The organism is Streptomyces sp. NPDC096324, assembly GCF_044763015.1.
GTDB lineage: Bacteria > Actinomycetota > Actinomycetes > Streptomycetales > Streptomycetaceae > Streptomyces.
Genome location: NZ_JBIWFK010000014.1, coordinates 55,470 through 170,812, shown reverse-complemented (window position 1 = coordinate 170,812; position 115,343 = coordinate 55,470). Strand labels below are relative to the sequence as shown.

Genomic DNA, 115,343 nt, shown 5'->3' with positions numbered 1-115,343 from the left:
GCGGGAAGGGGACGCGGGACCGGGCGGTCCCCGTCAGGCGGCCGCCGTGTGTGCCCGCCGTACGAGCCGTATGTACCGGTCCCAGTCCCAGTGGCGTCCGGGATCGGTGTGGTCCGTGCCCGGGACCTCGACGTGCCCGATGATGTGCTCGCGGTCCACGGGGATGCCGTACCGCCCGCAGATCCCGGCCGTCAGCCGCGCCGACGCCTCGTACATCGCGTCCGTGAACGACGAGGGGCGGTCGACGAATCCCTCGTGCTCGATGCCGACACTGCGTTCGTTGTACGAGCGGTTGCCCGCGTGGAACGCCACGTCCAGCTCGCGGATCATCTGCGTGACGTGGCCGTCCTTGCGCACGATGTAGTGCGCGGCGGCCCCGTGCTTGGGGTCCTGGAAGACCCGCACCGCGCTCGCGAAGCTGCCCTGGGTGACATGGATGACCACGCGGTCTATCCCGTAGTCGTCGGGACGGTCGGCCCGCCGCCAGTTCGCCGAGGAGGCCGCCACCCACCGCGCGCCCCGGAAGTCCACCGCCCCCGCCACACGTGACTTCTCCACGCCCGGCAGCCGCCACCACAGGTGCGACAGCTCCTCCCGGGCGAGACCGGCCGCGCTCACGGCGGCCGCCAGACCGCCGATCAGCAGCACCCGGCGGCCGACCGGCTTGTCGCCGTCCCCGGCTCCCGCCGCGGCTCCACGGCTCCGCTGCGCTCCCGGACTCTTCTTTTTGGCCCCCATGCGATCTTCAACGGATACTCGCGGGTTCCGGTTCCCACGGCCCCGTACCCTGGAGGGGTTATGACTGACACCTCGCAGCGCCCCCTCCGCGTCCTCGCCGCCATGTCGGGCGGCGTGGACTCCGCCGTAGCCGCCGCCCGTGCCGCCGAGGCCGGGCACGACGTGACGGGCGTGCACCTCGCCCTCTCGGCGAACCCGCAATCGTTCAGGACCGGCGCGCGCGGCTGCTGCACCATCGAGGACTCGCGCGACGCCCGCCGGGCCGCCGACGTCATCGGCATCCCCTTCTACGTCTGGGACCTCGCCGAGCGCTTCCGCGAGGACGTGGTCGAGGACTTCATCGCCGAGTACGAGGCCGGCCGCACCCCGAACCCGTGCCTGCGCTGCAACGAGAAGATCAAGTTCGCCGCGCTGCTGGACAAGGCGCTCGCGCTCGGCTTCGACGCGGTCTGCACCGGCCACTACGCCCAGGTGATCGTCCGCGAGGACGGCACCCGCGAGCTGCACCGCGCCTCGGACATGGCCAAGGACCAGTCGTACGTCCTCGGCGTCCTGGACGACCGCCAGCTCGCCCACGCGCTGTTCCCGCTCGGCGACACGGTCACCACCAAGGACGAGATCCGGGCCGAGGCCGAGCGCCGGGGCCTGGCGGTCGCCAAGAAGCCGGACTCGCACGACATCTGCTTCATCGCCGACGGCGACACCCAGGGCTTCCTCGCGGGCCGGCTAGGCAAGGCCGAGGGCGACATCGTCGACGAGACCGGCGCCACGATCGGCTCGCACGAGGGCGCGTACGGCTTCACGATCGGCCAGCGCAAGGGACTGCGCATCGGCACCCCGGCCGCCGACGGCAAGCCCCGCTACGTCCTCGACATCTCGCCGGTGAACAACACGGTCACGGTCGGCCCGGCGGCCTCCCTGGACGTGTCCGCGCTGACCGCGATCAAGCCCCGCTGGTGCGGAGCGGCCCCGACGGGCCCCGGCACCTACACCGCCCAGCTCCGCGCCCACGGCGGCGAGACCGAGGTGAACGCCGAGCTGGTGGACGGCGAACTGCGGGTCACCTTCACCGAGCCGGTCCGCGGCGTCGCCCCCGGCCAGGCGGTCGTCCTGTACGACGACACCCGCGTGGTGGGCTCGGCGACGATCGCGACGACCACGCGCGCGACGGCGGACGTCTAGAGGGACCTGCGCGGTCCGCCCGACCGGCCCGGCATACCCGACCGGCCCGGCATACCCGACCGGCCCGGCATGCCGGAGCTGCCCGACGTGCCCGACCGGCGCGGTCGGGCACGCGAGGGACCGGGAGAGGGATCTCGTCCCCTCGGCACAGCCGGCTGCTAGTCGGCCGTGGTGAAGAACTCCGCCAGCACCGGCGCCAGCGCCCGGGGATCCACCATGTGGGTCTGCCCCTCCAGCGTGCGGTAGGACCCGTTCGGCGCCGCCTCCGCGATGCTCCGCGCCGCCTCGCGCATCCACCCGGGGCTCGCGTCGCCCGCGACGGACAGCAGGGGCAGGGCCAGCGAGGCCAGCCGTTCGCGGGGCACCCGGTTCGCGCCCAGCGCGGCGTCGTCGTACGCGAGGGTCGGCGCGATGGCCTCCATGCCGGGCCAGGCGTGGGACATGCGCACCCCGGCGATCATCTCCGGGGGCGTGCCCACGAGGGTCAGGAACAGCTCGACGGCGTCGCCGCGCCGGTCCTGGCCGAGCAGTTCCGTCAGCCGTTCGGTGTACTCGGCCCGCTGCTTGCCCGCCACGTCGTCGACGGCGAACGGCGTCTCGTAGACGGCGATCTCACGGACGGGCAGCCCGCTCATGGCCGCCTCCAGGGCCAGCGCGCCGCCCGACGAGATGCCGTACAGCGCCGCGCTGCCCCCGAAGACCCCGATCAGTGCCGCGATGTCCTCGATCTCCCGGGCCACCGCGAAGGGCACCGTGTCGCCGCTGCCGCCGCGGCCCCGCCGGTCGTAGGTGACGGCGCCGAAGCGGTCCGAGAGGGCCTCGGCGAGCGGCGCGAGCGTGGCGCCGGTGCACATGGCACCGCCGACCAGGACGACCGTCGGGCCGTCACCGTGGCGTTCGTACGCGATGGGTGTCCCGTCGCGCGAGATGGTCTTCTTGTCCATGTCTCCACAGACTGCCCGCAGCCCGGGAACTCATCGCGTCACCACGCCCGCGTCCGCCCGGATCTCAGGACACGTCGACCTCGTAGAAGCACAGATGGTCCTTGATCTCGGCGACATCGGGCTTGGGATCCGGATAGGCCCACACGAGATCGGCCGCGCCGGGACGCGACCAGTAGGACGCGGTGCCCTTGAACGGGCAGTACGTGTGGGTGTCGGAGGGCGTCAGCAGGTCCAGGCGGACGTCCTCGGGCGGGATGTAGTAGCGGGCCGGACAGCCCGTCTCGCGCAGCACCAGGGGGCGGTCGCTCTCCGCCAGGACCTGGCCGCCGTGCACGACGCGGACGCTCCGCGCGCCCTGCTCGATGGTGATCGTGTGTCCTTCAGCCATACAGGGAAAGCGCTCGCGGGCCCCGAATCGTTCCCGCGTACGGTGAAGTCATGAACATCTGTGTCTTCCTCTCCGCCGCCGACCTCGACGACCGCTACACACGCCCCGCGCGGGAGTTCGCCGAACTCCTCGGAAAGGGCGGCCACACCCTCGTGTGGGGCGGTTCCGACGTCGGGCTCATGAAGGTCGTCGCCGACGGGGTGCAGCAGGCGGGCGGACGACTGGTGGGCGTCTCCGTGGAGTTCCTGGCCGACAGGGCCCGCCCGGGCACCGACGAGATGGTCGTCGCCCGTGACCTGGCCGAGCGCAAGGCGCTGCTCCTGGCGAAGGCGGACGCGGTGGTCGTCATGGTCGGCGGCACCGGCACCCTCGACGAGGCGACCGAGATCCTGGAGCTGAAGAAGCACGGGAAGACCGAGAAGCCGGTGGTCCTGCTGAACACGGCCGGCTTCTACGACGGCCTCAAGGAGCAGTTCCGGCGGATGGACACCGAGGGCTTCCTGCCGCGCCCCCTCACCGACCTGGTGTTCTTCGCCGAGGAGCCGGTGGGGGCACTGGCCTACCTGGAGGAGAGCGCCGGCATCCGCTGAGGTGTCCGCGGGCGGCGCGAGCCCGGCACCGGCCGACGTGCCGGGCACGCGGTTCGGGACCCGGGCCCGCCGAGGTGCCCGGCAGGCGGTTCGAGACCGGCGCCCGGTGATGCGAGCATGGCGTCCATGGCTACACATGTGATCACCGGGGCCGGTTCCGGCATCGGCGCGGCCGTCGCCCGCCGTCTGCACGCGCGCGGGGACGAACTCGTGCTCCACGCGCGCGACGCCGGCCGGGCGAAGGAACTGGCCGCCGCGTTCCCCGGCGCGAAGACCCTGGTCGGCGACCTCGCGGACCCCGACAAGCTCTCCTGGGCGTTCTCGCACCAGACGCTCCCCGGCGGTGTCGACTCCCTGCTGCACATCGCGGGCGTGGTCGACCTCGGCCCGGTCGGCGAACTGACCCCGAAGTCCTGGCGCCACCAGCTCAACGTCAACCTGATCGCCCCCGCCGAGCTGACCCGTCACTTCCTGCCCCAGCTGCGGGTCTCCCAGGGGCACGTGATCTTCGTGAACTCCGGCGCCGGGCTCAACGCCCACGCCGACTGGTCCGCCTACGCCGCCTCCAAGCACGGCCTGAAGGCCCTCGCCGACTCCCTGCGCCACGAGGAGCACGCGGCCGGCGTCCGGGTGACCTCCGTCTACCCGGGGCGCACCGCCAGCCCCATGCAGGCCAAGGTCCACCAGCAGGAGGGCAAGGAGTACGACGCCTCCAAGTGGATCGACCCCGAGTCGGTGGCCACGACGATCCTGATGGCGCTCGACCTGCCCCGCGACGCCGAGGTCAACGACCTGACGGTGCGCCCGGGAGGCTGACCCCCGCGCGGGATTCCGTAGGCTTCCGGGGTGAGCGAAAACAGCGAGTTCAGGTTCGGCGCCGCCACCGGGGTCGGGTCCATGCCGGGCGGTGACGCGCGGGAGGCCGCCAAGACCGTCACCGGTTCCTTCGAGGACTTCCCCTTCCTCGCCGAACTGCCCGCGCGCGGGCCCGGGGCGGACATGATCGGCCGGACCGCGGGGATGCTCGTCGAGCTGTACGCGCGCGTGGAGCCCAGCGGCTGGCGATTCGGCGACCGGCCGGGCCGGGACACCAAGCGGGCCAGGTCGTGGCTGGGGGAGGACCTCGACGCCCTGGAGGAGTTCACCCAGGGGTACGAGGGCCCCCTCAAGGTGCAGGCCGTCGGGCCCTGGACGCTGGCCGCCTCCCTGGAGCTCAGGAACGGCGAGTCCGCCCTCTCCGACCCCGGCGCCTGCCGCGACCTCGCCGGCTCGCTCACCGAGGGACTGCGTATCCACCTCGACGAGGTCCGCCGGCGGATCCCGGGGGCCGAGGTCGTCCTGCAGCTCGACGAACCCTCCCTGGTCGCCGTGCTCCGCGGCCGGGTGCCGACCGCCAGCGGCTACCGCACCCACCGCGCCGTCGACCGTCAGATCGCCGAGGCCACGCTCCGGGACGTCGTCGCGGCGAACGGCGGCGGACCCGTCGTGGTCCACACGTGCGCTCCGGACGTCCCCTTCGCCCTGCTGCGCCGGGCGGGCGCGGCGGCGATCTCGTTCGACTTCGCCCTCCTCACCGAACGTGACGACGAAGCGATCGGGGAAGCGGTCGAGGGCGGTACCCGTCTGTTCGCCGGTGTCGTCCCCGGCGTGGACGTCCCGTTGTCGGACCCTGCCGGTAGCGTCATGGGAGTCAGGACGCTGTGGCGCAGGCTGGGGCTGCGGCCGGGTCTTCTCGCGGAGGCGGTCACGCTCACTCCGTCGTGCGGACTCGCGGGGGCCTCCCCCGACTTCGCGCGCAGGGCGCTGGCCCACTGCGTCCGGGCGGCGAGATCCCTCGCGGACAACCCAGAGTAACGGGAGGACACAACGGTGGCCGGCGAAAAGCACGCAGAGCCCACATCGGTACCCGCCGAGGCACGGGAGCGGCACGCGCAGCTCGCCGAGCAGGTCGAGGAGCACCGCTTCCGGTACTACGTGAGGGACGCCCCGGTCGTCAGTGACGCGGAGTTCGACACCCTGCTGCGTTCCCTGGAGGCGCTGGAGGAGGAGTACTCCGAGCTGCGGACACCGGACTCGCCGACCCAGAAGGTCGCGGGGGCGTACGCCACGGAATTCACCTCCGTCCAGCACCGGCAGCGCATGCTGTCGCTCGACAACGCCTTCACCGACCTGGAACTGGCCGCGTGGGCCGAGCGCGTGGCCAAGGACGTGGGCGCCTCCGACCACCACTTCCTGTGCGAGCTGAAGGTCGACGGTCTCGCCGTCAACCTCACGTACGAACGCGGCCGTCTCACGCGCGCGGCGACCCGCGGCGACGGCCGTACGGGCGAGGACATCACGCCCAACGTCCGGACGATCACGGAGATCCCGGACCGTCTGACCGGCGATCACGTTCCCGACCTCGTGGAGATCCGCGGCGAGGTCTACTTCCCGATGGAGAAGTTCGAGGAGCTCAACGCCCGGCTGGTGGCGGCGGGCGACAAGCCCTTCGCCAACCCCCGCAACGCGGCGGCCGGTTCGCTGCGGCAGAAGGACCCGCGCGTCACCGCGACCCGGCCGCTCCACATGGTCGTCCACGGCATCGGCGCCCTGGAGGGGTTCGAGGCCCTCGGCCGGCTCTCCGAGGCCTACGGGCTGCTGCACTCCTGGGGACTGCCGACCACGCGGTACGCCAAGGTGGTCGACGACCTCAACGGCGTACGGGAGTTCATCGCGTACTACGGGGAGAACCGCCACTCCGTGGAGCACGAGATCGACGGGGTGGTCGTCAAGCTCGACGAGATCCCCCTCCAGGGCCGGCTCGGCTCCACCGCGCGCGCACCCCGCTGGGCGATCGCCTGGAAGTACGCGCCCGAGGAGGTCAACACCAAGCTCGTCAACATCCGTGTCGGCGTGGGCCGTACGGGCCGGGTCACGCCGTACGCGCAGGTCGAGCCGGTCACGGTCGCGGGCTCCGAGGTCGAGTTCGCCACCCTGCACAACCAGGACGTGGTGAAGGCCAAGGGCGTCCTCATCGGGGACACGGTGGTGCTGCGCAAGGCCGGTGACGTCATCCCCGAGATCCTCGGACCGGTCGCCGACCTGCGCGACGGCAGCGAGCGCGAGTTCGTGATGCCGGCCGAGTGCCCCGAGTGCGGTACGGCGCTGCGGCCCATGAAGGAGGGCGACGTCGACCTGCGCTGCCCGAACGCCCGCGCCTGCCCCGCCCAGTTGCGTGAGCGGCTGTTCTACCTCGCGGGGCGCAAGGCGCTGGACATCGATCACTTCGGGTACGTGGCGGCGGCGGCCCTCACCAAGCCGCTGGAGCCCTCCGACCCGCCGCTGAAGGACGAGAGCGACCTCTTCGACCTCACGATCGAGCGGCTGCTGCCCATCAAGGCGTACGTCCTCGACCAGGACAGCGGTCTGCCCAAGCGCGATCCGAAGACCGGCGAGGAGAAGATCGCCACGGTCTTCGCCAACCAGCAGGGCGAGCCGAAGAAGAACGCGCTTGCCATGCTGGAGACCATCGCCGCCGCCAAGGAGCGCCCGCTCGCGCGTGTGCTGACCGGCCTGTCGATCCGTCACGTCGGCCCGGTCGCGGCCGAGGCGCTGGCCCGGGAGTTCCGCTCCGTGGAGCGTATCGAGGCGGCCACCGAGGAGGAGCTCGCCACCACCGAGGGCGTCGGGGCGATCATCGCGGCCTCGCTCAAGGAATGGTTCGCCGAGGACTGGCATCGCGAGATCATCCGCAAGTGGAAGGCGGCCGGCGTCCGGATGGAGGACGAGGGCGCGGGGGAGGACGAGGGACCGCGACCGCTCGAAGGCCTCACGGTCGTGGTCACGGGCACGCTCGAACACCACACGCGGGACGGGGCGAAGGAGGAGCTGCAGAGCCGTGGAGCAAAGGTGACCGGCTCCGTCTCGAAGAAGACGTCCTTCGTCGTGGTGGGCGACAATCCCGGCTCGAAGTATGACAAAGCGATGCAGTTGAAGGTTCCGGTCCTGAACGAGGAGGGCTTCGCCGTCCTGTTGGGGCAGGGACCGGACGCGGCGGCGGAAGTCGCGCTCCCGATCGAGGAATAGGGGGTGAAGACCACCCATTCGGCGCAAATCGGTGACATACGGGTGACCAGGTCGCATTCGGGCAACCGTCGACGACCGCTGCCCGTGGAAGCCTTCCGCGGCCTACTGTTGACGTGTGCGCCTGCCGTGCCCGGCCGCGGCCGGCGCATCCTCGACTCCGCGTGGGCCGGGGGAAGGGTTTTCCGACGCGGCGTCTTCGGCGGCTGTCGCCGGCAACGGATCGTGTGGCGTCGGCACCGCCGGCAGTGAGAGGGACGGGAATGGAACCGACCGAGAGCGCCGCTCCCGACCCACGGCTGCGCCCGCGCCGGACGACCGGCGCGTGGCTGACCGGCCTGCGGACGGGACGGCAGTCGGAGCGTGCCGCCCGGAGCGGGCTCGGCACCACGCCGCTCCCCGTTCCCGTCGTCCCCGGCGCTCTCACCGCCGACCCCGGCACCGGCCTGCCCGGCCAGGACCCCGAGCGCCATCTGTCCTGGCCGACGCTGCCCTCGGCGGTCGTGGCGACGGCCGCGTTCGTCCTGGGCGCGGGCTTCTACCGGGCGTTCAGCGGTCATCACGCCCTCTTCCCGTGCGGCACCGTCGGCTGGGCCCTGGCCCTGCTGACCGGCGTCATCGTCGGTCACCTGGTCGCCCTCGGCCGGGCCCGCTGGTGGGGCGGCACCGGTTCCGGCGCCGCGCTCACCCTCGCGGTCCTGCTGCTGTACGGCTGGGTCCCGGCCGGCATGGTCAGCCTCACCGTCGTCGTCCTGGTGGGCACCGCCCGCCGCAACCGCTGGCGCCAAGGCGTCGTGCACGGCGCCGTCGACATCCTCGGCATCGGCGCCGGAGCCCTGGTCCTCGCGTCGTTCGGACGGTTCCCGAGCGTCGAGACGCCCTGGGCCCCCGACACCTGGACGTTCTACGCGGCCCCCCAGGTCGTGCTGGTCGCCGGCGCCTATCTCGCCGTCACCCGCACCCTGCTCTGGTACCTGAACACGCCGCGTGGGGGCCTGCCCACCGTCGCCCGTACGGCCCTCGTCAGACACGGGCTCGTCGCCGTGGCCCTGCTCGGCATCGCGCCGCTGATCTGTGTCGTCGCGACGGCCCAGCCGGCACTGCTGCCCCTGTTCTCGATCCCGCTGATCGCCCTCGACTCCACCCTGTGGATAGCCCGGGCCCGGGCCGAGGAGCAACTGCGCGACCCGCTGACCGGGCTGCCGAACCGTCAGTGGCTGCTGGAGCGCACCTGGACGGCCCTGGACGACGCCGAGCGCATCGGCGTGCGCTCCGCCCTCGTGCTCATCGACCTGGACCGCTTCCGCTCGGTGAACGACACGCTGGGGCACCTCGCCGGTGACCGGCTGCTCCTCCAGATAGCCGAGAGGCTGCGGCTGGCACTGCCGCGCGGGGCGGAGGCCGCGCGGCTCGGCGGTGACGAGTTCGCCGTGTTACTGCCGGTCGTGGACTCCACCACGTCGGCCACGCGGGTCGCCCGCAATCTGGTCGCCACCCTCGGCTCGCCGCTCGACCTGGACGGACTCACCCTCGTCCTGGAGGCCAGCGCCGGGCTCTCCGTCTTCCCCGACCACGCGCTCGACGCGGAGGGGCTGCTGCGCCTGGCCGACATCGCGATGTACCAGGCGAAGCGGGACCGTACGGGCGTCGAGGTGTACGAGTCCAAGCGGGACTCCAACACCCCCGACCGGCTGGGCCTGCTGGGCGATCTGCGCCGGGCCCTGGACACCGGTGACGTCGAACTGCACTACCAGCCCAAGGTCCGCTTCGACGGACAGGTGGCCGGGCTCGAGGCGCTGGTGCGCTGGGTGCATCCCGAGCGCGGCAAGGTGCCGCCGGACGAGTTCATCGCCATCGCCGAGTCGTCCGGACTGATGCCGCACCTCACCGAGTACGTCCTGGAGACGGCCCTCGGGCAGGTCGCGCGCTGGCGGGCACAGGGGCTGTACGTGCCGGTCGCGGTGAACGTGTCGCCGCGCGACGTGCACACCCCGGGGTTCGCGGGCGCCGTCGCCGCCCGTCTCGCCCGGCACGGAGTTCCCGCGGGAGCGCTCCAACTGGAGATAACGGAGCATGTGCTCCTGGAGGACCCGCAGCGTGCCGCCGACACCCTCGCGGCGCTCACCGGGCACGGGGTGAAGATGTCGCTGGACGACTTCGGCACCGGGTACTCCTCACTGGTCCATCTGCGCCGGCTGCCGGTCAGCGAGTTGAAGATCGACCGTTCGTTCGTCGCGCGGCTCGCCGTGGACGCCGAGGACGCCGAGATCGTGCGGTGCACCGTCGACCTCGCGCATTCGCTGGGGCTCCTCGTCGTGGCGGAGGGCGTCGAGGACGACGAGACGTGGGAGCGGTTGCGGGATCTGGGGTGCGACGCCGTCCAGGGGTGGCTCGTCGCCGCGGCGATGCCGCCCGACGAGGCGACGGCGTGGCTGCTCGCCCGGGGGGCCCGGGGCTGGCAGCGGCCGCGGGCCGCGCTGCCTGCCGCCGAGTAGCCCTTTCCCGGCCTACGGCCGGCTGTCTCCCACCCACGCACCACCCGCAACAGTCCGCTGACAACCTCGGCCCCCTGGTGGTCCCTTCCCGCCGCGGGCGGCGTGAGGCGGACAGAAGACCCGACCGCGGACGCGCCGTCCCGCACCCCGGCGCGACGGCCGCCAACGGCGAGGACCCCCACAGCAGAGCCCACCAGTCCGGAGGCCCGGAAGTCGCCCGGCGGATAGCCGCCGACGGTGGGACGCCCGAACGGGAGAGCTCGGCTTCTCGGCGGACGGTGAACGGGTGGTGCGCGGGTGGGAGAGATCCGGCCGGAGGCCGGGGTGTTGCTGGGCCGATGGCCGCCGGCGGTGGGACGCCCGAACGGGAGAGCTCGGCTTTTCGGCGGACGGTGCACGGGTGGTGCGCGGGTGGGGGACGTCCGGCCGGAGGCCGGGGTGTCGGTCGGCCGGATCGGCGCCGGCGCACGGGACGGCCGGGGCGAACGGGTGGTGCGTGGGTGGGAGATGACCGGTCGGAGGGCGGGGTCGTGGGCGTCCCACGGCAAACCCGGGCGCGGGCATCGGCCCGGGCCCCATAGGATTGGGCCAAACCACACGCACTCACCCCAGAGGATCGCTGCATGCCTGGCATCACGCGCGAGGAGGTCGCCCACCTCGCACGGCTGGCGCGTCTGGAGCTGAAGGGCGAAGAGCTCGACCACTTCGCAGGCCAGCTCGACGACATCATCGGCGCGGTCGCCCGCGTCAGCGAGGTCGCCGACCAAGACGTACCGCCGACCTCTCATCCGCTGCCGCTGACGAACGTCATGCGCGTGGACGAGGTCCGTCCGTCGCTCACCCCCGAGCAGGCGCTCTCCGGCGCCCCGGCCCAGGAGCAGCAGCGTTTCAAGGTGCCGCAGATCCTGGGGGAGGACTAATCACCATGACGGACACCAACGTCAACATCATCAAGCTCACCGCGGCCGAGATCGCCGGGAAGATCGCGGCCGGCGAGCTCACCGCCGTCGAGGTCACCGAGGCCCACCTCGCCCGGATCGAGGCCGTCGACGAGAAGGTGCACGCCTTCCTGCACGTCGACCGCGAGGGCGCCCTCGCCCAGGCCCGTGCCGTGGACGCCAAGCGGGAGGCCGGCGAGAAGCTCGGCCCACTCGCCGGCGTCCCGCTCGCGCTGAAGGACATCTTCACCACCGAGGGCATCCCGACCACCGTCGGCTCGAAGATCCTCGAAGGCTGGATCCCGCCGTACGACGCGACCCTCACCAAGCGGCTCAAGGCCGCCGACGTCGTCATCCTCGGCAAGACCAACATGGACGAGTTCGCCATGGGGTCCTCCACCGAGAACAGCGCGTACGGCCCGACCGGCAACCCCTGGGACCTCACCCGGATCCCCGGCGGCTCCGGAGGCGGCTCCTCCGCCGCCCTCGCCTCCTACCAGGCGCCCCTCGCCATCGGCACCGACACCGGCGGTTCCATCCGCCAGCCGGCCGCCGTCACCGGCACGGTCGGCGTCAAGCCCACGTACGGCGCGGTCTCCCGCTACGGCATGGTGGCGTTCTCCAGCTCCCTCGACCAGGGCGGCCCCTGCGCCCGTACGGTCCTGGACGCGGCCCTGCTCCACGAGGTCATCGCCGGGCACGACCCGCTCGACTCGACCTCCATCGACGCCCCGGTCCCGCCGGTCGTCGAGGCCGCCCGCAACGGCAGCGTCTCCGGCATGCGCGTCGGTGTCGTCAAGCAGTTCCGCGGCGAGGGCTACCAGGCCGGTGTCATCCAGCGCTTCGACGAGTCCGTCGAGCTGCTCAAGGGACTGGGCGCCGAGATCGTCGAGCTGGACTGCCCGTCCTTCGACCTGGCGCTCTCCGCGTACTACCTGATCGCCCCGTCCGAGTGTTCGAGCAACCTCGCCCGCTTCGACGGCCTGCGCTACGGCCTGCGTACGGGCGACGACGGCACGCGCTCCGCCGAGGACGTCACCGCCCTCACCCGTGAGGCCGGCTTCGGCCCCGAGGTCAAGCGCCGCATCATGCTCGGCACGTACGCGCTCAGCTCCGGCTACTACGACGCGTACTACGGCAGCGCCCAGAAGGTCCGTACGCTCATCACGCGCGACTTCGAGAAGGCGTTCGAGCAGGTCGACGTGATCGTCTCGCCGACGACGCCCACCACCGCGTTCCCGATCGGCGAGCGCGCCGACGACCCGATGGCGATGTACCTCGCGGACCTGTGCACCATCCCGACCAACCTGGCCGGCAACTCCGCCATGTCGCTGCCCTGCGGTCTCGCCCCCGAGGACAACCTCCCGGTCGGACTCCAGATCATCGCCCCGGCGCTGAAGGACGACCGTCTGTACAAGGTCGGAGCCGCCGTCGAGGCCGCCTTCGTGGAAAAGTGGGGCCACCCGCTGCTTGAGGAGGCTCCGTCGCTGTGAGCAAGGCAATGTCCAAGGCCAAGGGTTTCAAGAAGTCCAAGTCCGGCACGTATCTGTCCATGGCGGGCACTGCGTTCGGTGCCCTCGGTGTCGCGAAGCAGGTCAAGAGGGCCCGCAAGGAGAACGACACGCTGCGCCTCATCGACGCCGCCGTGTCCGCCGCCGCCATCGTCACCGGCCTCGCCATCCTCTACCGGGAGCTCAAGCGCCTGGGCGACGACGACGTCCTGCTGGGCTGAGAGGGAAGTTTTCACCGTGACCACCACGATCGACCTGGTGTCGTACGAGGACGCGCTCGCGTCGTACGACCCCGTCATGGGCCTCGAAGTCCATGTCGAACTCGGCACCAAGACGAAGATGTTCTGCGGCTGCTCGACCGAGCTGGGCGCCGAGCCCAACTCGCAGACGTGCCCGACCTGCCTCGGCATGCCCGGCGCCCTCCCGGTCGTCAACGCGACCGGAGTCGAGTCCGCCATCAAGATCGGCCTCGCGCTGCACTGCGAGATCGCCGAATGGTGCCGCTTCGCCCGGAAGAACTACTTCTATCCGGATATGCCGAAGAACTTCCAGACCTCGCAGTACGACGAGCCGATCGCCTTCAACGGCTATCTGGACGTCCAGCTCGAGGACGGCGAGGTCTTCCGCGTGGAGATCGAGCGCGCCCACATGGAGGAGGACACCGGCAAGTCGCTGCACGTCGGCGGTGCCACCGGCCGTATCCACGGCGCGTCCCACTCGCTGCTCGACTACAACCGGGCGGGCATCCCGCTCATCGAGATCGTCACCAAGCCGATCGAGGGCGCGGGTGAGCGTGCTCCCGAGGTCGCCAAGGCGTACGTCGCCGAGCTGCGCGAGCTCATCAAGGCGCTCGGTGTCTCCGAGGCCCGTATGGAGCAGGGCCAGATGCGCTGCGACGTGAACCTCTCGCTGCGCCCGCACGGCCGCGAGAAGTTCGGCACGCGCTCCGAGACGAAGAACGTCAACTCCCTGCGTTCCGTCGAGCGTGCCGCCCGCTTCGAGATCCAGCGCCACGCCGCGGTGCTGAACTCCGGCGGCACGATCATCCAGGAGACGCGCCACTTCCACGAGGACACCGGGTCCACGACCTCGGGCCGCGTGAAGGAGGAGGCGGAGGACTACCGGTACTTCCCGGAGCCCGACCTCGTGCCCGTCGCCCCGTCCCGTGAGTGGGTCGAGGAGCTGCGCGCCGGACTGCCCGAGCAGCCGCTGGCCCGCCGCAACCGGCTGCGCGAGGAGTGGGACGTCAACGCCCACGACATGCAGTCGATGCTCAACGCCGGCGCGATCGACTCGATCGTCGCGACGATCGAGGCCGGTGCCGACTCCACCTCCGCCCGCAAGTGGTGGATGGGCGAGCTGGCCCGCAGCGCCAACGAGTCGGGCACGGCCCTGGAGGACCTGCCGATCACCCCGGCCCAGGTCGCCCGGGTGTCCGAGCTGGTCGCCGCCGGCGATCTGAACGACAAGCTGGCCCGTCAGGTCATCGAGGGCGTTCTCGCGGGCGAGGGCACCCCGGACGAGGTCGTCGACAAGCGCGGCCTGAAGGTCGTCTCGGACGAGGGCGCGCTGACCGCCGCCGTCGACGAGGCCGTCGCCGGGAACCCGGGCATCGCCGACAAGATCCGTGGCGGCAAGGTCCAGGCCGTCGGCGCGCTCGTCGGCGCGGTCATGAAGGCCACCCGCGGCCAGGCCGACGCCGCTCGCGTCAAGGAGCTCATCCTGGAGAAGCTGGGCGTCTCCGAAGGCTGAGATCCGGGTTTTCCCACATCCCAGGGGGTGCGCCGCGACCGGTGCGCCCCCTGGGGTCTGTGTCGGCGTGCTCAGGTCAACGCGCTACGCTCCCGCGCCATGAGTGGAAGCACCGACTCCGAGACGCACGACAGTACGAGCGAGACGCAGGACGGCACGAGCGAGACGAACGACCGCACGACCGAGACGCACGACGGCACCATCGAGACGCACGACCGCGCCCCTCGGGACCCCGACGGCCGCGAGGACCACGACCCCGCGGAGCCGGAGGACCTGGACCCGGAGGACCTGGACCCTGAGGACGAGGACGAGGACGAGGATCCGGAGGCGCGCCGGGCGCGCTGGACCGCGATCGGCACCGGAGTCCTGCTGACCGTCGCCGGACTCGCCGCGTCGGTGATGCGCACCGGCGGCTCGGGAAGCGCGCTCATACCCCTCTCCTACGCCTCGGGAGCCGTCCTGTGCGCCGGCGCGTCGGCGCTCGGGGCCAAGGGCCGCACCCGGCGGGCCCTGTGGCTGATGATCGCCGGAGTGATGGTCATGGCCGTGGGTGACCAGTTGGACTGAGCTGTGGCGGGCGGGGTGACCGGGGCCACGCGTATTCCCTGTGACATGGGACGCAGCCCTGTGAGTAAGCCCACGAATGCGACAAAGGATCAGTTCATGCTGCAAGAGTGATGACGCATTAGTCATGTGTTCTTTGCGGGCAGTTCCCGATAAAGATCCACAAATCCCCCCAGGGAGCTCGCTCGTGGCAGCCCTTGCTCGGTGGTGCGTCCGGCATCGCCTCATCACCGTCCTCCTCTGGCTTGTGGCCTTCGGCGGTGTGACCGCGGCCGCGGCCGCGACGGGCTCCGCGTACTCCAACGACTACGAAGTCCCCGGCACCGAATCGGGCCGCGCGACGCAGCTCCTGAACAGCGGCTTCCCCGGGCTCGGCGGCGACAGCGACACCGTCGTCTGGCACACCGGCTCGGGCACGGTCCGCTCCGCCGACGTCGAGCAGTCCATGACCCGGGCCCTGGACAAGATCGAGAAGCTCCCCGGAGTGGCCTCCGTCGACAGCCCGTACGCGCACGAGGGATCGGGCCGGACGGGCGCGGACGGCGGGATCAGCCGGGACGGCCGGACGGCGTACGCGACCATCACCTTCGCCGACCGGGCCGAGAACCTCGACAAGGGCGAGGTCCGGGCCGTCGTCGACGCCGCCAAGGACGCCGAGGCCAAGGGGCTCGACGTCGAGCTGGGCGGCACCGCGATCTCCCTGACCAAGCCGTCCGGCGGACACACGGCCGAGATCGTCGGCGTGGCCGTCGCCGCCGTGGTCCTCTTCCTCGCCTTCGGCTCGCTCGCCGCCTCCATGCTGCCCATCGCCACCGCCCTGGTGGGCGTGGGCACGGCGTACTTCGGCATCGTGCTCCTCGGACACGCCATGACCGTGGCCGACTTCGCCCCCATGCTCGGCATGCTGGTGGGCCTCGGGGTCGGGATCGACTACGCGCTGTTCATCGTGACCAGACACCGGCGCGGCCTCAAACGCGGACTGCCGGTGGCCGAGGCGGCGCAGAACGCCGTGGCCACCACCGGACGCGCGGTCGTCTTCGCCGGCGCCACCGTCTGCATCGCCCTGCTGGGCATGCTCATCCTGCGGCTCAGCTTCCTCAACGGTGTGGCGATCGCCGCCTCCCTGACCGTCGTCCTCACCGTCGCGGCCTCCGTGACCCTGCTGCCCGCGCTGCTGTCCTTCATCGGACCGCGCGCGCTCAGCCGCCGCGAGCGCCGGAGGCTGGAGGAGCACGGGCCCGAGCCCGAGATGGCCACCGGGTTCGCCGCCCGCTGGTCCGCGTTCGTGGAACGCCACCCCAAGCTGCTCGGGGTCGTGGCCGTCGTCGTGATGGCCGTACTCGCCCTCCCCACGTTCTCCCTCCACCTGGGTACCTCCGACCAGGGCAACGACCCGAAGGGCACGACGACCCGGCAGGCCTACGACCGGATCTCGGAGGGCTTCGGGCCCGGCCTGAACGGACCCCTGACCCTCGTCACCAAGGTCGCCGGCGCCGAGGACAGGCTCGCCCTGGACAACCTGGACGCCACCCTGCGGACCACCGAGGGCGTCGCCTCGGCGACCCCGGTGACCTACAACGGCGTCGGTGACACCGCCTTCCTCACGGTCGTCCCGGACTCCGCGCCGCAGTCCCAGAAGACCAGCGATCTCGTCGACCGGCTGCGCACCGACGTCCTGCCGCGCGCCGAGTCGGGCACCTCCCTCGACGTACAGGTCGGCGGTGTGACGGCGAGCTACGACGACTTCGCGGACGTCATCATCGGCAAGCTCCCGCTCTTCGTGGGGGTCGTGATCAGCCTCGGCTGTGTCCTGCTGCTGCTCGCGTTCCGTTCGATCGGCATCCCGCTCAAGGCCGCGGTCATGAACATCGCCGCCGTCGCCGCGGCCTTCGGAGTCGTCGTCGCGATCTTCCAGTGGGGCTGGGGCAGCGAGCTGCTCGGCCTCGGCCGCGCGGGTCCGATCGAGCCGTTCCTGCCCGTGATCATGGTGTCGGTGCTCTTCGGGCTCTCCATGGACTACCAGGTCTTCCTGGTGAGCCGGATGTACGAGGAGTGGCTGGAGACCGGTGACAACCGGCGTGCCGTACGCGTCGGCCTCGCCGAGACCAGCCGGGTGATCAACTCCGCCGCCGTCATCATGATCTCGGTCTTCCTCGCCTTCGTGCTCAGCGGAGACCGCGTGATCGCGATGTTCGGCATCGCCCTGGCCGCCGCCGTCGCCCTGGACGCCTTCGTCCTGCGCACGCTCCTCGTCCCCGCCCTCATGCACCTGCTCGGCGACGCCAACTGGTGGCTGCCCCGGGCGCTCGACAAGAGGCTGCCGCGCATCAGCATCGAGCCGCCCGAGTGCCGGGCCGCGCATGAGAGGCTGGCCGAGGCCACGGACGCCGAGGCGGCGGACGTACTGGGCCACGCGGCGGCCGACGTCGAGGCGCTGGACCTCAAGGTGCCGGACGCCGAGCTGCCGGACGCCGGGGTGCAGGACGTGACGACGAAGGAGCGGTGACGGGATGTACGCGATATCCCTGGGCGACGACGGAGCGGAACTGCGGCCCCTGGAGCCCTGGCACGCCGAGGAGTTCCTCGCGCACCTGGACCGCGGACGCGACTTCATCGGGCGGTTCATCCCCTTCGGGGCCCGGTCAACGGACGTGCCGTCCGCGCGGGCGCAGCTCCAGAGGTACGCGGACATGCGCTGCGCCGACACCGGGTCCCTGCACGGCCTGTGGCTGGACGGGAAGCTCGTGGGCGGTGTGCTCTTCCTGAACTTCGACGCGGCCCAGGGCAACTGCGAGGTCGGCTGCTGGCTGGAACCCGCCGCCTCCGGGCGCGGTCTGGTCACCCGCGCGATGCGGATCCTCATCGACTGGGCGGTCGAGGAGCGGGGCATCCACCGCGTCGAGTGGGTCGCCGCCGCGGGCAACGTCCCGAGCCTGAACGTGGCCCGGCGGCTCGGCCTGAGCCGGGACGGCGTGCTCCGCGAGAAGCACCCCCACCACGGGGTCCGGCACGACCTCGAGGTGTGGTCCGTACTCGCCCCCGAGTGGCGTGCCGCACGCGCGCACACCCCCTCCGCGGAACATTAAGGAAGCTCTCAGACAGCGTCCGTACGGTGCCACGCATGGGAACCAAGACAGTTGACGAGACCGGGGCCGAGACCGGTACCGAGGCGGAGCGCGACGAGCGGAACCTGGACGTCACCAAGGCCGACGCGGCCGGGACGTCCACGGACGAAGGGACCGGACCGGCGGCCGACGCCGAGGAGCGCAACGAGGCCGACGCGGACGTCGAGGAGCGGGACGAGGCCGACGCGGACCTCGCCGCCCTCGACGAGTCCGAGGCGGGCCGGGACGGCGGTGTCGGCCAGGGTGCCGCCGCCGTGGTGTCCGCCGCGCTCGGCCTGGTGTCGCTGACCGGGAGCTGGGTCTCCACCGTGGCGGCCGCCCGCGAGACCCTGGTCGGCCAGCTCCAGACCTCGTCGACCGCCAGCGTGGCCACGCAGGTCAAGGAGGTCTACGGCGACGCCTGGGCGACCACCGCGCTGGTCGGCGGCCTCTTCGCGCTGGTCGCGCTGATCGTCGGCGTCGTGGTGCTGGTCCGGCCCGCCTTCGGCGCCCCCGGCAGGCCGCAGGCCGCCTGGATCAAGTCCGTCGCCTGGGCGGGCGTCTCCCTCGGCGTCGTGGGCCTGGTGCTCGCGGTCGCCAAGTACTCCGACATCCTCCTCGGACTGCCCTCCACGAGCTGAGTCCCGGCACCCGGCACCACCGAAGAACCGACACCTCAGAGGGGCCTTAGGGCCGGCACGGGAAACCGGCCGCCGTCCTAAGGCCCTTCGCGCTCCCAAGATGCGGAACTCTCCCGATGTGGCGCACCCCCCTGGGAGACGAAGGTTGAGGCATCGCGAACAAGCGAGACCGAAACCGACTCTTCACGAGGGGTACGAGATGTTCGAGTTCGAGCTCCAGCAGATCCGGTCCGAGGAAATGATCCGCAGGGCCCAGACCTACCGGCTCGCCAAGGAGGCCTCCGACGGCCGCCGGGCCGCCCGCCGCGCCGCCCGGCGGTCCGCACAGAACGACGGCGAACGCGCCCATAGCGACAGCCCCCGCAGGCACCGTTCGGCCCGCACCGCGTGAGCACCGGGGCCTCCGTGGAAGGCCCGGCGCCATCCGGCCGTCCACGGGCCGTGCGGGACGGCCACCGCGCGGCGGCCGTCCCGCACCCACCGTCCACGGGTCGTCCGGCGGGCGGGGCACTGATCGCCGTCCCGGCGACCGGTGCCCCCCTGCCGGACCCCTGTGCCATGCTCGGGCCCGTGGAGACCAGGTCCGTCAGCCCCGTGTTCGTCGGACGCGCCGACGAACTGGGCGTGTTGAACGACGCGCTCGCGCGCGCCGCCGCCGGGGGAGAGCCACAGGCGTTCCTGCTCGGCGGCGAGGCCGGCGTAGGCAAGACCCGCTTCCTGGAGGAATTCTCCGGCGCCGCCACCCGCGAGGGCGCCGTCGTCGCCTCCGGCGGCTGCGTCGAGATCGGCGCCGACGGCCTTCCCTTCGCCCCCTTCTCCACCGCCCTGCGCGCCCTGCGCCGCGCCCTGCCCGACGAACTCGCCGCCGCGGCCGCCGGACAGGAGGAGGAACTCGCCCGCCTCCTCCCCGAGCTCGCCCGCACGACCCCGGGACGGCAGTACGAGGAGGACGGCATGGCCCGCCTCTTCGAGCTCACCGCCCGCCTGCTGGAACGCGTCGCCGCGGACCGCACGGTCGTCGTCGTCCTCGAGGACCTGCACTGGGCCGACGCCTCCACCCGCCATCTGCTCGCCTACCTCTTCCGCACGCTGCGCAGCGGCCGCCTCGTCGTGATCGCCACCTACCGCGCCGACGACATCCACCGCCGCCATCCGCTGCGCCCGCTGCTCGCGGAGCTCGACCGCCTCCGCACGGTCCGCCGCATCGAGCTGAGCCGCTTCAACCGGGCGGAGGTCGGCCGTCAGATCGCCGGAATCATCGCCCGTGAGCCCGACACCGCCCAGGCCGACGAGATCTTCGCCCGATCCGACGGCAACGCGTTCTTCGTCGAGGAACTCGCCGTCGCCGCCCGCGAAGGCTGTCGCACCGGACTCACCGACACCCTGCGCGACCTGCTCCTCGTCCGCGTCGAGGGCTTGCCCGAGAGCGCCCAGCGGGTCGCCCGGATCGTCGCCGAGGGCGGCAGCACCGTCGAGTACCCCCTGCTGGCCGCCGTGGCACGGCTCGCCGAGGACGACCTCATCGAGGCCCTGCGCGCCTGCGTCGGCGCCAACATCCTGATCGCCACACCTGGCGGCGACGGCTACCGCTTCCGCCATTCCCTGGTCCGCGAGGCCGTCAGCGACGACCTGCTGCCGGGCGAGCGCTCCCGCTTCAACCGCCGCTACGCCGAGGCCCTGGAAGCCGACCCGGCGCTCGTACCGGCCGACGAACGCGTCACCCGGCTGGCCAGCTACTGGTACCACGCGCACGACGCCGCCAAGGCCCTGCCCGCCGTCCTCGACGCCTCGGTCGAGGCCCGTCGCCGGCACGCCCACTCCGAGCAACTGCGGCTCCTGGAACGGGCGATGGAACTGTGGGAGACGGTCCCCGACACCGTACGGGCCGAACTGCGCCCCATCGACTACGTGGAGGCCTACCCCCCTCCGCTGCCCGACGGCCACGGGGAGACCCCCGCCGGCCCCGACTGCGCGACCACACCGCTGAGTTACCTGGACCTCATGGCCGAGGCCGCCGTCGCCGGCCGACTGTGCGGGGAACGCGAACGCGCCCTGAAGACGACCAAACGGGCGCTGCACCTCCTGGAGGACGAGGGCGACCCGCTGCGCGCCGCCTGGTTCTGGATCCAGCGCTCCCGGCTCGTGCAGGCGCAGGTCCGCGGCAACGGCTGGAAGGAACTCGCCACCGCCCAGGACCTGGTGCGCGGTCTGCCGCCCTCCCAGGTGCACGCCGAGGTCCTGTCCATGGTCGCCGCCTGGTGCATGGTGCACCAGCCCGGCCACGGCGCCCTGTCCGCGGCCGAACGCGCCGTGGAGTACGCGCACATGGTGGGCGCCCGGGACACCGAGCTGAACGCCCGGCTCACCCTCGGCGGCCTGATGGTCGACGCGGGGGAGACCGAGGCCGGGCTCGCGGAGATGTACCGGGTCAAGGAGCGGGCCAACCGCCAAGGCGCCGCGTACGTCGTGGGCCGTCTCCACATCAACCTGCCCTCTCACCTGGAATCGGTCGGCCGCTCCCGGGAGGCCGTCGCCGTCCTGCGCGAGGGCATAGAACTTGCCTGCCGGAACGGCCTGTTGGACACCCAGGCCTGGGTGTGGGGGAACCTCTCCGAATCGCTGTACGCGCTCGGCCGCTGGGACGAGGCCGCCGAGGCCGCCCGCAACGCCCTGGCCATCGGGCTCGGCGGGAAGGCGTCCGGAGTGGGCGCGTCCCGGCTCGCGCCCGTGGCCCTGGCCCGCGGGGACCTCATCGAGGCCGGACGCCAACTGACCGCCGCCCGAGCCCACTTCGGCACCCACGACCCGATGCCCCAGCACTCCCTGCCGCTGCTGTGCACCACCATCGGCATCGCCGCGGGCGAGGGCCGCTTCCTCGACGCCCGCACCGCCCTGGAGGAGGCACTGGCCGCGGGCTTCCCGCCCGGCACCCAGCGCTACGCCTGGCCGCTCCTGCTGGCCGCCGTCACCGCGGAGGCCGACGCCCGCGGCCTGCCCGTCGCCGCCCCGGGCCGCGCCCCCGCCCTGGACCGCGTCCGCACGGCCGCGAGGACCCTGGCCACCGGAGCGCCGGTCTGGAGCGCCCACGCCGCATGGCTGCGCGCCGAACTCCGGCGGGCCGACGGCGCGAGCGGCCCCGGCCAGTGGTCCGAGGTGGTCGAGGCCGTCGAACCCCTGGAGCGCCCCTACGACCTCGCCCGGGTCCGGCTCCGTCTCGCCGAGTCCCTGCTGCTCACGGGCGCGGACGACGACGAGCGCGACCGCGCCGCGGAACTCCTGCGGCTGGCCGGCGCCGTCGCGGGGCACCTCGGGGCCCGTCCGCTGGCCGACGCCGTCGCGCTGCTCGCCCAGCGTGCCCGCATCACCCTGGGGCACACGCCCGAACCGTCCCGGACCGCTCCCGCCGACCCGGCGGCCGCGTTCGGCCTGACCAGCCGCGAGCGCGACGTCCTGCGCCTGGTCGCCGCGGGCCGCAGCAACCGCCAGATCGCCGAGGAACTGTTCATCTCCCCGAAGACGGCCAGCGTCCACGTCTCGAACATCCTGGCCAAGCTGGACGTCTCGGGACGGGGCGAGGCGGCGGCCCTGGCCCACCGGCTGCGGCTCGTCCCGCCGGACGGCCCGGCCGCCCGAGCGGCCGGCTGAGGGGCGCGCCCGCGGGGAGACCGGGCCGAGGGAGCACCGCGGTCGCCCCCGGCCCGCCGCCCTACTTCACCTCCAGCTCCAGGAGCCGGTCGTCGCCCTTCACGGGGGTGCCGCGGCCGTCGGTCTCGCTCGTCGTCAGCCAGAGCTTGTCGCCGCCCGCGGAGACGACGGTGCGGAGGCGGCCGTACTTGCCCGTGAGGAAGGCCTCCGGCGCCGCGGACGCCTCGGTGCCGTTCAACGGGATGCGCCACAGGCGTTCGCCCTTGAGGGCCGCCATCCATATCGACCCCTCGGCGTAGGCGATCCCGCTCGGGGAGGCCTCGTCGGTCTTCCACTGGACGATCGGGTCGTGGTACGCCGAGTTGTGGCTGATCCCTTCCACCACCGGCCAGCCGTAGTTGTCGCCGGGCTTGATCTGGTTCAGCTCGTCCCAGGTGTCCTGGCCGAACTCCGAGGCCCACAGCCGCTGTTTGTCGTCCCAGGCGAGACCCTGGACGTTGCGGTGCCCGTACGAGTACACGACCGAGTCGGGGAACGGATTGCCCGGCGCGGGCTCGCCCTCCGGCGTCATGCGCAGGATCTTCCCGCCGAGCGACTTCTTGTCCTGGGCCAAACCCCGGTCACCCGTCTCACCGGCGCCCGCGTAGAGCATTTTGTCCGGACCGAAGGCGATCCGGCCACCGTTGTGGATCACGCCCTTGGGAATGCCCTTGAAGATCGTGTCCGGCGCCCCGAGCTGCTCACCTGACGGCTTCCGCTCGTCGTACAGCATGCGCACGATGCGGTTGTCGGAGGCCGTGGTCAGGTATGCGTAGATCATGTGGTCGGAGGCGTAGTCCGGCGAGAGGGCGATACCGAGGAGACCGCCCTCGCCGGCCGGCGCCACCCCCGCGACCTCGCCCAGCAGCGTCTTCGCGCCGGTCTTCTCGTCGACCCGGGTGATCGTCCCCTTGTCCCGCGAGGACACCAGCAGACCGCCGTCGGCCAGCGGCGCGAGGCCCCAGGGGGTGTCCAGGTTCTCGGTGACGGTGCGCAGGACCCGCACCGAGCCCTTCGCGGGCGGTGTCGGCCCGGCGGTGGCGCTCGGGGCGGAGGACGCGTGGGACGCGTCGCCCCCGATGCCGGGCGGCTTGCCCGAGCCGCCCGTACCTCCCCCCTCGCCGGAGGAACAGCCGGCCGTCACCAGAAGCACGCTCGCGGCCAACACGACTGTCACTGCTCGAACTTGCACCATCAGGGTCCCTTCGACGCGGCGGTCCACCTGTTCATACACCGCTCGCGTCTCCCGGGTTCCCGGTCCGGCCGGGAGATCCGCGCCGGGCTCCGGAAGCGCCGCTCAGTCCCAGGATCCCAGGGCCCCCGGCAACGCCGCCACCTCGGCGAGATCCTCCGCCGTCAGCCGCAGCCCGGCCGCCCCCGCGTTCTCGGCGACCCAGCGCTCCCGCTTGGCCCCCGGCACCGGGACGACGTGCGGTCCCTGCGCCAGGACCCACGCCAGCGCCACCTGCGCGGGCGTGACGGGACGGGCGCCGCCCCCGTGCCGCCGGGCGACGCGCCGCAGACCGACGACGATGGGCTGGTTCGCGGCCATCATCTCCGCCGTGAAGCGGGGGTGGCGGGCCCGCGCGTCGTCGGGCTCGAAGCCCTCGCCGGGGGTCAGCGTCCCGGTCAGGAAGCCGTTGCCGAGCGGCATCGCGGCGAGGAACCCGACCCCGCGCGCCGCACACCACGGCAGCAGCGCGTCCAGCGCCTCCGCCGACCACACCGACAGCTCGGCCTGCACGGTGCTCACCGGGAAGACCTGCTGCACCCGCTCCAGCAGCCGGATCGTCCCGTCGTGCGGCCGCGCCCCCGCCCGGCGGCCGGACCCGGCACCCACCGCGCACAGCCCGAGCGAGCGGACCTTTCCGGCCGCGACGAGCTCGGCCATCGCGCCCCACGTCTCCTCGACCGGCACTTCCGGGTCCGCGCGGTGCAGCTGGTAGAGGTCGATCACATCCGTCTGGAGCCGGCGAAGCGACGCGTCGCACGCCCGTTTCACATAGCCGGGGCGGCCGTTGGCCACGAGGTGCTGGTCGCCCACCAGCAGGCCGACCTTGGTCGAGACGAAGGCCTCGGCGCGCCGTTCCCTCAGGACGCGTCCCAGGAGCAGCTCATTGGTGAAGGGCCCGTACATGTCGGCCGTGTCGAGCAGGGTCGACCCCCGGTCCAGTGCCGCGTTCACCGCGCGCAGCGACTCCTCGCCACGCTGTTGTGACCCGGTGTAAGCCCAGCTCATCGGCATGCATCCGAGTCCGACCGCCCCCACATCGAGCGCCGCGGCCCCGATCGTTCTGCGCTCCACCTGGCCGTGCTCCTCCTTCTGCCGGACCCCAACCTAACCTCTGCGCGCATGAGCGCCTGGCATAACCTCCTGACCATGACTTCCGATGTCTGGCTCCCCTTCCACGCGGACGAGATCGACGGACTCCCGAAGGGCCTCAACTACCGTTTCTGGGACGGCGGCCAGGAGTTCCCCGCGGATCCCGCCGACTGCGTGTTCTACGTCGTGCCCTACATGAAGCCGTCCGCCGTCTCGCAGCGGCCTATGGCCGAAATGACGTCGGTGCGGACCGTGCAGACCCTCTCCGCGGGCGTCGACCACGTCCTGCCGAGCCTCAACGCCCTGCCGTCCGGCGTGGAGTTGTGCAACGCCCGGGGGGTGCACGAGGCGAGCACCGCCGAACTCGCGCTCGCCCTGATCCTCGCCTCGCTGCGCGGGATCCCCGACTTCGTGCGCGGCCAGGACAAGCAGGAGTGGCGCTCGGGCTTCCGTCCCGCACTGGCCGACAAGTCCGTTCTCATCGTGGGGTACGGGTCCATCGGGTCGGCCATCGAGGACAGGCTCGCGCCGTTCGAGCTCGCGCGGGTGGCGCGCGTCGCACGCTCCGCCCGTGCCACGGCGCGCGGTCCCGTGCGCCCCCTCACCGAACTGCCCTCCCTCCTCCCCGAGTTCGACGTCGTCATCCTGTCCACGCCGCTCACTGACAGCACCCGCGGCCTGGTGGACGCCGGCTTCCTGTCCCGGATGAAGGACGGCGCGCTCCTGGTGAACATGGCCCGCGGACCCGTCGTCGACACGGACGCGCTGCTCGGCGAGCTGAAGAGCGGGCGCATCACCGCCGCCCTCGACGTCACCGACCCCGAACCGCTGCCCCCGGGCCACCCGCTGTGGCACGCGCCCGGCGTGCTCATCAGCCCCCATGTCGGGGGCCCGACCTCGGCGTTCTGGCCGCGCGCCAAGCGACTGCTCGCCGATCAGCTCACCCGCTTCGTGAACCGGGAGCCGTTGCGCAACGTGGTCCTTACCACCGGCACCTGAGCAACGCCCTGTTCGCTCGCCGTCCGCCTCGGGCACTCTCCGCAGTTCCCCGAACGCGGGCCGTGTCGGCATAGTCCCTGGTCGTTACGGAGCGTAGAGGAACTATGTCCCTGAGTGACGAGACTGGTGTATCGTCCGGACAGGGGCTGCGCCGCGCACCGTTCGGCGCCGGGGACGGACTTTGAGACTGCGAGGGGGGCGACGGGCGATGCACGGCCTATGGACCAACGATCCGACGCGGCGGGGCCGCCGCCGACGACGACCCTGGCGCGCGGCCACGCACAGCGGCGGTCACGGCAGCCATCACCACCGCAGGCATCCGGGCCGCCGGAGGCACGGACACCCGGCGTGCCGGGACCGGCGGGACCCCGGGGCGCGGACCGGGTGGGCCCGGTGAGCTCCCCCGGAGCGCTGCTGATCCGTCGGACGGTGTTCGACGGTGGGACGGGCCTGTTCTCGCAACTCGTGCTGGCCCTGGTGTGCGCGGCCTACGCCGTCGGTTCCGCGCTCGGCTGGGGCTCCACGAGCCTCGCACTGGTCATGGGCGACTTCGGGCTGAGCGTCGCCGCGGGCACCGCGGCGGTCTCCTGCTTCCTCTACGCCCGTCGCCGCCGCAGCCGCTTTCGACCCGCGTGGCTGCTGTTCGCCCTCTCCTCGGCCATGGCCTCGCTCGGCAACCTGGTCTGGGGATGGTACGAGGTCGTCCTCGACCGCCCCGTGCCCACCCCGAGCTACGCCGATCTGTTCTTCCTCTGCTTCGCGCCGCCCGCCATCGTCGGACTGCTGGTGCTCGCCAAGCGGCCCGTCACCAGGGCGGGCTGGGTGTGTCTCGCGCTGGACGCCTGGCTCATCGGCGGATCGCTGCTCACCCTGTCCTGGAGTCTGGCGCTCGCCCAGGCCGCGCGGTTCGACGGGCCGAGCGTCGCGCACACCGCGCTGTCCCTCGCGTACCCGCTGCTGGACATCGCGCTGGTCAGCATGGTGCTCGCGCTGCACTTCCGGCGCTCGTCGGTGAACAGGTCGGCGGTCAACACGGCGATCGGGGCGCTCGCCCTGACCGTGATGTGCGACGCGCTGTTCACCTCGCCCCTCCTGCACAACAGTTACCACTCGGGCCAGCTCCTCGACGCGGGCTGGTTCGCCGGCTCGCTGCTCCTCGCCTACGCCCCCTGGGTCGTCACCCGGCACGGGCACGAGAGCGAGGAACACCCCGGCGAGGAGCACACCACCGGCGAGCACGGCGCCGGCATCGACGCGTACGGCCCGGACCCGCGCGGACCCGAGGGCCCCGAACCGAGCGGACCCGACCCGCGCCGACCGGACGGGCCGGGCTCGGAGGAGCACGCGCGCGTGGCCCACGAGGGCATCCCCGGACAGCGCAGGGAAGGGCAGCACGGGCTCCCGGGGAGCCGTGTCCCGCCCGGGTCCCAGGGCGCCCGTCCGGCGCCCGGACAAGGGGCCCCGCAGGAGCGGCCCGGGTCCCACGACGGCCAGGAGTGGCACGAGGAGCCGGACCCACGCCACGGAGGGCAGGGCGGACCCGCGCCGGCGGACCCCCAGGGCCCGGGCCGCTCCCCGGCGGCGCGTCCGATCACCGGATCGCTGGCCGCCCTGACGCCCTATCTCGCCGCCGCCGTCTGCACGTTGGGGATCCTGTACAACATCCTCAACGGACGCAGGGTGGACCGCGTGGTGCTCGTCACCGCCGGTCTCGTCGTCCTCGCCCTCGTGGTGCGCCAGGGCATCATGCTGCTCGACAACATCACCCTCACCCAGGAACTGGCCCAGAAGGAGAACCACTTCCGCTCCCTGGTGCAGGGTTCGAGCGACGTCATCATGATCGCCGCACCGAACGGCATCCTGAGATACGTCAGCCCGGCCGCCGCCGGGGTCTACGGCCGTGACGCCGAGGAACTGGTCGGCTCCGAACTCGCCTCGCTCATCCACCCCGAGGACCTCGGCTGCGTGGTCCACGAGGTACGGCGCTTCCTCGCGACCAGCCATGCCGAGGAACCCACCACCCGGATCGAGTGCAGGTTCCGGTCCGGCGACGGCGGCTGGCTCAACGTGGAGTCCACCGTCAACCGGCACCACGGCGGCCTCATCTTCAACAGCCGTGACGTCACCGAACGCGTGCGGCTCCAGGCGCAGTTGCAGCACAACGCCGAGCACGACCCGCTCACCGACCTGCCCAACCGCGCGCTGTTCACCCGGCGCGTCCAGCAGGCCCTGTCCGGGCGCCGCTCCACCGACCGGGGCACCGCCGTCCTCTTCATCGACCTCGACGGCTTCAAGGCCGTCAACGACACCATCGGGCACCAGGCCGGCGACGAACTCCTCGTCCAGGCCGCCCGCAGACTCCAGGACTCCGTCCGGCACGGCGACACCGCCGCCCGGCTCGGCGGGGACGAGTTCGCGGCCCTGATCGTCGGTGACGGGGGCCGCGACCGCACCGCCCGTGAGCAGCAGGTACGGGAACTCGCCGACCGTCTGAGGATCAGGCTCTCCCAGCCCTACTGTATTGACGGCAACGATGTCCGGGTCGCCGCGTCCATCGGCGTCGGCTTCGCCGAACCGGGCCTCGGAGCGGGTGAGTTGCTGCGCAACGCCGACCTCGCCATGTACCGCGCCAAGGCGGCCGGAAAGGGGCGCGTCGAGCTCTACGCGCCCCAGATGCAGCAGGACGTGGTCCGCAGGGCGGAGCTGGCGACCCGGCTGCGCTCCGCGCTGCAGGACGGCGAGTTCGCGCTGCTGCACCAGCCCGTGGTGTCGCTGGAGAACGGCCGGATCGCGTCGGTCACCGCACAGGCGCGCTGGCGTTCCTCCCAAGGGGTGCTCTTCACCCCCGCCGAGTTCCTGCGGGTCGCCGAGGACAGCGAGAGGACCGCCGAACTCGGCCGCTGGATGCTCGACGAGGCCGTCGGGCAGGCCGCCGAACGCACCGCCGCGGGCGTCGCCGTGCCGGTCACGGTCCGGATGACCGCCCGGCGTCTGGTGGACCGCTCGATGCCGCTGGGCTCCGTGGAGTCCCTGCTGACCCGGCACGGGCTCGCCTCGGGCGGTCTGATCGTCGAACTGTCCGACACCGATCCGAGGGTTCCCCTGGACGAGCTGGAGCGCCGGCTGAACGCGCTGCGGCGCCTCGGTGTGCGGATCGCCCTGGACGGCTTCGGCAGCGGCTACGCGGCGATCACGGCACTGAGGCGGCTCCCCGTCGACGTCCTGCGGCTCGACAGGAGTCTGGTCGAGGGGGTCGTCGAGTCCGCCCGGCTGCACAAGATCACCAGCGGGCTGCTGCGGATCGCCGCCGATCTGGGACTCCAGTCCGTGGCCGACGGGGTGGATCTTCCCGAGCAGGTGGTCGCCCTGCGCGCGATGGGCTGCACCCATGGACAGGGCATGGCGTTCTCCGGGCCCCTGGACGAGTACCGGCTGCGCCGAGCGCTCTCTTCCGGCCACTATCCGGTGCCGAACGGCCCCGCCGAGCCGGTCTTCGCCGGTGGCGGGGGCGCGGCGGTGTATACGGGAGGAGTGCCTGTCGTCCTGGGGGGCGGAACGACCCTCCGCTCACATAATGAGACTCCCGTCCCACCCACTTGACAGTCGGTGCGTGCCGGGGGGAGGGTCAATGCCATGCGCACCCGAATTCTCGTACTTGGAAAGCGCGTCGGCTGAAGCTAGGTGGCCTCCGGAAAGGTCCGGAACACCCAGCGACCGCACCCGGCGCGCTCCCCTCGCTTGCCTCACGGCACGAGGGGTTTTTTGTTGCACAGGCATCAGTCGTACACCGCACAAAAGTCGCAAAAACCCTCAGCATCGAGAAGAGAATGCCGATGACCGAGCAGGCCACCGGGGCCCACCATCCGCAGCCGCGGCCCCGTTCCGGAGGACAGCAGTCCGCCCCCGAGCACGTCACGGGCGCGCAGTCCCTCATCCGCTCGCTCGAGGAGGTCGGGGCCGAGACCGTATTCGGCATTCCCGGCGGTGCGATCCTTCCGGCCTACGACCCGCTGATGGACTCCAAGCGGGTGCGGCACGTGCTCGTGCGCCACGAGCAGGGCGCCGGCCACGCGGCCACCGGCTACGCGCAGGCCACCGGCAAGGTCGGCGTCTGCATGGCGACCAGCGGCCCCGGCGCGACCAACCTGGTCACCCCGATCGCCGACGCGCACATGGACTCGGTGCCGCTCGTCGCGATCACCGGTCAGGTCGCGTCCAAGGCGATCGGCACGGACGCCTTCCAGGAGGCGGACATCGTCGGCATCACGATGCCGGTCACCAAGCACAACTTCCTGGTCACCAAGGCCGAGGACATCCCGCGGACGATCGCGGAGGCCTTCCACATCGCCTCCACCGGCCGGCCGGGCCCCGTCCTCGTCGACATCGCCAAGGACGCCCTCCAGGCCCGGACCACCTTCCAGTGGCCGCCCACCCAGGACCTGCCCGGCTACCGTCCGGTGACCAAGCCGCACGCCAAGCAGATCCGCGAGGCGGCCAAGCTGCTCAGCCAGGCCAGGCGGCCCGTGCTGTACGTCGGCGGCGGCGTCCTCAAGGCGCACGCCACCGCCGAGCTGAAGATCCTCGCGGAGCTCACCGGAGCGCCCGTCACCACCACCCTGATGGCGCTCGGCGCGTTCCCCGACAGCCACCATCTGCACGTGGGCATGCCGGGCATGCACGGTTCGGTCACCGCCGTCACCGCGCTGCAGAAGGCCGACCTGATCGTGGCCCTCGGAGCCCGCTTCGACGACCGCGTCACCGGCAAGCTGGACAGCTTCGCCCCGTTCGCCAAGATCGTCCACGCCGACATCGACCCGGCCGAGATCGGCAAGAACCGCGCCGCCGACGTGCCGATCGTCGGAGACGCCCGCGAGGTCATCGCCGACCTGGTCCAGGCGGTCCAGAAGGAGCACAGCGAGGGGAACACCGGCGACTACACCGCCTGGTGGAGCGACCTCAACCGCTGGCGCGAGACCTACCCGCTCGGCTACGAGCAGCCCGACAACGGCCAGCTCTCCCCCCAGCAGGTCATCGAGCGCATCGGACAGCTCGCCCCGGAGGGCACGATCTTCGCGGCCGGCGTCGGCCAGCACCAGATGTGGGCCGCGCACTACATCCAGTACGAGCACCCCTCGACCTGGCTGAACTCCGGCGGCGCCGGAACGATGGGCTACGCGGTCCCGGCCGCGATGGGAGCCAAGGCCGGACAGCCGGACCGTACGGTCTGGGCGGTCGACGGCGACGGCTGCTTCCAGATGACCAACCAGGAACTCACCACCTGCGCCCTGAACAACATCCCGATCAAGGTCGCCATCATCAACAACGGCGCCCTCGGGATGGTCCGCCAGTGGCAGACCCTCTTCTACAACCAGCGCTACTCCAACACCGTGCTGCACAGCGGCCCGGACGCGGACGGCAAGCAGCCGAGCGCCGGCACCCGCGTCCCCGACTTCGTGAAGCTGTCGGAGGCCATGGGCTGCCACGCCATCCGCTGCGAGTCCCCGGACGACCTCGACAAGGTGATCGAGGAGGCGAACTCGATCAACGACCGCCCGGTCGTGGTCGACTTCATCGTCCACGAGGACGCGATGGTGTGGCCGATGGTCGCCGCCGGCACCTCCAACGACGAGGTCATGTTCGCCCGGGACGTCCGCCCCGACTTCGGCGACAACGAAGACGACTGAGAGAGAGCCGAGTCAGACCCATGAGCAAGCACACCCTCTCCGTCCTCGTCGAGAACAAGCCCGGTGTCCTCGCCCGGATCACCGCCCTGTTCTCCCGGCGCGGCTTCAACATCGACTCCCTCGCCGTCGGTGTCACCGAGCACCCCGAGATCTCCCGCATCACCATCGTGGTGAACGTGATCGAGGAACTTCCGCTCGAACAGGTCACCAAGCAGCTCAACAAGCTCGTCAACGTCCTGAAGATCGTCGAACTGGAACCCGGTTCGGCCGTTCAGCGGGAACTCGTTCTGGTGAAGGTGCGCGCCGACAACGAGACGCGCTCCCAGATCGTCGAGATCGTTCAGCTGTTCCGCGCCAAGACCGTCGACGTCTCCCCGGAGGCCGTCACCATCGAGGCCACCGGCGGCGCCGACAAGCTGGAGGCCATGCTCAAGATGCTGGAGCCGTACGGCATCAAGGAGCTCGTCCAGTCCGGCACGATCGCGATCGGACGCGGGGCGCGTTCGATCACCGACCGGTCGCTGCGCGCACTGGACCGGTCGGCCTAGCCCAGGAGATACCGCCGTACGGGCCGGCCGCCCACCCGGCCCGCCCGTATAGCGAGACCCGAGAACTTCATTCCCCCGCCCGCCGTACGGTGGGACGCAACACCGGAAATACCGGAAAACAAGGAGAACCCCAGTGGCCGAGCTGTTCTACGACGACGACGCCGACCTGTCCATCATCCAGGGCCGCAAGGTCGCGGTCATCGGCTACGGCAGCCAGGGTCACGCCCACGCGCTGTCGCTGCGCGACTCGGGTGTCGACGTCCGCGTCGGTCTGCACGAGGGCTCCAAGTCCAAGGCGAAGGCCGAGGAGCAGGGCCTGCGCGTGGTGACCCCGTCGGAGGCCGCCGCCGAGGCCGACGTCATCATGATCCTGGTGCCGGACCCGATCCAGGCCCAGGTCTACGAGGAGTCCATCAAGGACAACCTCAACGACGGCGACGCGCTGTTCTTCGGCCACGGCCTGAACATCCGCTTCGACTTCATCAAGCCGCCGGCCAACGTCGACGTCTGCATGGTCGCCCCCAAGGGCCCCGGTCACCTGGTCCGCCGCCAGTACGAGGAGGGCCGCGGCGTTCCGTGCATCGTCGCCGTCGAGCAGGACCCGACCGGCAACGGCCTGGCGCTCGCCCTCTCGTACGCCAAGGGCATCGGCGGCACCCGCGCCGGCGTCATCAAGACGACCTTCACCGAGGAGACGGAGACCGACCTGTTCGGTGAGCAGGCCGTCCTCTGCGGTGGCACCGCCGCCCTGGTCAAGGCCGGCTTCGAGACGCTGACCGAGGCCGGCTACCAGCCGGAGATCGCGTACTTCGAGTGCCTCCACGAGCTGAAGCTCATCGTCGACCTCATGTACGAGGGCGGCCTGGAGAAGATGCGCTGGTCCGTCTCCGAGACCGCCGAGTGGGGCGACTACATCACCGGCCCGCGCATCATCACGGACGCCACCAAGGCCGAGATGAAGCAGGTCCTCGCCGAGATCCAGGACGGCACGTTCGCCCGTAACTGGATGGACGAGTACCACTCGGGTCTGAAGAAGTACAACGAGTACAAGACCCAGGACGAGAACCACCTCCTGGAGACCACCGGCAAGGAGCTCCGCAAGCTCATGTCGTGGGTCAACGACGACGAGGCGTAAGCCTGGGGAAGGGGCCGGAGCGGCATGCTCCGGCCCCTTCGTCGAACCCCGGGTAACGCCCGTGGACAGGGTGTTGGACATACCGTCCAGCCACGGACGGGTGATCCTTCCGCGGAGGCGCAGGACGACCTGCGCGGCGCCACTACACTGCACAGCAACAACGCGTCAGGCCCACAGCGTCGTGCGTCTTCCACGCGGCTCGAGCGACCCCCCCCAAGAAGTGCAGGCACACCCCGGGGCCGCTGCAAACCCTCCACCGCCTGCGGCCGTCGGGACGGCCGTCCGCATTGGACTTGTGAGGACTCACGTGAGCTCGAAACCTGTCGTACTCATCGCTGAAGAGCTGTCGCCCGCGACCGTAGACGCCCTGGGCCCGGACTTCGAGATCCGGCACTGCAACGGCGCGGACCGTGCCGAGCTGCTGCCCGCCATCGCCGACGTCGACGCCATCCTCATCCGCTCGGCCACCAAGGTCGATGCCGAGGCCGTCGCCGCCGCCAAGAAGCTGAAGGTCGTCGCACGAGCCGGCGTCGGCCTGGACAACGTCGACGTCTCCGCCTCCACCAAGGCCGGCGTGATGGTCGTCAACGCGCCCACCTCCAACATCGTGACCGCGGCCGAGCTGGCCTGCGGTCTCCTCCTCGCCACCGCGCGCCACATCCCGCAGGCCAACACGGCGCTGAAGAACGGCGAGTGGAAGCGCAGCAAGTACACCGGTGTCGAACTCGCCGAGAAGACCCTCGGCGTCGTCGGCCTCGGCCGCATCGGCGCGCTCGTCGCCCAGCGCATGTCCGCCTTCGGCATGAAGGTCGTCGCCTACGACCCCTACATCCAGCCCGCGCGGGCCGCGCAGATGGGCGTGAAGGTCCTCACCCTCGACGAGCTGCTCGAGGTCTCGGACTTCATCACCGTGCACCTGCCGAAGACCCCCGAGACCCTCGGTCTCATCGGCGACGAGGCCCTGCACAAGGTCAAGCCGACCGTGCGCATCGTCAACGCAGCGCGCGGCGGGATCGTCGACGAGGAGGCGCTGTACTCGGCGCTCAAGGAGGGCCGCGTCGCCGGCGCCGGCCTCGACGTGTACGCGAAGGAGCCCTGCACGGACTCCCCGCTGTTCGAGCTCGACGAGGTCGTCTGCACCCCGCACCTCGGCGCGTCCACGGACGAGGCCCAGGAGAAGGCCGGTATCTCCGTCGCCCGCTCGGTGCGCCTCGCCCTCGCCGGTGAGCTCGTCCCCGACGCGGTCAACGTCCAGGGCGGCGTCATCGCCGAGGACGTCAAGCCCGGTCTGCCGCTCGCCGAGAAGCTCGGCCGCATCTTCACCGCCCTCGCGGGCGAGGTCGCGGTCCGCCTCGACGTCGAGGTGTACGGCGAGATCACCCAGCACGACGTCAAGGTGCTCGAACTCTCCGCGCTCAAGGGCGTGTTCGAGGACGTCGTCGACGAGACCGTGTCGTACGTCAACGCCCCGCTGTTCGCGCAGGAGCGCGGCGTCGAGGTCCGGCTGACCACGAGCTCCGAGTCGCCCGACCACCGCAACGTGGTCACCGTGCGCGGCACGCTCGGCGACGGCCAGGAGGTCGCGGTCTCCGGCACGCTGGCCGGCCCGAAGCACCTCCAGAAGATCGTCGCCGTCGGCGAGTACGACGTGGACCTCGCGCTCGCCGACCACATGCTCGTCCTGCGCTACGAGGACCGTCCCGGTGTCGTCGGCACCGTCGGCCGCATCCTCGGCGAGTCCAGCATCAACATCGCCGGCATGCAGGTCGCCCGCGCGGACGTCGGTGGCGAGGCCCTCGCGGTCCTCACCGTCGACGACACCGTGCCGCCGACCGTTCTCACCGAGCTCTCCGAGGAGATCGGCGCGACGTCGGCGCGGTCGGTCAACCTGGTCTGAGACCGGTTCGATACGGCTCGCACCCTGCGAGAGAGGGCCGGGACACCCACGGGTGTCCCGGCCCTCGGCCGTTGTGGACGCTCACGCGGACGGTGTCGTCTCCGGCTCGATCAGTCCCTCGCGGTAGGCGATGGCCACGGCCTCGGTGCGGCTCGCGGCACCCAGCTTGGCGAGGATGTTGGAGACGTGGACGCTCGCCGTCTTGCCGCTGATGAACAGCTCCTCGCCGATCTGGCGGTTGGTGCGCCCGCGGCCGAGCAGCCGCAGCACATCGCTCTCCCGGGCGGTCAGCGCGGCGATGCGTTCCCCGCCGGCCGGTGACTCGGCGAGGCGGCCGCGCCGAACGAGCGTGTCCAGGGCCTCGCGCAACGGCTCCGCGCCGAGGTGCACGGCGATGTCGTGGGCGGCGCGGGCCTGCTCGCCGGCCTCCTCCCGGCGGCCCGCCGCGAGAAGGGCCTCCGCGAGCCGCCGTCTGCTCCTGGCCAGCTCGTACGGATCGCCGTAGCCGAAGGCCGCGACCGCCCGTTCCCAGGCCGACACGTCCGGACCGCTGCGGGCCCGCAGCCACTCCGCCTCGGCGCGGGCGGACCAGGCCCGGCCCTCGGGCCCCTGCTCGGCGCCCTTGCCTCCGGCCGCCACGACCGTCCTCGCCAGCTCCACCAGCTCGGTCGCGGTGTCCGCCCAGCGGTCGCCGCCGGCCGTGTCGCCGTCGTGGCGCGCCTTCTCCGCCGCGTCTGCGACCGCCGACAGCGCGAGCGCCGCGAGCCGCACCACGACGGGCGGCGGGCCGGTGCCGGTGACGTCCGTGAGGGCCTCGGTGGCGGTGCGCAGCCGCCGTACGGCTTCCTCCGCGTTGCCGCCCTGGGCCGCCGCATCGGTCAGGACGATGCTCGCGACCATGGTCGACATCCAGTCGAAGGGCCGGTCGAGCAGGGCGCGGGCCCCGGCGACGGCCGCCTCCCGGGCGCCGCGGGCGAGGGTCACGTACAGAGCGGGGCCTGTGGCGATCCCGGCCGCCGCCGGGAGCAGTTCGGCGTCGTCCGCGGCCGCTCGCGCGCACGCGTCCCAGCGGCCGAACGTGTAGAGCACGAGCGACTGGAGATAGCGCAGCTCCAGGGCGTACGGCGAGGGGAGCAGACCGGCGCGACGGGCGCGGTCCACGCCGTCGTCGAGCCAGGTCAGGCACTCCTCCAGGTCGCCGGATTCGTATGCGCCGATGGCGAGGTTGAACAGGGCCCGCATCTCCACCGGGAAGTTCCCCGCGCCGTGGGCCAGTTCACGCGCCCGGCGCAGGCGTTCGCGGCCCTTCGGGGTGCGCCGGTTGTCCGCCTCCATGCCGACCAGGGAGATCGTCAGGTCGGCCTGGGCGTCGGCCAGCCGGAGCTGTTCGGCGGTGGCGAGCGCCTGCCGGGCGACCCGCTCGGCGTCCTCGTCCCGTCCCACCAGACGGGCCGCCATGACATGGGTGGCCGCAGCCCACACCCAGGTGTACGAGGGCGGTTCGGCGGGGATCAGGGCGAGCGCCTCGCTGCTGTACGCGAACGCGTCCTTCAGGCTGTCGATCCGCATCAGGTTGCCCGCGAGGGTGTACCGCACGCGGGCGGCGAGCTCGGAGTCGGCGTCCGAGCCGGCCCTGGCGAGCGCGTCACGGGTGAGGTGGACCGCGCGGTGCGTCTCCCCGGCCCGGGCGGCGGCGGCCGCGGCGCGCAGGGTGAGGGTGACCGGCCCGGCGCCCTCGGGGCGGGCGCCGGTGTCCACGGTCGGCCACAGTTCGAGTGCCGTCTCCAGATGGCGCAGCTCCTCGGCGGGAGCGCCGACGCGCTGGGCGTGATCGGCGGCTTCGAGGGAGGCGGTGAGCGCGTCGGGCAGGTCGTGGCTCTCGCGCGAGTGGTGGGCCCGTTCCGCCGCGTTCTTGGCCGAACCGGCGGGTCCCGCGAGGAGTCCGGCGAACCGGCTGTGCAGCCGCACCCGTTCGCCGGGCAGCAGGTCCGCGTACACGGCCTCGCGGGTGAGCGCGTGGCGGAACGAGTACGTCGCGTCGCCCCCGGGCACCAGGAGCTGGTGGCCGACGGCCTCGCGCAGCGCCGACTCCAGCTCGTCCTCCGGGAGTTGTACGGCGTCACGCAGCAGTTCGTGCTCGACGCGGCGCCCGGCGACGGCCGCCGTGCGCAGCACCTGCTGGGCGGTGTCGGTGAGTTGCTCGATGCGGATGAGGAGGACGTCGGCGAGTCCGCTGGGCATGGCGGGGGAGACGGGGGAGTCGTCGCCGGGGAGCGCGGCGAGCAGCTCCTCGGCGTAGAAGGCGTTGCCCTCGGCGCGCTCGACGATGCTGTGGACCGTGCTGTCGGAGACCGGGCCGGTGCGCAGCGCGCGCACGAGCCGGGCCACGTCGGCGTCGCCCATGGGCCGCAGCTCCAGCCGGTCGACGGCCGGCAGCCGGATCAGCTCGGCGAGCAGGGGGCGCAGCGGGTGGCGGCGGTGCAGGTCGTCCGCGCGGTACGAGGCGAAGACCGCGAGGCGCCGGGCCGGACCCCCGACCGGGGGCCGCTGGAGCACGCCCCGGCTGAGCAGGAAGCGCAGCAGGTCGCGGGAGGACTGGTCCGCCCAGTGGAGGTCCTCGATGATCAGCAGGAGCGGGGTGATGTCGGCCAGGTCGGCGAGGAGACCCGCGACGGCCTCGAAGAGGCGGAGCCGGCCGCCGGGGTCGGACGCGCCGCCGGGCCCCGGGCCGGAGCCGGTCAGCCGGTCCACCGCCGGGTGGGCCGCGAACGCCGGGGCGAGGCGCTCGTCGGCGGCCGCCGCGCCCAGGATCTCCGTGAACGGGAGGTACGGCAGGCCCACGTCGCCGAGGTCCACGCAGTGGCCGGTCAGGACCGTCGTCCCGGCGGCGGTCGCGTGCGCCGCGGCCTCCGTGAGGGTGCGGGTCTTGCCGACGCCGGCGTCACCGGCCACCAGGACCGCGTGCGGCTCGCCGCCCCCGGCGCGCTCCAGCACGCCGGTGAGCCGGGCGAGTTCGTCGCTCCGGCCGATGAACGGCGTACCGAAAGTCTGTGTCACAGGCCCATCCTGGCACGCCCCGCCGACAACTCCCCGGCGTCGCCTTCCTGATCGGGAGGGGACCGGGAGCCGCCCCGCCCGGCCGGGTGCCGTCACGCCGGTGCCGGGCGGACCGGGGTTCTCCGGTCCGCCCGGCGGGGGCGATGCAGGGTGCGGTCCGCCCGGTGGAGGGCGCTCGTGCGCTTCGTCCGTCCGGCGGGTGGGCGCTCGGGGCGCGCTCCACCGGGTGGCGGCGTCCAGGCCGCTCGGCACCGGGCGGCGGGCATTCGTTCAGGGCGTGGTCCGCCGCCCGGTGGACGGTTCGGGCGGCGGTCGGGCCGCTTCCGCCCGGTGGACGGTTCAGGCGGGGGTGAGGCCGCTTCCCTGCTCGGACGCCGCCGTCTCCAGCGGCTCGCCGGCTCCGGCGTCGGGGCTGTCGCCGTCCTCGCGCACCGCCACCTTGCGCAGGCTCGCCGCGGCGAGGGCGGCGGCGCCCAGCAGCAGGACCGCCCCCGCGACGGCCGCCGCCTGCATGCCGTGGGTGAAGGCCTCCCGTGCCGCGCCGGCCAGCGCCTGTCCGGCGTCGCCCGGCAGCCGTCCGGCCACGGCGAGCGCGCCGCCGAGCGTCTCGTGGGCCGCGGCCGGGGCGCCGGCCGGGATGTCGTGGCGGTAGACGGCCGTGCCGATGGAGCCCAGGACGGCCATGCCGAGGGCGCCGCCGAACTCGGCGCCGGTCTCCAGCAGGGAGGAGGCGGAGCCCGCGTTGCCGACGGGCACGGTGCCGAGGGCCAGGTCCATCATCTGCGACATCACAGTGACGATCCCGGAGGCGAGGACGCCAGCGCCGGCCAGCACCAGCCACAGGGAGTCGGTGCCGGCGAGGGCCAGCAGGCCGTAGCCGCAGGCGGCGACGACGAATCCGCCGGAGACGACGTGGGCGCGGTGGACGCCCTTCTGCACGAGGTGCGCGGAGACCGGCGCGGCCACGCCGACCAGGACGGTGGGGAGCAGGGCCCACAGTGCGGCGGCCATGGAGCTCTTGCCGAGCACCGACTGGAGGTACTGGGTGGTGAAGTACGCCGAGCCCATCATGCCGAAGGACGAGATCAGGTTGAGGACGACGGCGGGGGCGAAGCCGCGGCCGCGGAACAGGGCGGGGGAGATCAGCGGCGACTTCGCGGTGCGCTGGCGGTGCACGAACAGGGCGCTGAAGACCAGGCCGACGAGGACCGAGACGACGTACTCGGTCTTCCAGCCCTCGGACGGGATCTCCTTGACGCCGTAGATCACCGGCAGCACGGCGGCCATCGACAGCGGCACGCTGAGCAGGTCGAAGCGGCCGGGCTCGGGGTTCCTGGACTCGGGCAGCAGGAACGGGCCGAGGACCAGCAGCAGCGCCATCGCGGGCAGGTTGACCAGGAAGACCGAGCCCCACCAGAAGTACTGGACGAGGACCCCGCTCATCACCGAACCGAGGGCGATGCCGCCGGTCATGACGCCCGACCACAGGCCGATCGCCTTCGCGCGCTGTCCGGGGTCGGTGAACATCGTCCGGATGATCGCCATCGTCGACGGCATCAGGGTCGCGCCGCCCACGCCGAGGACCGCGCGGGCCGCGATCAGCATCTCGGCGCTGTTCGCGTAGGCGGCCAGCACCGAGGCGGTGCCGAACGCGGCGGCGCCGAACAGGAGGAGCTTGCGGCGCCCGATGCGGTCGCCCAGGGAGCCCATCGTCATCAGCAACCCGGCGAGCACGAACGCGTAGATGTCGAAGATCCAGAGCTGCTGGGTGCCGCTCGGCTCCAGGTCCGCGCTGATCGAGGGGATCGCGAAGTAGAGGACGGAGACGTCCATCGAGACCAGGAGCAGCGGAAGCATCAGGACGCCGAGGGCCGTCCATTCGCGGCGGCCGGCCGGAGCGCCGGGAGCGCCGGCGGCGGGAGTCGTGCTCGTCGGGTTCGTCATGGCAGGGACTGTACGCACGTCTTAAACGCTTGTCTAGTACGAGCGTTTAAGACGTGCGTATCAAACAGCTGTCCTTGACGGCTGTATGGGACGGTTGTCTGAATCGGGGGTAGGGTGGCCGGCATGGGACACCGTGAGGATCTGCTCGAAGGCGCCAAGCGCTGCCTGCTGGAGAAGGGCTTCGTGCGCACCACGGCGCGCGACATCGTCAAGGAGTCGGGGACGAATCTCGCGTCCATCGGCTACCACTACGGGTCGAAGGACGCGCTGCTCACGCAGGCCTTCGTGGAGCTGATTCAGGAGTGGGGCGAGAAGTTCGACCCGGCGTCGGCGCGCGAGGCCGAGCCGGGGGGTTCCGTGGAGCGCTTCCACAGCGTGTGGGCGCGGATGCTGGAGTCCTTCGAGGACTTCCGGCCCCTGTGGGCGGCCAGCATGGAAATCGCGACGCAGGGGGACCGGGTGCCGGAACTGCGGGATCTGATGGCGAAGGCCCAGATCGAGGGACGGTCCGGGCTGGTCGCGATGTTCACCGGGCGGGACGAGGGGACGCTCGACGACGCGACGGTGAAGTCGCTCGGCGGCTTCTACCAGGCGCTGCTCAACGGCCTGATGGTGCAGTGGCTCTTCGATCCGGCGAGCGCGTCCACGGCGGACGAACTCACCGACGGGTTGCGGCGCGTGATCGACGGGGCGCGCGAGGCGAAGTGAACCCGGCGGCCGCGCGACGGGCCTCCGCCCGAAGCCCACGCGTCGGCCGTTCGCCCGGGTACGGCCCGAAGCCCCCGCGTCGGCCGTTCGCCCAGGTGCCTCCCGAAGCCCAGGTGCCTCCCGAAGCCCACGAGCCGGCCGTTCGCCCGCGCGCCGGCCGCCTCGCCCGCGCGCCGGCCGCCTCGCCCACGAGCCGGCCGCCTCGCCCATCCGGTGGTCCCGCGCCCGTTCGTCGTTCGTCCGCCGGACCGGCCGGTCATCCCTTCGGCGCGGGGGTGCGCAGGTCCCGGACGGCCGGGACCAGCGCCACCAGCATCAACGCGCCCGTGACGGCGAAGGCCGCCGCGTACCCCACCGGTGCGGCGAGGGCGCCGAAACCGAGGGCGCCGACGCCCATGCCACCGTCGTAGGCGAGATTCCACAGCGCGCTGACCGTCCCGTAGTCGGAGGCGGGGACCCGTGCGTACATCAGGCTCAGTGTGGCGTTCTGGGCGATGCCGAAGCCGGCTCCGAAGACGGCCACCCCGGCCAGGACGGCGACCGTGCTCCCGGTGAACGCGGTGATCAGCATGCCGCCCGCCGACAGGAGCAGACCCGGCAGCACGAGCCCCGCGGGCCCGCGCCGGTCGCCGTACCGGCCGGCCGCCCACCGGGCCGCGGTCGACGCGGCGGGCTGCACGAAGAGGGCCGCCGCGACGACCCCGGAGGCGGCCGCGGGGACCGCCAGCGGCAGAAAGGTGACGATGATCCCGGTCGCCAGGGCCGTGGTCGCGAAGACGGCCGCGGGCCGCGCCAGCTCACCGGTGCGCAGCGCCGCCACCATCCCCACGGGCTTCTCCGAGGCCCGCTCCCGGCCGGGCAGGCCCGGCACCGACGCGACGGCGGCGAGCGCGACCACGCCGGCGACGAGGGCGACCGGGGTGAAGCCCACACGGCCGGCCAGCCACATGCCGAGCGGCAGGGCGATCAGGGACGGCACGCCCGAGACCACGCCCACCAGCGCCAGCCCCTCACCCCGCCGTCCGGCCGGGATCAGCGAGGCGGTCAGCGCCCCGCCGGCCACCAGCGTCAGAGCGAAGCCGAGACCGCGGACCAGGCAGACCAGCACGATCCACGCGAGCGAGTGCGAGAGGGTCAGGACGAGCGCCGGAGCCCCGAGCAGCGCGAGTCCGGCGACCAGCACCGCCCGGTAGCCGAAGCGCGCGACCAGGCGGGGAGCACCCAGTTCGCCGAGCACGGTGGCCAGCATCAGTGCGCCGGTGGCTGGGCCCGCCCCCGACGCCGTGGCGTAGGCGGGGACGACCGACAGCAGCAGGAAGAAGCTCGCCGACGCCCCGATCATGCTCACGAAGCGGAGCATCAGGGGCCGGGTGAGCAGCGGAGGCCGGCCGGCGGACCCGGCCACCGGTCCCGATCCGGTCACCGGTCCCGCCTCACCCGCCGGGGCGGGGGGCTCGGTCGAGGGCGGTGCGGGCGCCGGGTCCGGGGCCGGTGTGCGCGGGGTCGGCCGGGCGGTCCGTCGTGTCCGGGAAGGTGTCATGGGAACGACGCTAGGTTCCCGCCGGACCGCCGGTAAGCTCCAATTCCATGCCTCCGCAGTGGACCGGTTCGTCACCCGAGCTGCTGCTGTCCGTCGACCGCGACAGCGGCGAGCACCTGCGCGCCCAGCTCGAGCGCCAGTTGCGCCACGCGATCCGCACGGGCCGCCTCGGCCCCGGGGAACGGCTCCCCTCCTCCCGCGAACTCGCCCGCGAACTGGGTCTGTCACGCGGCCTCGTCCAGGACTGCTACGCCCAACTCCAGGCGGAGGGCTACCTGATGACCCGGGTCGGCTCCGCCACCCGGGTCGCGGCCGGAGCGCACGTGCCGCCCGCGCCCGTATCCCGGGACCGGGCCGCTCCGCGCCTGATCGCCGACTTCCGGCACGGCGTACCGGACTTGGGGAGCTTCCCGCTCGCCGACTGGCTTCGGGCGACCCGCGAGGCGGCCCGCGCGATGCCGACGTCGGGTCTCGACTACGGCGATCCGCGCGGGAGTTCGGTGCTGCGCGAGGTCGTGGCCGGATATCTGCGCCGGGTGCGCGCGGCCGCGGCCGACCCCGAGCGGATCATCGTCTGCTCCGGCTACGCGCAGGGGCTCGGACTGACCTTGCGGAGCCTGGCGCTCGCCGGGGTGCGGGTGGTGGCGTACGAGGATCCGGGCGGCCCCGCCACCGCGTCGGCCGCCGCCGGTGCCGCGGGTCTGAGGGCCGTGCCCGTACCGGTCGACGAGGACGGCGTCGACGTGCGCGCGCTCGACGCGACCGGGGCCCGCGCGGTCATCGTCACCCCGGCCCACCAGTGGCCCACCGGGGTGGTCCTCGCCCCCGGACGCCGGATCGCCCTGATCGAGTGGGCCATGCGCAGGGACGCGTACGTCATCGAGGACGACTACGACGCCGAGTTCCGCTACGACCGGGAGCCCGTGGGCGCGCTCCAGGGCCTGGCGGCGGACCGGGTCGTCTCGATCGGCACCGTCAGCAAGTCCCTCGCCCCGGCGCTGCGCATCGGCTGGATCCTCTGCCCGCCCGCGCTCGCCGCCTCGCTGACGGAGGCCAAGCGCCTGAGCGACCGGGGCTCCCCGACCCTCGATCAGCTCGCGCTGGCCGAGCTGATCGAGTCCGGGCGCCACGACCGGCATCTGCGCCGGATGCGCACGGTCTACGCGGCCCGGCGCACCGCCCTGGTCGACGCGCTGGCCGCACACGCTCCCGAGGTCCGGCTCACCGGGCTCGCGGCCGGCTTCCACGCGGTCCTGCATCTCGCGCCGGACGCCGACGAGCGGTCCGTCGTCGCCGCGGCCCGGGAGCGCTCCGTCGGCCTGTACGGCATGAGCGCGTGCCGCTCGGACGGGTCGGCGACACCACCCCGGCTGGTGCTCGGCTTCGGTGACGTGGGGGAGCGGGCGATCACCGAGGGCGTGGCGGCCGTCGGAGACCTGCTGACCGGCGGGGCCGGCCTGGACACGACCTAGAGCCGCGCCCCCTTCAACGCCATGTGCAGCAGCAGCCGGTCCTCGCCGTCGTCCAGGTCCAGGCCGGTGAGCTGCTCCACGCGGGACAGGCGGTAGTACAGCGTCTGGCGGTGGATGCCCAACTCGGCGGCCGTGCGCCCGGCCTGGCCCGCCCGGTCGAGGAACACCTCGGCCGTGCGCGCGAGTTCGCGGTGGGCGGTGCCCAACAGGGTGCTCACGGCGGGATCGTGGGCCGCGTCCGGCGGCAGGGCGGTGAGGAGCCGGAAGGGGCCGATCGCCCCCCACTCGGCGACCGGACCGAGCCGCGGCTCGGCCAGCACCGCACGCGCGGCCGCCGCCGCCTCGCGCCAGGCGGCCCCCAGCTCCCCGAGCCCCTCCCGGGCTCCGGCGACCCCGGCGGCCGCCGTCCCACCGGGGGAGGAGCCCGCTCCCGTACCGCTACCGGCGGAGGCGGCCCCCCGGTCGCCGCCGCGGACGCCCGCGGCCTCCCGTACGAACCGGCCGGCCGCCGTCAGCGCCGGGGTCATGACGTCCGGCGAACGCAGTCGGATCAGCAGGGCCAGGCTCTGGCCGGTGGTGCCCCACGGGATCGTGCACAGCGCGGTCGCGCCCGGCACCGTACGGGCGGACGGGGCGTCGTCCGGATCGGCCGAGGACCACGGAGCCACGCACACCACCGTGTGCAGACCCTCGCCGCGCGGACCGAGCGCCGTGCGCAGCTCGGCCACCGCCATGTCCCGCTGCCAGCCGCGCTCGGCGGTCAGCACGGCACGCAGCTCCCGGGTGAGATCCGCACCGGCCTGCGCCTCGTCCGCGAGCAGCGCGCCGAGGCGGGAGGCCACCTGCATGGCACCGGCGAGCTGTGCGTCCGTGGGCCCCGGGTCGTCGTCGAGCAGCCAGACATAGCCGAGGACGACGCCCCGGTGGCGCACCGGCAGACAGATCCGCCCCCGGTAGACCCCGGCCTCGGGGGTCGGCGGGATACGGACGGGCCCGGTCGCGCGGGTGATGCCGAAGCCCTCGAACCAGGTGCGGACCGCGGTGGTGGACCGCCGGGTGAGGATCGAGCGGGTGCGCACGGGGTCCAGGGCGGTCGGATCGAGGTCGTCCTCGCTGTCGTACGCGCCGAAGGCGATCAGCTCGAAATCGCGGTTCTCCAGCGTCGCCGGGACGCCGAGGAGCGCCGAGATCTCGTCGACCAGCTCCTGATAGTCGCCTCTGTGTTCACCGCTCACCCCGGTATTCTCGCGCATTTCCGGGAGCCCTTCATACATATGTCTGAGATCTGGGCCAGGGATGCGTGACAGCTGTCGATGGCCCAGGATCGGAGAGATCCCTAGGTTTCACGGTGGTTCTCCGTGCCGTACCCGAATCGTCGGGATTCGGCCTCCTGCTGACTTCGTTGTGGAGGTGCCCCGTGCTGGGTCCCGTGATTCTCGCCGCCTCGCGCAGCGACAAGATGCGCCGTCTGATCTCGGCCGCCCCGGTGACCAAGCCGGTCGTCGACCGCTTCATCCCCGGTGAGACCGTCGACCAGGTCGTCCCGATCATCAAGGACCTCACGGGCAAGGGCCTCGAGGTCACGATGGACGTCGTCGGCGAGGACATCACCACTCCCGAGCAGTCGTACGCCGCCCGTGACGCGTACCTGGAGCTGATCGGCCGCCTCAAGGAGCTCGGCCTCGGCACCAAGGCCGAGATGTCGGTCAAGCTCTCCATGTTCGGACAGGCCCTGGAGGGCGGCCACGAGCTGGCCCTGGCCAACGTCCGTCCGGTCGTCGAGGCCGCCGCCGCCATCGGCACCACCGTCACGCTGGACGCCGAGGACCACACCACCCTCGACTCGATGTTCGCGATCCACGAGGAGCTGCGGAAGGACTTCCCGCAGACCGGCTGTGTGATCCAGGCCTACCTGTTCCGCACCGAGGCCGACGCCCGCCGCCTCGCCGAGAGCGGCAGCCGCGTCCGTCTGGTGAAGGGCGCCTACAAGGAGCCCGCCGAGGTCGCGTACCAGCAGAAGGCCGAGACCGACAAGGCGTACGTCCGCATCCTGAAGATCCTCATGGAGGGCGAGGGCTACCCGATGATCGGGTCCCACGACCCGCGCCTCATCTCGATCGCCCAGGAGCTCGCGCGGACGGCCGGGCGCAAACTGGACGAGTACGAGTTCCAGATGCTCTACGGCATCCGCAGCGACGAGCACGTGCGGCTCGCCGCCGAGGGCCACCGCATGCGCGTCTACACCGCGTACGGCACCGACTGGTACGGCTATTTCATGCGCCGCCTCGCGGAGAAGCCGGCGAACCTGCTCTTCTTCGCGCGTTCGATCCTCACCAAGGGCTGAGCCCGAACACCCGCTCGACTCAAGGAGTTACGGAACTTATGGACGCTGTGACCCAGGTCCCCACCCCCGTCAACGAGCCGGTGCACGGCTACGCCCCCGGCTCGCCCGAGCGTGCCCGCCTGGAGGTCAAGCTCAAGGAGCTGGCCGAGAACCCGATCGACCTGCCGATGACCATCGGCGGCGAGAGGCGGATGGGCGGCGGCGACCGTTTCGACGTCGTGCAGCCGCACAACCACAAGGCGCGCATCGGCACCTACGCCAACGCCACGCAGCAGGACGCCCAGGACGCCGTGGACGCGGCCCTCGCCGCCGCCCCCGCCTGGCGCGCGATGGCCTTCGACGACCGCGCCGCGATCATCCTGCGTGCCGCCGAGCTGCTGGCCGGCCCCTGGCGCGAGACGCTGGCCGCCTCCACCATGCTCGGCCAGTCGAAGACCGCCCAGCAGGCCGAGATCGACACCCCCTGCGAGCTCGTCGACTTCTGGCGCTTCAACGTCCACTACGCCCGCCAGATCCTCGCCGAGCAGCCGCCGGCGAACTCCCCGGGCGTGTGGAACCGCATGGACCACCGTCCGCTTGAGGGCTTCGTCTACGCGATCACGCCCTTCAACTTCACGGCGATCGCGGGCAACCTGCCCACCGCTCCGGCGCTCATGGGCAACGTCGTCGTGTGGAAGCCGTCCCCGACGCAGACCCACGCCGCCGTGCTGCTGATGCAGCTCCTGGAGGAGGCGGGCCTGCCCAAGGGCGTCATCAACCTCGTCACCGGTGACGGCATCGAGGTCTCCAAGGTCGCCCTGGAGCACCGCGACCTCGCCGGCATCCACTTCACCGGCTCGACCAAGACCTTCCAGTACCTGTGGAAGACGGTCGGCAACAACATCGAGAAGTACCGCTCCTACCCGCGTCTGGTCGGCGAGACCGGCGGCAAGGACTTCGTGGTCGCCCACCCGTCGGCGGACCGCGCGGTCCTCAAGACCGCCCTGACCCGTGGTTCCTTCGAGTACCAGGGCCAGAAGTGTTCGGCGAGCTCCCGCGCCTACGTCCCGGCCTCCATCTGGAACTCCGGTTTCAAGGAGGAGTTCGCGGCCGAGGTCGACTACCTGACCATGGGTGACGTCACCGACCTGTCGAACTTCATCGGCGCGGTCATCGACGAGCGGTCCTTCGCCAAGAACAAGGCGGCCATCGACCGTGCGAAGGCCGACCCGACCTGCACGATCGTCGCGGGCGGCACGTACGACGACTCCGTCGGCTACTTCGTGCGCCCGACCGTCGTCGAGTGCTCGGACCCGGAGAACGAGGTCTTCACGACCGAGTACTTCGGCCCCTTCCTCGCCGTCCACGTCTACGAGGACGACAAGTACGACGAGATGCTGACCCAGATGGAGTCGGCGTCCGACTACGCGCTCACCGGCGCGGTCATCTCCGGCGACCGCGCGGCGGCCGCGTACACGATGGAGAAGCTCCGCTACGCGGCGGGCAACTTCTACATCAACGACAAGTCGACCGGTGCCGTCGTCGGCCAGCAGCCCTTCGGCGGCGGCCGTGCCTCCGGCACCAACGACAAGGCGGGCGCCCCGCAGAACCTGATGCGCTGGACGCTGACCCGCGCCATCAAGGAGACGCTGGTCCCGCCGACCGACTACGGCTACCCGCACATGGGCTGACAGCCGAACGCGGCGGTCGGCCCCCGGGCCGGCCGCCCGTCACCCACTCCGCCCCCGCCCCACGGTCTCCCCCGTCCGTGGAGCGGGGGCGGTTCCAGTTTCCGGCCCCCGGGGCTATCCGGGCAGCTCCGTGCGCTCCCACCACTCGTACACGGGGAGCCTGCCCTCCGGCGAGTCCGCGTGCCGCGGGGTCGCCCTGAAGTGTTCGTAGCCACCCCGCAACGCGATCTTCACGTCCGATCCGGGGTCCGGGGCCGGGACGATCCGATCGGGCAGGTCGTCCGGGCCGCCCTCAAGCAGTGCTCTGGTCGTGTCGCTCATGCCGTCACCGTTTCCCGTTGCCGGAGCCCGATGCGGCATGCCTCGCCGAGGATCAGTCGTGCGGGTGACGCGCCGCGCGGCCGTCGGCGGTCGCGCCGCGGCCGAGGAAGTCCCGGACGAGGGCCGCGATCTGTGCCGCGTGCGTCTCCAGGGCGAAGTGCCCCGTCGGGAGCAGATGGATCTCGGCGTCCGGGAGATCGCGGCGGAAGGCGAGGGCGCCCTCCGGGACGAAGATCTCGTCGTTGCCGCCCCAGACCGCCAGGAGCGGGACCCGGCTGGTGCGGAAGTACTCCTGGAACGCCGGGTAGAGCGCGAAGTTGGAGCCGTAGTCGGAGATCAGGTCGAGCTGGATCTCCGGCTGGCCGGGGCGGGCCATCAGGGCGGCGTCGTGCTCGTAGGCGTCGGGGCTCACCAGGGTCGGGTCCTGGACGCCGGTCAGGTACTGCCACCGGATCCCGTCCGGGCCGCTGATCGCCCGGACCGGCGCCTCCGTCTCGGGGGTGCGCTTCTCGATCAGTGCCAGCACCGGCGCCCAGGCGTCCGCGCCCAGCCCCTCCTCGTAGGCGTTGCCGTTCTGCGTGATGATCGCGGTCACCCGTTCGGGGTGCGCGAGTGCCAGGCGCAGGCCGATCGGGGCGCCGTAGTCCTGGATGTAGAGCGCGTACTCCTTCAGGCCCAGCCGCTCGGTGAACTCCCCGGTGATCTCGGCCAGCCGGTCGAAGGAGTACGGGAAGTCGGTGGCCGCCGGGGCGTCCGAGCGGCCGAAGCCGAGGTGGTCGGGGGCGATCAGGCGGTAGCGGTCGGAGAGCAGCGGCAGCAGGTCCCGGAACATGTGCGAGCTGGACGGGAAGCCGTGCAGCAGGAGCAGGACGGGAGCGTCCGCGGGGCCCGCCTCGCGGTAGGCGATGCGGTGGCCGGCGACGGTGACGGCGCGGTGGTGGACCGGGTGACTGCGCATGATCGGATCCCCTAACCCCTGAAAGTATTTTTAGTGGTGGGATCAGTTCAGCACGACCACCTCTAACTGGTCAAGTAATTTTTAAAGGTTAGGGCACGTGAAGGTGCGGGTCGCGGGTGCGCCCGCCGGTTACTCCGGGCCGGTGGTGCCGCGCGGGACGTCGTCCCAGGTCGGAGCGGTGTGACGCAACCCGCCGTCTCAGATAGTAGGAAGTCCGAGTAATTATGGAGACAGATGCTCCGTCCTCGCCTAGCTTGGAAGAAGCCGAACGTCTCGCTCGACCCAGCGAATGGCGGTCGTGAGCCGGAGCCCTTGGCAGGCAACCCCTGCGGCACCGCTCCCCGCCCCTCCGGCGTCTCGTAAATCCCTCATCGCACTTCCGGTCGCCCGTGCGGGCGCCGCCGGAGGCAAGGAGTCGATTCATCATGGCCGAGACGACCGTCCGCCGAGTCCGTCACCTCTCGCGCACGAGCAGCGAGTCCGACCGCAAGAACGCCGCCGCCGCGCTCCAGCGCGCCCTCGACCGCAGGGACAACGGCGGAGAGACGGGCCACTGAGGCCCGACGCCCTCTCGACCGGGAGCCGCACCCGCAGGGGTGCGGCGCGGGGTCCCGCCCCGCGTCGCACCTCGTCGACGTGCCGTCCCGGCTGCCGTGCCGTCAGGTTCCGCGCCGCACCTCGAAGCGGTCGACGCGCTCACCGCTCTGGGCCAGCGCCGACACCGTGAGCCGGGGCGAGGGGCCCGCCTGCGCCTCCACCGAGAGGAACGAGAAGCCGGTGTACCGCACCCGTGACCATTCCACGGTGTCCGTCTTCCGTTGCTTCGACTTCGTCCAGTGGAAGGTCTCGACGGCCTCGTGGCGCGTGACCTTGCCCTCGAAACTGTCCTCGACCCCGGTGGGGAAGCGGTAGAGGCTCCTGCCCGCGCCGCCCGCCGTCACGTACACGATCCCGTCCCGGGTCGGATCGGTCGAGGCGCCCACCGGAACCCGCCTGCCCACCGTGCCGCCCTTGATGGCGTCGGTGCGCTCGTACACGTGGTTGTGTCCGTTGATCACCAGGTCCACCCGGTGTCTGTCGAACAGCGGCACCCAGGCGTCGCGCACGCCGCCGTCCGAGGCGTGCGTCGACGTCGAGTAGGCGCAGTGGTGGAAGAAGACCACGACGAAGTCGACCCGCTCGCGCAGCTCCCCGAGCCGCTTGTCGAGCCAGGCGGTCTGCCGGCCGTCCGAGTAGCCCTTGTTGGCGGGGATCTCGTACGACACGTCGTTGGCGTCCAGCGCGACGATGCCGACGTTGCCGTACACGAACGAGTAGGCGCCCGGCGCGTTCCGGGGGTCGAAGCCGTTGGAGGGGAGCGCCCAGCGCGCCGACTGGCCGCCGTAGCCGTTCGGCGAGTACCAGGCCTCCATGTCGTGGTTGCCGGTCGTCACCATCCACGGCACGGTCTTCGCGACCGTCTCGGTCTGCTCGAGGAACAGGTCCCAGGCGGCCGGGTCGTAGGTGTCCGACCGTTGGCCGAGTCCGAGCCCGTCCGCGTAGCAGATGTCGCCCGCGTGCAGATGGAAGGCGGGCCCGCGGCCCAGGAGCACCTTGTCGTTGGCCAGTGCGTCAGGGGTGACGCCCTGGTCGCCGAAAGCGGTGAAGACGAACTTCTCGGGGTGCGCGGGCGCCGTGCGGAAGTGGCCGATCGTGGGGTGGCGCTCCTTGCTCGCCGGGTCGAAGCCCTCGTGGCCGACCCCGTAGTAGTACGTCGACCCGGGGCGCAGTCCGTCGAGCGCCGCGTGCAGGTAGTACTGGTCCAGGGCGGCGCGCTGCCCGGTGAGGCCCGGGGTGTGCAGAGGGCGGACCTCGGCCTCGATCCTGCGGCTCAGGTCCCAGGGTGTCGAGCCCACCCGGATGTACGGCTTCCTGACCGCGAACGGCACCTGCCAGGAGATCCGCATCTGGGTCTTCGGGTCCGCGCCGAAGGCGAGGTGGCGGCCGAAGGGCGTGACGGCGGAGCCGGGGGCCTTGCCGGTGGCCCGGTTCGGTGAGGGGCCGGACGCCACACGGGCGGGGGCCTCGGCGCCCTGGGCGCAGCCGGCCAGCAGCCCGCCGCCCGCGAAGGCGCTCGCCGCCACGAGGGCCCGGCGCCGCGTGAGCCTCGTCCTCAGGTACTCGTACTGCTCCGCCATGCTCATCCCGCGCGCGAGTTCGTACGGGATACCGACGTCGGGGACGGGGGACTCGGGGGAGGGCCCCGTGGAGGGAGCGGTCATGTCTGGAAAGTTCCCAGTCCGCGCCAACGGCGTTCATACATACGGGTGAACGTGGGTCGAAGCGTGCACGTGCCGCGACACCCTCCTGTCCGTATGGCGGACATCGTGTGTCATTCCATGGGACAAGGAGTACGGTGCCGTCATGTCTCGCAGCATCGATCTCGCAGTGATCCCCGGTGACGGCATCGGCCAGGAAGTCGTGGCCCAGGGGCTCAAAGTCCTCTCCGCCGTCCTCCCGCAGGACGTGAAGCTGGAGACCAGGGAGTTCGACTTCGGCGCCCGGCGCTACCACGCCACCGGTGAGACCCTCACCGACGCCGACCTCGACGCCCTGAAGGGGCACGACGCCATCCTGCTCGGCGCGATCGGCGACCCCTCGGTCCCGTCCGGCGTCCTGGAGCGCGGCTTCCTCCTGAAGCTCCGCTTCGCCTTCGACCACCACGTCAACCTGCGTCCGTCGAAGCTCCTGCCCGGTGTCGCGACCCCGCTCGCCGGTCAGCCCGAGATCGACTTCGTCGTGGTCCGCGAGGGCACCGAGGGCCCGTACACCGGCAACGGCGGCACCATCCGCAAGGGCACCGAGCACGAGGTCGCCACCGAGGTCTCCGTCAACACGGCCTTCGGTGTCGAGCGGGTCGTCCGTGACGCGTTCGCCCGCGCCCAGGCCCGCCCGCGCAAGAAGCTCACGCTGGTCCACAAGAACAACGTGCTGACCTTCGCGGGCCACCTGTGGACGAACATCTTCAACAAGGTGGCCGAGGAGTTCCCCGAGGTCACCACCGACTACATCCACGTGGACGCGGCGACGATCTTCCTCGTCACGCAGCCGGAGCGCTTCGACGTGATCGTCACCGACAACCTCTTCGGCGACATCATCACCGACCTGGCCGCGGCCGTCTCCGGCGGCATCGGCGTCGCCGCCTCCGGCAACATCAACCCCAGCGGCGAGTTCCCCTCGATGTTCGAGCCCGTGCACGGCTCGGCGCCCGACATCGCGGGCCAGGGCAAGGCCGACCCCAGCGCCACCGTGCTGTCCGTCGCCCTGCTCCTGCGCCACCTCGGCTACGAGGCCGAGGCCGCCCGGATCGAGGAGGCCGTCTCCGCCGACCTCGCCGAGCGCGTCGGCAAGCCGGCCCGCAGCACCGAGGAGATCGGCGACGCGCTCGCCCTGCGAGTAGCCGGCTGACCCGCCGCACCGCCTACGTTCCGTAGCAGCCGCCGGGTCGCATCCGCGCCCGGCGGCTTTCGCTGTGCCCTCGCCGGGTGCCACCATCGACCCCTGGGTCATCCCCGGGGCGGTCCCGGGGCATTCCCCGGGCCGTGTTCACACCGTTTCGTCCACGGTCCTCCGCGCGCGATAATCGAGGCGGAGCCGCGGAACGAGGGAATGCTCGGACGTCCTAGCACTGGCCACGGACGGTTCGGGTGTGAGAGCGGCCCGTCACATACAACCGGTGAAGGACAAAACCACTCATGACGCAGCCCACGATCGAGCTCAAGCCCTCCGCCAGTCCGCTCGCCGCCGCCGAGCGCGAGGCGATTCTGGCCAACCCCGGGTTCGGCCGCCACTTCACCGATCACATGGTGACGGTCAAGTGGACCGAGGGCCGCGGCTGGCACGACGGCCAGCTCGTCCCGTACGGACCGCTCTCCCTCGACCCGGCGAACATGACCCTGCACTACGCGCAGGAGATCTTCGAGGGGCTCAAGGCCTACCGCCGGCCCGACGGCTCCGTCGCGACCTTCCGCCCCGACAAGAACGCCAAGCGCTTCCAGGCCTCCGCGCGCCGGCTCGGCATGCCCGAGCTTCCCGTGGAGACCTTCGTCGAGGCCTGTGACGCGCTCGTCCGCCAGGACCGCGACTGGGTTCCCGCGCACGGCGGCGAGGAGTCCCTCTACCTGCGCCCGTTCATGATCGCGACCGAGGTCGGTCTCGGCGTGAAGCCCGCCAACGAGTACCTCTTCCTCGTCATCGCCTCGCCCGCCGGCGCCTACTTCGCGGGCGGTGTGAAGCCGGTGTCGATCTGGCTCTCCGAGGACCGCGTCCGCGCCGTTCCCGGCGGCATGGGCGACGCGAAGACGGGCGGCAACTACGCCGCCTCGCTCCTCGCCCAGAAGGAGGCCGCCGCCAAGGGCTGCGACCAGGTCTGCTACCTCGACGCGGTCGAGCACAAGTGGATCGAGGAACTCGGCGGCATGAACCTGTACTTCGTGTACGGCGACAGGATCGTCACCCCGTCCCTCACCGGCTCCATCCTGGAGGGCGTCACCCGCGACTCCCTGCTGACCGTCGCCCGCGACCTCGGCTACACCGCCGAGGAGGGCCGCGTCTCCATCGACCAGTGGCAGACCGACGCGGAGAACGGCACCCTCACCGAGGTCTTCGCCTGCGGCACCGCCGCCGTCATCACCCCCGTCGGCACGGTCAAGCGCGACGGCACCGAGTGGCGCCAGTCCGGCGGCGAGCCCGGCAAGGTCACCCTCCGCCTCCGCGAGGCCCTGCTCGACATCCAGCGCGGCATCACGGAGGACACCCACGGCTGGATGCACCCGCTGGCCTGATCCCCGCACACCTTCGTCCGGTCCCCGTCTTCCCAACAGGGTTACGGGGACCGGCTGTTGGTTCGACGCGTAGCGTCCCGGCGACACGGGTATCCACTCAGTCCACGGGGGGAGCGTGTCCTCCGTCGCGCCCGCACGGCCACGGAGGGAGCGCAGGTGAGGGCAAGGTCGCCACTGTCACGGCCGAGCTGGCTGCTGCGCACCCTGCGCACGCCGCGCCGTCCGCAGAGCCTCACCGTCCTCGGCCTGCTCGCCGCCGTCGCCACGCTGCTGCTCTGGAGCAGCCGCCGGATGGACAACTACGAGGAGAACCTCACCCTCAACCTCGGCACCGACATCATCGGCGTCGTCGTCACCGTCTTCGTGATCGGCCCGCTGATCAGCCGCGCCCAGGAGGGCCGGGTCCGCGAGCACACCCGGCTGGACTACGAATGGTTCAGCGCCCAGGTCTTCGGCGCGACCTCGAACGTCAAGGTCCTCGACACCTTCTCCAGCGTCTTCGGCCCGCAGTTCTCCGAGCGGCTCTTCCGCGGGATCAAGGCGGCCACCGCGCACGGCGCCCGCGTACAGATCCTGCTCCTGGACCCGGACTCCCTGGCGGTCATCCTGCGCGGCCGTGAACTGGGCGAACAGAGCGCCGACATTCGCCGGGACATCATGCGCAACCTGCGCACCCTGGACCGCTTCGCGCACCGGCTCGACGAGGACTGCCGCCATCTCCTCGAAGTGCGCCTGTGTTCCACGTCCCCCGGTGTGACCCTCTACCGCTGGGACGACCGCTCCCTCGTCTCCTTCCTCACCGTCGGCCGTCTCTCCGGCGAGGGCGTCCAGCTCGAAGTGGCCGTCCGTTCCCCGCTCGGCACGTTCGTCGAGCAGCGGTTCGACGAACTGTGGCAGCAGAGCAAACCCATGGAGGAGTTCACCCATCTGCCGGTGACCCTCGTGGACGCCACGGACGGGCGCAGGCTTTTCAGCTGCCAGTTCGTCTACGCGGACGACACGCTGTACGTCGCCGGGCACGACCTCGTGTCGTACATGGCACGCCACCGACTGGACCAACTGTCGGCGCACAGTGATGCCTTGAGCGCCCCCGGCGCACACGAACTGGTCGTGGTGGACGACGAGAGCGCCCTGCACGCCTTACTCATCCAGCACTTCGCGGAGAAGTACGATGCGAACTTGACCGTGACCGCTTTCGTGGAGCTACGGCCGCAGGCTCTCGTCGCGGAATAACGGGATGTCGGATTATCGGAACAGGGGTCCCGGTCGCCAATGTGCTCAGCGCTCCACCCGGCTCCGAACGCGAGCACAGGCTCCCTCGGTACGCATCCCCGCTTTCGTGCCTTCACCCCGCGTGACCTGGATGGCCTGCTCCGGGGCGTGGCGCTGTCGCCCGACGAACGGCTCGCCCTGCGGGCCGTCGCGGCCGTCCTGCCCTTCCGGACGAACAGCTATGTCGTCGACGAGCTGATCGACTGGGCGGCCGTGCCCGACGACCCGATCTTCCGGCTGACGTTCCCGCAGGCCGAGATGCTGCCCGAGCCCGACCTCAAACAGATGGCCGACCTGCTCTCCCAGGACGCCCCGAAGACGGACGTGCTGCGCGCGGCCCACGAGATCCGGATGAAGCTCAACCCGCATCCCTCGGGTCAGCTCGACGCCAACGTCCCCGTGCACGAGGGCGTCCGCCTGACCGGTCTCCAGCACAAGTACCCGGAGACGGTGCTGATCTTCCCGCGCCAGGGCCAGACCTGCCACGCCTACTGCACGTACTGCTTCCGCTGGCCGCAGTTCGTCGGCGAGTCCGACCTGCGCATCGCCACCGACGACATCGCCGCCACGTCGGCCTATCTGCGCGCCCACCCGGAGGTCACCAGCGCCCTGATCACGGGCGGCGATCCGCTGGTGATGAGCACCGAGGTGCTGCGCCGGTACGTCGAACCGCTCCTGGAGATCGACACGATCCGGTCGATCCGTATCGGGACGAAGTCGCTCGCCTTCTGGCCGTACCGTTTCCTCACCGACCGCGACGCGGACGACCTACTGAGGCTGCTGGAGAAGGTGGTCGCGAGCGGCCGGAACCTCGCCCTGATGGCCCACTTCACGCATCCCCAGGAGCTGCGGCCCCCGGCCGTGCGCGCGGCGATGCGCCGGGTGCGCGACACGGGGGCCGTGATCCGCTGTCAGGGTCCGCTGGTCAGGGGGATCAACGACAGCGCCGGGGCGTGGGCCGAGCTGTGGAACGAGACGACCGCGCTGGGGGCGGTGCCCTACTACCAGTTCGTCGAGCGGGACACCGGCCCGCAGGGCTACTTCGGGGTGCCGCTGGCCCGCTGCCACGAGATCTTCCGCGACGCCTACGCCCAGGTGTCCGGGCTCGCGCGGACCGTGCGCGGCCCGGTGATGTCGGCGATGCCGGGCAAGGTCTGCGTGGACGGGACGGCGGAGGTCGCGGGCGAGAAGGTCTTCGTGCTGCACCTCATCCAGGCCCGCGATCCGGACCTGGTGGGGCGCCCGTTCTTCGCCGCCTACGACGAGCGCGCCACCTGGTGGAGCGACCTAAAGCCGGCTTTCGGCGCGGGCCGGTTCCTGGACGGGCTCGATCCGGTGTGACGTGGCGTTCGCCGTCAGGGCCAGGTAGGTGAGGCCGCCGACCAGGCCGGAGAGGATGAAGCTGCAGTCCACTCCGCCCGTCAGGGACAGCAGCGGGCCCTCGTACGACGGCAGGGACACGGCCAGGAGGCCGACCGCGGCGCCCAGCGCCCAGGCCGCCGTGGCCCGGACGTTCCAGCCGGCCCGGTACCAGTAGACGCCGCCGTGCGAACGGCGGTTGAAGACCTGGAGGGCGTCGGCGTCGTAGATCCCGCGGCAGCGGACGAAACCGATCAGGGTGATGACCGCCCACGGCGTGCCGATCGCGGTCAGCAGCAGGACGAACGACGTCATCGCGGACTGGGCGTTCCAGGCGTAGTGGCCGACGAACACGCAGAGCATGGCGACGACGGCGACCGCGCAGGTGGCCCGGGCGCGCGAGGCGCGGGGCAGGATCGCGTCGAGGTCGAGGCCCATGGAGTACAGCATCAGACCGGCGTTGCCCACCGAGCCCGCGGAGGCCGCCAGCAGCAGCGGGACCAGGTACCAGCCGGGGGACGCGGAGACCAGCGGTCCCGCGTAGTCGAGGGCCGCGCGGGCCCCGTACGCGGTGAAGGTGCCGAAGAGCTGGGGCACCAGCAGACCGGCGATCAGGCCGAGCCAGGTGCCGTGCAGGACCGTACGGGAGGAGTGCCGCTCGGGCGAGATGTAGCGGGTGTAGTCACCCAGCAGCGTGATGAAGGCGATCGGGCCCGACAGACCGGCGGCGACGGCGGCGAGCAGCCAGGTGGGCCAGAACGAGCCGAGCAGATAGCCGCCCGCCTCCGGGAGCGCCGCGGTGGTGAAGTGCGGGGCGTACGCGATCACGCCGACCACGAGCAGGGCCGACATGCCGATCGCGAGGGCGCGGGACATGGCGAGCAGCACCCGGTAGCCGTAGACGGCGCCCGCGACCGTGGCGGCGGCGAGCACCGTGTACACCACGGCGTACGAGACGCCGTTCGCCGGGAGTCCGAAGAGGCGGCCGAGGACGCCGATCATCACGTCACCGCCGATCCACACGGTCAGCGCGGTGTAGCCGAGGGCGAGCAGGAGGCCGACGACCGAGCCGACCAGCCGTCCGCGCACGCCGAACTGGGCGCCGGAGGAGGTGGAGAGGTTGGTGCCGGTCCTGAGCGAGACCAGGGCCAGCGGCGCGGTGAGCGCGGTTCCGACGACCGTGCCTGCCACGATCGAGCTCACGGAGGACCACCAGTCGAGCCCGAACGAGGGCGGCAGCCAGCCGAAGATGATCACCCCGAGGCAGAGGTTGGAACCGAGCAGGATCGACACGAGGTCGCGCGGCCCGCTGGTGCGTTCCTCGTCCGGGATCGTGTCGACTCCGCGCTGTTCGATCGGCATGGCTGGTCTCCTTTGACGGCCACCTGGCGTGGTGCGGGCGGCATCACGAGTTAGAGCGACGCTCAATGTGGTGCCTCCGATGCTTATCCGTCAATGTTTCCCTTCCATGAATCCGACGTTTAGAGTGATGCTCTAAACGGAGGAAGGCGAGGAGGTGTCGCGGCGTGAGACTGACCCCCACGGAACGTGACCGACTGCTGCTGTTCTCGGCCGCCGAGCTGGCCCGGGCCCGCCGGGCGCGCGGCCTCAGGCTCAACGTGCCGGAGGCCACCGCGCTGATCGCGGACACCGTCTGCGAGATCGCCCGCGACGGCGGACGCCTCGCCGAGGCCGTCGAGGCGGCCCGGTCCGTCCTCGGCCCCGAGGACGTCCTGCCCGGCGTCGCGGACATCGTGACCGAGGTGCACGTCGAGGCCGTCTTCGACGACGGCTCGCGCCTCGCCGTGGTCGGCGACCCCATCGGCGGCGGCCTCGGCGAGCGGGCACCCGGCGCCCTGCTGCCGGGCCCCGAGCACGCCGAGCCCGAGGCCGTCGTCCACCTGACCGTGACGAACACGGCCGCGGTGCCCGTCTCCGTCACCTCCCACTTCCACTTCTTCGAGGCCAACCCGCGGCTCGACTTCGACCGCCCGGCCGCCTACGGCATGCGGCTGGCCGTCCCGGCCGGCTCCTCCGTCCGCTTCGGCCCGGGGGAGAGCGGCGAGGTGGGGCTCCTGCCCATCGGCGGAGCACGCGTCGCGATCGGCTTCGCCGGTCTGGTCGACGGCCCCCTGGACGCGCCCGGAGCCAGGGAAGAGGCCCTGCGCCGGGCCGCCGCCTGCGGCTACCTCGGCGTACCGGACACCCGCGAGAAGGAGGCCGGGCGATGAGCCGCCCCGGAGGACACCCCGCCGAGGCGCGCCGCCTCACCCCGTACGAGTACGCCGCCACCCACGGCCCCCGCGCCGGCGACCGGGTCCGGCTCGGCGACTCGGGGCTGACCATTCGCGTCGAGTCCGACGCCCAGCTCCCCGGCGACGAGTTCCTCGCCGGGTTCGGCAAGACCGCCCGCGACGGACTGCACCTCAAGGCCGCGGCCGTCCGGGACACCTGCGACGTCGTCATCAGCAACGTCGTGGTCATCGACGCCGTCCAGGGCATCCGCAAGGTGTCCATCGGCATCCGCGAGGGCCGCATCTGCTCGATCGGACGGGCCGGCAACCCCGACACGCTCGACGGCGTCGACGTCGTCGTCGGCACCGGCACGTCCATCGTCTCCGGCGAGGGACTCATCGCCACCGCCGGAGCCGTCGACACCCACGTCCATCTGCTGTCGCCGCGCATCATGGAGGCCTCGCTCGCCTCCGGCGTCACCACGATCATCGGCCAGGAGTTCGGCCCGGTCTGGGGCGTCGGCGTCAACTCGCCCTGGGCGCTGCGCCACGCGTTCTCCGCCTTCGACGCCTGGCCCGTCAACATCGGCTTCCTGGGCCGGGGTTCGTCCTCCCACGACGCCCCGCTCGTGGAGGCACTCGCCGAGGGCGGCGCGAGCGGCTTCAAGGTCCACGAGGACATGGGCGCGCACACCCGCGCCCTGGACACCGCGCTGCGCGTCGCCGAGGACCACGACGTCCAAGTGGCCCTGCACAGCGACGGGTTGAACGAGTGCCTGTCGGTCGAGGACACCCTCAAGGTGCTCGAGGGCCGCACCATCCACGCCTTCCACATCGAGGGCTGCGGCGGCGGCCACGTCCCGAACGTCCTGAAGATGGCCGGCGTCCCGAACGTCATCGGCTCCTCCACCAACCCGACCCTGCCCTTCGGCCGGGACGCGGTCGCCGAGCACTACGGCATGATCGTCTCCGTCCACGACCTGAAGACCGACCTGCCCGGCGACGCCGCCATGGCCCGCGACCGCATCCGCGCCGGGACCATGGGCGCCGAGGACGTCCTGCACGACCTGGGCGCCATCGGCATCACCTCCTCCGACGCCCAGGGCATGGGCCGTGCCGGCGAGACCGTGCGCCGCACCTTCGCCATGGCCGGCAAGATGAAGGCCCAGTTCGGCGCCCCCGAGGACCACGACAACGAACGCGTCCTGCGCTACATGGCCAAACTGACCATCAACCCCGCCATCGCGCACGGCCTCGCCCACGAGGTCGGCTCCATCGAGACCGGCAAGCTCGCCGACATCGTGCTGTGGCGCCCCGAGTACTTCGGCGCCAAACCGCAGCTCGTCCTGAAGGCCGGCTTCCCGGCCTACGGAGTGGTCGGCGACCCGAACGCCGCCACCGACACCTGCGAACCCCTCGTCCTCGGACCGCAGTTCGGAGCGCACGGCGCGACCCCCGCCGAGATCTCCGTGGCCTTCGTCGCCCAGGCCGCCCTCGACCAGGGCAACGACACCATGCCCACCCGCCGCCGCCGTGTGGCGGTCCGCGGCACCCGCGGCATCGGTCCCGCCGACCTGCGCCTCAACTCCCGTACCGGAGCGGTCGACGTGGACGGGCGCACCGGCCTCGTCACCCTCGACGGCGAACCGCTGCACTCCGAGCCCGCCGACGCGGTCTCCCTCAACCGCCTGTACTTCCTCTGATGGACACAGCCTGTAAGGAACACCCCATGTCTGCTGCCGCCGACGGCTTCCGCATGCCCGCCGAGTGGACCCCGCACGAGCGCACCTGGATGGCGTGGCCGGGCCCCAACCCCACCTTCGACAGCCCCGAGGACCTCGCCGCCTCCCGTGCCGCCTGGGCCGAGGTGGCCCGCGCGGTCCGCCGCTTCGAACCCGTCACCGTCGTGTGCGGCCCGGGCCAGTCCGGGCCGGCCGCCGAACTCCTCGGCCCCGGCATCGACACCGTCGAGCGGGAACTCGACGACGCCTGGATGCGCGACATCGGCCCCACCTTCCTCACCGACGGACAGGGCGGACTCGCCGCCGTCGACTGGACGTTCAACGGCTGGGGCGCCCAGGACTGGGCCCGCTGGGAGCACGACTCCAAGATCGGCGCCCAGGTCGCCGAACTGGCCGGCGCGAAGACGTACGCCTCGCGGCTGGTCAACGAGGGCGGCGCGATCCACGTCGACGGCGAGGGCACCGTGCTGCTCACCGAGACCGTCCAGCTCGGCCCCGAGCGCAACCCCGGCTGGAGCCGCGAGCAGGTCGAGGCGGAGATCCACGCCCAGCTCGGCACCGAGAAGGCCATCTGGGTGCCGCGCGGCCTGACCGGCGACTACCCCCCGTACGGCTTCGGCACCCTCGGCCACGTCGACATCGTCGCCGCCTTCGCCCGGCCCGGCGTGATCGTCGCCCACTCCCAGCAGGACCCCGCGCACCCCGACCACGAGGTGAGCCGGGAGGTCATCGGGCTGCTCAAGGCCCAGACCGACGCGCGCGGGCGCGCCATCGAGGTCGTCGAGGTCCCCGCCCCGACCGCCCTGGAGGCCGACGGCCACTGGGCCGACTACTCGTACATCAACCACTACCTCTGCAACGACGGCGTCGTCCTGTGCGGCTTCGACGACCCGCGCGACGAGACCGCCGCGGACATCTTCCGCCGGCTCTTCCCCGAGCGGACCGTCACCCTGGTGGACGCACGTACGATCTTCGCGGGCGGCGGTGGCATCCACTGCATCACCCAGCAGCAGCCGAAGGTCTGACAAGGGGAGTCACGGATGGCCGGTGCGCGGAAGAACGCGCCACCGCGCGAGGAGGTCCTCGCCGCCGCCATGGAGATGATCGCCGAACGCGGTCTGGAGAAACTCACCATGGCGGCGCTCGGCCGTGAGGTCGGCATGAGCAGCGGCCATCTCCTCTACTACTTCCGCTCCAAGGACGAGCTGCTGCTGCGCACCCTGGAGTGGAGCGAGGGCCGCCTCGGCGCCGAGCGCGGCCGGCTGCTCGCCGCGCGCGGAACCGCCCGCGAGCGCCTGGACGCCTACGTCGACCTGTACGTCCCCGACGGCCACCGGGACCCGCACTGGACCCTGTGGCTGGAGGTCTGGAACCACTCCCAGAACGCGGACGACGACGCCCGGGACCGCCAGGCCGCCATCGAGGGCGCCTGGCACCGGGACCTCGTCGCGCTGCTCGCGGAGGGCGTCTCGCGCGGCGAGTTCCGGCCCGTCGACGCGGACCGCTTCGGCGCCCGGCTGCGCGCCCTGCTGGACGGCTTCTCCATCCATGTGGCGATCGGCCTGCGCGGCACCAGCCGCGAGCAGGTCCTGTCCCACGTGCGGGAGTTCCTCGACGAGTCGCTGCGCTGAGCGGCCGGCGTCCGCCGATCATGTAGCCCAGTGCTCGCATCCTGAGACACCGTGTGATCACGGGGGCGGTATGTGCCACACTGCCCCCGTGCTCTCGTTCGCCATGATTATTGGCAGCAGGCGCGCCGGTCCGCAGTGACCGCCACGTACGACCAGGTACGGGCGGACACCGTCGTTCTCGACCCGCGCGCAGACCTCTCGCACCCGCGAGGGGTTTTTCGCATTTCTGGCCCACCTTCAGCCGGGAGCGCAGCGCGAGGGATCATTGGGGGACGGTGGAGCCGGTCATTCCGGTAGACCGAGTTTCAATACAGGAGCCTTGAGACCATGACGGAAACCAGCGAAGTCGACGATTCCTTCCACGTCTTCGACACGACGCTGCGCGACGGCGCGCAGCGCGAGGGCATCAACCTCACCGTGGCGGACAAGCTGGCCATCGCGCGGCACCTGGACGACTTCGGGGTGGGCTTCATCGAGGGCGGCTGGCCCGGCGCCAACCCCCGCGACACCGAGTTCTTCGCCCGCGCCGCCCAGGAGATCGACTTCCGGCACGCCCAGCTCGTGGCCTTCGGAGCGACCCGCAGGGCGGGCGGCAAGGCCTCGGAGGACCCCCAGGTCAAGGCACTCCTGGACTCGGGTGCCCCGGTGATCACGCTGGTCGCCAAGTCCCACGACCGGCATGTGGAGCTGGCGCTGCGCACCACGCTGGAGGAGAACCTGGAGATGGTCCGCGACACCGTCTCCCACCTGGTGGCACAGGGCCGCCGGGTGTTCGTGGACTGCGAGCACTTCTTCGACGGCTACCGCGCCAACCCCGCCTACGCGAAGTCCGTGGTGCGGGCCGCGCACGAGGCCGGCGCCGACGTGGTGGTGCTGTGCGACACCAACGGCGGGATGCTCCCGGCGCAGGTGCAGGCCGTGGTCTCCACCGTCCTCGCGGACACCGGCGCCCGCCTCGGCATCCACGCCCAGGACGACACCGGCTGCGCGGTCGCCAACACCCTGGCCGCCGTCGACGCGGGTGCCACGCACGTGCAGTGCACCGCGAACGGCTACGGCGAGCGGGTCGGGAACTCCAACCTGTTCCCCGTGGTGGCGGCCCTGGAGCTCAAGTACGGCAAGAAGGTGCTCCCCGAGGGCGCGCTGCGGGAGATGACGCGGATCTCGCACGCGATCGCCGAGGTCGTCAACCTGACCCCCTCCACCCACCAGCCGTACGTGGGAGTGTCGGCGTTCGCGCACAAGGCGGGCCTGCATGCCTCCGCCATCAAGGTCGACCCCGATCTGTACCAGCACATCGACCCCGAACAGGTCGGCAACACCATGCGGATGCTGGTCTCCGACATGGCCGGCCGCGCCTCCATCGAGCTCAAGGGCAAGGAGCTCGGCGTCGACCTCGGCGACGACCGCGAACTGGTCGCCCGGGTCGTCGAACGCGTCAAGGAGCGCGAACTCGAGGGCTACACCTACGAAGCCGCCGACGCCTCCTTCGAGCTCCTGCTCCGCGAGGAGGCCGAAGGCCGCAAGCGCACCTACTTCGAGGTCGAGTCCTGGCGGGCCATCGTCGAGGACCGCCCCGACGGCAGCCACGCCAACGAGGCCACGGTCAAGCTCTTCGCCAAGGGCGAGCGCATCGTCGCCACCGCCGAGGGCAACGGGCCGGTCAACGCCCTCGACCGCGCCCTGCGCGTGGCCCTGGAGACGCTCTACCCGCAGCTCGCCAAGCTGGAGCTGGTCGACTACAAGGTCCGCATCCTGGAGGGCAAGCACGGCACGCAGTCCACGACCCGCGTCCTGATCTCCACGTCCGACGGCACGGGGGAGTGGTCCACGGTCGGCGTGGCGGAGAACGTCATCGCCGCGTCGTGGCAGGCGCTGGAGGACGCGTACACCTACGGCCTGCTCCGGGCCGGGGTCGAACCCGCCTCGTAGACCCGCCCCGAACGCCGGAGGGCGCGCGAACCGCACCCTCCGGCGTTCACCGCGTTCACCACGTCCCGGTTCCTTCGCGGTGCCGGGCGGCTACCGGAGCTGCCATTTCTGATTGGCGGCCCCCGTGCACGACCAGATCTGCGCCCGCGCCCCGTTCGCGGACGAGTTGTCCGTCACGTCGAGGCATTTGTTCGCCGCCGTGTTGACCACGTCACCCGTCGACGATCTGTACGACCACTGCTGGGCGCCCGAGCCGTTGCAGTCGTAGAGCTGGATCCTGGCGCCGTCGGACGTCGAGCCCGAGGTGACGTCGAGGCACTTGCCGAGCGCGCGCACCGATCCGTCGGACCCGACGGTCCAGGACTGCGCGGCGCTGCCGTTGCAGTCGTAGAGCTGGACCGCGGTGCCGTTGGCGTTCGACGCCCCCGCCACGTCGAGGCACTTGCCGGCCAGTCCGACGAACGCGCCGGACTGGCTGCCGCCGCCCGACGGGGTGCCGGACCAGGTGAACGTCGCCGAGGTCTTGCCCGGCAGCGAGTAAGTGGCGTGCTGGGAACCCCAGTTGATGGTGACGGTCCTGGCGGTGGACGCGTCGTTGTAGGCGATCAGTGCCTTGCCGCCGTCCGGGTTGCGCCAGGCGACGTTCGGGACGGTGGACGAGGCGGTGGAGGCGATCCGCTGCGCCCCGGGCCGGACGAACTTCGTCAGATGGCCCATCGTGTAGTACTCGACCGTGTAGTCGACGGTCCCGCTCGCCCCGTCGCCGTTGTGCACGGTGATCAGCCCGGTGCAGGTGCCACAACCCCCGTTGTGCGGGCCCTTGTTCTGGTCCACGGCGAGCGACCACTTGGTCACCGACTTCGCCCAGTCGCGGGTGTAGTCGACGATGTTGAGCATGTCCTCGCGCTGCTGGTTCGCGATCCAGGTGCCGCCGGAGTGCTCGGTCCCGAAGGCGTCGAGGCCGGGGTACTGGTTGTGCACACTCGTCTGCTTGGCGATGTCACCGCCGTAGCCGTGCCAGGCGATCCCGCCGAAGTTCGGGTGCGAGCGGACCGCGGCGTCGTCGACGGTCTGGGCGGCGTAGGAGTCGTACACGTCCCAGTTCCAGTCGTGGGCGAGCACCTTCGTGGACAGCCCGGCCGCCTGGAGCCTGGGCAGCAGCTCGCTCTTGGTGAAGTAGGCGAGCCCCGAGGCGTTCCAGCTCATCGAGGGATAGCCCGAGCAGCAGGTCGGCTCGTTCTGCGCGGTGACGTACGAGACCGGGATGCCTTGGTCCCGGTACGCCTGGAGGTACTTCACGAAGTACGAGGCGTACGCGCCGTAGTCCTCCGCCTTCAGCCAGCCGCCGTTCAGCGACCCGCTGTCCTTCATCCAGGCCGGCGCCGTCCACGGCGAGGCCATCACCGTCAGGGAGGGGTTGAGCTGGAGTGCCTGTCTGGTCAGCGGGACCACGTCGGCCAGGTCGTGCGCGACGGAGAACCGGGCCAGGTTCGGGTCGCTCTGCCCGGCCGGCACGTCGTCATAGGTGTAGCCGTAGCGCGCGAGGTCGGAGGCGCCCATCGGGTTGCGCAGGAAGGACAGTCCGATCCCGTCCGTGGGGGAGAAGAGCTTGCGCATCGCCGCGTCACGGGTGCTCTGCGACAGCGCGCCGCTGCTGTTCATCAGCCAGGCCGCGGTGTCCGTGAAGGAGGCGCCGCCGCCGGTGAAGCTCTGGTACCGCGTGTTCTCGTCGACGGTGATGTTCTCGCCACCGCCGCCGCTGCCCGACTGGAAGGCGAACGGCGCCTGCGCCTGGAGGCCGCGCACGACATGCCGTCCGCCGGCGTCGTCCGTCGTCGTCAGATAGGCGGTGACCTGTTCGCCCGCGGCGTGCGCGGGCGCGGCCGCCGTGAATCCCGCGGTGGCGAGCAGCCCGGCGACGATCAGCCGGGCCGTCCGAGTGGATCTCCTGGTGGATCTCCTCATGGAGCGCCGCCCTTCTGGAGGTGGGGGTTGGGAGGCGTGCGAGGCGTGAGTAAATGACGGCTGCGAAGGCGCGTCAAGGGGTTGCGCGTTCAGACTTTGAAGGAACAACTGCCCTGATCCGGCCGGGACTTGAGTCTGTACCGGTTCTGGCGTGAAGTCTTGACGGGTTGCCGGGGCACCAGTTAACTCACGCCGTGATCTAAGTCGTGAGACGAGCGAGGGAACAGAGCGGCACGTCATCGTCAGGAACCACGTCGTCCGCACCACGTGAGAGTCGAGGGGAACCCCATTGACCGGGCTCGATCGGAACTCCGTACGAAGAACCGCTCTGCTGGCCGGTGCCGCGCTGATCGCCGGACTGCTTCCGCTCGCCTCGGCGGGAACGGCGGCGGCCGATGAACCCGCGCCCGTCCCCGTCGACCGCTTCGAGGGCGAGGTGCCCTTCGCGAACCAGCCCGCCGAGGGCCTCTTCACCTGGGGCGGCGACAGCGACGACCCGCCGAGACTCGCCCTGACCGCGCGCTCCGACGCACCCGAGGGCGCCAAGGTCCTCACCGGCGACTACGACATCAGCGGCTACGGCGGATTCACCCACGACTTCGCGGCGGACCAGCCGGCCCACGACTGGTCCGCGCACAAGGGCATCCGCTTCTGGTGGGACGGCCGGAACACCGCCAAGAAGATCTCCTTCGAGATCAAGGACGGCGGCGCCAACGGCGAGGCCTCGGAGCTGTGGACGACCTCCTTCACCGATGACTTCAGCGGCTGGAAACAGGTCGAGATCCCCTTCGCCGACTTCGTCTACCGCACGGACTACCAGCCCGTCGGCGGCATCGACCAGGTCCTCGGCCTGACGCAGATGTGGGGCTACGCCCTCACCCTCCCGGTCGGCGCCCCGGGGCAGTTCGCCCTGGACGACGTCGAGCTGTACGGCAAGGCCGACCAGTCCCTGCGCGCCTCCGTCAGCACCGACTCGGCGGTCTACCCGGTCGAGGAGGGCGGCACGGCGCGGGTGAGGGTCTCCGTCGCCACCACCGGCTCCGCCCCGATCGACGAGCCCGTCACCGTCGCCTACGAGAGCGCGGGCGGCGGCGCCGCGCCGGGCAGGGACTACACCCCCGTGAAGGGCGAGATCACCTTCCCGGCGGGTACGACGTCCGGCACGAGCCGTACCGTCACCGTCCGGACCCTGCGCGACAAGTCCGCCGAAGCGGCCGAGACGATCCCCCTCAAGCTCACGGTGACCGGGGCCAAGGCCCCCGCCGAGACCCCGCAGGTCGTCATCGACGCCCACGGGCTGCCGTATCTGAACCCGAAACTGCCCGTGCGGAAGCGGGTCGCCGACCTCGTCTCCAGGATGTCCCTGGAGGAGAAGACCGGGCAGATGACCCAGGCCGAGCGCGGCGCGATCGGCACGGGCGGCGACATCGCCGCCTACGACCTCGGGTCCCTGCTCTCCGGCGGCGGTTCCACACCGACCCCCAACACCGCGGCGGCCTGGGCGTCGATGATCGACGGCTACCAGCTCCGCGCGCAGGCCACCCGGTTCCAGATCCCGCTGATCTACGGCGTGGACGCGGTGCACGGCCACAACAACCTCGCCGGCGCGACGGTCATGCCCCACAACATCGGCATCGGCGCCACCCGCGATCCCGCTCTGGCGGAGCGGACGGGCGCGGTGACCGCCTCCGAGGTCCGCGCCACCGGCATCCCCTGGGACTTCGCGCCCTGCCTGTGCGTGACCCGCGACGAACGCTGGGGCCGCTCCTACGAGTCCTTCGGCGAGGACCCGGCGCTCGTGAAGTCCATGGAGACGGTCGTCCAGGGCCTCCAGGGTGCCCGCGACGGCAGTGACCTGAAGGACGACGACAGGGTCCTCGCGACCGCCAAGCACTTCGTCGGCGACGGCGGCACCGGGTACGGCACGTCCACGACGGGCTCGTACACCCTCGACCAGGGCGTCACCAAGGTCACCCGGCAGGAGCTGGAGGCCGTCCACCTGGCGCCGTTCAAGACCGCGGTCGACCGGGGCGTCGGCTCGGTCATGCCGTCGTACTCCTCGCTCGACATCATCGGCGACGGTCAGGGCCCGGTGAAGATGCACGCCCGCGCCGACATGATCAACGGCGTGCTCAAGGGCCGGATGGGCTTCCACGGCTTCGTCATCAGCGACTGGAACGCCATCGACCAGCTCCCCGGCGACTACGCCTCGCACGTGCGCACTTCGGTCAACGCGGGCGTGGACATGATGATGGTGCCGTACTCCTACAAGGACTTCCGGACGACGCTCACGGACGAGGTGAAGGCGGGCCGCGTCACCCAGCGGCGGATCGACGACGCCGTGTCGCGCGTCCTCACCCAGAAGTTCGAGCTGGGGCTCTTCGAGAAGCCGTACGCGGACACCGACGGCGCCTCGCGGATCGGCTCCGCCGCGCACCGCTCCGTGGCACGGCAGGCGGCGGCCGAGTCCCAGGTCCTGCTGAAGAACGCGGGCGGCGTCCTGCCGCTGAAGAAGTCCCAGAAGGTCTACGTCGCCGGTTCGAACGCCGACGACCTCGGCAACCAGACCGGCGGCTGGACCCTCACCTGGCAGGGCTCGTCCGGGAACATCACCAAGGGGACGACGGTCCTCCAGGGCATGCGGAACGCCGGCGGTGACGTCACGTACTCCAAGGACGCCTCGGCACCGACGGGCGGGTACGACGTCGGCGTGGTCGTCGTCGGCGAGACCCCGTACGCGGAGGGCGTCGGCGACGTCGGCAACGGCAACGACCTGGAGCTGACCGCGGCGGACAAGGCGGCCGTCGACAAGGTGTGCGCGGCCATGAAGTGCGCCGTGCTGGTCGTCTCGGGCCGCCCGCAGCTGATCGGCGACCGGCTCGGCGGCATCGACGCCCTCGTCGCCTCCTGGCTGCCGGGCACCGAGGGCGACGGGGTCGCGGACGTCCTCTACGGAAAGCGCGCCTTCACCGGGCAGCTCCCGGTCACCTGGCCCAAGGCGGAGGCCCAGCTCCCGATCAACGTCGGTGACGCCTCCTACGATCCGCAGTTCCCGTACGGCTGGGGGCTCACCACGCTGACGAAGACACCGGGGGGTGGCGCCACCACGCTGCGGGAGCTCGCCCGGGTGGCCTCGGCGGCGGAGCGGAGCGGCGCCGACAGGACGGCCCGCGCGGTCGTGACCAAGGCCCGCCTGCTCGTCCAGCAGAAGATCGGCACGTCGGTCACCGCGGCGAACGCGGGTCCCTTCGCGGACGCGGACCATCTCCTGCTGACCGGCCACTACGGAGAGGCGGTGGCGAAGCTGGCCCAGGCGTACCGCGCGGCCTGAGGGAGAAACGGGAGGGCCGGCCGGGGCTGAACCGTCAGCCCCGGCCGGCCCGCGTTCCGGCGGCCGCGGCAGGCCGCTCTGCCGATGTCCGGTTTCGCTCCGGTTCGGGTAGCTTCAAGGCATGAGGGCCGCACTCACCCGAGGACTTCCAGGCCTGCTGGTCGCACTGATGCTCGCGGCCCTGGCGCTGGTGTGGCTCCCGGCGCCCGGGGCCCACGCCGCCACCGATGTCTCCACCGTCGCGGCGGCCCTGCGGAAGGGCCCGGTCTACGTGGACCCGGCCGCCTCCGGCCAGCTCTCCGCCACGGAGGCCGACGCCCTCGCCGCCAAGATCAAGAAGGCGGACAAGCCGGTCTTCGTCGCGGTGCTCCCCGCGGACTTCCCCACCGCGAACCTGTTCCGGAACCTGCGCACCGACACCGGGATCACCGGCCTCTACGCGATCAGGCTCGGCGACCGCTTCGACGCCCGCGCCGACTCCGCGGTGATGTCCCGCTCGGCCGTGCAGAACCTCGTCACCAGCGTCCAGGGCGTGTCGGACGCGAACACCCAGCTCAACGAGTTCACCGACCGCGCGCTCGCCAACATCCACGGCGCGGCCCCCGAGAGCTGGGGCGGCGGCTCGAACGACGGAGGCGTCTCGACGGGAGCGCTGATCGCGGTCGGCGCGGTGGCCGTGATCGGCGGCGCGGGCGCGTACACGGTCGTACGGCGCAACCGGCGCCGGCAGGAGGAGGAACAGCGTGCCGCGCTGGACCGGCTCCGCGTGGTCGTGGACGAGGACATCACCGCCTTCGGCGAGGAACTCGACCGGCTGGACTTCCACCCCGCCGAGGCCGGCGCCGACGACGCGATGCGCGCGGACTACGAACGCGCGCTGGACGCCTACGACCAGGCGAAGTCGTCCATGGCGCAGGCCCGGCGCCCCGAGGACGTGCGCGCCGTCACCCAGTCCCTGGAGGAGGGCCGCTTCTCCCTCGCCGTGCTCGCGGCGCGCCGCGAGGGCCGCCCGGTGCCCGAGCGGCGCGCGCCCTGCTTCTTCGACCCCCGGCACGGCCCGTCCGTCGCCGACGCGGCCTGGACACCCGCCGGGGGCGCGCCCCGCGAGGTCCCGGTCTGCAAGGCGGACTGGATGCGTCTCACCGGGGGCGAACAGCCGGCGGTGCGCGAGGTCGAGACGGAATACGGCCGCCGACCGTACTGGGACGCGGGCCCGGCGTACGGCCCCTGGGCGGGCGGCTACTTCGGCGGCGGCCTGCTGCCGGGCCTGCTCGTCGGGACCGTGCTCGGCAGCATCATGGCGAGCCCCGGGTACGGGGCCGCGTACGGCACCGGGTACGGCGACTTCGGCGGCGGCTACGACGGAGGCGATGTCTCCGGCGCCGACTTCGACTCCGGCGACTTCGGCGGCGGCTTCGGTGACGGCGGGGGAGGGGACTTCGGCGGGGGCGGCGGCGACTTCGGCGGCGGTTTCTGAGGCCGGGCGCGCCCCGCGGCCCTCCCCGCGGCCCTCCCCGCGGCCCTCCCCGGGGCCGGACACGAGAGCGCCCGCCTCCTCCCTTACGGAGAAAGCGGGCGGGCGCGCTCGGTGGGCCACGGGCCGGTGACTCAGCCGGCGTTCCTGATCGCCGAGATGTCGAAGTTCAGCTTGATCTTGTCGGAGACGAGGACGCCGCCGGTCTCCAGGGCCGCGTTCCAGGTGAGGCCCCACTCGGAGCGCAGGATCTCGGCCTTGCCCTCGAAGCCCACGCGCTCGTTGCCGAACGGGTCCTTCGCGGAGCCGTTGAACTCCAGGTCGATGCTGATCTGCTTGGTGGTGCCGAGGATCTCCAGGTCGCCGGTGATCCGGTAGTCGTCACCGCCGAGGGCCTCCGCCTTGACGGAGCGGAACGTCATCGCCGGGAACTCGTCGGTCTTGAAGAAGTCGGCGCTCTTGAGGTGGCCGTCGCGGTCGGCGGAACCGGTGTCGATGCTGTCCATCGTGATGTCGAGGGAGGCCGTGGACCGCGACGGGTCGCCGCCGTCCAGGTGCAGGGTGCCCTCGAAGTCCTTGAAGCTGCCCTTGACGTTGGTCACCATCGCGTGCCGGGCGACGAAGCCGATCGTCGAGTGGGCCGGGTCGATGGTGTAGTCGCCGGTCAGCGCGGCCAGGTCCGGGCTGACGGCGGCGGCCGGCGCGGTGGCCGTCGCGGCGGCGGAGGTCGTGGCGGTGTCGGTGGTCTTGCGGCCGAAGATACCCATGAGGTGCTCCTTGGGGGGACGGGCCGCGGTTCCGGGGAGAGCCACGGCGTGAGTCTGTTGAATGTTCAACGATGCCAACGTGGGCAACCGTAGACCTATTCCGTTCAAGTTTCAACAGCATCCGGAGTGTGCGCGTGATGTCACGGTGGGTCGCATCCGTCCGGCGTCGAGACCGGGAGCGCGAGCGGCATCCGCTCGCACGGGAACGGTCGCGAGCTCGACTACGGTCACGCCGGCGAGGGCGACCACCGGGACGTCCTCCACCGCGCCCGCGGCGGCCGCCGAAGCCGTGCCCCCGGGGTGCGCGGACCGCCGAACGGGCGTCCGCGTCACCCCGGTGACGGCATGGGCCGCTCATGAATGTGAGGGGGCGGTCGGCCGAACAGTTTGTGAGACCCCGACAACCCCAGGCCCCTCCGGGCAGTCGGATCGCCTGCATGTGATGGTGGTTCTGTTCAGGGGCACCAGGAAAACGGTCCGGAGACTGTGCAGAGTCGACGGGCCTCTTTCCTTGGTGGACTTCGTATGGTCGCTACATGACCGTTTTGGACGAGGCCGACACCGCGAGCTCCACGATCCCCTCAGGCGAACCGACGGACGCGCGTGGCCGGGTGGCCGAGCTGCACGCCATCCGTGCGGAGGCGCTGCGGGGTCCCAGCGAGAAGGCGACCGAGGCGCAGCACGCCAAGGGCAAGCTGACCGCCCGGGAGCGCATCGAGCTGCTGCTCGACGCGGGCTCGTTCCAGGAGGTCGAGCAGCTCCGCCGGCACCGGGCGACCGGGTTCGGCCTGGAGGCCAAGAAGCCGTACACCGACGGTGTCATCACCGGCTGGGGCACGGTCGAGGGCCGCACGGTCTTCGTGTACGCCCACGACTTCCGCATCTTCGGCGGCGCCCTCGGCGAGGCCCACGCCACGAAGATCCACAAGATCATGGACATGGCCATCGCGGCTGGTGCGCCGCTGGTGTCCCTGAACGACGGCGCCGGCGCCCGTATCCAGGAGGGCGTCTCCGCGCTCGCCGGCTACGGCGGCATCTTCCAGCGCAACACCAAGGCTTCCGGCGTCATCCCGCAGATCTCCGTGATGCTCGGCCCCTGCGCCGGCGGCGCGGCCTACTCGCCCGCGCTCACGGACTTCGTCTTCATGGTCCGCGAGACCTCGCAGATGTTCATCACCGGCCCGGACGTGGTCAAGGCGGTGACGGGCGAGGAGATCACCCAGAACGGTCTGGGCGGCGCCGACGTCCACGCGGAGACCTCCGGCGTCTGCCACTTCGCGTACGACGACGAGGAGACCTGCATCGCCGAGGTGCGCTACCTCCTGTCGATGCTCCCGCAGAACAACCGCGAGAACCCGCCGCGCGCGGAGTCCGCGGACCCGGCCGACCGCCGCAGCGAGGTGCTGCTGGACCTGGTCCCGGCCGACGGCAACCGCCCGTACGACATGACCAAGGTCATCGAGGAGCTCGTCGACGACGGCGACTACCTCGAGGTCCACGAGCGCTGGGCCCGCAACATCATCTGCGCGCTGGCCCGTCTCGACGGCCAGGTCGTCGGCATCGTTGCCAACCAGCCGCAGAGTCTGGCGGGTGTGCTCGACATCGAGGCATCCGAAAAAGCTGCACGCTTTGTCCAGATGTGTGACGCTTTCAATATCCCGATCATCACGCTGCTGGACGTGCCCGGGTTCCTCCCGGGTGTCGACCAGGAGCACGGCGGGATCATCCGGCACGGCGCGAAGCTGCTCTACGCCTACTGCAACGCGACGGTGCCGCGGATCTCCCTCATCCTGCGCAAGGCGTACGGAGGTGCCTACATCGTCATGGACAGCCAGTCCATCGGGGCCGACCTCACCTACGCCTGGCCGACGAACGAGATCGCCGTGATGGGCGCCGAAGGTGCCGCCAACGTCATCTTCCGCCGTCAGATCGCCGATGCCGCCGATCCCGAGGCGATGCGCGTCCGCATGGTCAAGGAGTACAAGGCCGAGCTGATGCACCCGTACTACGCCGCCGAGCGTGGGCTGGTCGACGACGTCATCGACCCCGCCGAGACCCGCGAGGTCCTGATCAAGTCGCTCGCGATGCTGCACACCAAGCACGCGGACCTGCCCTCCCGCAAGCACGGCAACCCCCCGCAGTAACCCGGCGGATCCTCCGCGGTACCCCCGCGGAAACCTCTCTCATGGAGACTGAAACCTATGAGCACCCCTGACATCCGCGTCGAGAAGGGCCACGCCGAGCCCGAGGAGGTCGCCGCCATCACCGCGATCCTCCTGGCCCGTGCGGCCTCCGCTCCCACTGATGCCGACTCCTCCCACCGCCCCCACCGCAAGGCGGGCTGGCGCCGCCTGGAGCGGGAGCCCGGTTTCCGGGCGCCGCACAGCTGGCACTGAGAGTCCGACGCCGACAGCCCCGTCCTCCGATGGAGGGCGGGGCTGTGGTGTGTCCGGAAGCCCGCGGACGCCCTCCACGGCCAACAGGAGCCTCCGGGGCGGGTGTTCGGGCACTCCCTGCCACCCGCCCGCCCAACGGGGCGGTACGGGGCAGGAGTTCGGCCGGCGACGCACGACGGCCCCCGTTCCTCCGGGTGGAGGAACGGGGGCCGTCGTCGTGCGAGCGGGGGACGCTAGCGCAGGCGCGCCATGAGGGCGTGCTCGACCAGCGTGATCAGCGCGGACTTGGCGTCCGCGCGGTGACGGGCGTCCGTCGTGATGATCGGGGCGTCCGGGCCGATCTGGAGGGCCTCGCGGACCTCCTCCGGGTTGTACGGCTGGCTGCCGTCGAAGCCGTTGAGGGCGATGACGAACGGCAGGCCGCTGTTCTCGAAGTAGTCGACCGCGGGGAAGCAGTCGGCGAGACGGCGGGTGTCCACCAGCACGATGGCGCCGATCGCGCCGCGCACGAGGTCGTCCCACATGAACCAGAAGCGGTCCTGGCCCGGCGTACCGAACAGGTACAGGATCAGGTCCTGGTCCAGGGTGATACGTCCGAAGTCCATGGCGACCGTCGTGGTCTTCTTGTCCCCGGTGTGGGTGAGGTCGTCGATGCCCGCCGAAGCAGACGTCATGACGGCCTCGGTGCGCAGCGGGTTGATCTCCGAGACGGCGCCGACGAACGTGGTCTTGCCCACGCCGAAGCCGCCCGCCACCACGATCTTCGCGGACGTGGTGGAGCGGGAAGGCCCTCCGCTAGAGCTTGCGAAGTCCACTGAGCACCCTTTCGAGCAATGTCACGGCTGGCTGGCCGCCGGCGCTCTCGTCGCCGCCCGGCTGATGAATGGCGACCAGGCCCGCTTCCGCCAAGTCGGCGACGAGGATCCTGGCCACACCGAGAGGGATGGTCAGCAGGGCCGAGATTTCAGCCACCGACTTGATCTCCCGGCAGAGGTTGCAGATGCGCTGATGCTCGGGCAACTGGCCCTGCATCTGGTGAGGCTGCGCGGTTGTGTGCACCAGCGCCTCGATGGCGAGCTGGTAACGGGGCCTGGTGCGGCCACCCGTCATGGCGTACGGACGCACCAGGGGGTTGCTCGCCGACCCGGCGGGGGACGCCTCGGGCGAGCGTCGCTGCGGCTGCACGGGCTGGATGCGCGGAGCCGACGGCTGGTCGTACGGAGACGGCCCGGGACCCTGGGGACCCTGGGGCGCGTACGGCTGGCGCCGCTGGCTGGGCGCGGAGGGAGGAAAGTTGTACCGGTTCGGGTCGCCTGAACCGTCGCCCTGCCCCTGGCCGGGGCCGTACGACCAATTGCCCGAAGACGAACCGCCTGGGGGTGTTACCACTTTCTCTCCTCCTCCGACCGTGCCGGGCACCCAACGCTGGGACCGCGTCCCGAAACCTTACGGCCCCGGGACGCGAATTCGCACCGTCTGTCTATTAGTTGAGAAGGCTGCCCTGGAGCTCCGCACGAAGGTCCGGAGTGAGAACCGTGCCCGCACGGTCCACCAGAAGCGCCATCTCGTACCCAATGAGACCGATGTCCGCCTCAGGGTGTGCAAGTACTGCGAGTGAAGAACCGTCCGAAACGGACATGAGGAAGAGGAATCCTCGCTCCATCTCCACAACAGTCTGGTTCACGTGGCCGCCCTCGAAGATACGGGAAGCACCCGCGGTCAAAGAGGTCAGACCGGACGCGACGGCCGCCAACTGGTCGGCGCGGTCACGGGGAAAGCCTTCGGACATAGCCAGAAGGAGTCCGTCGGCGGAGACCACCACCGTGTGCGACACCCCGGGGGTGTTGTCCACGAAATTGGTGATCAACCAGTTCAGGTTCTGTGCCGCCTGGCTCATCGGGCTCACAACTAACGCTCCTGGTTGTAGGTGCTGTCAGGACCGAGGCCCTGGCCGTTCGTCTCACTACCTGCATTGCGTCCCCGCTCCACGCCGCGACGCAGGTTGCTCAGCCTGCCCCGGACGTCTTCGGGAGCACGGGAGACCTGGGGGCCGCCCTGCGGGGTCGATTCCGCGGTTCCCTCGACCAGGTTGGCCTTGGGCACCCTCCGCGGCAGACCGGACGAGGTGACCCCGCCCGCCTTGGGCTTCTTGAGCTGCTCGGCGCGCTGCCAACGGTCGTCGTTCGACGACCGCCAGTCGTCGCCCGTGTTCCCGGAGGACATGGGCGGCGCCTGCTCCCTCGCCGGTTCCGCGGGACGCCGGCCGTTGCCGGCGGGAACGGGTCCGCGGCGGGGGAGGCCCGCGTCGGTCATCGTGTGGGGGGCCGAAGCGGCCGGACCCGGACGACCAAAGCCTACGCTGTCCCGCTCGTTCGCGTCAGCGACCTGCGGAGATCCCGCTTCCGGAGCGTAGTCGGGCCGGTACCCGCCCTGGTACGCGTCCTGCTGCGGCCAGTCGTCCTGGTAGGACGGCTCACCGTAGCCCGACAGCGTCTCCGGGGCGGAGCCGCCCATCCCGGCGTGCTCCTGCTGGACCGGCTCCGTGTAGGAGGGCTCAGGGTAGCCGCCATTGGACGGGAAGTACGCCTCGTCGTACGCAGCCTGCTGCGGCTCCTCGTACGACGTCTGCTGGTCGTACGTGGTCTGCTGCTCCTCGTGCACACCCTGCGCGCCGTCGTACGCCTGGGCGCCGTCGAACGACGGCTGTCCGTTGTCGTACGAGGGGGCGGCCGGGGCGTCGAAGGCGTCGCCGTAGGCCTGGGGGGCCTCGATGGCCTCCGGACCCTGCGCCTGGGCCTCCAGGGCCGCACGGCGCTCCTCACGCATCAGGGAGCGGCCCACCGGGTCCAGGTCACGGGCGTCGTCCGGGACCTCGTAGCGGCTGTCGTCGAAACCGAGGTCCGCGGCGGTCAGCACGGGCTGCTGCTGCACACCGAAGTTCTCGCCCGGGAACTGCTGCTGCTGATGCTGCTGCTGCTCGGGAATGATCTGCGACACGGTGAACTCGTCGGTCATCGGCTGCTGCTCGCCACCGCCACCGTGGGTGATGGCGTCGGGGAGCATGACGAGGGACGTGGTGCCGGCCTGCTCGCCCGAGGGGCGGAGCTGGACGCGGATGCCGTGGCGGTCGGACAGACGGCCGACCACGAAGAGGCCCATGCGCTGCGAGATCGCGGCGTCCACGGTCGGCGGGTTGGCCAGCTTGTGGTTGATGTCCGCGAAGTCCTCGGCCGTGAGACCGATGCCCTTGTCGTGGATCTCGACCATGACGCGGCCGTCGGGGAGACGGGTCGCGGTGACACGGACCTTGGTCTGCGGGGAGGAGAACGTGGTCGCGTTCTCCAGGAGCTCGGCGAGCAGGTGCACGAGGTCGGTCACGGCGCGGCCGTGGATCTCGGCCTCCGGGACACCGGAGAGCTCGATGCGCTCGTACTGCTCCACCTCGGAGGAGGCGGCGCGCAGGACGTCGACCAGCGGGACCGGCTGGTCCCAGCGGCGTCCGGGCTCCTCGCCGGCGAGGACCAGGAGGTTCTCACCGTTGCGGCGCATACGGGTCGCGAGGTGGTCCAGCCGGAAGAGGTTCTCGAGCTGGTCCGGGTCGGCCTCGTTGTTCTCCAGGTCGGTGATGAGGGTCAGCTGGCCCTCGATCAGCGACTGGTTGCGGCGCGAGAGGTTCGTGAAGATCGCGTTGATGTTGCCTCGCAGGAGGGCCTGCTCGGCGGCCAGTCGCACGGCCTCGCGGTGGACCTGGTCGAAGGCGCGGGCGACCTCGCCGATCTCGTCCGTCGTGTTGATCGGGATCGGCTGCACGCGGGTGTCGACCCGGCCGGGGTCGGTGCGCGAGAGCTGGTCGACCAGCATCGGCAGGCGCTGCTCGGCGACGTTGAAGGCGGCGCTGCGGAGCTGGCGCATCGCGCGGCTCATCTGGCGGGCCACCATGCCGGCCAGGATGAACGCGGCGAGCAGGGCGACCACGACGATGGCACCGGTGATGAAGGCGTCGGTCTGAGCCGTGTCGGAGATGTCACCGGCCTCGGCCACGGCCTTGTCGGCGAGGTCCGACTCGATCTGGCGGTACGCGTTGTACTTGGCGGTGTTGACCGCCATCCAGTTCTGCGCCGTGACGCCCTTGGCGGCGAGTACCGCCCGGTCGCTCTCCAGCGGGGAAGCGAGCGACGCGAGGTCCTTGACCATCTCGTTGTCGCCCGTGGGCGGCGGTACGTAGGTCGGGTCGGCGGCCGCGGCTTCCTTGGCCTTCGCGGTCAGCTCCGACTTGATCTTCGCCGACGCCTCTTCGAGCTTGGCGGTGTCGGCCTCGGTGCCACCACCCTTGTACTCCTCGATGGCGATGCCCTCGAGGTAGGCGTACGAGGAGAGGGCGACGCGCTGGCTGGCGAGGCCGCTGACGCCGGGACCCGGCTTGATCAGCAGGTGCAGGCCGATGGACCGCTCCAGCGACAGCGCGGCCTTGGACAGCGAGATCGCGTAGACGGTACGGCCGTAGCTGGTGATGTTGCCGGTGCCCAGGCCGAGCTCGTTGGCGAACTCCATCAGCGGGTGCTGGATCTGGAGGTAGCCCTCTTCGGTCTGCACACCGGGAAGCTTGGTGGTGTACGCGACGGTCCGCAGCTTCTCGAGACCGGGCTCGACGTTGCGGAAGACCGTGAGGCGGCGCTCCAGACCGGGGGTCTGGGGCATGTTCTGGGCGGCCTCGTCGAAGGCGTCCGCGGCCAGGTCGGTGTCCCGGCGGACCTTCACGACGGTGGCGTCCTTGGCGCCCTTGCCGGACAGCAGGGGCACGGCGCTGAGGTCGCGCTCGACGAACAGTTTGTCGCCGTAGTTCAGTGCCGCCTGCACGAGGCGCGCCGTCTTCTCGGCGTCCTGCGCTTCCTGCCAGGTGTCGATCGAGCTCTTCACCTGGAAGCCGCCCATGACGAGGCCGACCACCACGGGTATGAGCAGGATCGCGTTCAGCCTGGTCGGCACGCGCCAGTTGCGCGGGGAGAATCGGCTCCCGCTCGGCGCGGGCGCCTGCGTGGGCTCGGGGCCGGCGACTTGTGCGGGCGCCGCTCCGCGCGCCGGCGGGGTGAAGTTGCCCCGTGCCGACGGCTCGGGACCGTTCATGCTTCGCCTCACTCGACCAACAACCTCTCGGCGTCGGCACCTACTGTGTGCCGCCGTATCTACCAGCGCCCTTGACTACTGGGCAGTTCAGCGCATTCCAGCACGTCAAGCAGCGCCATTCCAAACACTCGGAACGGGTGATTCCGAGTGGTGCCGACCACAGATAAAACGGTCATAAAGAGCGAGCCCCGCCAAAAGACGGGGCTTTCATGAACGCAGGGGCATCGGGTGACCGCTATGCGTGTCGGGGCCAGCGAAATTCTCTGTCGAAACGTTATGAACACCGAGGCCGGCCGTGTCAAATGACACAGCCGGCTCCAATGCGTCTACGACAACTTCCATAGGGAGCCGTCTACTTGGCTGCTACCGCAGCCGTGCCATGAGGGCGTGCTCGACCAGCGTGATGAGAGCGCTCTTCGCATCCGCACGGTGTCGCGCGTCCGTCGTGATGATCGGAGCGTCCGGGCCGATCTGAAGGGCCTCGCGCACTTCTTCCGGGTTGTACGGCTGGTGACCGTCGAAGCCGTTGAGGGCGATGACGAACGGCAGGCCGCTGTTCTCGAAGTAGTCGACCGCCGGGAAGCAGTCGGCGAGACGCCGGGTGTCCACCAGGACCACGGCACCGATGGCGCCGCGGACCAGGTCGTCCCACATGAACCAGAAGCGGTCCTGGCCCGGCGTACCGAAGAGGTACAGGATCAGGTCCTGGTCGAGGGTGATACGGCCGAAGTCCATGGCCACCGTGGTGGTGGTCTTGTCCCCGGTGTGGGTGAGGTCGTCGATACCCGCCGAGGCGGAGGTCATGACGGCCTCGGTGCGCAGGGGGTTGATCTCGGAGACGGCACCCACGAACGTGGTCTTGCCGACACCGAAACCACCCGCTACGACGATCTTCGCGGAGGTGGTCGCCCGGCCTCCGTCAGAGCTTGCGAAGTCCACTGAGCACCCTTTCGAGCAGTGTCACGTCCGGCGCGCCGCCGTTGTTCTCATCGCCGCCAGGCTGGTGAATGGCGACAAGTCCGGCCTCGGCGAGGTCCGCGACAAGGATCCTGGCCACGCCGAGCGGCATGGACAGGAGGGCCGACACCTCGGCCACCGACTTCACTTCCCGGCACAGGTGGCAGATGCGCTGGTGTTCGGGGAGCAGTCCCATCAGCTGGGCCGGATCGGCCGTGGTGCTGATCAGAGCTTCTATGGCCAGTTGGTACCGCGGCCTGGTCCGGCCGCCGGTCATCGCGTACGGACGTACCAGCGGCTGGTCGCCTTCATCCCCGTACGAATCGTCGTACGGATCATGAGAGGCGGGGGGCGGGGTCATGAATCCTCCGGGCGGGACAGCAAGTCGGTCAGTCGTGCCGTCTGTTGAGGCCGGTGGGGGGATTGTGGCGGCCGGACGGTGATTTCGTGCGGTGTCTGGATCCGGCGGCGGTCAGTGAAGCAGACTGCCTTGTAGTTCGGCACGCAGGTCCGGCGTGAGGACGGCGCCCGCACGGTCGACGAGCAGTGCCATCTCGTAGCCGACAAGGCCGATGTCGCAATCCGGGTGGGAGAGGACCGCGAGGGACGATCCGTCCGAAACCGACATCAGGAAGAGGAAACCGCGCTCCATCTCCACGACCGTCTGGGCCACCGAGCCGCCTTCGAAGATCCGGGAAGCCCCGGCGGTCAGCGAAGTGAGTCCGGAGGCGACGGCCGCCAGTTGGTCCGCGCGGTCGCGGGGGAAGCCTTCGGACATTGCCAGAAGGAGTCCGTCGGCGGACACGACGACGGTGTGGGACACCCCAGGGGTGTTGTCCACGAAGTTGGTGATCAACCAGTTGAGGTTCTGTGCCGCCTGGCTCATCGGGCTCAACTAACGCTCCTGCTGGTGAGTGGGGCTGGGGAAGCTGCCGGTCTGACCGTTGCCGGCCTGTCGACCCTGCTGAATGCCCCGACGGAGATTGGTCAGCCGGCCGCGTACGTCATCGGGCGCACGCGAGACCTGCGGACCGCTTTGGTGCTGTTGCTGCTGTGCCGTGCCCGCGACGAGGTTGGCTCGCGGGACTCGGCGCGGCAGGCCTGAGGTGGTGATCCCGCCTGCCGACGGCTTACGGGAACGCTCCGCCTGCTTGACGAGATCGTCGTTCGGAGAGCTGCGCCACGAGGTGGCGGCCGGCGCTGCGGCCGGTGCGGCAGCCGGCCGCTGCGGAGCCGGCGGAGTCTGCGGCTGCTGGGGAGCGGCCTGGGCGTATCCCTGGGACCCGTTGTTCTGCGTCCCGTTGTTCTGCGTCCCATGGCTCTGGGCGGCACCGCCCGCGGGCGCGCCGTCCGAGCCGTTCGCCTGACCGTGGAACCAGTTGGTCTCCAGCGTGTCGTACAGCGGCGTACGGCCGTCACCGGGGTTCGAGGCCGGGGGAAGCGCCTCGGGGGCCTGCGGACGGGCGGGGGCCTGTGGGGTGGCCGGCCGCTCGTACTGTCCGGTGGACGAGCCCTGCCCGTTGCCGTAGCCGGGTGCCGCGAACTGCCCGGTGGACGCGGGGTCCTGGGAAGGCGCGTAGCCCGGCTGGGCGAACTGGCCGGTGGACGACGGGGACTGGGAGGCCCCGTAGCCCTGGGCGGGGAACTGTCCCGTGGCGGCCGGGTTCTGGCCCGCCGAGGACTGGTTGCCGTAGCCGTACTGGCCGTTGTTCTGGCCGTTGTTCTGCGGCGCGCTCGCGCCGGGGCGCGGGGCGTCGAAGTCGGGACGGGCGAACTCCGCGGTGGAGGCGGGGCCCTGACGGTCGTCGACGCGCGGCATGCGCGACGTGGCGTCGGGGTCCTCGTGACCACGCGGGGTGTCGTGCGAGGTCCGCGGCACCGGCGGCTGGGCGTTGTCGTCGCTCCAGCTCGGCGTGCGGGAACCGGCGTTGCCGCCGGGCAGCTCGGCGCGTGCGCCACCGCGGCCCGGAAGCTGCGGACGACGACGGCCGCTCTTGCCGCCGGACGCCTTCGCGGGCGCGGCGGGAGCCTGGTTGCTGTCGCCGAAGGCGTTCTGACCCGTCTGGCCCGTGCCGGATCCGTTGCCGAAGCCCTGCTGCTGCGAGCCGTTCTGGGCGGGGAAGCCCTGCTGCGGGCTCTGCCCGAAGGCGTTCGCGCCGGCGGGAGCCTGCCGGCCCTGCTGACCCTGGCCCTGCTGCGGACCACGCGCTCCGCCGGCGGCACCGGGGCGACCGCCCTGGCCCGTGCCGGGCAGCGCGGCTCGCGGAGCCTGGCCCGAGCCGACCTGTCCGCGCTGCGGCGGGGCCCCGAGGGGACCGCCGGGAGCGGAGGGGGAGCCGGCGCCGAGCGAGGGACCGCCCGAGCGACGGGCCGCGGCCACACCGGCCGAGGCCTGCGACGCGGCGGGGCCGCCGGCGCTCTGGCCCGGCTTGTTCGGCATGGGCTTCTTGCCGCCCTGGGCGACGTCCACGGGCAGCATGACCAGCGCGGTCGTACCACCGGAGTCGGACGGGCGGAGCTGGATGCGGATGCCGTGACGCTGCGACAGACGACCGACCACGAACAGACCCATGCGTCGGGAGACGGAGACGTCCACCGTGGGCGGGGCGGCGAGCCGCTCGTTGATCGCGGCCAGGTCCTCGGGGGACAGACCGATGCCGGTGTCGTGGATCTCGATCAGCACGCGGCCGTCGGGCAGGGCGTGACCGGTGACCTTGACCTTGGTCTGCGGGGAGGAGAACGAGGTGGCGTTCTCCAGCAGCTCCGCGAGCAGGTGGACGAGGTCGTTGACGACCCGGCCGGCGACCTCGGTGCCGGGCACCGAGGCGAGTTCGATGCGCTCGTACTGCTCCACCTCGGAGGCGGCGGCGCGGAGGACGTCGACCAGCGGGACCGGACGGGTCCAGCGACGGCCGGGCTCTTCACCGGCGAGGACGAGGAGGTTTTCACCGTTACGGCGCATGCGGGTCGCGAGGTGGTCGAGCTTGAACAGCGAGGAGAGCTGGTCGGGGTCGGCCTCACGGGACTCGAGCTCGGAGATGAGCGAGAGCTGGCGCTGGATGAGACCCTGCGAACGGCGCGAGAGGTTGGTGAACATCGCGTTGACGTTGCCTCGCAGAAGGGCCTGCTCGGCGGCGAGGCGGACTGCCTCGCGGTGCACGTCGTCGAAGGCCGCGGCCACCTGGCCGATCTCGTCCCGGGAGTGCACACCGACCGATTCCACGGAGGTGTCGACGTCCTGCGGGTCCGACTCCGAGAGCTGCTTGACGAGCTCGGGCAGACGGTCCTGGGCGACCCTGGTGGCCGTGTCCTGCAGGCGGCGCAGCGAGCGGATCATGGACCGGGCCACGACGAAGGCGCCGACGAGCGAGACACCGAGGACGAGCAGGATCAGGATACCGGAGATGATCGCTTCACTCTGCGACTCGTTGCGCAGCGCACGGGCCTTCTGCTCCATCTCGCTGAGCAGCGTGGTCTCGATCTTCGACATCTGGTCGATCTTGGACGAGTCGTCGTCGAGCCAGTCCCTGTAGGACCGCTTGTTCTGCGTCTTCAGGCCCTCGGGGTTGGTCAGCACGCGCTTGGCGTACTGGTCGGCCGACTTGATCGTCGGGTTGTCGCCCTCGATCGGCAGGAGGAGGTCCGTGCTGCCGGCGCCGTAGATGTTCTTGAAGGCCTGGTTCTCGGACTCCTGGCTCTCCTGCGCGGACCGCGCGTACTGCTGGTCGTTCTTGGAGAGGGTTCCGAAGGTCGTCGGGCGCGTGGGAAGCGCGGCGGCGATGACGGCCCGCTGGACGGAGGCGTACTCCTTGGCGGCGGAGAACGAGGCCAGCGCGCGGGTGCGCTGGATCATCTCCGGGTTGCTGGTCGCCTCGGCCATGTCCTGCGACAGCGAGAGGAGCTCGTTGACCAGGCGGTGGTACGCGTCCACCGTCTGGGTCGAGTTCTGCGGGTCGTTGTAGGCGTCGCTGCGGATCTGGTTGAGCTTGTAGAGCTCGCTCACGACACCGACGAGGCTGTCGTGCACGCCGGAGAGCTGGCCCTTGGCCGTGGCGTCGTCGACCTGCTGGGTGCCCTCGAGGAAGTGCTTCTTCGCCACGTCCGTGGCGTCGCGCACGTTCTTGACTTCGTAGTCGTTGGACAGGGCGCCGTGGGCCAGCGGGCCGGCCGTCTCGTCGCGCTCCTGCTGGAGGGCGGCCGCGAGTTCGGTGGCCTGCTTGGTCATCTCGGTCAGCAGTCGCATGTTGTCGAGCTGCTGGATGTTGTCCATCGACTCGTTGATGCGGAGCGCACCCAGCGAGGTCGCGGCGACCACGGGGAGTGCGAGCAGCGAGACGAGTCGCGTCGAGATGCGCCAGTTCCGCAGGGCTACGCGCGAGCCGTGGCCCGGTGTGGCGCTCTGCGTGGCGTCGGTCGTGGTGGCGGGAGCCTTGGGCTTCGCGCCGGCGCGAGCGGAATGTTCACCGCTGCCGCCGACCTCTGCCGGTCCCGGGTTCTGGGCGTGCTGGGGCGAGGAACCGCGGTCGGTCCCGCCGCGCGGCTCCGGCTCCGCCGAAGCGCTGCCATCCCTCTTGAAACGTCCCTGCACTAGCGTCGCAACCTCTGGACCAGGCGCCCCTCCGCTGGAACGGCGGGACGGTGTCGGCGTTGTACACGGACGCAGATACGCCCTGTGTATGTGGTCGAAGTGACCGGCGCAGGCTCCCCCTTCCCGCCGCCACTCGGCGCTGAGTAGCGCCCCCGCGCGTCGGATCGTGAAATCCGCGGCGGTCCGAGGAATTCCAGCACAGCCCAGGATCTCCAACAAGGCCCGTGTACCAGGCTGTGACCTTCGTGACAGGATGTGAGTGACAGGTCACGAGGTGTGTAAAGGGTTCTCGTACATACCGGGCATAGGCCTACGAGCCGTGGGCGCGCATACCCTGTCCCAGTCGCGATGATCAGGAGCGGAATGGTTGGTTCAGTAGCGTAATGTCCGTTTGGTCGCCCTGAGTTGAGGGCCTCGATTGACCGGTTTGCCCCTTGGTGAGTGAGCAAACTCACATGCCGATCATGGCCTCTTCGCGTCGTCGCCCGGGAATTGAATGTTTAGCCTGACGCTTTACAGGGATGGCGAATCCGACAACCCGCGTCTATGTGGGGCTCTTTGACCCCGACCGGCGCCCAGGACGACAAGGTCGAGCAAAACGGTGAAGACGACGATGATGTTCCGCAACATTGCCAATCCGCAGCGCACGACGCTGGCGCACCTCGAGGACGCCGACGCCCTGCGTACGCCGGAGCGGCCGGAGCACGCGGTCGTCCTCCCGCTCCAGACCGCCAACCCCCGCCGCACCGTCCTGATGGACGCCCCGGTCACGGTCTCCGCCGCGGAGTGAACGCGGTGTCCGGCCGAGGGCCGCGCCCCGCGGCGCGGCCCGGCCGGTCGCGCACGACCGCGGGCCGGCCGGTCACGGCCGCCCCTCCCCGAGGGAACCGTCGCCCGCACCCGGACCGGCGCGCCGCCGCTCACCACCCCGGCGGATATACGCGAAGTCCGCAGCCCTTGCCGCGTTAGCCTGGAGCGTCAGACTCCAGCCAGCTCAGTGAGGGGCGCAAGGATCCCGTGCGCATCGCCAGATTCTCCATCGACGGCAACGTCGCTTTCGGCGCGGTCGAGGGCGACAGGCCGGACGAGCTCGTCCTCGACATCATCAAGGGCATCCCGTTCGCGGACTTCGAGCTCTCCGGTACGAAGGTCCCGCTGAACAAGGTCCGGCTGCTGCCGCCGGTGCTCCCGAACAAGGTCGTGGCCTTCGGCCGCAACTACGCGGAGCACGCCAAGGAGCTCGGCAACGAGGTGCCCGACGCCCCGTTCGCCTTCTTCAAGCCGTCGACCTCGGTGGTCGGCCCCGGCGACCCGATCCAGTACCCCTCCTTCTCCAGCGAGCTGCACCACGAGGCGGAGCTCGCCGTCGTCATCGGCCGCATGTGCCGCGAGGTCCCGCGCGAGCGCGTGAAGGACGTCATCCTCGGCTACACCTGCGCCAACGACGTCACGGCCCGCGACGTGCAGAAGCGCGAGAAGCAGTGGGCCCGCGCCAAGGGCTTCGACAGCGCCTGCCCGCTCGGCCCCTGGGTGGAGACGGACCTCGACCCCGCCGACCTGACCATCCAGTGCACGGTCAACGGGCAGCAGCGCCAGCTCGGCCGCACGAGCGAGATGATCCACTCCATCGAGGACCTCGTCGTCAACATCACCGAGGCCATGACGCTGCTCCCGGGCGACGTGATCCTCACCGGCACCCCGGCTGGGGTCGGCCCCCTGAACGTCGGCGACGATGTCGCCGTCACCATCGAAGGCATCGGCACTCTCACCAACAAGGTGATCAAGCGTGGCTAACGTCCGTGTACGTTTCTGTCCCTCCCCGACCGGCAACCCCCACGTCGGGCTGGTCCGCACCGCCCTGTTCAACTGGGCGTTCGCCCGGCACAACGAAGGCACCCTGGTCTTCCGCATCGAGGACACCGACGCGGCCCGCGACTCCGAGGAGTCGTACGACCAGCTCCTCGACTCGATGCGCTGGCTGGGCTTCGACTGGGACGAGGGGCCCGAGATCGGCGGCCCGCACGCGCCGTACCGCCAGTCGCAGCGCATGGACATCTACGCCGATGTCGCCGCCAAGCTCCTGGACGCGGGGCACGCGTACCGCTGCTACTGCTCGACCGAGGAGCTGGACACCCGCCGCGACGCCGCCCGCGCCGCCGGCAAGCCCTCCGGCTACGACGGTCACTGCCGCGACCTGTCCGCCGAGCAGAAGGCCGCCTACGAGGCCGAGGGCCGCAAGCCCATCGTCCGCTTCCGGATGCCCGACGAGGCGATCACCTTCGACGACCTGGTCCGCGGCGAGATCACGTATCTCCCGGAGAACGTCCCGGACTACGGCATCGTCCGCGCCAACGGCGCGCCGCTCTACACGCTCGTCAACCCCGTCGACGACGCCCTGATGGAGATCACCCACGTCCTGCGCGGCGAGGACCTGCTCTCCTCCACGCCCCGGCAGGTCGCCCTCTACAAGGCGCTGACCGAGCTGGGCATCGCCAAGGAGACCCCGGCCTTCGGCCACCTCCCGTACGTGATGGGCGAGGGCAACAAGAAGCTCTCCAAGCGTGACCCGGAGTCCTCGCTCAACCTCTACCGGGAGCGCGGCTTCCTCCCCGAGGGCCTGCTGAACTACCTGTCCCTGCTCGGCTGGTCGCTCGCCGCCGACCGCGACATCTTCTCGATCGACGAGATGGTCGCCGCGTTCGACGTCACGGACGTGAACCCGAACCCGGCCCGCTTCGACCTGAAGAAGTGCGAGGCGATCAACGCCGACCACATCCGCATGCTCGACGTGAAGGACTTCACCGAGCGCTGCGCCCCGTGGCTGCGCGCCCCCTTCGCGCCCTGGGCGCCGGAGGACTTCGACGAGGCCAAGTGGCAGGCGATCGCCCCGCACGCCCAGTCGCGGATGAAGGTGCTCTCCGAGATCACGGACAACGTCGACTTCCTGTTCCTGCCGGAGCCGGTCTCCGACGAGGCGTCCTGGACGAAGGCCATGAAGGAGGGCTCGGACGCCCTCCTCCGCACGGCCCGCGAGAAGCTGGAGGCGGCCGACTGGACCTCTCCGGAGTCCCTCAAGGAGGCCGTCCTGACCGCCGGTGAGGAGCACGGCCTGAAGCTCGGCAAGGCCCAGGCCCCGGTCCGGGTCGCCGTCACCGGCCGCACGGTCGGCCTGCCGCTCTTCGAGTCCCTGGAGATCCTGGGCAAGGAGAAGACGCTGGCCCGCGTCGACGCGGCACTGGCGAAGCTGGCCGTCTAAGCGGAGCGCGTGAGGGGCGGTGTCCGGACCGGGCACCGCCCCTCACGCATGCGCGAGCCGGCACGGGTGGTCACGGTCACGAAGACCGACGCCGAGCGCCGTGCCGACGCGGGCCGAGGCCAAGTGGCGGTTCTCACGCGCGCCGGCGCCAGACGGCGCTCGTCGCCCAGACCGGTGTCGGCTGCGCGGGTCCGGTGGGTCGGCGGCGCGTGGTGGTCGTCACGGTGGGTGTTCCGTCCTCCTCGGTCGCGGGTGATCATCGCCGCCCGGGGGACAGCCGACCGCCCCCGGCGATACCGTCGGCGCATGAGCATCGACGCCGTGGTCTGGGACATCGACGACACGCTCTTCGACTACACGAGCGCCGACAGGGCGGGCATGCGGGACCATCTCGCGGCCGAGGGCCTGCTCGACGGCGGTACGACCGTCGAACAGGCCCTCACGCGCTGGCGGGAGATCACCGACGCCCAGTGGGCGAGGTACGCGGCCGGGGAGACGGACTGGCAGGGCCAGCGGCGGGACCGCGTCCGGGTGTTCCTGGGGGAGTCGCTCGACGACACCGAGGCCGACGCGTGGTTCGACCGGTACGTCACGCACTACGAGGGCGCCTGGGCGCTCTTCCCGGACGTCCTGCCCGCCCTCGACGCGCTCGGCGACGGCCACCGGCACGCGGTCCTCTCCAACTCCAGCCTCCTCGTGCAGGACCGCAAGCTGCGCGTCCTCGGTGTGCACGACCGCTTCGAGGCCATCCTGTGCGCCGCCGAGCTCGGCGTCTCCAAACCCGCCGCGGCCGCCTTCCACGCGGCCTGCGACGCCCTCGGGCTGCCGCCCCACCGCGTCGCCTACGTCGGGGACCACCCGGAGATCGACGGACGCGGCGCCGCCGACGCCGGTCTGCTCTCGGTGTGGATCGACCGGGGCGGAGCCCATGCCGCCGGCGCCGCCGGACGAAGGGGTCCGCATCGCATCGGATCGCTCGCCGAGTTGCCCGCGATCCTTGGCGCGGATACCCGTTTTGGAGCGTGGTCCACCTTCGGGTAATGTTCTTTCTGCGCCGCCGGGAGCGGGCCGAAAGGCCGGAGCCCGGAGACGTCAGCCGAAACAAGATCTTCGTACGGGATTGCGTTTCTGTGGCCTATGGTGTAATTGGCAACACTACGGTTTCTGGTACCGTCATTCTAGGTTCGAGTCCTGGTAGGCCAGCTCGCAGAGCTCATCTGCACCGCGGAGATCCAGATCCGCAACGCCCCCGTTGTGTAGCGGCCTAGCACGCTGCCCTCTCACGGCAGTAGCGCCGGTTCGAATCCGGTCGGGGGTACAGATCCTTCCCAGGAAGGCAGTTCGGGTCGCACCCGCTGCCCTTCATGCAGGATCGCTAGGGCCCCCGTTGTGTAGCGGCCTAGCACGCTGCCCTCTCACGGCAGTAGCGCCGGTTCGAATCCGGTCGGGGGTACTGACCGATAATGGTCTAAACCACCATGGGCTATGGTGTAATTGGCAACACTACGGTTTCTGGTACCGTCATTCTAGGTTCGAGTCCTGGTAGCCCAGCTCAGAATCTGCGCAAGCGCAGGATTCAGGCCCCCGTTGTGTAGCGGCCTAGCACGCCGCCCTCTCAAGGCGGTAGCGCCGGTTCGAATCCGGTCGGGGGTACACGGTCCGCAAGGGTCTCCACTTCGGTGGGGGCCCTTTCGGCGTTCGGAGATCAACTCTTCGGAGATCAACTCGCGGCGCCTCGCCATGAGTTGGATCACCCCGGAAACGAGGCGCGGGGCGCACCGGGCCCGAGGGCCGGTACACCCCGCGTACGGGACGATGCGCATCGGGGAGAGCCTGCCGCGGCGTTGAGGCCGGCCCTCCCGTCACGCGGGGGCGGGGCGAAGGTCAGCCCGTGCGGCGCAGGGCCTCGGAGAGACGCCCGGCGGCGTCGATGACCGCCTGGGCGTGCATGCGGCCCGGGTGCCGGGTCAGGCGCTCGATCGGCCCGGAGACCGAGACGGCGGCCACGACGCGGTTCGAGGGTCCGCGGACCGGCGCGGAGACGGACGCCACGCCCGGCTCACGTTCGCCGATCGACTGGGCCCAGCCCCGACGCCGTACTCCCGACAGCGCGGTGGCGGTGAAGCGGGCGCCCTGGAGACCGCGGTGCAGCCGCTCGGGCTCCTCCCAGGCCATCAGGATCTGGGCGGAGGAACCGGCCTTCATGGTGAGGGTGGAGCCCACCGGGACCGTGTCCCGCAGTCCGGACAGCCGTTCGGCCGCGGCGACGCAGATGCGCATGTCGCCCTGGCGGCGGTAGAGCTGCGCGCTCTCGCCCGTGATGTCCCTCAGGTGCGTGAGCACCGGGCCGGCCGTCGCGAGGAGGCGGTCCTCGCCGGCGGCCGCGGCCAGCTCCGCGAGCCGGGGGCCGAGTATGAAACGGCCCTGCATGTCGCGCGCCACCATGCGGTGGTGTTCAAGTGCCACGGCGAGGCGATGTGCCGTGGGTCGTGCCAGTCCGGTCGCCGCGACCAAGCCTGCGAGGGTGGCCGGACCGGACTCCAGAGCGCTCAGGACAAGGGCTGCCTTGTCCAGAACGCCGACGCCGCTACTGTTGTCCATGAAACGATACTCGCGTCTCACTCTGTGAAACGCAAGTTCAATTTCCGGTGGAACGCGCCACCCTTGTACACAGAGCGGCCCGCGGACCAACGGGCCCGGCGGACGACGTCCGGACGAGGGGTACGGAACGTCTGCCGCCCCGGAAATCTCTAGTTGGGCCGGCGCCACACGAGCCGGCCGGAGGGAAAGCGATGGGTAGGACACTCGCGGAGAAGGTCTGGGACGACCACGTCGTCCGGCGCGCCGAGGGCGAGCCCGACCTCCTCTTCATCGATCTGCACCTGCTGCACGAGGTGACCAGCCCGCAGGCCTTCGACGGCCTGCGTCAGGCGGGCCGTCCGGTGCGGCGCCTCGACCTCACCATCGCGACCGAGGATCACAACACCCCGACCCTCGACATCGACAAGCCCATCGCGGACCCGGTCTCGCGTGTCCAGCTCGAGACGCTGCGCAAGAACGCGGCCGAGTTCGGCGTACGGCTGCACTCGCTGGGCGACGTCGAGCAGGGCGTGGTGCACGTGGTGGGACCGCAGCTCGGTCTGACCCAGCCGGGCACCACGGTGGTCTGCGGCGACTCGCACACCTCCACGCACGGTGCCTTCGGCGCCCTGGCGTTCGGCATCGGCACCTCGCAGGTGGAGCACGTGCTGGCCACCCAGACGCTGCCGCTGGCCCGCCCCAGGACCATGGCCATCACCGTCGACGGCGAGCTGCCCGACGGCGTCACCGCGAAGGACCTGATCCTGGCGATCATCGCCAAGATCGGTACGGGCGGCGGCCAGGGCTACATCCTGGAATACCGCGGCCCCGCCATCGAGAAGCTCTCGATGGAGGCCCGGATGACCATCTGCAACATGTCGATCGAGGCCGGCGCCCGCGCGGGCATGATCGCCCCCGACGAGACGACCTTCGACTACCTCAAGGGCCGCGCCCACGCGCCCGAGGGCGAGGACTGGGACGCCGCCGTCGCGTACTGGAAGACGCTGAAGTCCGACGACGACGCCGTGTTCGACACGGAGGTCGTCATCGACGCCGCCTCCCTGTCGCCGTTCGTCACCTGGGGCACCAACCCCGGCCAGGGAGCGCCGCTTTCGGCGAACGTCCCCGACCCGGCTTCGTACGAAGACGCTTCGGAGCGCCACGCCGCCGAAAAGGCCCTGGAATACATGGGGTTGACCGCCGGGCAGCCGCTGCGCGACATCAAGGTCGACACCGTCTTCGTAGGTTCTTGCACCAACGGCCGTATCGAGGACCTGCGCGCGGCCGCCGAGATCGTCGGGGGCCGCAAAGTCGCCGACGGCGTACGGATGCTGGTCGTCCCCGGCTCCGCGCGGGTCGGACTCCAGGCCGTCTCCGAGGGTCTGGACGTGGTCTTCAAGGAGGCCGGCGCCGAATGGCGGCACGCGGGCTGCTCGATGTGTCTGGGCATGAACCCCGACCAGCTCGCCCCCGGTGAGCGCTCCGCGTCCACCTCCAACCGCAACTTCGAGGGCAGGCAGGGCAAGGGCGGCCGGACACACCTGGTCTCGCCGCAGGTCGCCGCCGCCTCGGCGGTCCTCGGCCACCTGGCCTCCCCGGCCGATCTGTCCGACGCCCCCGTGCCCGCTGGAGTCTGAGAGCCATGGAAGCATTCACCAAGCACACCGGCCGGGCCGTCCCGCTGCGCCGCAGCAACGTCGACACCGACCAGATCATCCCCGCCCACTGGCTCAAGAAGGTGACCAGGGACGGCTTCGAGGACGGTCTCTTCGAGGCCTGGCGCAAGGACGCCTCCTTCGTCCTCAACCAGCCCGAGCGCCAGGGCGCCACGGTCCTGGTCGCGGGCCCCGACTTCGGTACGGGCTCCTCGCGCGAGCACGCCGTCTGGGCGCTGCAGAACTACGGCTTCAAGACCGTCATCTCCTCCCGGTTCGCCGACATCTTCCGCGGTAACTCGCTCAAGAACGGCCTGCTCACGGTGGTTCTGGACCAGAAGATCGTGGACGCCCTCCAGGACCTGTCGGAGCGGGACCCGCAGGCGGAGATCACGGTCGACCTGGAGGCCCGCGAGGTACGCGCCGAGGGCGTCACCGCCGCCTTCGAGCTCGACGAGAACGCCCGCTGGCGGCTGCTGAACGGGCTGGACGACATCTCCATCACCCTCCAGAACGAGGGCGACATCGCGGCGTACGAGGCCAAGCGGCCCTCGCACAAGCCGAAGACGCTCCAGGTCTGACCCCCGGGCCGGGCCACGGCCCGGCCCGACTCATTTCAGCCACGCAACACCCCTCTGTACCCCCAATCGTGGACGGTTGGGGGTACAGCCATTTCCGCTCCCGGAGGGCCCCCGCAGGCCCCCACGAGGCCGGTCAACTCCCTTAGTTACAGGGCGGGTTGCCTGGGTAGTCGGGTACGTGGGCGACTTCCGGCCAAGGGGGCCAGGAGGCCTCCGGGGGGCGGCAGTTACCCTCTGCGCAGGCGACAACTCGCCCCAGATGGCACAATCTGTGCATGGAACGTGACGGCCAACTCGAGCTCTACATGGCAGTCGCGGCCCAACTCAAGGAAGCGCACACAACAGTGCGCGCACTGCAAGTCCCGGAGGGCGTACGGATGGCGCTGACCCGGAAGCTGCTGGTCATTACGGCCGCGGCCAAACACGATCTCGCCGACGCGGCAAGGCGGCTGGAGCGGTTCACCAGCGACCTCGACGAGGGCCGATTCCTCGAAGGGGATCACTGACGAACCGCGCTGCGGCCCGAGTTCGTTGCGGCACAAGGGTGATTAGCCCGTTTCGTGTTTGATTTGCGGTATATATCTGCCTAACGTGCGAAAAAGCTTGAACGCATTCGTTCGGGCTATGTCTCCGAAGGGGAAGACGTGAACAAGGCGCAGCTCGTAGAAGCGATTGCCGACAAGGTCGGCGGGCGTCAGCAGGCCGCCGACGCGGTCGACGCGGTACTGGACGCCATCGTCCGTGCGGTTGTCGGCGGAGACCGGGTCTCGGTCACGGGCTTCGGTTCCTTCGAGAAGGTCGACCGTCCCGCCCGTTACGCCCGTAACCCTCAGACGGGTGAGCGTGTTCGGGTCAAGAAGACCTCCGTGCCGCGGTTCCGTGCCGGCCAGGGCTTCAAGGACCTGGTGAGCGGCTCGAAGAAGCTCCCGAAGAACGACGTCGCGGTCAAGAAGGCCCCGAAGGGCAGCCTCTCCGGCGGCGCTTCCGCGACGGTGAAGAAGGCCGCGGCCAAGAAGGCCACCACCGCCAAGAAGGCGGCGGCGAGCAAGGCCGTGGCGAAGAAGACCACGGCGAGGAAGACCACGGCCGTCGCGAAGAAGACCACGGCGAAGAAGACGACGGCGAAGACGACCGCCGCCAAGAAGACGACGGCGAAGACGACCGCGGCCAAGAAGACCGCCGCCAAGAAGGCTCCGGCGAAGAAGGCCACGGCCAAGAAGGCCCCCGCCAAGAAGTCGACGGCTCGCAAGACCACCGCCAAGAAGGCCACCGCCCGCTAGAGGCGGGTACAGGGCACCTCACGCGCCGGGCCGGGCTCCCCAGGGGAGCCCGGCCCGCGGCGTGTCCGCGGCAGTCCCCGGCGCGTGGGTGCGGAACGTCCGCGGCACGGGGCTCAGAACGTCTGCAGCGTGATCAGGGTGATCCGGAGCTCCGCGCCCGCGCCCTCGGTCTCGATCCGCACACGCTGCCCCGGCCGCAGCAGCCGCAGCCCGCCGGCGTCGAACGCCGGACCGTCGAAGGGCACCGGCGTGCCGTCGTCGAGCAGCACCTGTCCGCTGCGGGTCTCGGGGTCGTACGTGTACGAGGTCGCCTGCATGGGGGCAGCCTACGGCTCGCCCGCCGGCGTCCGCCTACTGCCCGGGGATGAGCAGCCGCGCCGCCGCGGCCGCCGTGCGCGGTCCCACGCCGAGCGTCAGCGCCGCCCGCAGATCCTCCCGGGTGTCCACGTCCCGGCGTACGGAATCCACCGCGTCGAGACCGAGTTCCGCGGCCCCCGAGGCGCCATGACGGGCCCGGGATTCACCGCCGAAAGCGGGGAGCAATTCCCGGCCGGGGGACGCGGTCAGGAGCGTGGTGCCGATTGCAGCAGCATCGGCCAGGAAAGCGCGCGGGAATTCACCCGCGGCGGCCAGTACCCGGGCCAATTCAGAAGGCCGCAGAGCGGGCAGATCGGCGTTCAGGGCCGCGACGGCGCTTTCGGGATCCCGGGCCCGTACGACACCCGCGCCGTGCGCCAGTGCCGCGTTGAGGCCCCCACCCGGCTCGTCCGCGACGATCCGCGCGCCGAGTGCGGCCAGCGCCCGGCCGGCCACCACGTCGCCCGTGACGACCGCCACACCCCGCACGGCTGCGCAGGCCAGTGCCGCCGCCACGGTGTCCTGCGCGAACGCGAGCGCGAGGCCCGGGCGCAGTACGTCGGAAGCGGTGTCCGCGAGCCTGCTCTTGGCGCGCGCCAGGGGTTTGAGGGGTACGACCAAGGTCCACCGCACGAGCGCTCCACCCTCTCCAGTCACGCCTTATTGTGACCTGGTCACCCTGGCGGTCCGGGTGTCGGGGCGTACGGTGTTCTCGACAGACAGGCGGCCTGGAGCGACACTTGTGCGGCCCCCCAGGCTCTAGAGGAAGGTGTCCGCGTGCCCCGCCGCAGAATCGGCTTCTGGTACCGCTTTGCAGCGGTTCTCGTCAAACCGCCGCTCGTGGTTCTGATCAAGCGGGACTGGCGTGGGATGGAGAACATTCCGGCCGAGGGCGGATTTATCACCGCGGTGAACCACAATTCGCACGTGGACCCGTTCGCGTATGCGCACTACCAGTACAACACCGGGCGTGTTCCGCGCTTCCTGGCGAAGGCCGGGCTTTTCAAGAAGGGATTCGTCGGTGCCGCGATGCGCGGCACGGGACAGATTCCCGTCTACCGCGAGAGCACCGACGCCCTGAGCGCCTTCCGGGCCGCGATCGACGCCGTGGAACGCGGTGAGTGCGTCGCGTTCTACCCCGAGGGCACGCTCACCCGTGACCCCGACGGCTGGCCGATGACCGGCAAGACCGGTGCCGCGCGCGTCGCCCTGCAGACCAGGTGCCCGGTCGTCCCGGTCGCCCAGTGGGGCGCCAACGAACTGCTGCCCCCGTACGCCAAGAAGCCCGACATCCTCCCGCGCAAGACCCACCACGTGCTCGCGGGCCCGCCGGTGGACCTCTCGCACTACTACGACCGGGAGATGACCCCGGACCTCCTCAAGGAGGTCACCGAGGTCATCATGGCGGCCATCACCGCGCAGCTCGAGCTGATCCGCGGCGAGAAGGCGCCCGAGAACGTGTACGACCCGCGCGAGGTGCGCATCGCGCAGCGCCGCAAGGCCGCGGCCAAGTCGAAGGCACAGCAGGAAGAAGGGCAGGGCACGTGAGCAAGCCGGTCAGGGCGGCCGTCTTCGGAACCGGATCGTGGGGTACGGCCTTCGGCATGGTGCTCGCCGACGCGGGGTGCGACGTCACCCTGTGGGCACGCCGTCCCGAGATCGCCGACGCGGTCAACTCCACGCGGATGAACCCGGACTACCTCCCGGGGATAGAACTCCCGGAGAACCTGCGGGCCACCGCCGACCCGGCCGAGGCCGCCCGCGACGCCGAGTTCACCGTCCTCGCCGTTCCCTCGCAGACACTGCGCGGCAACCTCGCGGAATGGGTGCCGCTGCTCGCCCCCGACACCGTGCTCGTCTCGCTCATGAAGGGCGTCGAACTCGGCACCGTGAAGCGGATGAGCGAGGTCATCGAGGAGGTCGCCAAGGTCTCCGCGGACCGCGTGGCCGTGGTCACCGGACCCAACCTCGCCAAGGAGATCGCCCAGCGGATGCCCGCGGCGGCGGTCGTCGCCTGCCGCGACGAGGCGGTGGCCCGGCGCATCCAGACCGCCTGCCACACGCCGTACTTCCGCCCGTACACCAATACCGACGTGGTGGGCTGTGAACTCGGCGGAGCCGTCAAGAACGTGATCGGCCTCGCTGTCGGCATCGCGGACGGCATGGGCCTGGGCGACAACGCCAAGGGCTCGCTGATCACCCGCGGCCTGGCCGAGACCACCCGGCTCGGACTCGTCATGGGCGCGGACCCGATGACGTTCTCCGGCCTCGCGGGCCTCGGCGACCTCGCCGCGACCTGCTCCTCGCCGCTGTCCCGCAACCACACCTTCGGCATCAACCTCGGCCGGGGCATGACCCTCCAGGAGACCATCGCGGTCACCCGGCAGACCGCCGAGGGAGTCAAGTCCTGTGAGTCGGTGCTGGATCTGGCGCGCCGGCACGGCGTCGACATGCCGATCACGGAGACGGTCGTCAGCATCGTCCACGAGGGCAAGCCGCCGGTGGTCGCCCTCAAGGAGCTGATGGGGCGCAGCGCGAAGTCCGAACGCCGCTGAGCCGTCCCCGCCGAACCGCCAGGTGGGCGACGCTCCGCAACGGTGGGTACGACGCTGAGCAACAGCCGCCGTGGGGCGCTGACTCACCGCCGTACCACCGGGTACTCTCAACGCGATATGAGCACCGAGAACCTCCCCCAGAGCCCTGAGCAGGCGCCTCGCAAGCCGCGCGTGGCCGTCGTCTTCGGCGGCCGCAGCTCCGAACACGGGATCTCCGTGGTCACGGCCGGCGCCGTCCTGAGCGCCATCGACCGTACGAAGTACGACGTACTGCCGATCGGCATCACCCAGGACGGCCGTTGGGCGCTCACCGCGGACGAGCCGGAACGCATGGCGATCGTCGACCGCAAGCAGCCCAGCGTCGAGCAGCTCGCCGAGTCCGGCGAGGGCGGCGTGGTGCTCCCCGTCGACCCCGCCAACCGTGAAGTCGTCTACAACGAGCCCGGGTCGGTCCCCAAGGCGCTCGGCGAGGTCGACGTCGTCTTCCCGATGCTGCACGGCCCGTACGGCGAGGACGGCACCCTCCAGGGCCTCCTTGAGCTGTCCGGCGTCCCCTACGTCGGCTCGGGCGTCCTCGCCTCGGCCGTCGGCCAGGACAAGGACTACATGAAGCGGGTGTTCACCTCGTTCGGCCTGAAGGTGGGCCCGTACGTGGTGATCCGGCCGCGCGAGTGGCAGCAGGACCAGTCCGCCGCCCGCAAGAAGATCGTCGACTTCGCGGGCGAGCACGGCTGGCCGCTCTTCGTGAAGCCCGCGCGCGCGGGTTCCTCGTTCGGCATCACGAAGGTCGACGACCTCGCGGGCCTCGACGAGGCGATCGAGGAGGCCCAGCGGCACGACCCGAAGATCATCGTGGAGGCGCTGCTGCGCGGCCGCGAGATCGAGTGCGGTGTCCTGGAGTTCGAGGACGGGCCGCGCGCCTCGGTCCCCGCGGAGATCCCGCCCGTGCAGTCGCACGCGTTCTACGACTTCGAGGCCAAGTACATCGACGCCGCCGACGGGATCGTGCCGGCGCCGCTCACCGAGGAGCAGACCGCCGAGGTCCGCCGGCTGGCCGTCGAGGCCTTCGAGGCGGCCTCCTGCGAGGGTCTGGTCCGCGCGGACTTCTTCCTCACCGAGGACGGCGAGTTCGTGATCAACGAGATCAACACGATGCCGGGCTTCACACCGATCTCCATGTACCCGCGGATGTGGCGGGAGACGGGCGTCGGTTACGCGGAGCTCGTCGACCGGCTCATCCAGGCGGCGCTGCGGCGGTCCACCGGACTGCGCTGAGCACCGCGCGCCACCAGCACGTCAGTCGGCGATCCCCTCGGGGATCGCCTTCTTGACGGAGGGGGCCAGGTCGACGAGCACACCGGTGGCGTCCTCGTCCTTCGGCACGGTGACCTGGACGTAGGCCAGACGCGACGCGGTGGTGAGGCGGGTCGTCCCGTCGTCCTGCGGCTCCATCAGCCAGTCGACGCCGTTCACTCCGCCGGCCACCGCCTTCGGGTCCTCGCCCGTCGGCACCTTCGGATCGGACATCTTCACGGGCCGCTCGACACCGCAGCGCAGTATGATCGCCGGGCTTCCCCAGCCCGCGGTCAGCGCGGACCGGGGCTCAGGGTCCTCACGGCGCCGGCCGTCCACGGTCCGCGGCAGCGCCTTGTCCAGGTTCCGGCACAGCTCGGTGACCTTCGTGTCCGGACTCGGAACCGCGACGGACGCGCTGTCGTCTGCTGAGGAGCAGCCCGCGATCGCGATCAGCGCCGCGAGAACGGGCAGCCCGGGGGAAGCGGTGTGCCGGTGACGGAAGAAGTTCACCGGCCAAGGGTAGACGGGGGCTACAGGTGCACGACCGGACAGGTCAGGGTGCGGGTGATGCCGTCCACCTGCTGGACCTTGGCCACGACCATGCGACCGAGTTCGTCGACGGTGTCGGCCTGGGCCCGCACGATCACGTCGTACGGTCCTGTCACGTCCTCGGCCGTGATCACCCCCGGGATCTTGCTGATCGTCTCGGCGACGGTCGACGCTTTGCCGACCTCCGTCTGGATCAGGATGTACGCCTGTACCACGGAACCTCCAGGGCGGCCACGAGGATCATGTGGGGAAAAGGAACGCCACGGTATCGCGTTGCCGCGCGCCACGGGGAGACCCGCGGTGACTGGGGCTCGCGCGCCGGGGTGGAGGGACTGCGCAAGTTGACGGTCAACTCGACCGTACCGAGTACTCAGACGGCTCGCGACCGGGCACGGGCAGCGACAGAGGGAGCACGACGATCATGAAGGGCACCGTGGGCGAGTTGGGGGAGTTCGGGCTCATCCGAGAGCTCACCTCGCGCCTCACCACCACCCCGGCGGTCCGGGTCGGCCCCGGCGACGACGCCGCGGTGGTGGCAGCGCCGGACCGCAGGGTCGTGGCGAGCACCGACATCCTCCTCGAAGGGCGTCACTTCCGCCGCGACTGGTCCACGGCGTACGACGTCGGCCGCAAGGCCGCCGCGCAGAACCTCGCGGACATCGCCGCGATGGGCGCCGTGCCGACCGCGCTGCTGCTCGGTCTGGTCGTGCCCGCCGAACTCCCGGCCACCTGGCCCTCGGAGCTGATGGACGGGCTCCGCGACGAGTGCCAGGTCGCGGGCGCGGCCGTGGTCGGCGGGGATGTCGTCCGGGGCGAGACCATCACCGTCGCGATCACCGCGCTCGGCGATCTGCGCAACCACGAGCCGGTCACCCGGGGCGGCGCGCAGCCCGGCGACGTCGTCGCCGTGACGGGCTGGCTGGGCTGGTCCGCGGCCGGGTTCGCGGTGCTCTCCCGGGGCTTCCGGTCGCCGCGCGCCTTCGTCGAGGCCCACCGCCGGCCCGAACCGCCGTACCACGCGGGTCCGGCCGCCGCCGGGCTCGGCGCGACCTCGATGACGGACGTCAGCGACGGACTGATCGCCGACCTCGGGCACATCGCCGAGGCGAGCAAGGTACGCATCGACATCCGCTCCGGGGACATCGACATCCCCTCGCAGATGAACGACATCGGCCAGGCCGTCGGGGTCGACCCCATCCAGTGGGTCCTCACCGGTGGTGAGGACCACGCGATCGTGGCCACCTTCCCGCCGGACGTGAAGCTGCCCGCGCGCTGGAAGGTCATCGGCGAGGTCCTCAACCCGTCGGCGCTGCCGCGGGTGACCGTGGACGGCGCTCCCTGGACGAGCAAGGGCGGCTGGGACCACTTCGGGGACATCGAGTCCTGAGACCGCGTGCGGGGCCCGGAGGACCGGGCCCCGCACGACGGGCGGTGTTGCACTCGGCCCACATCGGCCCGCATCGCTCCGGATCGGTCCGCATCAGTCCGTACCGGCCCGCAGCGGCCGTTGTCCCGGAGACAGCAAAAAACCCGCCCACCGTGAGGTGGACGGGTTCAGTGCAAGCGAACCAGCAGTGGCCGCGCGCTAGCGGTTGTCAGCGCGTGACCTTGCCGGCCTTGATGCACGAGGTGCAAGCGTTCACGCGCTTCGGCGTCCCGCCCACCACGGTACGAACGCGCTGGATGTTGGGGTTCCAGCGACGCGGTGTACGGCGGTGCGAGTGCGAGATGTTGTTGCCGAAGCCCGGCCCCTTGCCGCAGACATCGCAGTTGGCAGCCACGGGTCACTCCAAAGACTTCAGATGCATTTACGGTTGATCCCGGCATGCCGAGGATCAAGATCTAGGATCTGAGGGGCGGTGCCAGGGGGATGGCCCGATCGGATCGGGCAACTGGAGCAGCATACAACGACTGCGTCCGGAGAACGAAACTACCATGACCTGCCGGTCGCCACCCCGCCCGAGGCCGGGGCCCTCTACCGGCAGTAACCCCTTCTGGGACTACGCTGCCTCCCACGTCCAGCAGCTCAAGGAGGCGCAGGTGCCGCAGGTGCCGCAGACATTCGATGCTCTCGCGGTGCGCACCTGGTGCGGGCTCGCGCTGGAGGCCCTGGGCCGCGCGCGCGAGGAGATCGACGCGATCAATGTCTACCCGGTCGCCGACGGGGACACCGGGACGAACCTGTATCTGACGGTGGAGTCGGCCGCGGCGGCGGTCGAGGCGGTGTTCGCGGGCCATGAGGCGGTGGCGGCTCCGGCGCCCGGGACCGCCGAAGGGACCGGGGCGGGCCGAGAGCGTGAGGTCTCCCTCGCCGACGCCGTCAGGGCCATGGCGCACGGGGCCCTGATCGGGGCCCGGGGCAACTCCGGGACCATCCTCGCGCAGCTCCTGCGGGGGATGGCCCAGGTGCTCGCGGCCGACAGCGGGACCGCTCACACCGACGGCCGGGGCCTGTGCCTCGCCCTGCGCAACGCCGCCGACTCCGCCCGCGGGGCCGTCGCGCACCCCGTCGAAGGCACGGTCCTCAGCGTCGCCTCGGCCGCCGCCGACGCCGCCTCCGGTGTCGAGGGCGACTGCGGCGAGGTCGCGGTCGCGGCCTACGCGGGCGCGGGCATCGCGCTCTCCGCGACCACCGGACAGCTCGCCGTCCTGGAACACGCCGGTGTGGTCGACGCGGGCGGGCGAGGACTGGTGGCGGTCCTCGCGGCACTGGTACAGACGTTCACGGGGGAGGCGCCGCGACCGTTCGCCGCCTCCGCCTCCGCCTCCGCCTCCGCCTCCCCGCACGAGCCGGGGGAGGGGACCGCACTCGGCACCACCGGCGTCCCCGGTGTCACACGCGTCCCCGGCACCACGGACCTGACCGGTTCCGCCGGCGCACCGGACGCTTCCCCCGGGACCGCCGGAGCCGGCACGGGGGACGGTTCCGGGACCGCGACGCGACGGCCGGACGGCCTCGGTGCCGACGCGGCGGCCGTCTGCGGGGACGGGGGCGCGGAGAGCGGGCATCCCGCCTTCGAGGTGATCTACCTCCTGGACGCGGAGGACGCCGCTGTGGACCGCCTGCGGGACCGGCTCGACGGCCTCGGCGACTCGCTCGTCGTGGTCGGCGGCGACGGCCTGTGGAACGTCCACGTGCACGTGGACGACGCGGGCGCGGCCGTCGAGGCGGGCGTCGAGGCGGGGCGTCCGCACCGCATCCGGATCACCCACTTCGCGCTCGGCGACGCCCACACCGGAGCCGGGGCGGGTCGGCCGCCCCGGGAGCGGACGCAGCGGGCCGTCGTGGCCGTCGTGCCCGGCGAGGGCCTCGCCGGGCTCTACACGGAGGCCGGGGCGACCACCGTGCTCGCGCGGCCGGGGGAGCCGCCCGCCAGCGGGGAGCTCGTGGAGGCCGTACGACGGGCCCACGCGCGCGAGGTGGTGCTGCTGCCCAACGACGCCGACCTGCGGCACACCGCGGCGGCGGCCGCCGAACAGGCCCGCGCCGAGGGCGTCCGGGTCGCGCTGATCCCGACCCGCTCCGCGGTCCAGGGCATCGCCGCGCTGGCCGTGCACGAACCGGAGCGCCGCTTCGACGAGGACGTCGTCGCCATGACGTCGGCCGCGGGCGCCACCCGCTACGCCGAAGTCGCCGTCGCCGAACGGCAGTCCTGGACCATGGCCGGCATCTGCCAGGCCGGAGACGTCCTCGGCCTCATCGAGGGCGACGTCGCCGTCATCGGCGCCGACGTCACCGCCACGGCGGAGACCGTCCTCGACCGGATGCTCGCGGCGGGCGGCGAGATGGTCACCCTCGTCCTCGGCGACGAGGCCCCCGAGACCATCGCCGCGCACCTGGAGTCACGGGTACGGGAGTCCTACCTCGCGGTGGACACCGTGGTGTACCGGGGCGGGCGCCAGGGCGCGCTGCTGCTGATCGGGGTCGAGTAGCGGACCCCGGTGCCGGCGGTCAGGCGCTCGCGGGCACCTCGGACCGCCGGGGGACCTCCAAGGGCCCGGCCGTCCGGTGGGCACGTTCGACGGCCTGTCCCCAGTAGGTCCCGGCGACCATGAGCAGGGCACCGAGGGCGGTGAGGGCGGTCAGGTGTTCGCCGCCCAGGACGATGCCGACCGCGACGGCCCACACCGGCTCGGTGCCCAGGAGCAGGCTGACCCGGCTGGCGGAACTGCGCTGCACCGCCCAGGTCTGGGCGAGGAAGGCGAACAGGCCGCAGAACAGGGCGAGATAGGAGAGTCGCGCCCAGCCGCCGGCGTCGACCCCGCCGAGCGTGGTCAGGGTGCCCGCGACGGGCACCGCGAACAGGACGGCGCCGACGAGCGTCTGGACGGCCGTGACGTGCAGCGGCCGCACCGGGTGACGGGCGGTGAGCCGTCCCACCAGGGCCACATGGGCCGCGCGGACCAGCGCGGCGGCGAGGATCAGCAGGTCGCCGCCACGAGGCGAGTGGAAGCCGCTGCCGGACACCAGGAGGACGACGGCCAGTAGACACACGCCGGTCGCGGCGAAATAGCGGGGCGGCAGCCCCGCCGCGCCGGACGTACGGTCCAGCAGCGGGGTGAGCACGATGGTGAGGCTGATCAGCAGGCCCGCGTTGGCGGCGCTGGTGTGGGCGACCCCGTACGTCTCCAGGACCAGGACGGCGGCCTGGGTGACCCCCAGCACCGCCCCGACCCGCAGCTCGTCGCGTGTGCAGCGCCTCGTCCGGCGCCGGACGCCGACGAGCGCGACACAGGCGGCGGCCGAGATGCCGTACCGCGCGAACAGGACGAGGAGGACGGGGAGCGCCGATGTGGCGGTCTTGGCGGCCAGATAGCTGGAACCCCAGACGACGGCGACAAGGAGAAGCACCGCGTCGGTGCTGCGGACTCGGGACACCTCCACACGCTCTCCCACCCGGACTCTGAAGCCCAGAGCGAAGTTCTTCAAGGTCTTTTAAGCATCACTACAATGAACGGGTGAACGAGCGGCAGCTGCGGATCCTGCGTGAACTGGGCGAGCTGGGGAGTGTCACCGCCGTGGCGGAGGCGCTGCTGATGACTCCCTCGGCGATCTCGCAGCACCTGCGCCTGCTGCAACGCTCGATTCCGGTCCCGCTCACCGAACGCGACGGACGGCGGCTGGTGCTGACGGACGCCGGGCGGGTGCTCGCCGGTGCGGCGATCGAGGTGGAGACCGCCCTCGCCCGGGCACGGCACTGCGTGGACGAGTTCGTGGACGAGCCGGCCGGAGACGTGTCCGTGGCCGCCTTCCACAGCGCGGCCGCCACGTTCTTCCCGGTCCTGCTGCGCGACCGGGCCGCGACGGCCCCGAGGCTCTCGCTCGCCGACGAGGACGTGGCGCAGGACCACTTCCCCCGGCTGACCCGGGACTACGACCTCGTCGTCGCCCACCATCTCGCGCACACGCCGCCCTGGCCGCGCACCGTCACCGCGACCACGCTGCTGAGCGAACCCCTCGACGTCGCCCTGCCGGCCGATCACCCGCTGGCCCGCGAGGCGAGCCTGACCCCGCACGATGTCGCGGGTCTGCCCTGGATCACCGTGCACGACGGTTTCCCGCTGATGGCCACCGTCGACGCCATCGCGACCGCCGCGAACCGGCGGCTCGACATCGTCCACCGCATCAACGAGTTCGCGGTGGTCGCGGAGACCGTCGCCGCGGGAGGCGGCCTCGCCCTGATGCCCCGCTGGACCACGCGCCCGCATCCCGCCCTGGTCCTCAGACCCCTGACCGGGGTCCACGCCGTACGCCGCATCGACGTGCTCCACCGTCCCGAGCGCGCGGCCCGCGAGGCCGTACGGACGGTCCTCGGCGAACTGCGCCGCGCGGCCGAGACGATCCGCACCGGCGACACCACCGGTCCCGGCGTGGCCGGACCAGACCCTAGGTCGCCTTCTCCATCAGCGTGACCATCCTCTCGGCCTCGGCCCGCCGGGCCTCGGCGATCTCCCCGTCCAGTCGGCCGCACACGGCGAGGACCGTACGCGCGCGGGCGGAGGCGGCCTCGTGCCGCCCCAGGTCGGCCTCCAGCCAGCCGGCCGCCAGTTCGGCGGCCGTACGGGCACCGAGCAGGGGCTCGCCGAGGGAGGCGAACACGGTGATCGCCCGGGCCATGTGCCCGAGTGCCTCCTCGAACACCTCCCGTACGACGGGCTCTTCCGCGTCGTCCGCCACGGAGCGGGCCAACAGGTCGCCGAACTGACGGTGGGTGTGCCCGAGTTCGGCGACGACACGACGCTCCTCGTCCGCCCCCTCGTCCGTGGGACGGACGCGGGCACCGGCACCGGAATCCGCGTCGACACCGGTTCCGGTTCCGGTATCGGCTCCGGCTCCCGCCTCCGCCGCCGACTCGCACTCCCGGATCGCCTGCGCCATCAGCTCCCGCGCCTCGCCGAGCTCGCCGTCCCGTCGGGCCGCGCCCCACGCGCGGGCCCGGAGCGTGCGGACGAGCCCGCCGACGTCGCCCAGCTCGCGCCACAGGTCGCACGCACGGACGTACGCCTGATCGGCCCGCGCGGTCATCCCGGCGTGCGCGAGGGCCTCGGCCGCGAGGTTCGCGAGCATCGCGTGGTCGCGCTGCTCGGGCCAGTGCCGGGCGATGTCGGCGGCACGCAGCCAGTGTTCGGCGGCCTCGCGGTGCTCGCCGAGCTCGGTGAGACAGTCGCCGAGCCACCAGCGCGTCTGCACGATCGCGCCCTCGCCGTGCATCTCGGCGGTCAGATCCGGCAGCGCCGACTCCAGGATCTCGGCCGCCTCCGCCCACCGCCCGAGCCGCAGCAGGAAACCACCGAGGTGGTGGCGCGCCCAGGCCCCGAACGTGGCGGCCTCGCCCGCCTCGTCGGCCCAGTGCGCGGCCTCCAGGGCATGCTCCGAGGCGGGGCCGAGCCGCCCGGTGGCGGCGAGTGTCTCGGCGAGCCGGAGGTGAAGCTGGGCATGGCCCACCGGCTCCAGATGGGACCCTCCGTGTTCCAGCGCGTCGCGCGTCGCCCGTTCCGCCGCGTCCAGGTCGCCGAGATGCGTCGCGATGCCGGCGAGCCGGGAGTCGTACTCGACGGCGAACCACGGCAGCCCCGCCGCGACGAACCCGTCGACGGCGCGCCGGAGGAATTCGGCGGCCCCTTCGGCGTCGTCGGCGCGGGCCGCGAGTTCCCCGAGCATCGCGTACGCCTCGGCGGCGCGCGACGCGAGTCCCACGTCGTCCCCGGCGTGCGGCCCCGTGAGGTCCAGCAGCTCCCGCGCGGCCTCCTCGGCGGCGACCATGACATCGACCTCGGAGCCGGTGTCGGTGTCGTGGAACGGCTGCCCGTTCACCGCGTCGGTCTCCAGCTCGTCCACCCGGTGCATCAGCGTCCGGGCCCGGCTCATCAGTACGGACGCCGTCTGCGAGATCCCCGTCCCTCCCTCCGCGAACAGGGCGAGCACCCGCGCGCGCAGCTCCGCGACGACCTCCAGGGCCTGCGCGGACCCGCCCGACAGCGTCTGGACGTACGCGGCGCGGGAACGGGCCGCCAGCGCCTTGCCGGGGTCGCCCGCCTCGGCGTACAGCCCGGCGGCCCGCTGGAAGAGCTCGGCGCCCCGCGGCCCGAGGCCCATCGCCGCGTGATCGGCGATCTCCGCGCGGTCGCGGACCTCCAGCTCGTGGCCCTCGGCCGCGCGCGAGACCGCCGCCCACGCCTCGACCGCGTCCGGGTCCCGCAGCGCCGAGAGCCGCCGGGCCTCGGCGAGCAGCGCGTCCACGCCCGGTTCGGCGGCCTCAGGCACCGCCCGCCCCGAGGGCGCGGGCACCGGCGGCCGGGATCCCGCGCGTGCCGGGGCCGCGGAACGGACACCCAGCGGCAGCCGGCCGACGAGCACCGGCTGGTCCATGCGGGCACGGGTCCGCTCGCCGACGTACGACGTGCCGTTGCGGTCGTCGAACCGCGCGGCCAGCGCGATTGCCTCCCCGCGCGCGTGCACGGCGAGTTCCGCGGCCGTCCACGCCCGCCCCGCGGGCCCGGGAACCGCCTGCCCGCCGAGCCCGAGCGCGGTCAGCCGGTCCATCGTGAGCGCCACGACCGCCATGAAGTCCAGTTTGCTGCGCGGATCCCCGGAGTCCGTGAAGTAGGCCGGGCGCTCCGCGAGCAGTTCCAGGGCGCGCGCCTCGTTGCCGGTCAGGGCGCAGAACTCCACATGGTCCGCGTACGCGCCGCGCATGCTCTCCATGGCCCGCACCAGCCGGAAACCCCGCAGATGATGGGCGCGCGCCTCCTCGACGCGTCCCAGGCGCAGCAGCGGCAGCAGGGAGGACGCGAGGACGGTGTGCGGCTCGTGGGCGCAGGTGTACTCGCCCTGGAGCACCGGCGCCCACAGCTCCAGCGCCTCCTGTTCGGCGCCGCGCACCGCGCGCCACCAGCCCTGCCCGTGCAGTTCGCACGCGTGGCAGTCGGCCATCGAGTCGCGGTCCGCCGCCAGCCAGGCCCCGTACGCCCGGTCGGCGCGCCCCAGGTCGCCCAGATGGGCGGCGACACTGAACTCAGCGCTGCGCACGGCCCGTTCGGAGTGACCGGCGAGACGGTAGCGCTGCTCCATCTCGCCGAGCCACTTCTCTATGGAGGCGAGCGGGACGTGCGGCTGGTCGAGCATGCCCGCCGACATCCACTTGAAGACCCAGTGCAGGGAGTGGATCTCGAACTCGTCGAAGTCCTCCGGGTGTTCGTCCCACATGCGCAGCAGGCGCGCGAAGGGGACGAACATCTTGTCCTTCTCGGAGCTGTAGTTGTAGACCTTGAGCTGGTGTCCGAGCGCCTCGATCACGGCGAGCGGGACGTCCAGCCCCTCGGCCTCCACGAGGAGTTGTTCCGCGCGCGCGTTGCGGCCGGGCCCCTCGGGCTGCTCGTAGTTGTCCGCCATCGCCCGGCGCAGCGTGTCGAAGTCCATGGCCGGGGTCATCGGCGGTCGTCCTTTCCGGGGTCGGTGTGGGTGGCCCATTCCAGGAGGCCGATGAAGGAGCGGTTCAGGAGCGCCGAGTCCGCGGGCCGCAGCGGGCGCTGGGCCATCAGCAGGGCCTGTCCGTACAGGGACTCCGTGGCCGTTCCGACGAGGTCCGGATCACCGAGCGAACTGATCCTGCGGATCAGCGGGTTGAGATGGTTGAGGACCAGACGCGCGCGGGGGGCGCTGCCGCGCAGCGAACCGAGGATGCCCGCCCACAGATCGTCGGCCTGCTCCTCGGCCTCCGCCCGGGCCTGTTCGTGGCGGGCCGCCCGGTCGTCCAGATGCAGGGCGGGCACCGACAACGGGTGGAAGGCGCGCAGCACGACGTCGCAGTTCAGCGGGTCGAGCCGGGCCCGCGCTGCGGCCAGGAAGCCGGCCAGCGCCAGCTCCTCGGCCGGGTCGACCGTGTCCAGGTGCGCCGTGACGGTGTCCGCGTCCAGCTCCGAGACGGCCGTGCCCGGACGGACGGCGGGCAGGGCCTCGATCAGCTCGCTGTCGTACGTGTAGCCGCCGTTGACGACCCCGACCCCCTGCGCGGAGGCGATCGGCGCGACCTGCCGGTACTCCTCCACGGTCCGCGTGAAGTGCACCACCGGGTGCCGCTGCGCGAACTCCTCGAGGGACAGCCGTCCGTCGGTCGTCTCGAACGGCAGCCACGGCAGCATCGTGCGCAGCATCCCGGCGTCGTGCCGCGCCAGCGACTTCACTCCCAGGTGGTGCACGGACAGGAAGGCGGCCAGCCGTTCCGGGTCACCCGCCGCGAGTCCGGTCAGCCAGGACCGGATGCGCTCGCCGAGCGCCTCCCGTACGGCGGCGAGGGTCTCGTCCTCGTACAGCGACTCGCGGGACGCGGTGGGCCGCAGGCTGTCCGTGTCGAGGACGCAGCGCACGAAGAACGCCCAGTCCGGCAGGAGCTGTTCGGCCCGCTCGGTGAGCAGCATGCCCTTCAGGTGCACGCGGTGACTCGCGCGCTGGGCGGGACTGACCGCCGTCGGCAGCACGTAGGCCACACCGCGGATCCCGGCGAGCGGCACGTCCAGGTCGATCGAGTCCAGCGGAGTGAACCCGAACAGCTCCCGGCAGTGCCGGGCCAGGGCGACCCGCCGGGCGGACGGGCTCGGATGGGGCCGGTCCCAGGGCGCGGGCAGATCCGCGATCGCCTCGTCCCCCACCCGTACGTCGTACGGCAGCAGCGCCCCGAAGTCGCGCGCCAGCGACCGGACCCGCTCCGGGCTCAGCCACTCGCCGGCCCCGGCCCGCGCCACCAGGTGCACGGTGGTGCCGGGCTCGGTACGCGCCTCCTGCGGCAGGGTGCGCACGGTGTACGAGCCGTCGTCGGCCGCCGTCCACTCGACCGGCGCCGCCCCGGGCGTGCGGGCGCTGCGGCTGACCACCCGGATCCGCTCGGCGACGACGAAACACGCGAGCAGCCCGATGCCGAACTGCCCGAGGAAGTCCGAACGAGCCGACTCCAGACCGTCGTTCCGCTTGGAGCTGCGGCCGATGGTCGCCAGCAGACTGTGCACGTCGGACTCGGTGAGCCCGACGCCGGAGTCCTCCACCCGCAGGGTTCCGTCCTCGGCGTACAGCCGCACCGTGGCCGGGGCGTCCGGATCCTCGGCGCGCCGCGCGGTGATCGCGTCGACGGCGTTCTGCAGCAGCTCGCGCAGGTAGACCTTGGGGCTGGAGTAGAGGTGATGGGAGAGGAGGTCGACCAGACCGCGCAGGTCGACCTGGAACGTATGAGGTGACGGGGAGGCCTGGGACGGCTGTGAGGTCTGGGAGTCCATCGTCGCTGCGCCGGTCGGTGGGGGGACGGGCGACGGCGCGGGGTCGGGCGGTCCCGGGGGAGGTGACCGCGAAGAGGGCCGGAGCGCGTCATCCTAGGCCCGGAACGAGCCGTCTGACCAGCGGATTCCCCGGACGTATACGGCAATGTCAGTGCCGTGGTGTGCAATGGATCTCGTGCCCGTGCTCGAAGAACCACTGAAGAAGGCGCTCGGTCCCGCCACCGCGAAGGTGATGGCCGAGCACCTCGGCCTGCACACCGTCGGCGATCTGCTGCACCACTACCCCCGCAGATACGAGGAGCGCGGACAGCTCACGCACCTCGCCGACCTGCCGATGGACGAGCACGTGACGGTGGTGGCCCAGGTCGCCGACGCCCGCCTGCACACCTTCGCCTCCTCCAAGGCACCCCGCGGCAAGGGCCAGCGCCTCGAAGTGACCATCACGGACGGCAGCGGCCGGATCCAGCTCGTCTTCTTCGGCAACGGCGTGCACAAGCCCCACAAGGACCTGCTGCCCGGCACCCGCGCGATGTTCTCCGGCAAGGTCTCCGTCTTCAACCGCCGCCTCCAGCTCGCCCACCCGGCCTACGAACTGCTGCGCGGCGAGGGCGACGAGGCCGCGGAGAGCGTCGACAGCTGGGCGGGCGCCCTCATCCCGATCTACCCGGCCACCGCCAAGCTGGAGTCCTGGAAGATCGCCAAGTCCGTGCAGACGGTGCTGCCCAGCGCCCAGGAGGCGGTCGATCCCCTCCCGGACCCGCTGCGGGACGGCCGCGGTCTGGTCACCCTCCCCGAGGCCCTCCTCAAGATCCACCGCCCGCACACCAAGGCGGACATCCACGACGCCCGCGCCCGCCTCAAGTGGGACGAGGCCTTCGTCCTCCAGGTCGCCCTGGCCCGCCGCCGGCACGCCGACGCCCAGCTCCCGGCCGTGGCCCGCACCCCCGCGCCCGACGGCCTGCTGACCACCTTCGACAGCAGACTGCCCTTCACCCTCACCGAGGGCCAGCGGAAGGTCTCCAAGGAGATCTTCGACGGCCTCGCCACCGAACACCCGATGCACCGGCTGCTCCAGGGGGAGGTGGGCAGTGGGAAGACGATGGTGGCCCTGCGCGCCATGCTCGCCGTCGTCGACGCGGGTGGGCAGGCAGCGATGCTCGCGCCCACCGAGGTGCTCGCCCAGCAGCATCACCGGTCGATCACCGAGATGATGGGCGAGCTGGCCGAGGGCGGCATGCTCGGCGGGGCCGAGCACGCGACGAAGGTCGTGCTCCTCACCGGCTCCATGGGGACGGCCGGCCGCCGACAGGCGCTGCTCGACCTGGTCACCGGCGAGGCCGGGATCGTGATCGGCACCCACGCGCTGATCGAGGACAAGGTGCAGTTCCACGATCTGGGCCTGGTCGTGGTCGACGAACAGCACCGCTTCGGCGTCGAGCAGCGCGACGCCCTGCGCGGCAAGGGCAAACAGCCCCCGCACCTCCTGGTGATGACCGCCACCCCCATCCCGCGCACGGTCGCGATGACGGTCTTCGGCGACCTGGAGACCTCCGTGCTCGACCAGCTCCCCGCCGGACGGTCCCCGATCGCCAGCCATGTCGTCCCGGCCGCGGACAAGCCGCACTTCCTCACCCGCGCGTGGGAGCGCGTGCGCGAGGAGGTGGAGAACGGCCATCAGGCGTACGTCGTCTGCCCCCGCATCGGTGACGAGGAGGACGACCCGAAGAAGGCCGCCCGGAAGAAGTCCGCCGAGGACGAGGCGGAGAAGCGTCCGCCGCTGGCCGTCCTGGACATCGCCGACGAGCTCGCCAAGGGACCCCTTCAGGGCCTGAGGGTCGAGGTCCTGCACGGCAGGATGCACCCGGACGACAAGGACGCCGTCATGCGCCGCTTCGCCGCGGGCGAGACACACGTCCTGGTCGCCACGACCGTGATCGAGGTCGGGGTGAACGTACCGAACGCCACCGCCATGGTGATCATGGACGCCGACCGCTTCGGCGTCTCCCAGCTCCATCAGCTCCGCGGCCGGGTCGGCCGCGGCTCGGCGGCGGGGCTCTGCCTGCTGGTCTCCGAGATGCCGGAGGCGAGCCCGGCCCGCCAGCGGCTGAACGCGGTGGCCTCGACCCTGGACGGCTTCGAACTCTCCCGCATCGACCTCGAACAGCGCCGCGAGGGCGACGTCCTCGGCCAGGCGCAGTCCGGTGTCCGCTCCTCGCTGCGCATGCTGACCGTCATCGACGACGAGGAGATCATCGCGGAGGCCCGCGAGGAGGCCACCGCCGTGGTCGCCGCCGACCCGGACCTCACGGGCCTGCCCGGCCTGCGCGTCGCCCTGGACGCCCTGCTGGACGAGGAGCGGGAGCAGTACCTGGACAAGGGCTGAGCGGCGGCGGGCGGCCTACGGCTGAGAGACTGGGAGGAACCGACCACCCCCAGCGCAAAGGACCCTCATGACCCGCGTGATCGCCGGCCGGGCCGGCGGACGCCGTCTGGCCGTCCCGCCGGGCACCGGCACCCGCCCCACCTCCGACCGGGCGCGCGAGGGCCTCTTCTCCACCTGGCAGTCCCTGCTCGGCGGCCCGCTGGAGGGCGAGCGCGTGCTCGACCTGTACGCGGGCTCGGGCGCCGTCGGCCTGGAGGCCCTCAGCCGCGGAGCCGGCCACACCCTGCTCGTGGAGGCGGACGCCCGCGCGGCCAAGGTCATCCGCGACAACGTGAAGACGCTGGGCCTGCCCGGCGCCGAGGTCAGAGCGGGCAAAGCGGAACAGATCGTCCGGACGGCGGCGCCGCGGGAACCGTACGACCTGGTCTTCATCGACCCTCCGTACGCCGTCGCGGACGACGATCTTCGGGAGATTCTGCTCACACTCCGCACCGGGGGCTGGCTCACGGAGGATGCGCTCGTCACCGTGGAGCGCAGCACAAGAGGCGGAGAATTCGGCTGGCCCGAGGGTTTCGAGGCCGTCAGGGCCCGTCGTTACGGCGAGGGGACCTTTTGGTACGGTCGCGCCGCCTCTACGTGCGAAGACGCACGATGACCGGACCGGAGAGCGAGGGACCACTGTTGCGCCGCGCCGTCTGTCCGGGGTCATTCGACCCCATCACCAACGGACATCTCGACATCATCGCCCGCGCCTCCGCGCTGTACGACGTCGTGCACGTCGTCGTGATGATCAATCAGTCCAAGAAGGGCCTGTTCACGGTCGACGAGCGGATCGAGCTGATCCGCGAGGTCACGGCCGAGTTCGGCAACGTCCAGGTCGAGGCCTACCACGGCCTCCTCGTCGACTACTGCAAGCAGCGGGACATCCCGGCCATCGTCAAGGGCCTGCGCGCGGTCAGCGACTTCGACTACGAACTCCAGATGGCCCAGATGAACAACGGCCTCTCGGGCGTCGAGACCCTGTTCATCCCGACCAGCCCCACCTACAGCTTCCTCTCCTCGTCACTGGTGAAGGAAGTCGCGAACTGGGGCGGCGACATCTCCCACCTGGTGCCGCCGGTGGTCCTGGAGGCGCTCACGGAGCGCCTCGGCAAGGACTGAGCGACTGACTGTCCGTCACCCGGTGTCGGGCGGTGCGGGAGTGGTCGTACAGTCGTCCCGTCCGTCTCCATCACGGCTGTAGAGAGTGGCGAGCACACGGTGGACGTACAGAAGAAGCTCGATGAGATCGTCTCGGCGGTCGGCAGTGCCCGTTCCATGCCCATGTCGGCATCGTGCGTGGTCAACCGCGCCGACCTGCTCGCGATGCTGGAAGAGGTGCGCCAGGCGCTGCCCGGCTCCCTCGCCCAGGCGCAGGAGTTGATCGGCGGCCGCGAGGAGATGGTCGAGCGGGCCCGTCAGGAGGCCGAGCGGATCATCGAGACCGCGCACGCCGAGCGCGGTTCGCTGATCTCCGACACCGAGGTCGCCCGCCGCTCGCAGAACGAGGCGGACCGGATTCTCAACGAGTCGCGCAAGGAGGCCGAGGAGATCCGCGCGGAGGCCGACGACTACGTCGACTCCCAGCTCGCCAACTTCGAGGTCGTCCTCACCAAGACCCTCGGCTCCGTCGGCCGCGGCCGCGAGAAGCTCCTCGGCACCGGCCCCGGCCTCGACGAGCAGGGGTACGAGGACGAGGACGCCCCCGAGCGCAGCTACGACCCGGAGACCCTGCGCCGCAACGCCGACGACTACGTCGACGCCAAGCTCGGCGCCTTCGAGGCCGTCCTCGCCAAGACCCTGGAGGCCGTCGGCCGCGGCCGCGAGAAGCTCCAGGGCCGCATCGCCAGCGACGACCTCGGCGAACTCGGCACCTTCGCGGACGACGGGACGCCGGGCGCGCACACCAGCGACGCCGACTACCTGGCCGGCCTCGCGGAGCTCGCCGACGACCCCGAGCAGAGCGCCCGGACCCCGGAGCCGGCCGCACAGCCGTCCTACGCCCAGCAGGACGCGTACGCCTACCAGCAGCAGGCCGACCCGTACGGCTACCAGCAGCAGTACACGCAGCAGCAGGACGCCTACGGCTACCAGCAGGCCGACCCGTACGCCGCCTACCAGCAGCAGGGCTACGACCAGCAGGGCTACGACCAGAGCGGGCAGGTCTACGGCCAGCAGGCCCACGCCATGGACCAGCAGAACCACGCCCTCGACGAGGCCAGCCTCTTCGACACCAGCATGATCAGCGCGGACCAGCTCAGGGCGTACGAGCAGGGGCGCGGCGGCCACTGACCCCCGGTCGGGAGGGGCGCGCGCCCCCGGCCCGGGGGCCGGCGCGCACCGGATTGGGCCGTGAGCGAAAGGTCCAGTATCCTGGCTCTTCGGTCGCGTGTACGTCCGCGATCAGCGCTGCCCGAGGGACACCTGGGGCGGTGTCCCCGAGTTCGTAGATCGAAAGCAGGAATGGCTCTGAACGCCCGCCTCGACCACCGCAATCCTCTCGTGTTCGACACACACGAGCTGGGGCGGCGTCCTGGCGCGATGCAGCGCCTGACCCGCACGATCGACGCTCCCGTGGATCTCGGGATCCAGGGTGTCATCGGAGTGCCGGAAGGCGCGCCGGTGGAGCTCGAACTCCGTCTGGAGTCGGTCATGGAAGGGGTGCTTGTCACAGGCACCGCCCGTGCATCGGCGAAGGGGGAGTGCGTAAGGTGTCTGGAGCCGCTTGAGCAGGTGCTCGAAGCGGATTTCCAGGAGATGTTCTCGTACCCTGACGCCGATGACCGGGGCCGCCCCAAGGCGGAGCCGGTCGACGACGCCGAGGACGACGAGGAGACTCTCCCCCTCGAGGACGGACTGTTCGACCTCGAACCCGTGCTGCGGGATGCGGTGGTGCTCGCACTGCCGATGCAGCCGGTGTGCCAGGACGACTGCCTGGGCCTGTGCTCCGAATGCGGAGCCCGGCTCGCGGACGACCCGGACCACCACCACGACGCCCTCGACATCCGTTGGGCGGCACTGCAGGGACTCGCCGGTTCACTCGAAGATGGCGAGAAGGACGAGTTGAGCGGCGCCGAACCTGGCGTCGACGAGAAGCAGGAGAAGTAGCCGTGGCTGTTCCGAAGCGGAAGATGTCGCGCAGCAACACGCGCCACCGCCGGTCGCAGTGGAAGGCTGCGGTCCCCACCCTGGTTGCGTGCGAGCGCTGCCACGAGCCCAAGCTGCAGCACATCGCGTGCCCGGCTTGCGGCACCTAC

General features: G+C 71.4%; 92 protein-coding genes and 5 tRNA genes (1 of these 97 only partly in view). 65 read left to right on the top strand and 32 right to left on the bottom strand.

All coding sequences use genetic code 11. The features are described from left to right. Window positions 1-33: 33 nt before the first annotated feature. Window positions 34-738, bottom strand: coding sequence for an N-acetylmuramoyl-L-alanine amidase (locus tag ACIQ7M_RS32910; protein WP_355767561.1), 705 nt, complete (start codon window positions 736-738; stop codon window positions 34-36). A gap of 60 nt (window positions 739-798) precedes the next feature. Here ACIQ7M_RS32910 and mnmA point away from each other — a divergent pair, with 60 nt between their 5' ends. Continuing rightward, window positions 799-1,920, top strand: coding sequence for a tRNA 2-thiouridine(34) synthase MnmA (mnmA, locus tag ACIQ7M_RS32905; protein WP_355767564.1), 1,122 nt, complete (start codon window positions 799-801; stop codon window positions 1,918-1,920). A 158-nt stretch (window positions 1,921-2,078) separates the two neighbouring features. Here mnmA and ACIQ7M_RS32900 read toward each other — a convergent pair whose 3' ends face one another. Further along, window positions 2,079-2,864, bottom strand: a complete 786-nt coding sequence (locus ACIQ7M_RS32900) for an alpha/beta fold hydrolase (protein ID WP_403651093.1) — start codon at window positions 2,862-2,864, stop codon at window positions 2,079-2,081. A 64-nt stretch (window positions 2,865-2,928) separates the two neighbouring features. Then, window positions 2,929-3,252, bottom strand: coding sequence for a DUF427 domain-containing protein (locus ACIQ7M_RS32895; RefSeq protein WP_355767570.1), 324 nt, complete (start codon window positions 3,250-3,252; stop codon window positions 2,929-2,931). Window positions 3,253-3,302: 50 nt separating this feature from the next. Here ACIQ7M_RS32895 and ACIQ7M_RS32890 point away from each other — a divergent pair, with 50 nt between their 5' ends. From ACIQ7M_RS32890 to ACIQ7M_RS32820, 15 genes are all read left to right on the top strand, one after another. Continuing rightward, window positions 3,303-3,842 (top strand): TIGR00730 family Rossman fold protein, encoded by a 540-nt coding sequence (locus ACIQ7M_RS32890; RefSeq protein WP_355767572.1) that lies wholly within the window; start codon window positions 3,303-3,305, stop codon window positions 3,840-3,842. A 117-nt stretch (window positions 3,843-3,959) separates the two neighbouring features. After that, a complete protein-coding gene (locus tag ACIQ7M_RS32885) occupies window positions 3,960-4,658 on the top strand; it encodes an SDR family oxidoreductase (protein WP_355767575.1) in 699 nt (232 codons plus the stop codon). Window positions 4,659-4,688: 30 nt separating this feature from the next. Continuing rightward, window positions 4,689-5,696 (top strand): methionine synthase, encoded by a 1,008-nt coding sequence (locus ACIQ7M_RS32880; protein WP_403651090.1) that lies wholly within the window; start codon window positions 4,689-4,691, stop codon window positions 5,694-5,696. Window positions 5,697-5,711: 15 nt separating this feature from the next. Further along, complete coding sequence (gene ligA / locus ACIQ7M_RS32875) at window positions 5,712-7,907, top strand: NAD-dependent DNA ligase LigA (protein WP_403651088.1); 2,196 nt, start codon at window positions 5,712-5,714, stop codon at window positions 7,905-7,907. A 260-nt stretch (window positions 7,908-8,167) separates the two neighbouring features. Further along, a complete protein-coding gene (locus tag ACIQ7M_RS32870) occupies window positions 8,168-10,399 on the top strand; it encodes a putative bifunctional diguanylate cyclase/phosphodiesterase (protein ID WP_403651086.1) in 2,232 nt (743 codons plus the stop codon). Between the two features lie 623 nt (window positions 10,400-11,022). Beyond that, complete coding sequence (gatC, locus tag ACIQ7M_RS32865) at window positions 11,023-11,319, top strand: Asp-tRNA(Asn)/Glu-tRNA(Gln) amidotransferase subunit GatC (protein WP_037622623.1); 297 nt, start codon at window positions 11,023-11,025, stop codon at window positions 11,317-11,319. Between the two features lie 5 nt (window positions 11,320-11,324). Then, on the top strand, window positions 11,325-12,830 hold the full coding sequence (gatA, locus tag ACIQ7M_RS32860; protein WP_355767588.1) for an Asp-tRNA(Asn)/Glu-tRNA(Gln) amidotransferase subunit GatA: 1,506 nt from the start codon (window positions 11,325-11,327) through the stop codon (window positions 12,828-12,830). Between the two features lie 8 nt (window positions 12,831-12,838). After that, window positions 12,839-13,069, top strand: a complete 231-nt coding sequence (locus ACIQ7M_RS32855) for a hypothetical protein (protein WP_361693558.1) — start codon at window positions 12,839-12,841, stop codon at window positions 13,067-13,069. Between the two features lie 16 nt (window positions 13,070-13,085). Next, window positions 13,086-14,600, top strand: a complete 1,515-nt coding sequence (gene gatB / locus ACIQ7M_RS32850) for an Asp-tRNA(Asn)/Glu-tRNA(Gln) amidotransferase subunit GatB (RefSeq protein ID WP_403651083.1) — start codon at window positions 13,086-13,088, stop codon at window positions 14,598-14,600. Window positions 14,601-14,699: 99 nt separating this feature from the next. After that, window positions 14,700-15,167 carry a hypothetical protein gene (locus ACIQ7M_RS32845; protein WP_403651081.1) on the top strand — a complete coding sequence of 156 codons (468 nt, stop codon included), beginning with the start codon at window positions 14,700-14,702 and terminating at the stop codon, window positions 15,165-15,167. Window positions 15,168-15,351: 184 nt separating this feature from the next. After that, window positions 15,352-17,670: an MMPL family transporter gene (locus ACIQ7M_RS32840; RefSeq protein WP_403651079.1), complete on the top strand. Its 2,319-nt coding sequence runs from the start codon at window positions 15,352-15,354 to the stop codon at window positions 17,668-17,670. A gap of 4 nt (window positions 17,671-17,674) precedes the next feature. Next, window positions 17,675-18,250: a GNAT family N-acetyltransferase gene (locus ACIQ7M_RS32835; protein ID WP_403651077.1), complete on the top strand. Its 576-nt coding sequence runs from the start codon at window positions 17,675-17,677 to the stop codon at window positions 18,248-18,250. A 35-nt stretch (window positions 18,251-18,285) separates the two neighbouring features. Then, entirely contained in the window at window positions 18,286-18,909 is a 624-nt protein-coding gene (locus ACIQ7M_RS32830; protein WP_403651075.1) for a hypothetical protein, read from the top strand. 199 nt (window positions 18,910-19,108) lie between these two features. Beyond that, on the top strand, window positions 19,109-19,300 hold the full coding sequence (locus ACIQ7M_RS32825; protein ID WP_355767603.1) for a hypothetical protein: 192 nt from the start codon (window positions 19,109-19,111) through the stop codon (window positions 19,298-19,300). 167 nt (window positions 19,301-19,467) lie between these two features. Then, window positions 19,468-22,554: an AAA family ATPase gene (locus tag ACIQ7M_RS32820; RefSeq protein WP_403651073.1), complete on the top strand. Its 3,087-nt coding sequence runs from the start codon at window positions 19,468-19,470 to the stop codon at window positions 22,552-22,554. 61 nt (window positions 22,555-22,615) lie between these two features. Here the strand turns inward: ACIQ7M_RS32820 and ACIQ7M_RS32815 are convergent, their stop codons facing one another. Both ACIQ7M_RS32815 and ACIQ7M_RS32810 read right to left on the bottom strand, forming a co-directional pair. Next, window positions 22,616-23,788, bottom strand: a complete 1,173-nt coding sequence (locus tag ACIQ7M_RS32815) for a PQQ-dependent sugar dehydrogenase (RefSeq protein WP_403651071.1) — start codon at window positions 23,786-23,788, stop codon at window positions 22,616-22,618. Window positions 23,789-23,890: 102 nt separating this feature from the next. Then, on the bottom strand, window positions 23,891-24,898 hold the full coding sequence (locus ACIQ7M_RS32810) for an aldo/keto reductase (protein WP_403651069.1): 1,008 nt from the start codon (window positions 24,896-24,898) through the stop codon (window positions 23,891-23,893). Between the two features lie 75 nt (window positions 24,899-24,973). Between ACIQ7M_RS32810 and ACIQ7M_RS32805 the strand changes: the two genes are divergently transcribed. The 6 genes from ACIQ7M_RS32805 to serA all read left to right on the top strand — a co-directional run bounded on the left by ACIQ7M_RS32805 (window position 24,974) and on the right by serA (window position 35,179). Further along, window positions 24,974-25,915 carry a 2-hydroxyacid dehydrogenase gene (locus ACIQ7M_RS32805; protein WP_403651067.1) on the top strand — a complete coding sequence of 314 codons (942 nt, stop codon included), beginning with the start codon at window positions 24,974-24,976 and terminating at the stop codon, window positions 25,913-25,915. Between the two features lie 219 nt (window positions 25,916-26,134). Beyond that, window positions 26,135-29,515 carry an EAL domain-containing protein gene (locus ACIQ7M_RS32800; protein WP_403651065.1) on the top strand — a complete coding sequence of 1,127 codons (3,381 nt, stop codon included), beginning with the start codon at window positions 26,135-26,137 and terminating at the stop codon, window positions 29,513-29,515. 227 nt (window positions 29,516-29,742) lie between these two features. Further along, the gene (locus ACIQ7M_RS32795; RefSeq protein ID WP_355761538.1) at window positions 29,743-31,599 is read left to right on the top strand and encodes an acetolactate synthase large subunit; all 1,857 of its coding nucleotides are present in this window, start codon (window positions 29,743-29,745) and stop codon (window positions 31,597-31,599) included. A gap of 20 nt (window positions 31,600-31,619) precedes the next feature. Further along, window positions 31,620-32,147: an acetolactate synthase small subunit gene (gene ilvN, locus ACIQ7M_RS32790; protein WP_261705560.1), complete on the top strand. Its 528-nt coding sequence runs from the start codon at window positions 31,620-31,622 to the stop codon at window positions 32,145-32,147. A 133-nt stretch (window positions 32,148-32,280) separates the two neighbouring features. Next, window positions 32,281-33,282, top strand: coding sequence for a ketol-acid reductoisomerase (gene ilvC / locus ACIQ7M_RS32785; RefSeq protein ID WP_355761541.1), 1,002 nt, complete (start codon window positions 32,281-32,283; stop codon window positions 33,280-33,282). Between the two features lie 307 nt (window positions 33,283-33,589). Further along, a complete protein-coding gene (gene serA, locus ACIQ7M_RS32780) occupies window positions 33,590-35,179 on the top strand; it encodes a phosphoglycerate dehydrogenase (RefSeq protein ID WP_403651062.1) in 1,590 nt (529 codons plus the stop codon). A gap of 81 nt (window positions 35,180-35,260) precedes the next feature. On the opposite strand, the gene ACIQ7M_RS32775 is transcribed toward serA, so the two are convergent. Both ACIQ7M_RS32775 and ACIQ7M_RS32770 read right to left on the bottom strand, forming a co-directional pair. After that, window positions 35,261-38,236 carry a helix-turn-helix transcriptional regulator gene (locus ACIQ7M_RS32775; protein WP_403651060.1) on the bottom strand — a complete coding sequence of 992 codons (2,976 nt, stop codon included), beginning with the start codon at window positions 38,234-38,236 and terminating at the stop codon, window positions 35,261-35,263. 339 nt (window positions 38,237-38,575) lie between these two features. After that, window positions 38,576-40,180: an MFS transporter gene (locus ACIQ7M_RS32770; RefSeq protein WP_403651058.1), complete on the bottom strand. Its 1,605-nt coding sequence runs from the start codon at window positions 40,178-40,180 to the stop codon at window positions 38,576-38,578. 123 nt (window positions 40,181-40,303) lie between these two features. Here ACIQ7M_RS32770 and ACIQ7M_RS32765 point away from each other — a divergent pair, with 123 nt between their 5' ends. Beyond that, window positions 40,304-40,888, top strand: coding sequence for a TetR/AcrR family transcriptional regulator (locus ACIQ7M_RS32765; RefSeq protein ID WP_355761552.1), 585 nt, complete (start codon window positions 40,304-40,306; stop codon window positions 40,886-40,888). Window positions 40,889-41,144: 256 nt separating this feature from the next. Here the strand turns inward: ACIQ7M_RS32765 and ACIQ7M_RS32760 are convergent, their stop codons facing one another. Beyond that, the gene (locus ACIQ7M_RS32760; protein WP_403651056.1) at window positions 41,145-42,311 is read right to left on the bottom strand and encodes an MFS transporter; all 1,167 of its coding nucleotides are present in this window, start codon (window positions 42,309-42,311) and stop codon (window positions 41,145-41,147) included. A gap of 164 nt (window positions 42,312-42,475) precedes the next feature. On the opposite strand from ACIQ7M_RS32760, the gene ACIQ7M_RS32755 reads away from it, so the two are divergent. Then, window positions 42,476-43,900 (top strand): PLP-dependent aminotransferase family protein, encoded by a 1,425-nt coding sequence (locus ACIQ7M_RS32755; RefSeq protein ID WP_403651054.1) that lies wholly within the window; start codon window positions 42,476-42,478, stop codon window positions 43,898-43,900. Here the strand turns inward: ACIQ7M_RS32755 and ACIQ7M_RS32750 are convergent. Continuing rightward, window positions 43,897-45,153 (bottom strand): PucR family transcriptional regulator, encoded by a 1,257-nt coding sequence (locus ACIQ7M_RS32750; RefSeq protein WP_403651052.1) that lies wholly within the window; start codon window positions 45,151-45,153, stop codon window positions 43,897-43,899. The genes ACIQ7M_RS32755 and ACIQ7M_RS32750 overlap by 4 nt on opposite strands. A 164-nt stretch (window positions 45,154-45,317) precedes the next feature. Between ACIQ7M_RS32750 and ACIQ7M_RS32745 the strand changes: the two genes are divergently transcribed. After that, entirely contained in the window at window positions 45,318-46,244 is a 927-nt protein-coding gene (locus ACIQ7M_RS32745) for a proline dehydrogenase family protein (protein ID WP_355761564.1), read from the top strand. A 38-nt stretch (window positions 46,245-46,282) separates the two neighbouring features. Next, entirely contained in the window at window positions 46,283-47,914 is a 1,632-nt protein-coding gene (gene pruA, locus ACIQ7M_RS32740; protein WP_355761567.1) for an L-glutamate gamma-semialdehyde dehydrogenase, read from the top strand. Between the two features lie 114 nt (window positions 47,915-48,028). Here the strand turns inward: pruA and ACIQ7M_RS32735 are convergent, their stop codons facing one another. Then, window positions 48,029-48,235 (bottom strand): DUF5988 family protein, encoded by a 207-nt coding sequence (locus ACIQ7M_RS32735; protein WP_355761570.1) that lies wholly within the window; start codon window positions 48,233-48,235, stop codon window positions 48,029-48,031. 52 nt (window positions 48,236-48,287) lie between these two features. Beyond that, window positions 48,288-49,193: an alpha/beta fold hydrolase gene (locus ACIQ7M_RS32730; protein ID WP_386984170.1), complete on the bottom strand. Its 906-nt coding sequence runs from the start codon at window positions 49,191-49,193 to the stop codon at window positions 48,288-48,290. A gap of 425 nt (window positions 49,194-49,618) precedes the next feature. On the opposite strand from ACIQ7M_RS32730, the gene ACIQ7M_RS32725 reads away from it, so the two are divergent. Then, entirely contained in the window at window positions 49,619-49,750 is a 132-nt protein-coding gene (locus tag ACIQ7M_RS32725; protein WP_355761576.1) for a hypothetical protein, read from the top strand. A gap of 102 nt (window positions 49,751-49,852) precedes the next feature. On the opposite strand, the gene ACIQ7M_RS32720 is transcribed toward ACIQ7M_RS32725, so the two are convergent. Beyond that, the gene (locus ACIQ7M_RS32720; protein ID WP_403651048.1) at window positions 49,853-51,454 is read right to left on the bottom strand and encodes a purple acid phosphatase family protein; all 1,602 of its coding nucleotides are present in this window, start codon (window positions 51,452-51,454) and stop codon (window positions 49,853-49,855) included. 142 nt (window positions 51,455-51,596) lie between these two features. On the opposite strand from ACIQ7M_RS32720, the gene ACIQ7M_RS32715 reads away from it, so the two are divergent. From ACIQ7M_RS32715 to ACIQ7M_RS32700, 4 genes are all read left to right on the top strand, one after another. After that, a complete protein-coding gene (locus ACIQ7M_RS32715) occupies window positions 51,597-52,640 on the top strand; it encodes a 3-isopropylmalate dehydrogenase (RefSeq protein ID WP_403651046.1) in 1,044 nt (347 codons plus the stop codon). 287 nt (window positions 52,641-52,927) lie between these two features. After that, the gene (locus ACIQ7M_RS32710; RefSeq protein ID WP_355761583.1) at window positions 52,928-54,016 is read left to right on the top strand and encodes a branched-chain amino acid aminotransferase; all 1,089 of its coding nucleotides are present in this window, start codon (window positions 52,928-52,930) and stop codon (window positions 54,014-54,016) included. Window positions 54,017-54,172: 156 nt separating this feature from the next. Next, window positions 54,173-55,249: a hypothetical protein gene (locus ACIQ7M_RS32705; protein WP_403651044.1), complete on the top strand. Its 1,077-nt coding sequence runs from the start codon at window positions 54,173-54,175 to the stop codon at window positions 55,247-55,249. A gap of 147 nt (window positions 55,250-55,396) precedes the next feature. Then, window positions 55,397-56,629 (top strand): KamA family radical SAM protein, encoded by a 1,233-nt coding sequence (locus tag ACIQ7M_RS32700; RefSeq protein ID WP_386984165.1) that lies wholly within the window; start codon window positions 55,397-55,399, stop codon window positions 56,627-56,629. Here the strand turns inward: ACIQ7M_RS32700 and ACIQ7M_RS32695 are convergent. Next, a complete protein-coding gene (locus ACIQ7M_RS32695) occupies window positions 56,576-58,009 on the bottom strand; it encodes a cytosine permease (RefSeq protein WP_355761591.1) in 1,434 nt (477 codons plus the stop codon). The genes ACIQ7M_RS32700 and ACIQ7M_RS32695 overlap by 54 nt on opposite strands. 164 nt (window positions 58,010-58,173) lie before the next feature. On the opposite strand from ACIQ7M_RS32695, the gene ureA reads away from it, so the two are divergent. The 5 genes from ureA (at window position 58,174) to cimA (ending at window position 64,186) form a co-directional block, all read left to right on the top strand. Further along, on the top strand, window positions 58,174-58,878 hold the full coding sequence (gene ureA, locus ACIQ7M_RS32690; protein WP_355761594.1) for an urease subunit gamma: 705 nt from the start codon (window positions 58,174-58,176) through the stop codon (window positions 58,876-58,878). Then, entirely contained in the window at window positions 58,875-60,584 is a 1,710-nt protein-coding gene (locus ACIQ7M_RS32685) for an urease subunit alpha (protein WP_403651041.1), read from the top strand. Before ureA ends, ACIQ7M_RS32685 begins: the two co-directional genes overlap by 4 nt. Before the next feature lie 26 nt (window positions 60,585-60,610). After that, a complete protein-coding gene (locus ACIQ7M_RS32680; protein WP_403651039.1) occupies window positions 60,611-61,648 on the top strand; it encodes an agmatine/peptidylarginine deiminase in 1,038 nt (345 codons plus the stop codon). A 15-nt stretch (window positions 61,649-61,663) separates the two neighbouring features. Beyond that, on the top strand, window positions 61,664-62,254 hold the full coding sequence (locus tag ACIQ7M_RS32675; protein ID WP_386984157.1) for a TetR/AcrR family transcriptional regulator: 591 nt from the start codon (window positions 61,664-61,666) through the stop codon (window positions 62,252-62,254). A gap of 327 nt (window positions 62,255-62,581) precedes the next feature. Continuing rightward, a complete protein-coding gene (gene cimA, locus ACIQ7M_RS32670) occupies window positions 62,582-64,186 on the top strand; it encodes a citramalate synthase (protein ID WP_355761605.1) in 1,605 nt (534 codons plus the stop codon). 90 nt (window positions 64,187-64,276) lie between these two features. Here the strand turns inward: cimA and ACIQ7M_RS32665 are convergent, their stop codons facing one another. After that, window positions 64,277-66,151 (bottom strand): lectin, encoded by a 1,875-nt coding sequence (locus tag ACIQ7M_RS32665; protein WP_403651036.1) that lies wholly within the window; start codon window positions 66,149-66,151, stop codon window positions 64,277-64,279. A gap of 289 nt (window positions 66,152-66,440) precedes the next feature. Between ACIQ7M_RS32665 and ACIQ7M_RS32660 the strand changes: the two genes are divergently transcribed. Continuing rightward, on the top strand, window positions 66,441-69,482 hold the full coding sequence (locus ACIQ7M_RS32660; RefSeq protein WP_403651034.1) for a glycoside hydrolase family 3 protein: 3,042 nt from the start codon (window positions 66,441-66,443) through the stop codon (window positions 69,480-69,482). 121 nt (window positions 69,483-69,603) lie between these two features. Then, on the top strand, window positions 69,604-70,959 hold the full coding sequence (locus ACIQ7M_RS32655) for a hypothetical protein (protein WP_403651032.1): 1,356 nt from the start codon (window positions 69,604-69,606) through the stop codon (window positions 70,957-70,959). Between the two features lie 131 nt (window positions 70,960-71,090). On the opposite strand, the gene ACIQ7M_RS32650 is transcribed toward ACIQ7M_RS32655, so the two are convergent. Further along, complete coding sequence (locus tag ACIQ7M_RS32650; protein WP_386984149.1) at window positions 71,091-71,723, bottom strand: YceI family protein; 633 nt, start codon at window positions 71,721-71,723, stop codon at window positions 71,091-71,093. Between the two features lie 536 nt (window positions 71,724-72,259). Between ACIQ7M_RS32650 and ACIQ7M_RS32645 the strand changes: the two genes are divergently transcribed. Beyond that, window positions 72,260-73,867, top strand: coding sequence for an acyl-CoA carboxylase subunit beta (locus ACIQ7M_RS32645; protein WP_355761620.1), 1,608 nt, complete (start codon window positions 72,260-72,262; stop codon window positions 73,865-73,867). Window positions 73,868-73,924: 57 nt separating this feature from the next. Continuing rightward, a complete protein-coding gene (locus tag ACIQ7M_RS32640; RefSeq protein WP_384787264.1) occupies window positions 73,925-74,119 on the top strand; it encodes an acyl-CoA carboxylase subunit epsilon in 195 nt (64 codons plus the stop codon). Window positions 74,120-74,352: 233 nt separating this feature from the next. On the opposite strand, the gene ACIQ7M_RS32635 is transcribed toward ACIQ7M_RS32640, so the two are convergent. The 8 genes from ACIQ7M_RS32635 to ACIQ7M_RS32600 form a co-directional block, all read right to left on the bottom strand. After that, on the bottom strand, window positions 74,353-74,934 hold the full coding sequence (locus tag ACIQ7M_RS32635; RefSeq protein ID WP_351123795.1) for an ATP/GTP-binding protein: 582 nt from the start codon (window positions 74,932-74,934) through the stop codon (window positions 74,353-74,355). Then, complete coding sequence (locus tag ACIQ7M_RS32630) at window positions 74,915-75,508, bottom strand: DUF742 domain-containing protein (protein ID WP_355761626.1); 594 nt, start codon at window positions 75,506-75,508, stop codon at window positions 74,915-74,917. The genes ACIQ7M_RS32635 and ACIQ7M_RS32630 overlap by 20 nt, the downstream gene beginning before the upstream one ends. 94 nt (window positions 75,509-75,602) lie before the next feature. Continuing rightward, on the bottom strand, window positions 75,603-76,016 hold the full coding sequence (locus ACIQ7M_RS32625; RefSeq protein ID WP_261709979.1) for a roadblock/LC7 domain-containing protein: 414 nt from the start codon (window positions 76,014-76,016) through the stop codon (window positions 75,603-75,605). Window positions 76,017-76,027: 11 nt separating this feature from the next. Then, window positions 76,028-79,255, bottom strand: a complete 3,228-nt coding sequence (locus ACIQ7M_RS32620) for a nitrate- and nitrite sensing domain-containing protein (RefSeq protein ID WP_403651028.1) — start codon at window positions 79,253-79,255, stop codon at window positions 76,028-76,030. Window positions 79,256-79,606: 351 nt separating this feature from the next. After that, the gene (locus tag ACIQ7M_RS32615) at window positions 79,607-80,182 is read right to left on the bottom strand and encodes an ATP/GTP-binding protein (RefSeq protein ID WP_028802395.1); all 576 of its coding nucleotides are present in this window, start codon (window positions 80,180-80,182) and stop codon (window positions 79,607-79,609) included. Continuing rightward, window positions 80,163-80,561: a DUF742 domain-containing protein gene (locus ACIQ7M_RS32610; RefSeq protein ID WP_355761631.1), complete on the bottom strand. Its 399-nt coding sequence runs from the start codon at window positions 80,559-80,561 to the stop codon at window positions 80,163-80,165. The genes ACIQ7M_RS32615 and ACIQ7M_RS32610 overlap by 20 nt, the downstream gene beginning before the upstream one ends. Before the next feature lie 111 nt (window positions 80,562-80,672). Beyond that, entirely contained in the window at window positions 80,673-81,086 is a 414-nt protein-coding gene (locus ACIQ7M_RS32605) for a roadblock/LC7 domain-containing protein (RefSeq protein ID WP_355761633.1), read from the bottom strand. 9 nt (window positions 81,087-81,095) lie between these two features. Then, complete coding sequence (locus tag ACIQ7M_RS32600) at window positions 81,096-84,788, bottom strand: nitrate- and nitrite sensing domain-containing protein (protein WP_403651025.1); 3,693 nt, start codon at window positions 84,786-84,788, stop codon at window positions 81,096-81,098. A gap of 601 nt (window positions 84,789-85,389) precedes the next feature. On the opposite strand from ACIQ7M_RS32600, the gene ACIQ7M_RS32595 reads away from it, so the two are divergent. The 9 genes from ACIQ7M_RS32595 to ACIQ7M_RS32555 all read left to right on the top strand — a co-directional run bounded on the left by ACIQ7M_RS32595 (window position 85,390) and on the right by ACIQ7M_RS32555 (window position 89,697). Continuing rightward, on the top strand, window positions 85,390-85,578 hold the full coding sequence (locus ACIQ7M_RS32595; RefSeq protein ID WP_355761637.1) for a hypothetical protein: 189 nt from the start codon (window positions 85,390-85,392) through the stop codon (window positions 85,576-85,578). 227 nt (window positions 85,579-85,805) lie between these two features. Next, complete coding sequence (locus ACIQ7M_RS32590) at window positions 85,806-86,582, top strand: fumarylacetoacetate hydrolase family protein (RefSeq protein ID WP_403651023.1); 777 nt, start codon at window positions 85,806-85,808, stop codon at window positions 86,580-86,582. Next, window positions 86,575-88,044: a glutamate--tRNA ligase gene (gltX, locus tag ACIQ7M_RS32585; protein ID WP_403651021.1), complete on the top strand. Its 1,470-nt coding sequence runs from the start codon at window positions 86,575-86,577 to the stop codon at window positions 88,042-88,044. The genes ACIQ7M_RS32590 and gltX overlap by 8 nt, the downstream gene beginning before the upstream one ends. Before the next feature lie 306 nt (window positions 88,045-88,350). Then, window positions 88,351-89,085, top strand: a complete 735-nt coding sequence (locus tag ACIQ7M_RS32580; RefSeq protein ID WP_403651019.1) for an HAD family hydrolase — start codon at window positions 88,351-88,353, stop codon at window positions 89,083-89,085. A 90-nt stretch (window positions 89,086-89,175) separates the two neighbouring features. Further along, window positions 89,176-89,247: transfer RNA gene (locus ACIQ7M_RS32575), tRNA-Gln, on the top strand. Between the two features lie 42 nt (window positions 89,248-89,289). Beyond that, window positions 89,290-89,362 (top strand) — tRNA-Glu (locus ACIQ7M_RS32570). Between the two features lie 62 nt (window positions 89,363-89,424). Further along, window positions 89,425-89,497 (top strand) — tRNA-Glu (locus ACIQ7M_RS32565). A 26-nt stretch (window positions 89,498-89,523) separates the two neighbouring features. After that, window positions 89,524-89,595 (top strand) — tRNA-Gln (locus ACIQ7M_RS32560). Window positions 89,596-89,624: 29 nt separating this feature from the next. Continuing rightward, window positions 89,625-89,697, top strand: a tRNA-Glu gene (locus ACIQ7M_RS32555). Window positions 89,698-89,928: 231 nt separating this feature from the next. On the opposite strand, the gene ndgR is transcribed toward ACIQ7M_RS32555, so the two are convergent. Continuing rightward, entirely contained in the window at window positions 89,929-90,645 is a 717-nt protein-coding gene (ndgR, locus tag ACIQ7M_RS32550) for an IclR family transcriptional regulator NdgR (RefSeq protein ID WP_028806673.1), read from the bottom strand. Window positions 90,646-90,836: 191 nt separating this feature from the next. On the opposite strand from ndgR, the gene leuC reads away from it, so the two are divergent. The 4 genes from leuC to ACIQ7M_RS32530 all read left to right on the top strand — a co-directional run bounded on the left by leuC (window position 90,837) and on the right by ACIQ7M_RS32530 (window position 94,140). Continuing rightward, window positions 90,837-92,261, top strand: coding sequence for a 3-isopropylmalate dehydratase large subunit (leuC, locus tag ACIQ7M_RS32545; RefSeq protein WP_403651016.1), 1,425 nt, complete (start codon window positions 90,837-90,839; stop codon window positions 92,259-92,261). A 5-nt stretch (window positions 92,262-92,266) separates the two neighbouring features. Then, window positions 92,267-92,860, top strand: coding sequence for a 3-isopropylmalate dehydratase small subunit (leuD, locus tag ACIQ7M_RS32540; RefSeq protein ID WP_355766599.1), 594 nt, complete (start codon window positions 92,267-92,269; stop codon window positions 92,858-92,860). 275 nt (window positions 92,861-93,135) lie between these two features. Then, on the top strand, window positions 93,136-93,366 hold the full coding sequence (locus ACIQ7M_RS32535; RefSeq protein ID WP_355766602.1) for a hypothetical protein: 231 nt from the start codon (window positions 93,136-93,138) through the stop codon (window positions 93,364-93,366). Between the two features lie 138 nt (window positions 93,367-93,504). Beyond that, window positions 93,505-94,140, top strand: coding sequence for an HU family DNA-binding protein (locus ACIQ7M_RS32530; protein WP_403651014.1), 636 nt, complete (start codon window positions 93,505-93,507; stop codon window positions 94,138-94,140). Between the two features lie 113 nt (window positions 94,141-94,253). Here the strand turns inward: ACIQ7M_RS32530 and ACIQ7M_RS32525 are convergent, their stop codons facing one another. Both ACIQ7M_RS32525 and cofC read right to left on the bottom strand, forming a co-directional pair. Beyond that, window positions 94,254-94,457: a hypothetical protein gene (locus ACIQ7M_RS32525; RefSeq protein ID WP_355766608.1), complete on the bottom strand. Its 204-nt coding sequence runs from the start codon at window positions 94,455-94,457 to the stop codon at window positions 94,254-94,256. A 34-nt stretch (window positions 94,458-94,491) separates the two neighbouring features. Next, a complete protein-coding gene (cofC, locus tag ACIQ7M_RS32520) occupies window positions 94,492-95,130 on the bottom strand; it encodes a 2-phospho-L-lactate guanylyltransferase (protein ID WP_403651012.1) in 639 nt (212 codons plus the stop codon). 144 nt (window positions 95,131-95,274) lie between these two features. Here cofC and ACIQ7M_RS32515 point away from each other — a divergent pair, with 144 nt between their 5' ends. The 3 genes from ACIQ7M_RS32515 to ACIQ7M_RS32505 all read left to right on the top strand — a co-directional run bounded on the left by ACIQ7M_RS32515 (window position 95,275) and on the right by ACIQ7M_RS32505 (window position 98,327). Next, window positions 95,275-96,045 (top strand): lysophospholipid acyltransferase family protein, encoded by a 771-nt coding sequence (locus tag ACIQ7M_RS32515; RefSeq protein WP_403651010.1) that lies wholly within the window; start codon window positions 95,275-95,277, stop codon window positions 96,043-96,045. Continuing rightward, entirely contained in the window at window positions 96,042-97,052 is a 1,011-nt protein-coding gene (locus ACIQ7M_RS32510; protein WP_355766617.1) for an NAD(P)H-dependent glycerol-3-phosphate dehydrogenase, read from the top strand. The genes ACIQ7M_RS32515 and ACIQ7M_RS32510 overlap by 4 nt, the downstream gene beginning before the upstream one ends. A 117-nt stretch (window positions 97,053-97,169) precedes the next feature. Beyond that, a complete protein-coding gene (locus ACIQ7M_RS32505; RefSeq protein WP_355766620.1) occupies window positions 97,170-98,327 on the top strand; it encodes a D-alanine--D-alanine ligase family protein in 1,158 nt (385 codons plus the stop codon). A 21-nt stretch (window positions 98,328-98,348) separates the two neighbouring features. Here the strand turns inward: ACIQ7M_RS32505 and ACIQ7M_RS32500 are convergent, their stop codons facing one another. Next, window positions 98,349-98,858: a DUF3515 domain-containing protein gene (locus ACIQ7M_RS32500; RefSeq protein ID WP_403651007.1), complete on the bottom strand. Its 510-nt coding sequence runs from the start codon at window positions 98,856-98,858 to the stop codon at window positions 98,349-98,351. A 20-nt stretch (window positions 98,859-98,878) separates the two neighbouring features. Next, window positions 98,879-99,112 carry an Lrp/AsnC ligand binding domain-containing protein gene (locus ACIQ7M_RS32495; protein WP_355766626.1) on the bottom strand — a complete coding sequence of 78 codons (234 nt, stop codon included), beginning with the start codon at window positions 99,110-99,112 and terminating at the stop codon, window positions 98,879-98,881. Between the two features lie 206 nt (window positions 99,113-99,318). On the opposite strand from ACIQ7M_RS32495, the gene ACIQ7M_RS32490 reads away from it, so the two are divergent. Further along, entirely contained in the window at window positions 99,319-100,284 is a 966-nt protein-coding gene (locus tag ACIQ7M_RS32490; protein ID WP_339131813.1) for a thiamine-phosphate kinase, read from the top strand. Window positions 100,285-100,492: 208 nt separating this feature from the next. On the opposite strand, the gene rpmB is transcribed toward ACIQ7M_RS32490, so the two are convergent. Continuing rightward, a complete protein-coding gene (gene rpmB / locus ACIQ7M_RS32485) occupies window positions 100,493-100,678 on the bottom strand; it encodes a 50S ribosomal protein L28 (RefSeq protein ID WP_037625034.1) in 186 nt (61 codons plus the stop codon). A 259-nt stretch (window positions 100,679-100,937) separates the two neighbouring features. On the opposite strand from rpmB, the gene ACIQ7M_RS32480 reads away from it, so the two are divergent. Next, complete coding sequence (locus tag ACIQ7M_RS32480; RefSeq protein WP_403651004.1) at window positions 100,938-102,830, top strand: DAK2 domain-containing protein; 1,893 nt, start codon at window positions 100,938-100,940, stop codon at window positions 102,828-102,830. A 19-nt stretch (window positions 102,831-102,849) separates the two neighbouring features. Here ACIQ7M_RS32480 and ACIQ7M_RS32475 read toward each other — a convergent pair whose 3' ends face one another. Next, on the bottom strand, window positions 102,850-103,776 hold the full coding sequence (locus ACIQ7M_RS32475) for a DMT family transporter (RefSeq protein WP_403651132.1): 927 nt from the start codon (window positions 103,774-103,776) through the stop codon (window positions 102,850-102,852). Between the two features lie 80 nt (window positions 103,777-103,856). On the opposite strand from ACIQ7M_RS32475, the gene ACIQ7M_RS32470 reads away from it, so the two are divergent. Further along, window positions 103,857-104,810, top strand: a complete 954-nt coding sequence (locus ACIQ7M_RS32470) for a LysR family transcriptional regulator (RefSeq protein WP_355766633.1) — start codon at window positions 103,857-103,859, stop codon at window positions 104,808-104,810. Here ACIQ7M_RS32470 and ACIQ7M_RS32465 read toward each other — a convergent pair. Then, window positions 104,785-107,829 (bottom strand): tetratricopeptide repeat protein, encoded by a 3,045-nt coding sequence (locus ACIQ7M_RS32465; RefSeq protein WP_403651002.1) that lies wholly within the window; start codon window positions 107,827-107,829, stop codon window positions 104,785-104,787. The two genes, ACIQ7M_RS32470 and ACIQ7M_RS32465, sit on opposite strands and share 26 nt — an antisense overlap. Beyond that, window positions 107,826-109,664, bottom strand: a complete 1,839-nt coding sequence (locus tag ACIQ7M_RS32460) for an HSP90 family protein (RefSeq protein WP_403651000.1) — start codon at window positions 109,662-109,664, stop codon at window positions 107,826-107,828. The genes ACIQ7M_RS32465 and ACIQ7M_RS32460 overlap by 4 nt, the downstream gene beginning before the upstream one ends. 166 nt (window positions 109,665-109,830) lie before the next feature. Here ACIQ7M_RS32460 and recG point away from each other — a divergent pair, with 166 nt between their 5' ends. The 6 genes from recG to rpmF form a co-directional block, all read left to right on the top strand. Beyond that, a complete protein-coding gene (gene recG, locus ACIQ7M_RS32455; RefSeq protein WP_403650998.1) occupies window positions 109,831-112,047 on the top strand; it encodes an ATP-dependent DNA helicase RecG in 2,217 nt (738 codons plus the stop codon). Window positions 112,048-112,114: 67 nt separating this feature from the next. After that, entirely contained in the window at window positions 112,115-112,702 is a 588-nt protein-coding gene (rsmD, locus tag ACIQ7M_RS32450) for a 16S rRNA (guanine(966)-N(2))-methyltransferase RsmD (RefSeq protein WP_355766642.1), read from the top strand. A 26-nt stretch (window positions 112,703-112,728) separates the two neighbouring features. Then, window positions 112,729-113,208, top strand: a complete 480-nt coding sequence (gene coaD / locus ACIQ7M_RS32445; protein WP_192582606.1) for a pantetheine-phosphate adenylyltransferase — start codon at window positions 112,729-112,731, stop codon at window positions 113,206-113,208. 99 nt (window positions 113,209-113,307) lie between these two features. Next, window positions 113,308-114,378: a cell division initiation protein gene (locus tag ACIQ7M_RS32440; protein WP_389846734.1), complete on the top strand. Its 1,071-nt coding sequence runs from the start codon at window positions 113,308-113,310 to the stop codon at window positions 114,376-114,378. 171 nt (window positions 114,379-114,549) lie between these two features. Then, window positions 114,550-115,194, top strand: a complete 645-nt coding sequence (locus ACIQ7M_RS32435) for a DUF177 domain-containing protein (protein WP_355766647.1) — start codon at window positions 114,550-114,552, stop codon at window positions 115,192-115,194. A 2-nt stretch (window positions 115,195-115,196) separates the two neighbouring features. Beyond that, a protein-coding gene (gene rpmF, locus ACIQ7M_RS32430; protein WP_006139588.1) for a 50S ribosomal protein L32 crosses the window boundary here: on the top strand, window positions 115,197-115,343 show its 5' portion. Its footprint extends 27 nt past the window's final position; 147 of the gene's 174 nt are visible here — the first part of the coding sequence; its start codon is at window positions 115,197-115,199; its stop codon lies off the right edge, out of view.

Coding starts and splice junctions, on each gene's coding strand:
- ACIQ7M_RS32910 (WP_355767561.1), bottom strand. CDS start 738: ATGGGGGCCAAAAAGAAGAGTCCGGGAGCGCAGCGGAGCCGTGGAGCC.
- mnmA (WP_355767564.1), top strand. CDS start 799: ATGACTGACACCTCGCAGCGCCCCCTCCGCGTCCTCGCCGCCATGTCG.
- ACIQ7M_RS32900 (WP_403651093.1), bottom strand. CDS start 2,864: ATGGACAAGAAGACCATCTCGCGCGACGGGACACCCATCGCGTACGAA.
- ACIQ7M_RS32895 (WP_355767570.1), bottom strand. CDS start 3,252: ATGGCTGAAGGACACACGATCACCATCGAGCAGGGCGCGCGGAGCGTC.
- ACIQ7M_RS32890 (WP_355767572.1), top strand. CDS start 3,303: ATGAACATCTGTGTCTTCCTCTCCGCCGCCGACCTCGACGACCGCTAC.
- ACIQ7M_RS32885 (WP_355767575.1), top strand. CDS start 3,960: ATGGCGTCCATGGCTACACATGTGATCACCGGGGCCGGTTCCGGCATC.
- ACIQ7M_RS32870 (WP_403651086.1), top strand. CDS start 8,168: ATGGAACCGACCGAGAGCGCCGCTCCCGACCCACGGCTGCGCCCGCGC.
- gatC (WP_037622623.1), top strand. CDS start 11,023: ATGCCTGGCATCACGCGCGAGGAGGTCGCCCACCTCGCACGGCTGGCG.
- gatA (WP_355767588.1), top strand. CDS start 11,325: ATGACGGACACCAACGTCAACATCATCAAGCTCACCGCGGCCGAGATC.
- ACIQ7M_RS32855 (WP_361693558.1), top strand. CDS start 12,839: ATGTCCAAGGCCAAGGGTTTCAAGAAGTCCAAGTCCGGCACGTATCTG.
- ACIQ7M_RS32845 (WP_403651081.1), top strand. CDS start 14,700: ATGAGTGGAAGCACCGACTCCGAGACGCACGACAGTACGAGCGAGACG.
- ACIQ7M_RS32835 (WP_403651077.1), top strand. CDS start 17,675: ATGTACGCGATATCCCTGGGCGACGACGGAGCGGAACTGCGGCCCCTG.
- ACIQ7M_RS32830 (WP_403651075.1), top strand. CDS start 18,286: ATGGGAACCAAGACAGTTGACGAGACCGGGGCCGAGACCGGTACCGAG.
- ACIQ7M_RS32825 (WP_355767603.1), top strand. CDS start 19,109: ATGTTCGAGTTCGAGCTCCAGCAGATCCGGTCCGAGGAAATGATCCGC.
- ACIQ7M_RS32820 (WP_403651073.1), top strand. CDS start 19,468: ATGCTCGGGCCCGTGGAGACCAGGTCCGTCAGCCCCGTGTTCGTCGGA.
- ACIQ7M_RS32815 (WP_403651071.1), bottom strand. CDS start 23,788: ATGGTGCAAGTTCGAGCAGTGACAGTCGTGTTGGCCGCGAGCGTGCTT.
- ACIQ7M_RS32805 (WP_403651067.1), top strand. CDS start 24,974: ATGACTTCCGATGTCTGGCTCCCCTTCCACGCGGACGAGATCGACGGA.
- ACIQ7M_RS32800 (WP_403651065.1), top strand. CDS start 26,135: ATGGACCAACGATCCGACGCGGCGGGGCCGCCGCCGACGACGACCCTG.
- ACIQ7M_RS32795 (WP_355761538.1), top strand. CDS start 29,743: ATGCCGATGACCGAGCAGGCCACCGGGGCCCACCATCCGCAGCCGCGG.
- ilvN (WP_261705560.1), top strand. CDS start 31,620: ATGAGCAAGCACACCCTCTCCGTCCTCGTCGAGAACAAGCCCGGTGTC.
- ACIQ7M_RS32770 (WP_403651058.1), bottom strand. CDS start 40,180: ATGACGAACCCGACGAGCACGACTCCCGCCGCCGGCGCTCCCGGCGCT.
- ACIQ7M_RS32765 (WP_355761552.1), top strand. CDS start 40,304: ATGGGACACCGTGAGGATCTGCTCGAAGGCGCCAAGCGCTGCCTGCTG.
- ACIQ7M_RS32755 (WP_403651054.1), top strand. CDS start 42,476: ATGCCTCCGCAGTGGACCGGTTCGTCACCCGAGCTGCTGCTGTCCGTC.
- ACIQ7M_RS32750 (WP_403651052.1), bottom strand. CDS start 45,153: ATGCGCGAGAATACCGGGGTGAGCGGTGAACACAGAGGCGACTATCAG.
- pruA (WP_355761567.1), top strand. CDS start 46,283: ATGGACGCTGTGACCCAGGTCCCCACCCCCGTCAACGAGCCGGTGCAC.
- ACIQ7M_RS32735 (WP_355761570.1), bottom strand. CDS start 48,235: ATGAGCGACACGACCAGAGCACTGCTTGAGGGCGGCCCGGACGACCTG.
- ACIQ7M_RS32730 (WP_386984170.1), bottom strand. CDS start 49,193: ATGCGCAGTCACCCGGTCCACCACCGCGCCGTCACCGTCGCCGGCCAC.
- ACIQ7M_RS32725 (WP_355761576.1), top strand. CDS start 49,619: ATGGCCGAGACGACCGTCCGCCGAGTCCGTCACCTCTCGCGCACGAGC.
- ACIQ7M_RS32720 (WP_403651048.1), bottom strand. CDS start 51,454: ATGACCGCTCCCTCCACGGGGCCCTCCCCCGAGTCCCCCGTCCCCGAC.
- ACIQ7M_RS32715 (WP_403651046.1), top strand. CDS start 51,597: ATGTCTCGCAGCATCGATCTCGCAGTGATCCCCGGTGACGGCATCGGC.
- ACIQ7M_RS32710 (WP_355761583.1), top strand. CDS start 52,928: ATGACGCAGCCCACGATCGAGCTCAAGCCCTCCGCCAGTCCGCTCGCC.
- ACIQ7M_RS32695 (WP_355761591.1), bottom strand. CDS start 58,009: ATGCCGATCGAACAGCGCGGAGTCGACACGATCCCGGACGAGGAACGC.
- ACIQ7M_RS32685 (WP_403651041.1), top strand. CDS start 58,875: ATGAGCCGCCCCGGAGGACACCCCGCCGAGGCGCGCCGCCTCACCCCG.
- ACIQ7M_RS32680 (WP_403651039.1), top strand. CDS start 60,611: ATGTCTGCTGCCGCCGACGGCTTCCGCATGCCCGCCGAGTGGACCCCG.
- ACIQ7M_RS32675 (WP_386984157.1), top strand. CDS start 61,664: ATGGCCGGTGCGCGGAAGAACGCGCCACCGCGCGAGGAGGTCCTCGCC.
- cimA (WP_355761605.1), top strand. CDS start 62,582: ATGACGGAAACCAGCGAAGTCGACGATTCCTTCCACGTCTTCGACACG.
- ACIQ7M_RS32665 (WP_403651036.1), bottom strand. CDS start 66,151: ATGAGGAGATCCACCAGGAGATCCACTCGGACGGCCCGGCTGATCGTC.
- ACIQ7M_RS32655 (WP_403651032.1), top strand. CDS start 69,604: ATGAGGGCCGCACTCACCCGAGGACTTCCAGGCCTGCTGGTCGCACTG.
- ACIQ7M_RS32650 (WP_386984149.1), bottom strand. CDS start 71,723: ATGGGTATCTTCGGCCGCAAGACCACCGACACCGCCACGACCTCCGCC.
- ACIQ7M_RS32645 (WP_355761620.1), top strand. CDS start 72,260: ATGACCGTTTTGGACGAGGCCGACACCGCGAGCTCCACGATCCCCTCA.
- ACIQ7M_RS32640 (WP_384787264.1), top strand. CDS start 73,925: ATGAGCACCCCTGACATCCGCGTCGAGAAGGGCCACGCCGAGCCCGAG.
- ACIQ7M_RS32625 (WP_261709979.1), bottom strand. CDS start 76,016: ATGAGCCAGGCGGCACAGAACCTGAACTGGTTGATCACCAATTTCGTG.
- ACIQ7M_RS32610 (WP_355761631.1), bottom strand. CDS start 80,561: ATGACCCCGCCCCCCGCCTCTCATGATCCGTACGACGATTCGTACGGG.
- ACIQ7M_RS32605 (WP_355761633.1), bottom strand. CDS start 81,086: ATGAGCCAGGCGGCACAGAACCTCAACTGGTTGATCACCAACTTCGTG.
- ACIQ7M_RS32580 (WP_403651019.1), top strand. CDS start 88,351: ATGAGCATCGACGCCGTGGTCTGGGACATCGACGACACGCTCTTCGAC.
- ndgR (WP_028806673.1), bottom strand. CDS start 90,645: ATGGACAACAGTAGCGGCGTCGGCGTTCTGGACAAGGCAGCCCTTGTC.
- leuC (WP_403651016.1), top strand. CDS start 90,837: ATGGGTAGGACACTCGCGGAGAAGGTCTGGGACGACCACGTCGTCCGG.
- leuD (WP_355766599.1), top strand. CDS start 92,267: ATGGAAGCATTCACCAAGCACACCGGCCGGGCCGTCCCGCTGCGCCGC.
- ACIQ7M_RS32535 (WP_355766602.1), top strand. CDS start 93,136: ATGGAACGTGACGGCCAACTCGAGCTCTACATGGCAGTCGCGGCCCAA.
- ACIQ7M_RS32525 (WP_355766608.1), bottom strand. CDS start 94,457: ATGCAGGCGACCTCGTACACGTACGACCCCGAGACCCGCAGCGGACAG.
- ACIQ7M_RS32505 (WP_355766620.1), top strand. CDS start 97,170: ATGAGCACCGAGAACCTCCCCCAGAGCCCTGAGCAGGCGCCTCGCAAG.
- ACIQ7M_RS32490 (WP_339131813.1), top strand. CDS start 99,319: ATGAAGGGCACCGTGGGCGAGTTGGGGGAGTTCGGGCTCATCCGAGAG.
- ACIQ7M_RS32465 (WP_403651002.1), bottom strand. CDS start 107,829: ATGACCCCGGCCATGGACTTCGACACGCTGCGCCGGGCGATGGCGGAC.
- ACIQ7M_RS32460 (WP_403651000.1), bottom strand. CDS start 109,664: ATGGACTCCCAGACCTCACAGCCGTCCCAGGCCTCCCCGTCACCTCAT.
- recG (WP_403650998.1), top strand. CDS start 109,831: ATGGATCTCGTGCCCGTGCTCGAAGAACCACTGAAGAAGGCGCTCGGT.
- rsmD (WP_355766642.1), top strand. CDS start 112,115: ATGACCCGCGTGATCGCCGGCCGGGCCGGCGGACGCCGTCTGGCCGTC.
- ACIQ7M_RS32435 (WP_355766647.1), top strand. CDS start 114,550: ATGGCTCTGAACGCCCGCCTCGACCACCGCAATCCTCTCGTGTTCGAC.